The sequence below is a fragment of the Candidatus Paceibacterota bacterium genome (assembly GCA_030583745.1).
GTDB lineage: Bacteria > Patescibacteriota > Minisyncoccia > Phycocordibacterales > BOKC01 > BOKC01.
Map to the genome: position 1 here is coordinate 173,015 of CP129473.1, position 115,343 is coordinate 288,357.

Annotated in this window: 124 protein-coding genes and 4 tRNA genes (2 of these 128 running past the window's edge); 102 read left to right on the plus strand and 26 right to left on the minus strand. The window is 40.8% G+C overall.

The annotated features are described in order from the left end of the window. The 5 genes in view from QY304_00875 to QY304_00895 are tightly spaced (at most 20 nt apart) and all read left to right on the plus strand, a layout consistent with a single transcriptional unit that may run on beyond the window. Positions 1-56: the 3' end of a leucyl aminopeptidase gene (locus QY304_00875; GenBank protein WKZ26639.1), read on the plus strand. It extends 1,345 nt beyond the left edge of the window; 56 of the gene's 1,401 nt are visible here — the last part of the coding sequence; its start codon lies beyond the left edge, outside the window; it ends in the stop codon at positions 54-56. An 18-nt stretch (positions 57-74) separates the two neighbouring features. Beyond that, positions 75-1,388, plus strand: coding sequence for a hypothetical protein (locus QY304_00880; protein ID WKZ26640.1), 1,314 nt, complete (start codon positions 75-77; stop codon positions 1,386-1,388). A 20-nt stretch (positions 1,389-1,408) separates the two neighbouring features. Continuing rightward, the gene (locus QY304_00885; protein WKZ26641.1) at positions 1,409-2,890 is read left to right on the plus strand and encodes a glycogen/starch synthase; all 1,482 of its coding nucleotides are present in this window, start codon (positions 1,409-1,411) and stop codon (positions 2,888-2,890) included. Next, the gene (locus tag QY304_00890) at positions 2,887-4,050 is read left to right on the plus strand and encodes a polysaccharide deacetylase family protein (GenBank protein WKZ26642.1); all 1,164 of its coding nucleotides are present in this window, start codon (positions 2,887-2,889) and stop codon (positions 4,048-4,050) included. Before QY304_00885 ends, QY304_00890 begins: the two co-directional genes overlap by 4 nt. Then, positions 4,020-5,240 (plus strand): glycoside hydrolase family 57 protein, encoded by a 1,221-nt coding sequence (locus tag QY304_00895; GenBank protein WKZ26643.1) that lies wholly within the window; start codon positions 4,020-4,022, stop codon positions 5,238-5,240. The genes QY304_00890 and QY304_00895 overlap by 31 nt, the downstream gene beginning before the upstream one ends. 2 nt (positions 5,241-5,242) lie before the next feature. Here QY304_00895 and QY304_00900 read toward each other — a convergent pair whose 3' ends face one another. Continuing rightward, entirely contained in the window at positions 5,243-5,833 is a 591-nt protein-coding gene (locus tag QY304_00900) for a hypothetical protein (protein WKZ26644.1), read from the minus strand. A gap of 18 nt (positions 5,834-5,851) precedes the next feature. Between QY304_00900 and QY304_00905 the strand changes: the two genes are divergently transcribed. From QY304_00905 to QY304_00915, 3 genes are all read left to right on the plus strand, one after another. Next, complete coding sequence (locus QY304_00905; protein WKZ26645.1) at positions 5,852-7,483, plus strand: alpha-amylase family glycosyl hydrolase; 1,632 nt, start codon at positions 5,852-5,854, stop codon at positions 7,481-7,483. A 178-nt stretch (positions 7,484-7,661) separates the two neighbouring features. Further along, positions 7,662-8,528 (plus strand): hypothetical protein, encoded by an 867-nt coding sequence (locus QY304_00910; GenBank protein ID WKZ26646.1) that lies wholly within the window; start codon positions 7,662-7,664, stop codon positions 8,526-8,528. A 343-nt stretch (positions 8,529-8,871) separates the two neighbouring features. Next, a complete protein-coding gene (locus QY304_00915) occupies positions 8,872-9,120 on the plus strand; it encodes a hypothetical protein (protein ID WKZ26647.1) in 249 nt (82 codons plus the stop codon). Positions 9,121-9,170: 50 nt separating this feature from the next. Here QY304_00915 and QY304_00920 read toward each other — a convergent pair whose 3' ends face one another. Both QY304_00920 and QY304_00925 read right to left on the minus strand, forming a co-directional pair. After that, positions 9,171-9,488, minus strand: coding sequence for a 4a-hydroxytetrahydrobiopterin dehydratase (locus QY304_00920; protein ID WKZ26648.1), 318 nt, complete (start codon positions 9,486-9,488; stop codon positions 9,171-9,173). 25 nt (positions 9,489-9,513) lie between these two features. Further along, on the minus strand, positions 9,514-10,218 hold the full coding sequence (locus QY304_00925) for a TIGR00730 family Rossman fold protein (GenBank protein WKZ26649.1): 705 nt from the start codon (positions 10,216-10,218) through the stop codon (positions 9,514-9,516). Positions 10,219-10,306: 88 nt separating this feature from the next. Between QY304_00925 and QY304_00930 the strand changes: the two genes are divergently transcribed. The 14 genes from QY304_00930 to aspS (QY304_00995) all read left to right on the plus strand — a co-directional run bounded on the left by QY304_00930 (position 10,307) and on the right by aspS (QY304_00995) (position 28,125). Beyond that, entirely contained in the window at positions 10,307-10,843 is a 537-nt protein-coding gene (locus QY304_00930) for an FKBP-type peptidyl-prolyl cis-trans isomerase (protein ID WKZ26650.1), read from the plus strand. Between the two features lie 30 nt (positions 10,844-10,873). Continuing rightward, complete coding sequence (locus QY304_00935) at positions 10,874-12,109, plus strand: tRNA guanosine(34) transglycosylase Tgt (protein WKZ26651.1); 1,236 nt, start codon at positions 10,874-10,876, stop codon at positions 12,107-12,109. Between the two features lie 10 nt (positions 12,110-12,119). Beyond that, a complete protein-coding gene (uvrB, locus tag QY304_00940) occupies positions 12,120-14,138 on the plus strand; it encodes an excinuclease ABC subunit UvrB (GenBank protein WKZ26652.1) in 2,019 nt (672 codons plus the stop codon). 59 nt (positions 14,139-14,197) lie between these two features. After that, the gene (locus QY304_00945) at positions 14,198-15,667 is read left to right on the plus strand and encodes a HAMP domain-containing sensor histidine kinase (GenBank protein WKZ26653.1); all 1,470 of its coding nucleotides are present in this window, start codon (positions 14,198-14,200) and stop codon (positions 15,665-15,667) included. Between the two features lie 4 nt (positions 15,668-15,671). Next, a complete protein-coding gene (locus QY304_00950) occupies positions 15,672-16,457 on the plus strand; it encodes a response regulator (GenBank protein WKZ26654.1) in 786 nt (261 codons plus the stop codon). An 81-nt stretch (positions 16,458-16,538) separates the two neighbouring features. Beyond that, the gene (gene uvrA, locus QY304_00955; GenBank protein WKZ26655.1) at positions 16,539-19,127 is read left to right on the plus strand and encodes an excinuclease ABC subunit UvrA; all 2,589 of its coding nucleotides are present in this window, start codon (positions 16,539-16,541) and stop codon (positions 19,125-19,127) included. Positions 19,128-19,137: 10 nt separating this feature from the next. Next, positions 19,138-20,373, plus strand: a complete 1,236-nt coding sequence (locus QY304_00960; protein ID WKZ26656.1) for a GIY-YIG nuclease family protein — start codon at positions 19,138-19,140, stop codon at positions 20,371-20,373. Between the two features lie 58 nt (positions 20,374-20,431). Then, complete coding sequence (locus tag QY304_00965) at positions 20,432-21,406, plus strand: D-alanine--D-alanine ligase (GenBank protein ID WKZ26657.1); 975 nt, start codon at positions 20,432-20,434, stop codon at positions 21,404-21,406. A gap of 224 nt (positions 21,407-21,630) precedes the next feature. Further along, positions 21,631-22,626 carry a radical SAM protein gene (locus QY304_00970; GenBank protein WKZ26658.1) on the plus strand — a complete coding sequence of 332 codons (996 nt, stop codon included), beginning with the start codon at positions 21,631-21,633 and terminating at the stop codon, positions 22,624-22,626. Between the two features lie 14 nt (positions 22,627-22,640). Beyond that, entirely contained in the window at positions 22,641-23,369 is a 729-nt protein-coding gene (locus QY304_00975) for a class I SAM-dependent methyltransferase (GenBank protein ID WKZ26659.1), read from the plus strand. Between the two features lie 174 nt (positions 23,370-23,543). After that, on the plus strand, positions 23,544-23,822 hold the full coding sequence (locus QY304_00980; GenBank protein ID WKZ26660.1) for a hypothetical protein: 279 nt from the start codon (positions 23,544-23,546) through the stop codon (positions 23,820-23,822). Next, positions 23,800-25,122 (plus strand): asparagine--tRNA ligase, encoded by a 1,323-nt coding sequence (locus QY304_00985; protein WKZ26661.1) that lies wholly within the window; start codon positions 23,800-23,802, stop codon positions 25,120-25,122. The genes QY304_00980 and QY304_00985 overlap by 23 nt, the downstream gene beginning before the upstream one ends. A gap of 52 nt (positions 25,123-25,174) precedes the next feature. Beyond that, on the plus strand, positions 25,175-26,482 hold the full coding sequence (aspS, locus tag QY304_00990) for an aspartate--tRNA(Asn) ligase (GenBank protein ID WKZ26662.1): 1,308 nt from the start codon (positions 25,175-25,177) through the stop codon (positions 26,480-26,482). Between the two features lie 326 nt (positions 26,483-26,808). Then, positions 26,809-28,125 (plus strand): aspartate--tRNA(Asn) ligase, encoded by a 1,317-nt coding sequence (gene aspS / locus QY304_00995; protein WKZ26663.1) that lies wholly within the window; start codon positions 26,809-26,811, stop codon positions 28,123-28,125. Between the two features lie 51 nt (positions 28,126-28,176). On the opposite strand, the gene QY304_01000 is transcribed toward aspS (QY304_00995), so the two are convergent. From QY304_01000 to QY304_01025, 6 genes are all read right to left on the minus strand, one after another. Beyond that, positions 28,177-29,109 carry a thymidylate synthase gene (locus tag QY304_01000; GenBank protein WKZ26664.1) on the minus strand — a complete coding sequence of 311 codons (933 nt, stop codon included), beginning with the start codon at positions 29,107-29,109 and terminating at the stop codon, positions 28,177-28,179. Positions 29,110-29,226: 117 nt separating this feature from the next. After that, positions 29,227-30,771 carry a hypothetical protein gene (locus QY304_01005; GenBank protein WKZ26665.1) on the minus strand — a complete coding sequence of 515 codons (1,545 nt, stop codon included), beginning with the start codon at positions 30,769-30,771 and terminating at the stop codon, positions 29,227-29,229. Positions 30,772-30,975: 204 nt separating this feature from the next. Continuing rightward, positions 30,976-31,049: transfer RNA gene (locus QY304_01010), tRNA-Ala, on the minus strand. Between the two features lie 51 nt (positions 31,050-31,100). Next, on the minus strand, positions 31,101-31,736 hold the full coding sequence (locus tag QY304_01015) for an MBL fold metallo-hydrolase (GenBank protein WKZ26666.1): 636 nt from the start codon (positions 31,734-31,736) through the stop codon (positions 31,101-31,103). Between the two features lie 6 nt (positions 31,737-31,742). Beyond that, positions 31,743-32,441, minus strand: coding sequence for a coenzyme F420-0:L-glutamate ligase (locus QY304_01020; GenBank protein ID WKZ26667.1), 699 nt, complete (start codon positions 32,439-32,441; stop codon positions 31,743-31,745). Positions 32,442-32,684: 243 nt separating this feature from the next. Then, positions 32,685-32,760, minus strand: a tRNA-Ala gene (locus tag QY304_01025). 133 nt (positions 32,761-32,893) lie between these two features. On the opposite strand from QY304_01025, the gene atpB reads away from it, so the two are divergent. The 13 genes from atpB to QY304_01090 all read left to right on the plus strand — a co-directional run bounded on the left by atpB (position 32,894) and on the right by QY304_01090 (position 42,862). Further along, the gene (gene atpB, locus QY304_01030) at positions 32,894-33,664 is read left to right on the plus strand and encodes a F0F1 ATP synthase subunit A (GenBank protein WKZ26668.1); all 771 of its coding nucleotides are present in this window, start codon (positions 32,894-32,896) and stop codon (positions 33,662-33,664) included. Between the two features lie 104 nt (positions 33,665-33,768). Continuing rightward, complete coding sequence (atpE, locus tag QY304_01035) at positions 33,769-33,996, plus strand: ATP synthase F0 subunit C (protein ID WKZ26669.1); 228 nt, start codon at positions 33,769-33,771, stop codon at positions 33,994-33,996. A gap of 9 nt (positions 33,997-34,005) precedes the next feature. After that, complete coding sequence (gene atpF / locus QY304_01040; GenBank protein WKZ26670.1) at positions 34,006-34,527, plus strand: F0F1 ATP synthase subunit B; 522 nt, start codon at positions 34,006-34,008, stop codon at positions 34,525-34,527. Further along, complete coding sequence (locus QY304_01045; protein ID WKZ26671.1) at positions 34,511-34,912, plus strand: F0F1 ATP synthase subunit delta; 402 nt, start codon at positions 34,511-34,513, stop codon at positions 34,910-34,912. The genes atpF and QY304_01045 overlap by 17 nt, the downstream gene beginning before the upstream one ends. Next, complete coding sequence (gene atpA, locus QY304_01050) at positions 34,905-36,416, plus strand: F0F1 ATP synthase subunit alpha (protein WKZ26672.1); 1,512 nt, start codon at positions 34,905-34,907, stop codon at positions 36,414-36,416. Before QY304_01045 ends, atpA begins: the two co-directional genes overlap by 8 nt. Before the next feature lies 1 nt (position 36,417). Further along, positions 36,418-37,356 (plus strand): ATP synthase F1 subunit gamma, encoded by a 939-nt coding sequence (gene atpG / locus QY304_01055; protein WKZ26673.1) that lies wholly within the window; start codon positions 36,418-36,420, stop codon positions 37,354-37,356. A 13-nt stretch (positions 37,357-37,369) separates the two neighbouring features. After that, the gene (atpD, locus tag QY304_01060) at positions 37,370-38,746 is read left to right on the plus strand and encodes a F0F1 ATP synthase subunit beta (protein ID WKZ26674.1); all 1,377 of its coding nucleotides are present in this window, start codon (positions 37,370-37,372) and stop codon (positions 38,744-38,746) included. A 12-nt stretch (positions 38,747-38,758) separates the two neighbouring features. Then, positions 38,759-39,007, plus strand: coding sequence for a hypothetical protein (locus QY304_01065; protein WKZ26675.1), 249 nt, complete (start codon positions 38,759-38,761; stop codon positions 39,005-39,007). Positions 39,008-39,187: 180 nt separating this feature from the next. Beyond that, positions 39,188-39,733 (plus strand): hypothetical protein, encoded by a 546-nt coding sequence (locus QY304_01070; GenBank protein WKZ26676.1) that lies wholly within the window; start codon positions 39,188-39,190, stop codon positions 39,731-39,733. Positions 39,734-39,864: 131 nt separating this feature from the next. Then, entirely contained in the window at positions 39,865-40,227 is a 363-nt protein-coding gene (locus tag QY304_01075; protein WKZ26677.1) for a hypothetical protein, read from the plus strand. 175 nt (positions 40,228-40,402) lie between these two features. Next, a tRNA-Pro gene (locus QY304_01080) sits at positions 40,403-40,476 on the plus strand. 334 nt (positions 40,477-40,810) lie between these two features. Then, positions 40,811-41,752, plus strand: coding sequence for a class II fructose-bisphosphatase (gene glpX / locus QY304_01085; GenBank protein ID WKZ26678.1), 942 nt, complete (start codon positions 40,811-40,813; stop codon positions 41,750-41,752). A 63-nt stretch (positions 41,753-41,815) separates the two neighbouring features. Next, a complete protein-coding gene (locus QY304_01090; GenBank protein WKZ26679.1) occupies positions 41,816-42,862 on the plus strand; it encodes a fructose-bisphosphate aldolase class I in 1,047 nt (348 codons plus the stop codon). Positions 42,863-43,156: 294 nt separating this feature from the next. Here the strand turns inward: QY304_01090 and QY304_01095 are convergent, their stop codons facing one another. Beyond that, positions 43,157-43,333, minus strand: a complete 177-nt coding sequence (locus QY304_01095; GenBank protein ID WKZ26680.1) for a hypothetical protein — start codon at positions 43,331-43,333, stop codon at positions 43,157-43,159. A gap of 38 nt (positions 43,334-43,371) precedes the next feature. Here QY304_01095 and QY304_01100 point away from each other — a divergent pair, with 38 nt between their 5' ends. The 3 genes from QY304_01100 to QY304_01110 all read left to right on the plus strand — a co-directional run bounded on the left by QY304_01100 (position 43,372) and on the right by QY304_01110 (position 45,817). Next, complete coding sequence (locus QY304_01100; protein WKZ26681.1) at positions 43,372-44,097, plus strand: hypothetical protein; 726 nt, start codon at positions 43,372-43,374, stop codon at positions 44,095-44,097. A gap of 89 nt (positions 44,098-44,186) precedes the next feature. Then, positions 44,187-44,768, plus strand: coding sequence for a DNA-3-methyladenine glycosylase (locus tag QY304_01105; GenBank protein WKZ26682.1), 582 nt, complete (start codon positions 44,187-44,189; stop codon positions 44,766-44,768). A 14-nt stretch (positions 44,769-44,782) separates the two neighbouring features. Continuing rightward, positions 44,783-45,817, plus strand: a complete 1,035-nt coding sequence (locus QY304_01110; protein WKZ26683.1) for a hypothetical protein — start codon at positions 44,783-44,785, stop codon at positions 45,815-45,817. Positions 45,818-45,943: 126 nt separating this feature from the next. Here QY304_01110 and QY304_01115 read toward each other — a convergent pair whose 3' ends face one another. Then, on the minus strand, positions 45,944-46,486 hold the full coding sequence (locus tag QY304_01115; protein WKZ26684.1) for an NUDIX domain-containing protein: 543 nt from the start codon (positions 46,484-46,486) through the stop codon (positions 45,944-45,946). Between the two features lie 290 nt (positions 46,487-46,776). Between QY304_01115 and QY304_01120 the strand changes: the two genes are divergently transcribed. From QY304_01120 to QY304_01180, 13 genes are all read left to right on the plus strand, one after another. Continuing rightward, positions 46,777-47,931 carry a replication-associated recombination protein A gene (locus QY304_01120; GenBank protein ID WKZ26685.1) on the plus strand — a complete coding sequence of 385 codons (1,155 nt, stop codon included), beginning with the start codon at positions 46,777-46,779 and terminating at the stop codon, positions 47,929-47,931. 146 nt (positions 47,932-48,077) lie between these two features. Then, positions 48,078-49,007: an acyl-CoA desaturase gene (locus QY304_01125; protein ID WKZ26686.1), complete on the plus strand. Its 930-nt coding sequence runs from the start codon at positions 48,078-48,080 to the stop codon at positions 49,005-49,007. Positions 49,008-49,148: 141 nt separating this feature from the next. Then, a complete protein-coding gene (locus tag QY304_01130; protein ID WKZ26687.1) occupies positions 49,149-49,757 on the plus strand; it encodes a stage II sporulation protein M in 609 nt (202 codons plus the stop codon). A 38-nt stretch (positions 49,758-49,795) separates the two neighbouring features. Then, positions 49,796-52,489, plus strand: a complete 2,694-nt coding sequence (locus QY304_01135) for an HAD-IC family P-type ATPase (GenBank protein ID WKZ26688.1) — start codon at positions 49,796-49,798, stop codon at positions 52,487-52,489. Position 52,490: 1 nt separating this feature from the next. Next, positions 52,491-52,889, plus strand: a complete 399-nt coding sequence (locus QY304_01140) for an ion transporter (GenBank protein WKZ26689.1) — start codon at positions 52,491-52,493, stop codon at positions 52,887-52,889. A 112-nt stretch (positions 52,890-53,001) separates the two neighbouring features. Beyond that, a complete protein-coding gene (locus QY304_01145) occupies positions 53,002-54,072 on the plus strand; it encodes a hypothetical protein (GenBank protein WKZ26690.1) in 1,071 nt (356 codons plus the stop codon). A gap of 76 nt (positions 54,073-54,148) precedes the next feature. Further along, on the plus strand, positions 54,149-55,201 hold the full coding sequence (locus tag QY304_01150) for a hypothetical protein (GenBank protein WKZ26691.1): 1,053 nt from the start codon (positions 54,149-54,151) through the stop codon (positions 55,199-55,201). Positions 55,202-55,534: 333 nt separating this feature from the next. Further along, positions 55,535-55,607: transfer RNA gene (locus QY304_01155), tRNA-Ala, on the plus strand. Positions 55,608-57,671: 2,064 nt separating this feature from the next. Next, a complete protein-coding gene (locus tag QY304_01160) occupies positions 57,672-57,878 on the plus strand; it encodes a helix-turn-helix transcriptional regulator (protein WKZ26692.1) in 207 nt (68 codons plus the stop codon). Between the two features lie 4 nt (positions 57,879-57,882). Then, positions 57,883-58,839 (plus strand): DNA adenine methylase, encoded by a 957-nt coding sequence (locus tag QY304_01165; protein WKZ26693.1) that lies wholly within the window; start codon positions 57,883-57,885, stop codon positions 58,837-58,839. 6 nt (positions 58,840-58,845) lie between these two features. Next, a complete protein-coding gene (locus QY304_01170) occupies positions 58,846-59,703 on the plus strand; it encodes a type II restriction endonuclease (protein WKZ26694.1) in 858 nt (285 codons plus the stop codon). Positions 59,704-59,707: 4 nt separating this feature from the next. Next, complete coding sequence (locus QY304_01175; GenBank protein ID WKZ26695.1) at positions 59,708-60,451, plus strand: class I SAM-dependent methyltransferase; 744 nt, start codon at positions 59,708-59,710, stop codon at positions 60,449-60,451. Between the two features lie 47 nt (positions 60,452-60,498). Continuing rightward, on the plus strand, positions 60,499-61,530 hold the full coding sequence (locus QY304_01180; protein ID WKZ26696.1) for a hypothetical protein: 1,032 nt from the start codon (positions 60,499-60,501) through the stop codon (positions 61,528-61,530). A gap of 2 nt (positions 61,531-61,532) precedes the next feature. Here the strand turns inward: QY304_01180 and QY304_01185 are convergent, their stop codons facing one another. After that, the gene (locus QY304_01185) at positions 61,533-61,982 is read right to left on the minus strand and encodes a hypothetical protein (GenBank protein WKZ26697.1); all 450 of its coding nucleotides are present in this window, start codon (positions 61,980-61,982) and stop codon (positions 61,533-61,535) included. A 565-nt stretch (positions 61,983-62,547) separates the two neighbouring features. Then, a complete protein-coding gene (locus tag QY304_01190) occupies positions 62,548-62,724 on the minus strand; it encodes a hypothetical protein (protein ID WKZ26698.1) in 177 nt (58 codons plus the stop codon). Positions 62,725-62,923: 199 nt separating this feature from the next. On the opposite strand from QY304_01190, the gene QY304_01195 reads away from it, so the two are divergent. The 3 genes from QY304_01195 to QY304_01205 are packed head-to-tail and all read left to right on the plus strand — an operon-like array spanning position 62,924 to position 64,486. Then, complete coding sequence (locus tag QY304_01195) at positions 62,924-63,580, plus strand: histidine phosphatase family protein (protein ID WKZ26699.1); 657 nt, start codon at positions 62,924-62,926, stop codon at positions 63,578-63,580. 4 nt (positions 63,581-63,584) lie between these two features. After that, positions 63,585-63,908: a hypothetical protein gene (locus QY304_01200; protein WKZ26700.1), complete on the plus strand. Its 324-nt coding sequence runs from the start codon at positions 63,585-63,587 to the stop codon at positions 63,906-63,908. Next, positions 63,905-64,486: a GDSL-type esterase/lipase family protein gene (locus QY304_01205; GenBank protein ID WKZ26701.1), complete on the plus strand. Its 582-nt coding sequence runs from the start codon at positions 63,905-63,907 to the stop codon at positions 64,484-64,486. The genes QY304_01200 and QY304_01205 overlap by 4 nt, the downstream gene beginning before the upstream one ends. Positions 64,487-64,712: 226 nt before the next feature. Here the strand turns inward: QY304_01205 and QY304_01210 are convergent, their stop codons facing one another. After that, entirely contained in the window at positions 64,713-66,077 is a 1,365-nt protein-coding gene (locus tag QY304_01210; GenBank protein WKZ26702.1) for a cation:proton antiporter, read from the minus strand. Positions 66,078-66,246: 169 nt separating this feature from the next. Here QY304_01210 and QY304_01215 point away from each other — a divergent pair, with 169 nt between their 5' ends. Continuing rightward, entirely contained in the window at positions 66,247-67,425 is a 1,179-nt protein-coding gene (locus QY304_01215; GenBank protein ID WKZ26703.1) for a cation:proton antiporter, read from the plus strand. Between the two features lie 279 nt (positions 67,426-67,704). Here the strand turns inward: QY304_01215 and QY304_01220 are convergent, their stop codons facing one another. Then, a complete protein-coding gene (locus QY304_01220; protein WKZ26704.1) occupies positions 67,705-67,860 on the minus strand; it encodes a DUF5679 domain-containing protein in 156 nt (51 codons plus the stop codon). A gap of 162 nt (positions 67,861-68,022) precedes the next feature. Between QY304_01220 and QY304_01225 the strand changes: the two genes are divergently transcribed. Together QY304_01225 and QY304_01230 are read left to right on the plus strand one after the other, a co-directional pair. Next, positions 68,023-68,343: a hypothetical protein gene (locus QY304_01225; GenBank protein ID WKZ26705.1), complete on the plus strand. Its 321-nt coding sequence runs from the start codon at positions 68,023-68,025 to the stop codon at positions 68,341-68,343. 136 nt (positions 68,344-68,479) lie between these two features. Beyond that, positions 68,480-68,848 (plus strand): hypothetical protein, encoded by a 369-nt coding sequence (locus QY304_01230; protein ID WKZ26706.1) that lies wholly within the window; start codon positions 68,480-68,482, stop codon positions 68,846-68,848. 41 nt (positions 68,849-68,889) lie between these two features. Here QY304_01230 and QY304_01235 read toward each other — a convergent pair whose 3' ends face one another. Beyond that, positions 68,890-69,765 carry a hypothetical protein gene (locus QY304_01235; protein ID WKZ26707.1) on the minus strand — a complete coding sequence of 292 codons (876 nt, stop codon included), beginning with the start codon at positions 69,763-69,765 and terminating at the stop codon, positions 68,890-68,892. 56 nt (positions 69,766-69,821) lie between these two features. Further along, on the minus strand, positions 69,822-70,241 hold the full coding sequence (locus QY304_01240) for a hypothetical protein (protein WKZ26708.1): 420 nt from the start codon (positions 70,239-70,241) through the stop codon (positions 69,822-69,824). A 13-nt stretch (positions 70,242-70,254) separates the two neighbouring features. Here QY304_01240 and QY304_01245 point away from each other — a divergent pair, with 13 nt between their 5' ends. The 4 genes from QY304_01245 to ychF all read left to right on the plus strand — a co-directional run bounded on the left by QY304_01245 (position 70,255) and on the right by ychF (position 73,547). Then, positions 70,255-71,250 (plus strand): bifunctional phosphoglucose/phosphomannose isomerase, encoded by a 996-nt coding sequence (locus QY304_01245; GenBank protein WKZ26709.1) that lies wholly within the window; start codon positions 70,255-70,257, stop codon positions 71,248-71,250. Between the two features lie 57 nt (positions 71,251-71,307). Beyond that, the gene (locus QY304_01250; GenBank protein WKZ26710.1) at positions 71,308-72,096 is read left to right on the plus strand and encodes an ROK family protein; all 789 of its coding nucleotides are present in this window, start codon (positions 71,308-71,310) and stop codon (positions 72,094-72,096) included. Positions 72,097-72,168: 72 nt separating this feature from the next. After that, entirely contained in the window at positions 72,169-72,444 is a 276-nt protein-coding gene (locus QY304_01255; protein ID WKZ26711.1) for a hypothetical protein, read from the plus strand. A 98-nt stretch (positions 72,445-72,542) separates the two neighbouring features. Next, positions 72,543-73,547 (plus strand): redox-regulated ATPase YchF, encoded by a 1,005-nt coding sequence (gene ychF / locus QY304_01260; GenBank protein ID WKZ26712.1) that lies wholly within the window; start codon positions 72,543-72,545, stop codon positions 73,545-73,547. Between the two features lie 213 nt (positions 73,548-73,760). Here the strand turns inward: ychF and QY304_01265 are convergent, their stop codons facing one another. Next, a complete protein-coding gene (locus tag QY304_01265; protein ID WKZ26713.1) occupies positions 73,761-74,072 on the minus strand; it encodes a hypothetical protein in 312 nt (103 codons plus the stop codon). Positions 74,073-74,225: 153 nt separating this feature from the next. Here QY304_01265 and QY304_01270 point away from each other — a divergent pair, with 153 nt between their 5' ends. Further along, on the plus strand, positions 74,226-74,525 hold the full coding sequence (locus QY304_01270) for a hypothetical protein (GenBank protein WKZ26714.1): 300 nt from the start codon (positions 74,226-74,228) through the stop codon (positions 74,523-74,525). A 141-nt stretch (positions 74,526-74,666) separates the two neighbouring features. Here the strand turns inward: QY304_01270 and QY304_01275 are convergent, their stop codons facing one another. Beyond that, entirely contained in the window at positions 74,667-74,987 is a 321-nt protein-coding gene (locus QY304_01275) for a hypothetical protein (GenBank protein ID WKZ26715.1), read from the minus strand. Between the two features lie 148 nt (positions 74,988-75,135). Further along, positions 75,136-75,441, minus strand: a complete 306-nt coding sequence (locus QY304_01280; protein ID WKZ26716.1) for a hypothetical protein — start codon at positions 75,439-75,441, stop codon at positions 75,136-75,138. 40 nt (positions 75,442-75,481) lie between these two features. Here QY304_01280 and QY304_01285 point away from each other — a divergent pair, with 40 nt between their 5' ends. The 10 genes from QY304_01285 to QY304_01330 all read left to right on the plus strand — a co-directional run bounded on the left by QY304_01285 (position 75,482) and on the right by QY304_01330 (position 85,430). Continuing rightward, complete coding sequence (locus QY304_01285; protein ID WKZ26717.1) at positions 75,482-76,402, plus strand: DUF5671 domain-containing protein; 921 nt, start codon at positions 75,482-75,484, stop codon at positions 76,400-76,402. Between the two features lie 102 nt (positions 76,403-76,504). After that, positions 76,505-78,880, plus strand: a complete 2,376-nt coding sequence (locus QY304_01290) for a class I tRNA ligase family protein (GenBank protein WKZ26718.1) — start codon at positions 76,505-76,507, stop codon at positions 78,878-78,880. 52 nt (positions 78,881-78,932) lie between these two features. After that, positions 78,933-79,985, plus strand: a complete 1,053-nt coding sequence (locus QY304_01295; protein ID WKZ26719.1) for a sigma factor-like helix-turn-helix DNA-binding protein — start codon at positions 78,933-78,935, stop codon at positions 79,983-79,985. 42 nt (positions 79,986-80,027) lie between these two features. Beyond that, positions 80,028-81,287 (plus strand): hypothetical protein, encoded by a 1,260-nt coding sequence (locus QY304_01300; protein ID WKZ26720.1) that lies wholly within the window; start codon positions 80,028-80,030, stop codon positions 81,285-81,287. Position 81,288: 1 nt separating this feature from the next. Further along, positions 81,289-82,335, plus strand: a complete 1,047-nt coding sequence (gene mltG / locus QY304_01305) for an endolytic transglycosylase MltG (protein WKZ26721.1) — start codon at positions 81,289-81,291, stop codon at positions 82,333-82,335. A gap of 6 nt (positions 82,336-82,341) precedes the next feature. Further along, entirely contained in the window at positions 82,342-83,169 is an 828-nt protein-coding gene (locus tag QY304_01310) for a restriction endonuclease (GenBank protein ID WKZ26722.1), read from the plus strand. Positions 83,170-83,177: 8 nt separating this feature from the next. Beyond that, entirely contained in the window at positions 83,178-83,654 is a 477-nt protein-coding gene (locus tag QY304_01315; protein WKZ26723.1) for an MgtC/SapB family protein, read from the plus strand. A 117-nt stretch (positions 83,655-83,771) separates the two neighbouring features. After that, positions 83,772-84,521 carry a PD-(D/E)XK nuclease family protein gene (locus QY304_01320; GenBank protein WKZ26724.1) on the plus strand — a complete coding sequence of 250 codons (750 nt, stop codon included), beginning with the start codon at positions 83,772-83,774 and terminating at the stop codon, positions 84,519-84,521. Positions 84,522-84,567: 46 nt separating this feature from the next. Next, entirely contained in the window at positions 84,568-84,816 is a 249-nt protein-coding gene (locus QY304_01325; GenBank protein WKZ26725.1) for an MGMT family protein, read from the plus strand. Then, positions 84,813-85,430, plus strand: a complete 618-nt coding sequence (locus QY304_01330; protein WKZ26726.1) for a uracil-DNA glycosylase — start codon at positions 84,813-84,815, stop codon at positions 85,428-85,430. The genes QY304_01325 and QY304_01330 overlap by 4 nt, the downstream gene beginning before the upstream one ends. Before the next feature lie 8 nt (positions 85,431-85,438). Here QY304_01330 and QY304_01335 read toward each other — a convergent pair whose 3' ends face one another. Beyond that, positions 85,439-85,984 (minus strand): NAD(P)H-dependent oxidoreductase, encoded by a 546-nt coding sequence (locus QY304_01335; protein WKZ26727.1) that lies wholly within the window; start codon positions 85,982-85,984, stop codon positions 85,439-85,441. An 87-nt stretch (positions 85,985-86,071) separates the two neighbouring features. On the opposite strand from QY304_01335, the gene QY304_01340 reads away from it, so the two are divergent. From QY304_01340 to QY304_01475, 28 genes are all read left to right on the plus strand, one after another. Continuing rightward, positions 86,072-87,766: an alanine--tRNA ligase gene (locus QY304_01340; protein ID WKZ26728.1), complete on the plus strand. Its 1,695-nt coding sequence runs from the start codon at positions 86,072-86,074 to the stop codon at positions 87,764-87,766. Between the two features lie 35 nt (positions 87,767-87,801). Further along, a complete protein-coding gene (locus QY304_01345) occupies positions 87,802-88,926 on the plus strand; it encodes a hypothetical protein (GenBank protein WKZ26729.1) in 1,125 nt (374 codons plus the stop codon). Positions 88,927-88,963: 37 nt separating this feature from the next. After that, on the plus strand, positions 88,964-90,277 hold the full coding sequence (locus QY304_01350; GenBank protein ID WKZ26730.1) for a hypothetical protein: 1,314 nt from the start codon (positions 88,964-88,966) through the stop codon (positions 90,275-90,277). A 112-nt stretch (positions 90,278-90,389) separates the two neighbouring features. Next, positions 90,390-90,608 carry a translation initiation factor IF-1 gene (gene infA, locus QY304_01355; GenBank protein WKZ26731.1) on the plus strand — a complete coding sequence of 73 codons (219 nt, stop codon included), beginning with the start codon at positions 90,390-90,392 and terminating at the stop codon, positions 90,606-90,608. 53 nt (positions 90,609-90,661) lie between these two features. Continuing rightward, positions 90,662-90,778 (plus strand): 50S ribosomal protein L36, encoded by a 117-nt coding sequence (gene rpmJ / locus QY304_01360; protein WKZ26732.1) that lies wholly within the window; start codon positions 90,662-90,664, stop codon positions 90,776-90,778. An 11-nt stretch (positions 90,779-90,789) separates the two neighbouring features. Then, entirely contained in the window at positions 90,790-91,173 is a 384-nt protein-coding gene (gene rpsM, locus QY304_01365; protein ID WKZ26826.1) for a 30S ribosomal protein S13, read from the plus strand. 40 nt (positions 91,174-91,213) lie between these two features. Then, entirely contained in the window at positions 91,214-91,642 is a 429-nt protein-coding gene (gene rpsK, locus QY304_01370; protein ID WKZ26733.1) for a 30S ribosomal protein S11, read from the plus strand. An 11-nt stretch (positions 91,643-91,653) separates the two neighbouring features. Next, a complete protein-coding gene (rpsD, locus tag QY304_01375) occupies positions 91,654-92,274 on the plus strand; it encodes a 30S ribosomal protein S4 (protein WKZ26734.1) in 621 nt (206 codons plus the stop codon). Positions 92,275-92,316: 42 nt separating this feature from the next. Beyond that, complete coding sequence (locus QY304_01380; GenBank protein ID WKZ26735.1) at positions 92,317-93,261, plus strand: DNA-directed RNA polymerase subunit alpha; 945 nt, start codon at positions 92,317-92,319, stop codon at positions 93,259-93,261. 14 nt (positions 93,262-93,275) lie between these two features. Beyond that, a complete protein-coding gene (rplQ, locus tag QY304_01385) occupies positions 93,276-93,623 on the plus strand; it encodes a 50S ribosomal protein L17 (protein ID WKZ26736.1) in 348 nt (115 codons plus the stop codon). 14 nt (positions 93,624-93,637) lie between these two features. Next, complete coding sequence (gene rplM / locus QY304_01390; protein ID WKZ26737.1) at positions 93,638-93,988, plus strand: 50S ribosomal protein L13; 351 nt, start codon at positions 93,638-93,640, stop codon at positions 93,986-93,988. Then, the gene (gene rpsI / locus QY304_01395) at positions 93,988-94,410 is read left to right on the plus strand and encodes a 30S ribosomal protein S9 (protein ID WKZ26738.1); all 423 of its coding nucleotides are present in this window, start codon (positions 93,988-93,990) and stop codon (positions 94,408-94,410) included. The genes rplM and rpsI overlap by 1 nt, the downstream gene beginning before the upstream one ends. A 71-nt stretch (positions 94,411-94,481) precedes the next feature. Continuing rightward, positions 94,482-95,042 carry a nucleotide exchange factor GrpE gene (locus QY304_01400; protein ID WKZ26739.1) on the plus strand — a complete coding sequence of 187 codons (561 nt, stop codon included), beginning with the start codon at positions 94,482-94,484 and terminating at the stop codon, positions 95,040-95,042. 87 nt (positions 95,043-95,129) lie between these two features. Beyond that, entirely contained in the window at positions 95,130-97,028 is a 1,899-nt protein-coding gene (dnaK, locus tag QY304_01405; protein ID WKZ26740.1) for a molecular chaperone DnaK, read from the plus strand. A 34-nt stretch (positions 97,029-97,062) separates the two neighbouring features. Next, on the plus strand, positions 97,063-98,115 hold the full coding sequence (dnaJ, locus tag QY304_01410) for a molecular chaperone DnaJ (protein WKZ26741.1): 1,053 nt from the start codon (positions 97,063-97,065) through the stop codon (positions 98,113-98,115). 13 nt (positions 98,116-98,128) lie between these two features. After that, on the plus strand, positions 98,129-98,629 hold the full coding sequence (locus QY304_01415; GenBank protein WKZ26742.1) for a hypothetical protein: 501 nt from the start codon (positions 98,129-98,131) through the stop codon (positions 98,627-98,629). 44 nt (positions 98,630-98,673) lie between these two features. Further along, on the plus strand, positions 98,674-99,678 hold the full coding sequence (trpS, locus tag QY304_01420; protein WKZ26743.1) for a tryptophan--tRNA ligase: 1,005 nt from the start codon (positions 98,674-98,676) through the stop codon (positions 99,676-99,678). 4 nt (positions 99,679-99,682) lie between these two features. Continuing rightward, positions 99,683-101,065 (plus strand): aspartate--tRNA ligase, encoded by a 1,383-nt coding sequence (aspS, locus tag QY304_01425; protein WKZ26744.1) that lies wholly within the window; start codon positions 99,683-99,685, stop codon positions 101,063-101,065. A 108-nt stretch (positions 101,066-101,173) separates the two neighbouring features. Continuing rightward, the gene (locus tag QY304_01430; protein ID WKZ26745.1) at positions 101,174-101,920 is read left to right on the plus strand and encodes a ScpA family protein; all 747 of its coding nucleotides are present in this window, start codon (positions 101,174-101,176) and stop codon (positions 101,918-101,920) included. A gap of 10 nt (positions 101,921-101,930) precedes the next feature. Beyond that, on the plus strand, positions 101,931-102,473 hold the full coding sequence (locus tag QY304_01435) for an SMC-Scp complex subunit ScpB (protein ID WKZ26746.1): 543 nt from the start codon (positions 101,931-101,933) through the stop codon (positions 102,471-102,473). 28 nt (positions 102,474-102,501) lie between these two features. Next, positions 102,502-103,473 (plus strand): hypothetical protein, encoded by a 972-nt coding sequence (locus QY304_01440; GenBank protein WKZ26747.1) that lies wholly within the window; start codon positions 102,502-102,504, stop codon positions 103,471-103,473. Next, entirely contained in the window at positions 103,470-104,540 is a 1,071-nt protein-coding gene (locus tag QY304_01445) for a hypothetical protein (protein WKZ26748.1), read from the plus strand. Before QY304_01440 ends, QY304_01445 begins: the two co-directional genes overlap by 4 nt. Next, positions 104,534-105,640 carry a putative peptidoglycan glycosyltransferase FtsW gene (locus QY304_01450; protein WKZ26749.1) on the plus strand — a complete coding sequence of 369 codons (1,107 nt, stop codon included), beginning with the start codon at positions 104,534-104,536 and terminating at the stop codon, positions 105,638-105,640. The genes QY304_01445 and QY304_01450 overlap by 7 nt, the downstream gene beginning before the upstream one ends. Next, a complete protein-coding gene (locus QY304_01455; protein ID WKZ26750.1) occupies positions 105,637-106,764 on the plus strand; it encodes a UDP-N-acetylglucosamine--N-acetylmuramyl-(pentapeptide) pyrophosphoryl-undecaprenol N-acetylglucosamine transferase in 1,128 nt (375 codons plus the stop codon). The genes QY304_01450 and QY304_01455 overlap by 4 nt, the downstream gene beginning before the upstream one ends. A gap of 15 nt (positions 106,765-106,779) precedes the next feature. Beyond that, the gene (gltX, locus tag QY304_01460; protein WKZ26751.1) at positions 106,780-108,129 is read left to right on the plus strand and encodes a glutamate--tRNA ligase; all 1,350 of its coding nucleotides are present in this window, start codon (positions 106,780-106,782) and stop codon (positions 108,127-108,129) included. Then, positions 108,096-109,493, plus strand: a complete 1,398-nt coding sequence (locus QY304_01465; protein WKZ26752.1) for a peptidoglycan DD-metalloendopeptidase family protein — start codon at positions 108,096-108,098, stop codon at positions 109,491-109,493. The genes gltX and QY304_01465 overlap by 34 nt, the downstream gene beginning before the upstream one ends. 61 nt (positions 109,494-109,554) lie before the next feature. After that, positions 109,555-109,755 carry a hypothetical protein gene (locus QY304_01470; GenBank protein ID WKZ26753.1) on the plus strand — a complete coding sequence of 67 codons (201 nt, stop codon included), beginning with the start codon at positions 109,555-109,557 and terminating at the stop codon, positions 109,753-109,755. 219 nt (positions 109,756-109,974) lie between these two features. Beyond that, positions 109,975-110,934, plus strand: coding sequence for a tyrosine-type recombinase/integrase (locus tag QY304_01475; GenBank protein WKZ26754.1), 960 nt, complete (start codon positions 109,975-109,977; stop codon positions 110,932-110,934). Between the two features lie 35 nt (positions 110,935-110,969). Here the strand turns inward: QY304_01475 and QY304_01480 are convergent, their stop codons facing one another. Next, entirely contained in the window at positions 110,970-111,404 is a 435-nt protein-coding gene (locus tag QY304_01480; GenBank protein ID WKZ26755.1) for a hypothetical protein, read from the minus strand. A gap of 345 nt (positions 111,405-111,749) precedes the next feature. On the opposite strand from QY304_01480, the gene QY304_01485 reads away from it, so the two are divergent. After that, the gene (locus QY304_01485; protein WKZ26756.1) at positions 111,750-112,361 is read left to right on the plus strand and encodes a hypothetical protein; all 612 of its coding nucleotides are present in this window, start codon (positions 111,750-111,752) and stop codon (positions 112,359-112,361) included. A gap of 60 nt (positions 112,362-112,421) precedes the next feature. On the opposite strand, the gene QY304_01490 is transcribed toward QY304_01485, so the two are convergent. Together QY304_01490 and QY304_01495 are read right to left on the minus strand one after the other, a co-directional pair. Beyond that, positions 112,422-113,012 (minus strand): 3'-5' exonuclease, encoded by a 591-nt coding sequence (locus tag QY304_01490; GenBank protein ID WKZ26757.1) that lies wholly within the window; start codon positions 113,010-113,012, stop codon positions 112,422-112,424. Between the two features lie 32 nt (positions 113,013-113,044). Beyond that, positions 113,045-113,500: an Ada metal-binding domain-containing protein gene (locus tag QY304_01495; GenBank protein WKZ26758.1), complete on the minus strand. Its 456-nt coding sequence runs from the start codon at positions 113,498-113,500 to the stop codon at positions 113,045-113,047. A gap of 55 nt (positions 113,501-113,555) precedes the next feature. Here QY304_01495 and rpmA point away from each other — a divergent pair, with 55 nt between their 5' ends. After that, positions 113,556-113,831, plus strand: coding sequence for a 50S ribosomal protein L27 (rpmA, locus tag QY304_01500; GenBank protein WKZ26759.1), 276 nt, complete (start codon positions 113,556-113,558; stop codon positions 113,829-113,831). Here the strand turns inward: rpmA and rplI are convergent. Together rplI and QY304_01510 are read right to left on the minus strand one after the other, a co-directional pair. Then, a complete protein-coding gene (rplI, locus tag QY304_01505) occupies positions 113,828-114,280 on the minus strand; it encodes a 50S ribosomal protein L9 (protein WKZ26760.1) in 453 nt (150 codons plus the stop codon). The genes rpmA and rplI overlap by 4 nt on opposite strands. Positions 114,281-114,295: 15 nt before the next feature. Continuing rightward, positions 114,296-115,343, minus strand: the 3' portion of a protein-coding gene (locus QY304_01510; GenBank protein ID WKZ26761.1) for a S41 family peptidase. Its footprint extends 191 nt past the window's final position; the window shows 1,048 of its 1,239 coding nt (coding positions 192-1,239); the start codon falls outside the window, past its right edge; its stop codon occupies positions 114,296-114,298.

The following is a 115,343-nucleotide window of genomic DNA, read 5'->3' on the forward strand; positions in this document are numbered from 1 at the left end:
GAGGCGCGACTGGAGAACCTCTTAAACTTTTGGTAAGATTGATTGAAAGTCAATAGGATACTTAACTTTGTTTTATGATTTTTAAAAAAGACAGAAAAAGAGACGACGTTAGAGACAAGAAAAAAGAGAAGCCAGAAGAAGAAAATATCCCGTTTGAAGACCTTCTTAAGGTAAAAGGTGTCAGAACGATGGAGACTGACGCTAGGGAATACAAAGAAAAGCAGGAAAAGTACGGTGATGATGTTCCGCCTTACGACCCATATCTTTCTTCTTCCGAATTGTCAGATAGAGATGATTTGATTGCACAAAAGGCACGGGAGACCACCTCGGCGCCGTTTGAAATCAGGCGAGAGATGCCGGAGACGTCCACTTCGGACTTAGGTGCGGGCTTGGAAGAACAATTACCAAACGAAACAGAAGAAAGCGTGACAGAATCTGTTCTAGATAAAGGGGTGGAGAGAGAATATGATTTTCCGAATGTTCAGACAAAATCAAAAACAGAAGCTGAAACGGAAGATGTAGAAGAAGAGCCCATTGAAGAACCGAATCGTAAGCCCTCGCAATACAAAGACGAAGAAACGATATTGCGGGAAAGCATAGAATACTTGGCTCGACAGCATGCGGAATTATTGCAAAAACTGGAACATTATCGAAAAAATAAGAAAAAAGTTTTTGAAGAAAAACAGGATTTTGTTTTGAAAAAAGAAGAGATTGAAAAGACTCTGAAACCTATTTTAGGAAAAGAAAAGGAAAAAGAGAGTGAAATAGAAGAGATAGAGCGCGCCGAAGAAATTATAAAAAACGAGGAAGAACTTAGAGCGAAGGAAAAAGAACGCTGGACGAAGGAAGACGAAAGGCAGGCGATTGAAAAAAAGAAGTGGGGATTGTCGGATGATCTTGAAACCATCAACAAATTTATAAAGGACAGGGATGAATTGTCTGCTTCTTTGGCCGAGAAAGAAAAAGAGACTCAAGACAAAATAAAAGAAACTGAAACTGAAAAAAAGAAAAAAGAGATACAGCTTAGGATTTTGCAAATTAGAAGAAGTCGAAAACAGGCCGAGGATGAACTTAATAATTTTAAATCTCAACTAATTCAAATTTCCGAAACTATTTCAGGACTTGTCTCAGAAGAGGGTCAAATTTTGGAAAAAAAGAAAAAGGTTGAAGAAAAAGAAAAACAAGCCGGTTCATCCGAAGAAGAAAAGGAAGTTGAAGCTCTGCGGTGGGATTTGGAGAAGCGTTTAAGGCAGGTTGAGGGTAAAAGGTGGCAGGTGTCAGACCAAAAAGTCAGATTACAGCAGCTTGCGATTGAGTCGGAAAAACGTCTTCAGTTGATTCTATCAGAAGAAAATGAAGTCGAAGCCGAGCTGAAAACTCTCTCTTAGCTCGATTCTCAAAAAAAATTATGACTAAAAAAGGGTTGAAGATAGTTCACGTTTCTTCTGAAGTGGAACCATTTTCAAAAAGTGGGGGCCTAGCGAGTGTTGCTTCCGCCCTTCCGAAAGCCCAAAGTATTCTTGGTCACGACGTTTTGGTGGTTACTCCCTTTTATGAAAAATTGATAAACAGAAAGGAGTTTGGTCTTGAAGAAATTGGTAGTGATGTTTTGGAAATAAGTGGCAAGACTTATGAAGTCTCGTATTTAAAAGGTTACCTGAACGATAAAACCCCGATATTTTTCATTAGCAACAGCCGTTTTTTTGGCAAAAGACAGAATCTTTACGGCGCCAAAAAAGAAAATACCCGTTTTTTCTTTTTTGATTTGGCGGTTTTGGCTTTTCTGCGGAAAATAAATTACCAACCGGATATCTTACATTGCCACGATTGGCACACTGGTCTCATACCATATTTTTTAAAAGGCAGATTTAAGAATGAGAATTTTTGGAAGAATACCGCAACGGTTTTTACTATTCATAACCTTGCTTACCAGCTCGGCCATGATTGGTGGACAATCACGGCGAAAAAGAAGGATAATGGAAGAATAATTCTACCAGCATTTTCCGATTCGAGAAGGGTGGAAACCATCAACTTTGCCAAGAGGGCTATTTTGTCGGCTGACACAGTAAATGCCGTTTCTGAAACTTATCGTGAGGAAATTATGACCAAAGATTTCGGCGAGGAGCTTCACAGAATTTTGAAAAATCGTGAAGAAACTGTATTTGGTGTAGTCAATGGAATAGATTACGAAGAATATAACCCCTCAACTGATCCTGGACTTTACAATAATTTTGATGCTAAAAATCCGGAGGCCAAGAAGGCCAATAAAACCTGGCTTCAAAAATTTTTAAGATTTAAAGTCGATAACGACACACCGCTTATTTGCATGACCTCAAGGATTGTGGAACAAAAGGGCTTTGAGTTGGTTTTAGAGATTTTGCCAACAATCCTAAAAGCTGATATCCAAATCGCAATTATGGGCGACGGCCAGAAGTCTATTGTGGAATCTTTGAAGAAAATTAAAAAACAATTTCCCAAAAAAATTGCGGTGATACCTTTTAACGTAAAATACGAAACCTCACTTTATGCCGGTTCGGATATCTTTCTTTTGCCATCCAGATTTGAACCGTGCGGAATTAATCAGCTTATTGCTCTTCGCTACGGTTCAATACCCGTCGTTCATCACATCGGTGGTTTGGCCGACACCATTCACAATTTTAATCCGGAGAAAAAAACCGGTAACGGATTTACTTTCAAGGAATACAGTCCGATTGCTCTGGCAATGGCAATTGCCAGGATTTTAGAAGTTTATAAACAGAAATCAATCTGGAATAATCTTTTAGTGTCAGTCTTGCAAGAATCTCACTCTTGGAAGATACCGGCCCAAAAATATGTTGAGCTTTATAAATCAACAATCCGCCGAACCAGATCAAAAAATAAAAACCTATGATTACTTGGGTAAATTTTCTCCATTTGCACCAGCCACCTCTGCAGGCGCCAGAAATTTTGAAAAAAGTTTCTGAAGAAAGCTACAAGGAGATTATTTCTATTTTTAATAAATTTCCTGAAGTGAAAATGACCTTAAACATCTCTGGTTCGCTCTTGGAACTATTTCAGAAAAACAACCAAACGGAAATCATAAAAGCTTTTAAGGAATTAGTTTCTTCTGGTCGGATTGAGATTACGAGCTCGGCCATATATCACCCGATTTTACCGCTTATTTCGGAGTCAGAAGTCTTAAACCAGATAAGGTTAAACCGAGAAAAATTAGAAGAAGTTTTCGGCGCTACACATCACCCAAAGGGATTTTTTTTGCCGGAGATGGCATATAGCCAAGAAGTCGCAAAATTGGTCGAGTCGGCCGGATTTTCCTGGTTGATTCTGGACGAAATTCATTATCCTCTCGGCAAACCAAATTCCTCAAGCTCATACAGAATAAAAGGAACTGGTCTTAAGGTCGTCTTTCGAAATAGAATCTTTTCAAAAAGTTTTCCGCCCGAATCAATAATCAAAAATTTTAATGAACTAGAAAACCAGATTTTAATAACCGCTCATGATGGCGAAATGTATGGTCACTGGCACAAGGACGACCAAGGTTTTACTGACAAAGTGTTTGCTAATCCGGCAATAAAAACTATAACCGTCTCCGAGTATCTTGAATCTTTGACAACAAAGGCGGAAGAGATTGAGCCACTAAGGGCAAGTTGGGAGTCAGACCTTTCGGAAATCAAGAGGGATTTGCCTTATGCCATCTGGCAAAATCCGAAAAATAAAATCCAGAAAAAACTCTGGGATTTTGAAAATCAGGCTTACTCAATTCTGCAAGAAAACAAAGAGGATCCAAACTGGAAATGGGCAAAAAAACATTACGATAGAGGAATATCAAGTTGCGCTTGGTGGTGGGCTTCCGGAAGAAAACTAGACGCTTTTTCTCCTATTGCTTGGAATCCGACAGAAATTGAAAAAGGCGCTTTAGAAATTTTGCGTTCTGTTAGATCTTTGGATAAACTTGATTTGAAAACCCACCTTAAATTGGAGAAAAAATTTGCAGATTTAAGAAAAATAATTTGGCTTCAACATTGGCAACAAAAACACAAAAAGAAAGATTAAAAAAACGGATTTTGTTTCCGTCTATTTGCCTTTATCTGCAAATTCATCAGCCGTTTAGGATTACTGGAGAAAAAGTTAACTATTTCAAAGATAGTAAAAAAAACGAAATAAGTAATAAAAAAATTTTTGAAAAGGTTTGCCGTAAATCATATCTACCAGCTGGCAAAATATTGCTAAAAATCCTAAAAAAACACAAAGATTTTCATTTCTCCATCTCTTTTTCCGGTTTAGCTTTGGAACAAATGGAAAAATTTTCCCCAGAAGCTTTGATGGTTTTTAAAAAAATGCACGAAACTGGACGGATGGAAATTTTATCAGAAACTTATCATCACTCTCTGGCCTTTTTTTATTCCAAAAGAGAATTTGAAAAGCAAGTTTCAATGCACCGCCAAAAAATTAAAAAACTTTTTAATGCTGACCCGAAAGTTTTCAGAAATACGGAGTTGGCCTACAACAATGATTTGGCGGTCTGGGCTGAAAAAAAAGGTTATGCTGGAATCTTGGCCGAAGGATGGGAGGAGTATATTGGGAGTTGTGGTCCAAATTATGTTTATCAACCAAAAGACACGGAAAAGATTAGATTGCTTTTGAGGAACTATAAATTTTCAGATGACATTGCTTTTCGCTTTTCTGAACCGAGTTGGCCAGGATGGCCACTAGACGCGTCGAAATTTGCAAATTGTTTGGGAAAAGATGGGGGAGAGACGATAAATATTTTCTTAGACTTTGAAACTTTCGGTGAACATCAATACCAGGAAACCGGAATATTTAACTTTCTTACAGAATTGCCGATAGAAATATTAAAAAGAAACGGTAAATTTAGAACAGCAAGTCAAACAATTTCCTTTTTTAAGCCGAAAGCTAAAATTGATGTTCCGAAGATTTTAACATGGGCTGATTCAGAGAGAGATTTATCGGCCTGGAATGGAAATAAAATGCAAAAAGATGCGTTGAGAGTAGTTTATGGTTTAGAAAAAAATATTTCGTCTGTAAAAAATAGAAACGTTGTCAAGGATTGGCGAAGACTTCAAACTTCTGACCATTTTTATTATATGTCAACCAAAGGTCTTGATGATGGAGGAATACATGATTATTTTAGTCCTCATAAAAATCCACAAAAAGCTTACAAAATTTTTATAAAAACCATAAAAAATTTAGCTTTAAGAATTAAGAAAAAAAATAGTAGTTAATTTTATGCTTCAGATATCCACTCCAAAATATCCCTTGTTGCTTTCGGATTTGGAATTTTAGTTAAATCAATTTGTAAAATTGGAATTCTGGACATTTTTGCTATTTCAAAATATATATTTTGTATGGCCACATATTCTTCTGGCTTTCGGCTTATTCGCTCATAATGTCGATGTGAAGTTAACCTATCTTTTAAGCGTTTTTCAAAAATTATTGGGTCTTTGCTGACGGTACATAAAATTATTTTAGCTCCCAAACTTAGTAACCTGTCTTCCGTAGATTTATAGTTAAATCCTCTTTTTTTGTTTTCTAGAGAGTGGTAAACAGCATCGCTTAGATGAAATTTTTCAAAGATAACGTTACTGTCTTTCAATATCTCGGCCATTTCCAAATATTTTTCAATTATCAATTGTGAATCTTTAGTTCCAAAAATGCCTATATCGCTGTTAAACCAGTGGCAACCGTTTAAAATATGTCTATTTGTATTGTATTTCTTTTCTAAAAAATCATAAATTTGCTGGATAATATGACTTTTACCAACCAGTTCAACCCCCTCAAATATCAACTTGTGGGCTTTTTTGTTTTTTTCAATCACGTTGTAAAATAAAAAGAAATGAAAAATCTAAAAGAGAATGATAATTACAAATGGTATCACAAGTCGGTGGTCTATCATATTTATACCAGAAGCTTTAAAGACTCAAACAAAGATGGGGTGGGTGATTTAAGGGGTATTATTGATAGATTAGATTATCTTGCCGGTAGTGAAAAATCTTTGGGAATCGGCGCAATCTGGCTTTCGCCTTTTTATAAATCTCCACAAGTTGACTACGGCTATGATATTTCTGATTACAAAGATATAGATCCAATGTTTGGTGACCTTGAAACTTTTAAAACTCTAGTAAAAGAGTGTCACAAAAAAAACATCCGAATTATAATAGATTTTGTAATCAATCACACATCTTCCGAACACAAGTGGTTTAAAGAATCCCGATCTTCGCGGGAAAATTCTAAAAGAGATTGGTATATTTGGCGCGATCCAAAACCGGACGGCTCTCCGCCCAATAACTGGCGCTCTGTTTTTGGTGGACCAGCTTGGACTCTTGATGAAAAAACCGGTCAGTATTACTTTCATAGCTTTCTGCCTGAACAACCGGATTTAAATTGGCGTTATGAAGAAGTCCAAGAAGAAATGAAGCAGGTAGGAAGATTTTGGCTTGATATGGGGGTAGACGGTTTTCGGATTGATGCGATTGAGCATTTGATAGAAGACAGCTATCTGCGCGATGACCCAAGAAATCCAGATTATGTGCCACTACGCGATGACCCATATCTTTTAAATGAACATCTTTTCAGCAAAAGCCAGAAAGATTTGAGTTATTGTATAAATGCTTTATGTGAACTAATCAGCGAATACCCCGACAGATTTATTGTCAGTGAGGCCTATGTTGATATTCCTAAAATTGTCTCTCTTTATCAGGCCTGCGAGCAAAAGGTTCACGCACCTTTTAATTTTAATTTGATGGGAAAACGTTGGTCAGCCACAGAATATCGTCAATTTGTTGATGAATTTGAAAAAGCCCTGTCGCCAAACGATTGGCCAAATTATGTTTTTGGAAATCATGATCGTTCGCGTCTGGTATCCCGCCTCGGAGAGAAGAGGGCTAGGGTCGTGGCGGTTTTGCTTTTGACACTGCGTGGTATGCCTTTTATCTATTACGGTGATGAAATTGGTATGGCTGATGTTGAAATTTCTCTAGAAAAAATAAAAGACCCATTTGCTAAAAAATTGGGCGAAACCAGATATAGTCGCGACCCAGAACGGACACCAATGCAGTGGAGTAGAGAGAAATATGCCGGTTTTTCAGAAGTTGAGCCGTGGTTGCCGGTTTCGCCGGACTTTGAGAAAAAAAATGTCGAAGAAGAGCTCAAAGACCCAAGTTCAATTTTAAATCTTTATCGCTCTTTGATAGGTTTCAGAAATAAGACGCCGGCTTTGCAATATGGAACTTATAAATCTTTGGATACTTTGTCCTCGGAAATATTCTCTTATGTTAGAGAATATGAATGTCAGAAGATTTTGATAATACTAAATTTTTCTGATAAAGAAGTTGAGGAAACTATACCTTTTAAAGAACTAAAATTTATTTGCTCCACTTACGGGGAAATCTTTAGGGTTGGCGACAATCCTTCTGGTAAGGTGAGTTTGAGACCAAACGAGGGCTGTATTTTTGAGGTTTTGAACTAATTTTAAAAAGTTTTTAGACACTACCTTTTTCTATTGATAAAAATCTATTATTTGTTATAATATAAAAAGTTGTAAGTTTGTTCTTTGTCGTTGAGTTGTTTTATGAAGAGGGTAGTGTGTTGCTACTCTCATCACCCCCCGTCCTATTTCTTGGAGGACATACTGAAAGGAGCGAAAAATGTTGGAGATTTTCCGTTTTGACTTGAGAGAGAATCCGAAGACGGGCAAGCCTCAGTGGCAGGCCCGACGGAAAGGCAGAGACGGCACGACGTGTTATATTGTCCCTGATGAGAGTCCCAGATTCCCCTCGTATGAGCAGGATGTTTGGCTCTGCGAGATCGGGGATCCGGTCTTCCTGTATCAGGACAAGAAGTCCCGAGTCGTTCAGGTCCGGCTCATCGCGCCGTGGCCGGAGAGGATGAAGCTTCTCTTTGTGCTTGGAGAGCGCGACGAGAAGCCCTTCTGGAGCGCGTCCGGGCGTGTCGGACCGGTGAATGTCACTTTCGTTGTCCACAAGTACAGCGAGGTGTCGCCTGATGAGACCAGTCCCGTCTGGAACTGCGGGCTGGATACCTTCATCATGGCCCAGAACCAGTACCGGATCATCGTTCCGGTTTGGCCGGAAGGACCGGTGGAAACCGAGCTCAGGACTCTTGACTTCACTGAAGACGAGAGCCCTGAAGGACGAGCCCAATTCGCCTGCCAATCGGCAAGCGACGGGGTCACCGTCAGGTATGTGGTTGACCGAGACCACTACCTGCGCGTCAAAAACTCTGGCGAGTCCCGCTGGAGTTGTGCCTTCAAGCGGGATCTCTACACAAGCCCACTCTCCCGTGTGATCGCGGTCGTTCCCGTGTCTCCTGTGCCTCTCACCGCCCGAGGGAAAAGGCGACGGGAGAGACGTGAAGAGAGGGCGATTCGCAAGGCAGCAAGGCTCGAGGCCGAGCGCGAATCGGCTCGGAAGCGCGCTGCCGAACGTCTGACGGGTGGTGGCACCCGGCGCTCCAACGGCGGTAAGAACAACAAGAAGGCTGCCACTACCTAAACCTAACAACTCAATACCGCACCTGCACCCCCGAGCCGTATGGGGGTGTTTTTTGTTGATAAACAAATATCCGAGAGTAGTAACCGCTCTCGGTTTATTTTTTTTTATTCTCTGTGGATTTTATTGTTGAAAATAAATAAGATAAGGTATAAAATTCTTTTCCAGGTTAATAGTTCTTTTGGTCGGGTGTCCGACCGGCTATTGCCGAAACCCTCAAAGAAAAGGGGTAATCGTGGAAGAGGAAGTTCCGACAATCAATGGGGCGAGGGACATGGACAAGATCGTGGAGGGAAAGAAGGTCAAGGTCGTCGGGGTCTGGATCAGAGTCACACCACAGAGTCCCATGACTCTGACTGTGACTGACTCCGCCGGGGAGATCAACTTCATCTGGTCTGATCCATATGTTCAGCCCACTACTAACATGCCGGGGTGCTGGGAGATGACGGTCAACAGCGAGATGGTGAAACTTGTGGGTTTCTACACCGTTTCTTCGGTTTCTGGGGGGCCGATTCTTGAGCCGGAGCGCCCCAAATACTGGGGCAAAAAAGCCGTGAAGATTGACCGTGGGCGCAGTCCGGTTCACCACACCTGAAGGAGGCACACACTCAAACCTCGCGCCAGACGGCTGGCGTGGGGTTTTTTTTATCCAATTTTTGAAGCCAATATAAAATCGTTTTCAGTCAAACCGCCGACTGAATGAGTAGAGATTGAAATTTTGACTTTATTCCAATTAAAAATCAGAATGTCCGGGTGATGGCCCTCGTCTTCAGCGATTTTTCCAACTTTATTGACGAATTCCAGCGCTTTTGGAAAATTTTCAAATTCAATTTTTTTTTCTATTTTTTTGCCATCTCCCGAGAGCCCCCAGTCTGGTATTTCTTTTAGAAAATTATTTATCTCAAGAGAATTTAACAACCCCCTACCGTTCTCGCAAGGAATACATTTTTTATTTTTTAACACGATAAAAATTCTTAACGCTTGTTTATTATTTTACTAAATCTTCTCCACAACATTTCAAACCTTCACGGATAGGGGCCTTTCCGATAATTTTTATAATTTCTTCTGGATCATCTATGATAGTGTAGAGTTTTGTATCTTCCTTCTCAATCGTTCCATACTTATTTAACAGAAACTTCTTAATTAATTTATCAAACTGTTTCCAGTACTCTTTACCGACCAAAATTACCGGTACTGAATGAATTTTGCCGGTCTGCACCAAGGTCAAAATTTCAAAACACTCGTCGAGGGTTCCAAATCCGCCCGGGTAAAAAATGTAGGCCTCGGCGGCAAAGGATAGACAAACCTTTCTGGTAAAAAAATAATAAAAATTGACTTCTTCAGTTAAAAATTTATTAGTTGCTTGTTCGGTTGGTATATCAATTGTGAGACCTAAAGATGAACCACCAGCTTCAATCGCGCCTCTGTTCGCGGCCTCCATAATACCCGGACCGCCACCGGTCAGAATGGCATAATTAAGCTCCCGAACTATTTTTTGGGCCAATTTTCTCGCATGTTCGTAAAATTTATTTCCTTCTTTAAATTGGGATGAACCAAAAAAAGTTACGGATAGAGGATGATCTTTCAAGAATTGGAAGCCATTTTCAAATTCTTTTTTTATCATTTCAATCCTCTGTCGGTTAGCGGTCTCAAAATCTTTAGAGTTTAGTTCTTCAAAATTTGAATTTGTCATAATTGTGTTGATTATTGGTTTTTGCCAGTTTATTGTATAATGAAAATAGGTTATTTCAAACCTTTATTACAAGCTCTAACCAAACAAAATGAAAAGCAAATTAAGTACTAATCAGTGGATAGCGGTTGTAGTCTCTATCTCGGCCGTTGTTTTCATCTTTTTTATTAGCGCGCAAAATTCCAATAGAGTAATTCCGACTGGCGCTTCGGAGTCAAGTTCCGAACGATTGCCGATAATCGGCGGTCTTGATCAAAAAAATATATTTCAGAATATTATGACGCAAAATACTCCTGAAGATTCAACAGGTCTTATGATTGAAGATTTAGTGGTCGGAGAAGGCAAGACCGCTGAAGTCGGCAATAAAGTTCTTGTGCATTACGATGGTTACTTAACAGACGAAACTCTATTTGATAGCAGTTATAGAAGAGGTACGCCGTTTGAGTTTGTCTTAGGCGCAGGCGAAGTTATTTCCGGTTGGGATAATGGAGTGGTGGGTATGAAAGAAGGAGGGTTAAGAATTCTTGTAATTCCACCTGCTCTAGCTTACGGAGAAAGAGAGGTTGGCCCGATTCCGCCAAATTCAACTCTTGTCTTTACAGTGGAACTTATTGAAGTCTTGGAATAAAAGTTCTCTGGCGAATCTTTTTTGGTGTAGATGTTTAAAATTGAAAAGAAAATTAGCGGCGCACTTGGGCGAGCCGGCGTTTTAACTACTCCTCACGGGGATATTTTAACTCCGGCTTTTGCCACTGTCGGCACAAAGGCCACGGTCAAAGCTCTTACCCCGGAAGAAGTTCGAAATACTAACAGTCAGGTTGTTTTAGCCAACACCTATCATCTTTATCTTCAGCCCGGAGAACAAATAATCAAAAAATCAGGCGGACTCCACAAATTTATGAATTGGCAAGGGCCAATAATAACTGATTCAGGTGGATTTCAGGTTTTTTCTCTAGGTGCGGCTTTTGACCGGAATGTTTCAAAAATCTCAAAAACTCCAGTTGAGACAAAAACAGATTTCAGCCAGAAGAAAAATGGTCTTGCTAAAATAGATGAAGACGGAGTAAACTTCAAAAACCCTTTAGATGGCTCATCTCATCGTTTTACACCTGAAAAATCAATTGAAATTCAAAGATGTCTTGGTGCTGATATCATTTTTTCTTTCGACGAATGTACTTCACCTCTAGCGCCACTTGAATATCAAAGGGAAGCAATGGAGAGGACTCATCGTTGGGCGGAAAGAGGGTTATCCTATTTTAAAAATAAGGGAGAGGGGAAAATTAAAAGAATTACCCGCAAGATTTTGAAAGTTCCGGAAGAACAGGAGATAAATCCTGGGCAACAACTCTTTGGAATTGTTCAAGGTGGAAGGTTTGAAAATCTTCGGAAAGAGTCGGCAAGAATTATAGGAGGCATGGATTTTGATGGTTTTGGCATCGGTGGGTCTTTTGAAAAAAAAGACATCTACGAGTCTTTGAAGTGGGTAAATATAATCTTGCCGGAAAATAAGCCCAAGCATCTACTTGGTATCGGTGAACCGAAAGATATCATTTTGGGAATTGAAAATGGCGCGGATTTGTTTGACTGCGTCATCCCAACCAGAATGGGACGGAATGGTTCTATCTTTACCAAAAAAGGCAAGCTGAATATTACCAATTCCAGATTCAAAAAAGATTTTTCAAGTATTGAGAATGACTGTAGTTGCTATACTTGCCGAAATTTTTCTAGGGCCTATTTGTCACACTTGTTTAGAGCCAAAGAAATGCTCGCTTCGACCTTGGCTTCAATACACAATCTTTATTTTATAAACAATTTGTTTGTCTCTGCTCGCCAAGCGATTCTAAACGACACCTTTTTTGAATTTAAAAAACAATTTCTCGGAAACTATAAATAATTTTGCCAAAATGACCCAAAACCGTTTCAAATTGAAAAGTGATTTTTCGCCGGCCGGCGACCAACCAAAAGCTATAGAAAAATTAGTTAGCGGTGTCGGTAAAAAATTTAAATACCAAACCCTGCTTGGTGTTACGGGTAGTGGCAAAACTTTTACCATTGCTAACGTTATTGAGAAAATTCAAAAACCGACCCTCGTCATTGCCCACAATAAAACTTTGGCGGCACAACTAGCTCAAGAGTATCGAGATTTTTTTCCAGAAAACGCTGTCCATTACTTTGTTTCTTATTATGATTTCTATCAGCCGGAGGCCTATATGCCGGTTACTGATACCTATATTGAAAAAGAAGCAATGATCAACGAAGAAATTGATCGTTTAAGACATGCTTCCACTCAAGCACTTTTGACAAGGCAAGACGTCATAATTGTAGCTTCAGTTTCGTGTATATATGGTTTAGGCAACCCCAGTGAATACAAGAAAGCGCACTTGAGTATTGAAGTTGGAGATAAACTTGGCCGATCATCGCTAATCAGGAATCTGGTTGAGATGCATTTTAGGAGAACCAATAGCGATCTAGTCTCTGGCGAATTTAGAGCGATAGGCAATAGCTTGGAAATTATGCCGACTAACGAGAAACTTATTTTTAGATTGGAAATAGATAATGAAATTGTGTCAAAAATTGAAATTCTAAATCCGATTTCCCGTTCAATTATTAGCGAGGAGAATTCAGTTTTTATATTTCCAGCAAAACATTTTATCACTGACGATGAAGAGCTTGAAAGAGCTACTCGCGCCATAAAAAGTGAACTAAAAAACCAACTCAAAAAATTTGAAAAAGAGGAAAAACTTTTGGAAGCCGAACGCCTAAAAAGAAGAACAAATTATGATTTGGCTTTGATAAAGGAAGTAGGATATTGCAATGGAATTGAAAACTACTCGCGTCATTTTGAAAACCGAGAGCCAGGCAAACCCCCATTTACTCTGCTTGATTATTTTGTCTTTGGTCGTAAAAATAAAGATTTTCTGATAATTATAGACGAATCACATGTTACTTTGCCACAAATCGCTGGAATGCAATCAGGTGATGCCGCCAGAAAAAAGGTTTTGATAGAGCACGGTTTTCGCTTGCCTTCAGCCAAAGATAATCGCCCAATGACCTTTGAAGAATTTCAAGGAAGAATCAGCCAAGCAATTTTTACTTCTGCTACGCCGGGAGAGTTTGAGAAAAAAAACAGCCGTCAAGTTGTTGAGCAAATAATCCGCCCAACTGGTCTTATTGATCCTGCTATTGAGGTTAGGCCAATAAACGGAAAAAAAGGATATCCCGGACAAATTCATGATTTTATCAAGGATACCGAGAAAGTCGTGAAGGGTGGTGGGAGGGTTTTGGTGACCACTTTGACCAAAAAAATGGCCGAGGATTTGAGTCAGTTTTTGAAAGAAAAGAAAATCAAATCGGAATATTTGCACAGCGACATAAAAACTTTGGAGAGAATTGAAATTTTGACGAATTTTAGAAAAGGAGACTTTGACTGTTTGGTTGGAGTAAATCTTTTACGTGAAGGTCTTGATTTACCAGAAGTAGAATTAATTGGGATTCTAGATGCAGACAAAGAGGGTTTTCTAAGAAGCGAAACTTCCTTGATACAGATAATTGGTCGGGCGGCAAGAAATGTAAAAGGTCGAGTGATTCTTTACGCCGACAAGCTAACAGATTCAATGAATAGGGCTATCAGTGAGACAAACAGAAGAAGAGAGATTCAAATTTCATACAATAAAAAACACAAAATAATTCCAAAGACCGTGATCAAAAAAATTAGAGACATTACAGAAGACATAAGAAACCGCCACCAAAAAGCTGCTGATTCTTTAGCTTCTCTTGATAGGGAAGTTTATAAAGGTGGCATCAAGAAAATATTGAAAGAGAAAGAAAAACAAATGAACGAGGCGGTTAAGAATTTAGATTTTGAAACTGCCGCTATTTTACGAGATGAAATAAAAATTCTCTTGGGAAGAGGAGAAAAATAATTTTATATCCCCAATGTATTTGTAAGTTTTTATCTTTTTGCTTGCTATAATTTAAAGACATGGCGATCCGACTAATTCACAGTAACAAGTTTGAATCAAACAAATGGTTGATTTCGGCGAGGTGGTTTTACGCCCCGGCGATTTTTGTTATGGGACTTTTGTCCAGACTCGATCCGGTCGGCGATGCAGTATTCCCACTACCGGTAATGCTCCTCTTGTTTTCTATTTTTATTTTGGTCAATGCGGTTTTTTGGTTGACTGCCAAACAGTTGGAAATGAAAAACCAGACCAAAAGAATAAATTATCTCGGATTCGGGCAAATTATGGCAGAACTTGTTTTCTTTTTATTCATCTTCCATTTCTCTGGGGGGATCGAGAGCATCTCATCAATATTTTTCTTCATTCCAATTGTTTCCTCAATAATTCTGTTCAGTCCAATCGGTTCGCTCTTTGTGGCCTTTGTTTCCGCTGTTTTAGTCAACGGAATGATTTTTCTTTCGTATTTTGGAATTGCCCAAAAAATTTACGGTTACTCCGGACGCGAGATTGTTGAGTATGACGAACTTTTAGTGATGCTTTCAACCTCAATAGTTATTTCGGCTGTTTATTTTATTGTCGGCTCATTATCCGGCTACCTGTCTTCAGCTTTGAAAAAAAGAGAATATCAGATTATTGAAGGAAGAAGACAAGCCGAACTTCAGTCCGAAAAGTTGCGTCTATTGAACGAAGAATACAACAAATTTGCTAGGCGCTTAATACGGCAAGATTTAGAATTAAAAAAGGAAACCGAAGAAGTCGAACGTCTTGACCAAGAAAAAAGGGAGTTCGTTTCAACTGTTGCCCATCAATTAAGAACTCCACTTTCGGCTATCAAGTGGACACTCGATACTTTGTTGAGAGGCAATGAAGGGGTTTTAACAAGCGACCAAAGAGCTTTGATAATGAAAGCTTACGAGAGCAATGAAAGAATCATAAGTTTGATACATGATATGCTCGGTTCTGAAAGGATTGACGCCGGTGCCGGTGGTTTCTCTCCAGTTGAAATAAATCTGACTGATTTGCTAGATAATGTGCTCCCAGACTTCCACTCCGTTATTGAAAACAAAAACATAAAAATTGAGATTCAAAAAGAAAAAAACTTACCAAAAGTTAAGGTTGATCCACAAAAAATTCGCGCCGTTTTCCAGAATTTGATTGAAAACGCGGTTAAATATTCAAAAAAAGGTGGAAAAATTACGATCGCCCTTAGTTTGAATAAGGTTGGGGACAAAGTTTTAGCACTAATTTCTGACGAAGGTATTGGAATTCCTAAAGAAGAACAATCTAATCTTTTTAGAAAGTTTTTCAGAGCCTCAAACGCTGTAAAGCTTGAACCAGGTGGAACTGGACTCGGACTTTTCATAGTCAAAAGTTTGATTGAACAGCACGGCGGTTCAATCAATTTTGAAAGTCAAGACGGCAAAGGAACTAAATTTATATTAGAAATCCCCATAAGCCCTGTTCCTCCCGCTCAAAAAGTTGTAAAATAAAACTATGGCAGAAAAAATTTTAATTGTTTTGGAAGAAGACCTCTTTCTTGGCAATGTTATAAACGAAAAAATAAAGAAGGAAGGTTTTGAGACATTGTTTATAAACAATGCCAGAATAGCGCTCTCACAGATGGAGAACTTCAAACCCGATCTTGTGATTCTGGATATCAGTCTAAAAACCATTAGCTCATTCAAGGTGTTGGAAGAAAAAAATGCAAGACAAGACTTGCGACAAATTCCCGTGATTACAATATCACCCTCTGGAGGCGTTGATGAGATAAGGCGGGTTTTAGATCTTGGGGTTAGAGATTATATAGTCAAATCACAATTCAGCGCCGACGAATTAGTATCAAAAGTTAAAATTCAGCTTGTAAAGACTGGTAAAAAAGATGGTAAAAATTTTTTGGAGGGTAGAAAGATTATGTGGGTTGAAGATGATCAATTTTTAAGCGATTTAATTGCCAGAAAACTCTCGCAACAAAAAAGCCAATTGCTTTTTTCAAGAACTGGCGAAGAAGCTCTAAAAGTTTTAGAACAAGACCAGCCGGATGTTATTTTGCTAGATCTTTTACTTCCCGGAATAAGCGGTTTTGATGTCTTGAAAGCGGTTAAATCAAATAATAAATTAAAAGATATTCCGGTCATCATTCTCTCAAACTTCACTCAAAATAACGAAATAGAAAGAACAAGAGCTATGGGCGCCGACCGATTTTTGACAAAAGCGACTGTAGTTTTAGACGATATCGTAAAAGAAATTCAAAACGTTCTTTTTGAAAAACAAAAAATCTAGATTGGAGATGAGTTAGTATTGTGTTAGTATAAACTTTAATACCCCTAGTAAGTTAAGAAAGGGGGTTTTGTTGCTTGTTTTATGCAAAAAAATTCAGGAGACAAGATAATAGTGCGTGGCGCTAGAACTCATAATTTAAAAAATATCACGGTAGAAATGCCGAGAAACAAGATAACCGTGATAACCGGTCTGTCGGGTTCCGGCAAATCGTCTTTGGCTTTTGATACGATTTTTGCCGAAGGGCAGAGGCGTTACATAGAATCCCTTTCTCCCTATGCCAGACAATTTTTGAGAATAATGCCCAAACCTGATGTTGATGAGATTTCGGGCCTGTCTCCGGCTATTTCTATTGACCAGAAATTTCGCTCCGGAAATCCGCGTTCAACAGTTGCGACTATGACCGAAATTTATGATTACCTGCGAATTTTGTTTGCCAGAATCGGCCGACCGCATTGTCTAATCTGCGGAAAAGAGATTGAAAAAATGTCACGTGAAGAGATAAAAAATTTAATTGTTAAAAAAATACGGGAAAAAATCACAAAATCAGGAAAAGAATCTACACTCGAAATATACTCTCCGGTTGTTCGAGGGCGAAAAGGTGAGTATTACCAACTACTCTACGACCTCTTAGGCAGAGGGTATTCAAAAGTTTCAATTGATGGGCAATTAAAAAGTCTAAGGCAACAAATTATTCTCTCCAAAAATAAAAAGCACAATATCGATATTCTTGTTGACGAGATTAAATTTTCCGATTTGTCCTTGTCAGTTCCGACAAACAAGGACTGGCAAGAAAGATTGGGAGAGGATTTGGAGAAAGCGCTTGAGGAATCAGAAGGTCTTGTAAAAATAATTTTTAATTTTGGAAAGACAGAAAAAGAAGAGTTCGTTTGGTCTACTAAATTCTCTTGTCCTTCAGACGGTTATTCGTATCCAGAAATAGAACCGAGAATGTTTTCTTTTAATTCTCCTTATGGAGCTTGCCAAGATTGCAATGGTCTTGGTACCAAACATTATTGGGGTTCTGAACCTTGTCCAAATTGTAATGGTTCAAGATTGAGAAAGGAGGCCTTAAAGGTCTTGATTTCCGGAAAAAATATAGTTGAAATCGGTAGTCTTTCAATTTCCGAAGCAGATGAATTTTTTGGAAATATTAAACTTAACAAGAAAGAAAAAGAAATTTCTGAAGTTGCAATCAGAGAAATAGTTTCTCGTCTGAAATTTATGATTAATGTCGGAATTGAATACCTGACTTTAGACAGGCGAGCCGGAACGCTTTCCGGCGGAGAAGCGCAAAGAATTCGCTTGGCAAGCCAACTCGGGTCTGGTCTGGTCGGCGCACTTTATGTTTTAGACGAACCAACAATTGGCCTACATGCTCACGACAACAATCGACTGGTAAAAACTTTGGCCGAACTTCGAGACCTTGGTAACACAATAATAATTGTTGAGCACGACGAAGATACTATTTATTCTTCAGATTACATTGTTGATATTGGTCCGGGAGCTGGAATTCATGGTGGAGAAGTGGTGGTTTCTGGTTTTTTGGAAAAATTATTGACCGAAGCAAATTCGTCAGCTAGCAGAAAAAATAATTCTCTGACCCTTGATTACTTGAGAGGTGATAACAAAATTCCGGTTCCGGAAAAAAGACGGGATACAGAAAAAGGCAAAATAATAATAAAAGGTGGGAAAGTTTTTAATATAAAAAATTTAAATGCTGAAATCCCTCTCGGTAAATTTGTGGTAATAACCGGTCTGTCGGGCTCCGGTAAATCGTCTCTACTTTACGAAATTCTCCATAAAAATTTACAAGCCAGGTTTGATCGTAGATACAGAAGCGCAGAAATTTTTAATTGTCAGTCTTTTACTGGTACAGAATATCTAAACAGAGCAATTTTAATAGACCAGTCACCAATTGGCCGAACCCCGCGCTCTAACCCAGCGACTTATACCGGCGCATGGACTTTTATCCGCGAGCTTTTCGCCGAAACTTCCGAAGCTAAAGTCCGCGGTTGGAAACCTAGCCGTTTCTCTTTCAATGTCAAAGGTGGTCGTTGTGAAGCTTGCCAGGGTAATGGAACCATAGAGGTTGAAATGCAGTTTTTGCCGACTGTTTATGTCACTTGTGATGTGTGCAACGGCCGTCGGTTTATGAAAGAAACTCTTGAGGTTAAATATAAGAAAAAAAATATATATGACGTCCTAAAGATGACAATAGAAGAAGCGCTTGATTTTTTCAAAGATATTCCGGGAGTTTACGACCGTTTGAAAACCATGGACGAGGTTGGCTTGAGCTATTTAGAGCTTGGTCAGTCTGCTACCACGCTTTCTGGTGGGGAAGCGCAGAGAGTAAAGATTTCTTCCGAACTTTTTCGGCCCGATTTATACAAAACAATTTATCTTTTAGACGAGCCGACGGTCGGCTTACATTACGAAGATGTAAAAAAACTTGTTGAGATTCTTCAAAAATTGGTTGATAAGGGTAACACCGTCGTAACAATCGAACACAATATGGATTTCATAAAAAACTCCGACTACATTATTGATATGGGGCCGGAAGGTGGAGACAGAGGTGGTGAAATTGTTGCCAAAGGCACACCTGAACAAATTGCTCAATCTAAAGATTCCTATACCGGAGAATATTTGAGAAAAACTCTAAAGAAAGAATAATTCATAACGAATGCGTTCAGATAGCAAAATGAATCCTTCGCTTGCTAAAAAAATAAAAAACCTGCCGGATTCTCCTGGTGTTTATTTATTTTCAGCGAGAGGGGGTAAAACGGAAGACGAAAAAATTCTTTATATTGGTAAAGCCACGTCTCTTCGGAACAGGGTAAGAAGTTATTTTAATGGAAACTTATTATTTTCTCGCGGCCCCTTGATTGCCAAGATGGTTGAGGAAATAAAAAATATAAAGTATCAAAAAACCGATTCTGTCCTTGAGGCGCTTATCTTAGAGGCCAATTTAATTAAAAAATACAAACCGAAATACAATACTCAAGAAAAAGATGACAGGAGTTGGAATTATATTGTGATAACCGACGAAGATTTCCCTAGAATTCTCACCATCCGCCAAAAAGAACTCGCCCTAGACCCTAAACCCTATACCCTAATGGCTAGCTTCGGTCCTTTCCCCCACGGAAACCAATTAAAAGAGGCCTTGAGAATTCTTAGAAAAATCTTTCCTTTCTACTCGAGCGACACAAAAAACACCCAAGGTGAAAGATTTTACAAAGAAATAGGATTGGCTCCAAACCAAAACAAATCTGACTATCAAAAAACAATTAGTCATCTAAAACTCTTCCTTGAGGGTAAGAAAAAACAAATTATTTTTAATCTAGAAAAAGAGATGATGGGTGAAGTCAAAAAACTCAATTTTGAAAAAGCGGGGGAGTTGAGAAACAAAATATTTGCTTTAAAACACATACAAGACATTGCCTTACTGAAGAATTTGGATGAAAGTGGTGTAGACCAAGGGAATTTTCGAATAGAATCTTATGACGTGGCACATATTTCAGGGACATTTATGGTTGGCGTGATGGTTGTCCTTGAAGAAGGAATTTTCAAAAAAAGTCAGTACAGAAAATTTAAAATAAAAAAAACAGAAGGAGGCGACACATCAGCTCTATCTGAAATTATCGATAGAAGATTTAACCACGCCGAATGGCAGATGCCAAATCTTGTCTGCGTTGATGGCGGAATAGCACAAAAAAACGTAGCAGAAAAAATTTTAAGAAAAAAAGATTTATTCATTCCGGTAGTTTCAGTTGTTAAAGACAAAAAACACAAACCGAAACAAATCCTCGGGGATAGAAAAACGATTGGTAATCGGCAAAAAGAGATTCTTCTCATCAATCAAGAAGCTCATCGTTTCGCCTTATCTTTTCATAAAAAATTGAGAGACAAAATTAATTGAAGATCCATATCGCTTTTCTATTAATGCTATTTGTTTTTCAACTGATATAATAGTAATTATGTCAAAGATTGGGAAAATTAGAGTTGGCGTTTTGCGCGGTGGACCATCTGGCGAATATGAAATTTCTCTTAAAACCGGCAATGCAGTTTTAGAAAATCTGCCGGCAAAATATCATCCGATTGATATTTTCATAGACAAAAACGGGATTTGGCATCACCACGGATTACCTTACCAACCGGAAAAAATCTTAAAACATTTGGACGTGGTTTTTAATGCTCTACATGGAGAATATGGCGAAGATGGGAAAGTTCAAAAGGTTTTTGAACACTTTAAGATTCCATATACCGGCTCAAACTCATTTTCTTCAGCTTTGGCAATGAACAAGGTTTTTTCTAGAAAGATTTTCGGTGAAGTTGGTTTAAAGATTCCAGAAGCCGAAGTTCTAAAGAAATCAGAAGCCAGTTATTTGAAAGTTTTTGAAATTTTTTCTCACTTACCCAAACCGATTGTTGTCAAACCATCTTCAGGTGGATCGTCTTTGGGAGTTAATATTACAGACTCTTTGGAAAATTTTTCTGAAGCAATTTGGAACGCCTTTGAGTATTCTGAAATTGCTTTGATTGAGCGGTGTGTTGAGGGAATTGAGGTTACCTGCGGAGTAATAGAGGGTGTAAATCAAAATCAAATTTTTGCTCTGCCTCCTATTGAAATTCGACCTACAAATTCAGATTTTTTTGACTATCAAGCAAAATACAGTGGAACAACAGAAGAGATTTGTCCGGCTGAATTACCAGAAGATTTAATCGAAGAAGTAAAAAATGTTGCAATCTTAGCCCATAAGGCACTGAATCTAAAACATTATTCTAGAACAGACATGATTATTGACGATGACGATAATATCTACGTTCTGGAAACCAACACTCTGCCCGGTCTAACATTAGAATCGCTTTTCCCAAAATCGGTAAGGGCTGCCGGTTCTAATCTGTCAGACTTTTTAGACCACCTCTTAACCCTGGCTTTAAAAAATAGGTAGGTTTTTGTACTAACCATCTAATTTTGGTGGTGTTTGTTTGAAAAAGTCAGGACCCATTTCGAGCAGAACCCCGACTAATGTGCCACGCGCGGAGCGCGGTAGGAATGCGTGGCGGATTTTTGCCAAAGCTTGTATAGATGACGAAATTGTGGTAGCTTATTTCTGGATGAAATCCATGGTGGATTTCTCAAATTGCACATTCACAACTGAAAAAGGAGATCAAAATGGAAACAAGAATTGGACGTCAATACATCACTTCGAGGCAAGAACTCGGAATTGCTCGATCCGAAACACTTCAACATCTCTTTGAAAATCATTCAAAATCCTCAACAACTGAAAATAAGGTGGGGTTCGCTTCACTTTATGTGACAGGACGTTGCCACCTGAACTGTCCACACTGTTACGCTGAAGAGGAGTTTGCTGGACTTTCAAAAGATGCTTCGACTGAACAGATGGTGAGAATCATCAACTTTCTGTGCCAGTTGACGAGCAGAATACAGCTCACTGGTGGGGAAATTTTCGTCCGAGCAGATCCTGAGTCTCGACGAAATGACACCCTTCTTTTGGTAGATGAAATCTCGCAACGCAATCGGGAAGTGATTATACAAACCACAGGAATGCATATCACTGTTCCAATGCTTGAGTTTTGTGCTGTACGTAACGTGAAGTGGTTTTCGCTTTCACTTGACGGTCCAGATGCAGAATCAAACAGTCTCATCCGAGGAAACGACTCTGCGTTTACAAAGACAATAGAGTTAATTCCCCAGCTGAAACAATTCGGTTTTAAAGTAAAAGTCGGAACCACAATGACGGCCATTACCCAAAAACGAGAGAATCTTATCAGGGTTGGAGAGTTGATGGCGAAACTCGGCGTTGACAATTGGAAGATCACACAATTCTTCGGTCGGGAAAAGGGTCGAGCATCTGGAGAAAATGCACATTGGCTTAGTGTGCCTGACGAGCTCTTTTATTCTCTTACCACGGAACTGCAGAATATGTTTCAAGGCAAAGAGATGAGGGTGACGACACATAGCGTCAATGACTTTTCTTCAAGCCCTGCTCTATTGGTTCAGCCCACAGGCATAATAACGGTGACTCACGGGGCTGACGATGTGTACGTTGGGAATGCCCTCACGGACAAACCAACAGACACAATTGCACGACTAGAATCAATGAGCGGAATCACTTCAATTCAGGTCAACGCCCAAAAGACTTACTAAAAGAGGAGTAATCTATGAAGCCACTTTTTTCTCGAGAAGAGATGGAGAATGTTCTGAATTCTCCTAGGAAAGGAAGCGGATCAGGAATTGGCCTTTACCGTGAGGGATATCGAACTCATGGTATTAATTTCTGGGGAATGAAGGTTGGAAGCAAAGTCCAAGAGTTTCTTGATAGAAACTCTAACACTGACTGGAGCCAGTCTTCTGTACTGGAAATCGGTGCAGGCACGGGAAAAAATATCTTCGAGCTTGTTCGTATAGGTGTAAATAGGGCTGTTGCTGTAGAGATTGATTCAATTGCAATCAGTGTCTTTGTTGACACCCTCGTTCGTCTCGAAGAATGTGGACTTGTGCCCGAAGGCCGGGTTTCTATAGTGAAAGATGATGCACTACAGTTTCTGCGACACAACAGTGAGCGGTTTGATATCGTTGTTTGCTATGGTGTACTGCACGTTTTGAAACAGCAAGAACAACTCGTTTTGTTGGCGAAAAGCGTGACAAATGCCGTAGCAAAAGGCGGTCATCTCATACTTCAAACAATCACTAACAAATATCCAGCACCAGCCTCACAGCCTGAGCTTGAAGGAGTGATCGTCACACCTAGACTAGTGAAAGAATTGTTCCCAAAGGATATATGGGAGATAATAAGTTGGGATGAGGAAGATATCGTCCATAGTCATCTAGGCTCAGAAGAAGATCATCGTCACGGCTCCGTCCGTTCAATTTTTAGGAGTCTACGGTGAAGAGTCCGAAGACAACATGGCCCTGACTGTCATAGCACAGTCAGGGCTTTCTTTATCATCTTTGGTAATACTTTTGGACATACACTGAAGTATATGTTATGATATCGCAAGCCTTGGGATAATCTCGAGGTTTTGTTCTTTTACAATCCAATCCTGAAAGGAGGAACAGCACGTATGCGCACAGCAGAAGAAGTCATGATGCGCTGCAAGCTCATCCTCGATCAGCCGGACATCGTCCTTCTGGTCGATAAGAGCAGCAGTCCAACGGCGGCCTACGACATGGTCATGGACGCAACCCACAACGACGAGACCGCGAAAGCGGCTCGCTGGCTCGGCGTATTGAGAAGGGATTACCCCGATCGCTACGCCGAAATCACCCACAACACTCTCAGCCACGTTCAGAGGAACACGGCGAGGAAAGGAGAACGGAATGAAAACGACGTATGCAGTTGACCTACTCCACAGTCCTTCTGATGGAACGACGGTTGTGCTCTACGGTTGGGTGAAAGCCCGCCGGCGACATAATCACGTCGTTTTTCTGGACATCACGGACTCCACTGGTTCGGTGCAGTGTGTGGTCGAAGCTGGCAACAAGCCCGCTTTTGAACTCGCGCGGCGCATGAACCAGGAAACGGCGGTTAAGATCACTGGTGTCCTTGCGGATACTGGCCGAGCGAACCCGCAGCGGGAAATCCGCGTCGACAATATCGAGGTCATCGGCGTGAGCACCATCAGTGTCTCTCCGTATCCGCGGGGAAACATCGACATTCAAGACCCGAGGTTGCAGGAGCAACTTTTGGACAAGCGGCATTTCTATCTCCGCAACGAGAAATTTGCCGCCATCCTGAAGTTTCGTCACGTCCTCACAAGGATCGTGCATCAATGGTTCCATGAGAATGGGTTCATTGAGATCCACGCTCCGGTGCTGACACCAACGCCGCTGTACGACGATCGTACGGCTATGGCAATCAAGGTACATGAGCAAGATGTATACCTGACACAGTGTGTTGGGTTCTATCTCGAACAAGCAGTTCATGCTCTCGAGAAGATCTACAACATCGGTCCCAGCTTCCGCGCCGAGGAGAGCCGCTCCAAGAGACATCTCATGGAGTACTGGCACATCAAGGCAGAGTTGGCGTTCGTGGACTTTGAGGACATGGCCTCAGTAGTCGAGCGGTTCATCCATGATGTGAGCGAGCAGTGTATCCGCGAGGGTCGCGAGCTTGCAAACATTATCGGCACCGAGATATGTGGCGACGGACTTAAAACTCCGTTTCCGCGCATTGACTACGCCGAGGCGGTGGAGTGGCTCAAGACGCAGGGTTCCGATATTGAGTTTGGCAAAAGCATGGGTTCCGACGAGGAAACTATGCTCTGCCAGCGGTTCGGCGACACTCCGTTTTGGATTGTCGGCATTCCACGACCCATCGAACCCTTTCCTTATGTGATTGACGCAGCCGATACTCGTCGAACGAAGACGGCTGATTTGATCGCAAGTCGAGGGTTTGGTGAGCTTCTCGGTATTGCCGAGAAGATTCATTCTCTGTCGATGCTCGATGAGCGGCTGGCAGAGAAAGGTAAAGCCGGTGACGCCCGCTACGAATGGTTGCGGGACCTTCGTCAATACGGTTGTGTACCGCACGGAGGGTTTGGTATGGGGCTTGAACGGTTCATCCGTTGGCTCTTGCAGATCCCGCATGTGCGAGACACCATTCCTTTTCACCGAGCGTTCAGTAGGAGGATTGATCCATGAGTACCACATACGCCAAGCCAATCACGGCAAGGCATACCAAAAGGAGAACATCATGCAAAGAACACTGATCAAGCAACTCGGATCCGAGGTCGGCAAGACCGTTCGGATCTGCGGATGGGTGGGAACGTTCCGCGATCAAAAGCGGATGCAATTCATTATCGTCCGTGACCACACCGGCAATGTACAGGTGGTGCACGAGAAGTCGGCAAACGCCGAACTGACGGCAACAATCGCCAGCCTCACATCCGAAAGCGCAGTGGAAATCATCGGCAAGGTTATTGCCAATCCTATGGTCAAGCTGGGCGGGATGGAAGTGATGGCCGAATCAGTGAACATCGTCAGCAAGGCGGAAGCACTTCTGCCGTTTGGCGAAAGCCCGACCATCGAAACTCGACTGGACTGGAGATTTCTGGACCTGCGTACTCCGCAGAACCTACTGATCTTCAAGATTCAGACGGCGGCCGAACACGCTATGCGTTCGTTCTGGACGGCGGAGGGGTTCATCGAGATGCACTCCCCGAAGTTCATGGGTAGCGCAAGCGAGTCCGGTGCGGAGCTCTTCGAGGTAAAGTACTTCGACCGCAAGGCGTATCTCGCTCAGTCGCCTCAGTTTTACAAACAGATGGCGATGACGGCGGGGTTCGACCGCGTGTTCGAGATCGGGCCGGTCTTTCGGGCCAACCCGTCCTTCACTTCGCGGCACGACACGGAGTTCACCAGCGTGGACGTCGAAATCTCGTGGATTGACTCCCACGAGGACGTCATGCAGCTTGAGGAACGTTGGCTTCGCCATGTGCTTCAGGTGGTGAAAGCCGAGTACGGCGAGGAGATCAAGGCGACGTTCGGCACGGAGATCACGGTTCCCGAGCTTCCGTTTCCGCGTGTGACTATGGAAGAGGCGTACAACATCCTCGACCAGATGGGTCACCGAATCGAGCGGGGCGAAAAGGGCGACCTCGATCCGGAGGGCGAGCGACTCTTGTGTCGACACTTCCACGAGAAGACCGGCCACGAGTTCGTCTTCGTCACCGAGTACCCTGCTGTGGTGCGAGCGTTCTACCACATGCGTCCCGAAGGAAAACCCCATCTCACTAAGAGCTTCGACCTTCTCTGGAAGGGACTTGAAGTGACGACAGGGGCGCAAAGGGAGCATCGCTACGAGATCTTGGTGGAGCAAGCCAAGGAGAAGGGGCTCTTGCTTGAGCCCATCCAGTACTATCTGGACTTCTTCCGCTACGGCTGTCCGCCTCACGGCGGTTATGGCTTCGGTCTCACCCGTATGCTCATGGTGATGCTGAGCGCGAAAAGCGTGCGTGAGGTGACGTACCTCTACCGAGGCGTCAACCGACTCACTCCGTAAGGAGGGGATCGACAACCAACAAGGCTCTGATTGTGTTTATCACAGTCAGAGCCTTTTTTCTTGCTATTGCTGTATATATATCTTACTGCTATTATAGAAACATAAAGGCATTGAAGCTGCTGACACAGCTGAGCCAAGGGAAGAAATCTCGTAAAAGAGAAATTAGAGCCCTTCGGGATAAGCCCGTAATAGCTTCGAGTCGTAGTAAGGCGACGATGAGGTTCGGTATTGCCGAACAAAGTAAGGTGGCACCGCGAAAAGATCGCCCTTACAAGTTCATCGATTTTTAATCGGTGATTTTGTAAGGGTAATTTTTATTTAGAAATATGCAGAGACTTCATATAAACGAAATTAAAGAACATATTGGAAAAAAGGTTAAGATTGCTGGTTTCGTCCAGACTATACGCGATCAAGGGAGCATCAAGTTTCTTCTGATACGCGACATTACGGGAGTTATTCAAGTTGTGGTCACCAAACATAGCCCCGATGCTTTAGCTATAGCAAAAACTCTTACTCACGAATCAATAGTGGAAATCGTTGGTTTAGCTAAGGAGGAAAAGCAAGCTCCTGGAGGTTTTGAAATTGAAGTAGAAAAACTCATAATTTTATCTCTTGCCGACCCAGAACTACCGATACCGATTATAGTGAAGGGACAGCAAGGAGAAACAGAACAATCAATACGTCTTGATTGGCGTTGGATTGATCTGCGCAAGCCTCAAGGGTCACTCACATTCAAGGTATGGACCGAGCTTGAAGCAGCTTTCCGCGAATTTTGGACAAAAAACGGTTATATAGAAATACATTCTCCGAAACTAATTTCTACCGCAAGTGAGTCCGGTGCGGAAGTATTCGAGGTTAAATACTTTGATCGCAAGGCATATCTAGCTCAATCTCCGCAATTCTACAAACAGATGGCGATGTCAGCTGGATTTGAAAGAGTTTTTGAAGTCGGACCGGTGTTCAGAGCGGAGCCATCATTTACATCGCGACATGCCACAGAGTTTACTGGTTATGACGCTGAAATATCATACATTGAGTCTCATGAAGACGTAATGCAAGAGGAAGAGAAGGTTATCCAATTCGCCGTCAGTAAGGTAAAGGAGAAATTCGGCGAGGAAATAAAACAGGTTTTCGCCAGAGAAGTCGTAGCCCCGACACTTCCATTCCCTAGATTGACTATCAAAGAGGCTAAAACGATACTTACCGAAATGGGCGTAACCGGAGAAAAGGACGGGGACTTGTCGTCAGAAGAAGAACGCAAGATTGGTGAGTATGTAATGAATACATTTGGCCATGAGTTTGTGTTTATCACTGAATATCCAGCAAAAGATCGTGCTTTCTATCATATGCGCGATGAAAATGATAAAACTCTCACAAAAGGTTTTGACCTTCTTTGGAACGGTCTTGAAGTAACCACTGGCGCTCAACGAGAACATCGCTACGATGTGCTTGTAAAGCAGGCGAAAGAGAAAGGAATGGATTTAGAGTCTTTGAAATTCTATTTAAACTTCTTTAAGTACGGCTGTCCTCCACACGGCGGCTTCGGTATGGGGCCAAACAGGATGATTATGAAATTGCTCGGCATAGACAATGTACGAGACGCGATGTTTATCTACCGCGGAGTAAAACGCCTTGAACCATAAATAAAAAGTCTCCCGAACGAATCGTCGTTCGGGAGACTTGGTGTTGGCACATTATGCCCATCTCTTTTCCAAGGATAAGTAATTCTTGTAAGAAGATAGTAGGGCGCCTTGTCGGTTGTGATTAGAGATCGCTTCCTCAATATCCTGCTTAGTGTCGTGATTATCTCTTGCGCGGACACGCAACACTTCACAAGCAATTGTTGAAAGCATATCTGCCCAAACCGGATTAAACTCATCCCAGACTTGCTTCAGAGCAGCTTGCAGTGTAGACAAAGAACCCACATCCTCTCGTATCCTCTGTTCTTCAGAAACCAGTAATTTCCTGGTTTCCTCTGAAAAAGACTGGATTGGCGTCATTCTCTTTGACTGTTGTATTTCCGACACAAATGATGGTATAAAATCGAAATCCTTACCTCGAAGGTGTGCGGAAACTGCTGTGTGCCAATATGATCCAACTTCCATACCGACTCGTGCCGCCATGCATTCCTGCAAGAGGGAAAAATCAAAGATGTTGTAGGGTAAGAGTTTTACCACATCATTGGCTCGCATACAGACCGTTGAATGCAAGACATTTCCCCTTGGCATAAATACTATGCTCATTGCGCATGGAATGTCGCGAGAATCAATTCGCTCCAAATCACCACTGTCGTAAACGGTGATCACGGCACGTTTTGTGTCTGGTCGTTGAGCGATGAGTTTTGCAACTATTTCAAACTGGTTATCAATCGGTTTGTTTCCGAATATCCGCTTTCCATAAGATGAACCAGGAATTGTTTCTCCGTCATCAGAGAACTGACGAACTCTATCCGTGTAGAACGCGATTGGATCAAGCAGATTTGAGCCCGATAGCATATACATGAATCGGGCGACTGCAAGGCCAGGATTGAATATCGGAAACAATCCGCTCCCCAGTATCCTTTTTCTTGGATCAGTGAGACACACCGAAGCATTCCACACTTCTTTGATCGTTTGACCATGGTTCATGGAGAGATCACTTGATTTGTACGTGAGACCATGATCCATGATTTCTTTGGCGACGAGTCTAACGACGATGTTAACGTCGTCGCTAGACAGACAGATTTGCTTGGAACACCACATATCTTATCCTCCTTTCTGTTTCCAGTTGGTGATTGTCTTTCTGATTCGCGACTCGTCTTCTTTACTCACCTGATCCAACCAGACACTCTCTTCATTCCCGATAATGGGATCAAGAACACGTGGAGCATGTTCACTTCCTACAACCGGAAGTCGAGCGTGTGGTTTTGAAGTAAGATACATCTGCTTAAGATTCGCGTCTGACAGGTTAATAAGTTCTCGAACCAGTGGGTTCTCGAACTCCACTCCACCGATAGCGCGATCTTTCAGAATGCGTATGGTGAGATAGAGACGAAGAGCAGAAGTTTCCATTGCTGTGAACGGAATTTGGAAGACGAAGTTACGCGCATCCAAGATTTTATCGAGATCTGACTCGACCTCTTTAGCATACGCAAGCAGCACGTCCGTGGGTTCCGAAACAGCAGTACGCTGTAGAATGTCTTGGGAAACCTGATTCCAGTACTCATTCCATGACCCAATAGATTCTATTGGCAACCATGTATCCGGTGCAGAAGCGTTAATAATGAATCGCCCGTCTGCAGGAAGATACACGCACAGGCGCTTTTCTTTTTGTTTTCTGGGAGTTATATAACGCTCTGCCCCGGAGAGTTCCGACTGCCAGTAGCTATGTCCTCGCAAGACAGTTTCGTAGAAGTTGTGACCTTCTCCATGTCTTCCACGCAAGGAAAGATTGAAGAAAGAATTACCAACCTCTTCCTCTTCTTTGATTTCACGCCACGAAGTCCCTGGAACCTCTGAACGACTTAGCTTCTTGCCGAAACCCAGGAAATATACCGGTTTGTAGATCACTGGGATTTCGATATCATCAACGACCAACCATCTCGTTGGGAAACCATCAATGATGGGCAGGTTTTTCACGGGATCGTTGTCGTTTTTTACAGGGACGAGTTTTGCTCGCAGTTCTTTCGCAAGAAGTACATCTAGGTTTTCTCTAGGATCAAGCAGGGTTCTCACTATTGGACGAATGGTCAATCCTTCTTGAGTATGCAGTTTTGCGTATTTAATTACCCGTGCGACATTTTGAACGGACACCTTGTGAAAAGTGTCAAAGCTGATCCGTATCACGAAATCAAGCTTCTTATTTCTCGCTTGGTTGCCACGCAACATCGCAGAAGTAAGCTGATCCAGGACAAGACGAGTTTCTTCTTCGCTGTTCGCGAAGTACAAGCTTGTGATACTCACAACTTGCCGAATGTGCCGGAGGTGTTCGACCGCGTAACACATCGAGTCGAGGTTTTCGTAGGACTCTCCGCCACCAGAGAAAACAACAAGCTCCAGACCTGATTCATTCATGATGTGTACGAAGCGCTCAATTTGTCTCATCGAGACTGCTGGAGGATTTCCGCCAAAGATTTTGGTTGTCAAAGCGGCAGAGAACAAGCAATTCGGACAAGTTAGAGCGCATTTATCAGCAGCGTTAACTACCGCAACGGAGACTCCAGGATTTGCGATTACTCCAAGTTCTGGCGTATGTTGGACAATGTAACTCCGGACTTTTTGAGAGAGTTTGGATGTGAAGATTGTTTCCATTTTGATCTCCTTTTTCAGTTGTGAATGTGCATTTGAGAAATCCACCATGGATTTCATCCAGAAATAAGCTACCACAATTTCGTCATCTATACAAGCTTTGGCAAAAATCCGCCACGCATTCCTACCGCGCCCAGCGGGGCGTCCTCATTCGTGGGGGTTCTCCGCAAAATCGCTCCGTTTCTTTAATTCCGAACAAGTTTCGTTTGGTGGACCCGAGGAGAATCGAACTCCTGCTTCAGCAATGCGAATGCTGCGTAATACCACTTTACTACGGGCCCGAATTGGACAGTATATTTGCGCGAACCTTTTTTTTTAAAAAACAACGGCTATTAAAATTCGAGTTCCTTATCAATTTCTAGAATCACGAATTTTATACCTTTTGGCTCTAAAACTTTTGGCGGTATTGCGTGTGTAGAGCCGGGTTGTTTCAAAATGCCCTCATGCACAGGAAAACAAGTTTTCGGTTTGATAAGAAGCGCATAGTCAATCGCTTCTAACAATCTCATCCAAGGCCCTGCCACAGGCAAAGCTAAAACCTCAACTTGTTTTCCTGGATTCGTGAAAGCGTCTCCCGGATAGAAAAGTTTGTTAGCGATGAAGTAGCCAGTATTTTGAATTGGCGGAATTGAAGTGTGCATGAGGGCATGATTTTCGCCAAAGCCCTCTATCAAAACTCCGTCTGCGTCAAGATTTTGACCGTCTTCAACTACACTGAAAGCAATATTATCTTTTTCTAAAAGTGCACCAACACTTTTATTGGTAATAACTTTTGCTTGCGGATTATTTTTCAAAAGTGCTTTTAGTGAATCAATATGAAAATGGTCGGCGTGTTCGTGCGTGATTAGCACGAAATCAATATTTTTTACTTCACTTTGTTGTGTTGAATAAGTTCCAGGGTCGGTCAAAATTCTGACTCCGTTTTCTTCAATCAACAAGCAACAATGTCCAAATTTTGTGATTTTCATAGATTTTCAAAAATATTTAGAAAAGAGGGGTCGGTACATATCTTCTCGGATGTCAATATGTAGTTCCTTGCGGTGAATTTTATCACAAAATTCAATAGGTATTTTTTCAATAATTGCCAAAGGTTGTTGCTCATTCCCTTCGCCCATGATGAACACCGCGGCCGTAGCAAGACTGTCAGCAACATTAGTTTTAGAAAATTTAAATTTTCGCCCAAAAATATCGGGTGTACCACGATAACTTTTCACACCACAAAAACCCGCGTATCCGAGAGCAACACCGGTTACACCCGCTCGGAGCGGGATCGTGCGGCTGTCGGTAATCAAAACACCGAGATGTCTAATGTTGTAATGTTTCCGTAATTTGTTGCGAAGATCGCGAGCCGTCTTGAAACTGTCTTTTGGTAATAAAATTAACTTACCATTCGCATTTGATTCGTCAATTCCGGCAGAAGCCATCACCACCCCGTCTTTGATGGTAAGCCAGGCGTATTTAGTGGGGATAGCAAATTCGCTTTCCGCGCGAATGAGTTTTTCTTTAGTTTTTATATTTTTGACGACAACTGTTCGCTTTTCCGCAAGGGCGACGATTTTGGAAGTAACGACAATTACAGATTGATCTGGAATTTTTTTAAAGTGATCGGTAATGAACACAAGTAAGTCATCACCCTCTTGGAAAACACGAGTTTTGATTGGTCGGGTAATCATAGTTTTTGATAATAACTTTATTTTTTAATAGTTTTAAAACAAAAATCCACCTTATAGGACGGGAACGGATGCACAAAACTATCCACACCCTATTGATCACGAAGGTGGGGTTAAATAAAGCTAGACCAAGTTTGTATAAAATGATTGTATAGCACGACTTTGAAATTTATCTGACTAAGTGATGAAAATGGAAACTTCTTCCGCAAAATCGCTCCGTTTCTTTAATTCCGAACAAGTTTCGTTTGGTGGACCCTAGCGGACTCGAACCGCTTGCCTCCGCATTGCAAATGCGGCGCTCTACCAGATGAGCTAAGGGCCCGATAAAAACATGATTACACTGCGAACTAGCCAAGTATACTGAAAAAGGCGTAATTTTTCCACTTTTTATTTCTATGCCTTATGTTATAATTTTTCAAAATCGGACAGGTTTAGTCCTGCCTATGTTTTAATTTATGGAAAAAATCCACATAAGTTTACAAGCGGAGCCAATTTTTTACATTCTGGGGTTTGCTGTCACAAACAGCATTATTTTATCGATCATCGTCGGAATTCTTCTGGTTGGAGGGGGGATGTTAATGGTGAGAAATCTAAAATTAGTGCCGGGTAAAGCTCAAAGCGTTGCGGAGATAGCAATTGACGGAGCCCTATCTTTCATGACTCAAGTCGTCGGTGACAAAAAACAAGCTTTAAATTTTTTTCCTCTTGTCGCTTCAATATTTTTTTTCATACTTCTCAATAACTGGCTCGGGGTAATGCCCGGTATTGGTTCAATTGGAGTTTTTGCGGATGTTCATGGGCACAAAGAATTTATTCCTCTTTTCAGACCGGCGTCAGCAGATCTTAACACCACTTTTGCTTTGGCCATTGTCGCGGTGATCGGCGTCCATATTTACGCCATTAAAAAGATAGGATTTTTCAAACAAGTGTCAAAATTTATTGATATAAAACACGGCCCAATTCATTTTTTTGTCGGAATTCTGGAAATAATCGGGGAATTCGCTAAAGTACTTTCTTTCTCCTTCCGTCTGTTTGGTAATGTTTTTGCCGGAGAAGTCCTTCTGATTATTATGCTCTCCCTTTTACCGCTATCTGTAAGTTTCGGGGTTTTGCCTTTCTTTTTCCTTGAATATTTTGTAGGCTTCATCCAAGCATTGGTATTTGCCATGCTGACATTGGTCTTCTTAAAGGTAGCGACGACAGAGGTGGAGCCAATGGAACATTAATGAATAGGGTATGGAGTTTAGAGTATCGGTTTTAGAGACATGATGGTTTTAATTATAAAAAAGTCGTTTTAAAAATTTATTAATTAATAATTACAACAAACAATATGGAAGTAGAATCAATGAGGTTGTTAGCATCAGCTTTAGCTATCGGAATTGGGGCATTGGGCCCAGCCATAGCAATCGGTTTACTCGCCGGTAAAGCAATGGAGTCAATCGGTAGAAATCCGGAAGCCGCGCCAAAAATCCAGACCGCAATGATTTTGGCTATCGCTTTTGCTGAAGCTATCGCTATTTATGCGCTGGTAGTAGCGCTGATTATTAAATTTGTTTAATAATTTCTTATGGGAGATTTATTGGGTAATCTTGGAATTGACTGGAAAATATTAATTGCACAGACGATCAATTTTCTGATCGTGCTTTGGTTGCTCAATAGGTTTGTTTTCAAAAAAATCACCAAACATCTTGAATCTAGGAAAGATAAGATTGAGCGTGGCTTGGTCCTAACCGAAAAAGCCGAAAGGGAAATAGAGAGGATAAATGAAGCTCGGCACCGAGAAATTGAAAAAGCTAAAAGTGAAGCAGAGAAAATCTTGATTGACGCAAGAAGTACTGCGATAGAAAAAGAAAAAGCGGCAATCACCCTCGCCCGTCTGGAATCTGAAAAAATATTGAATAAAGCAAAAAGAGAAGCGGAAGAGGAGAAAAACAGAGCCGTTCTTAATGGCAAAACCGAAATGAAAAAATTAGCCATTTTGATTGCTGAAAAATTGCTTTCTCGTAGCACTAAACCAGAAGATCAAGATACAGCAGCAGAAGAAGTATTAAACCAATTGGAAAAAATGGATTATGCGAAACAGTCCTAAAAAATACGCGGAAGTTTTGGTGTCAGTGCTTACATCCGCCTCATCCGAAGCGGAGATAAAAGACAAGGCAAAAAAACTGAAGCTCATATTACAAAAAAGAGGCGAGGTAAAATTAGCTGGAGATATTTTGCGCGAATTCTCCCGAGCTTGGGCCGAGAGGATGGGGCCAATCGCCAAGATTATTTCAGCAACACCGATTCAAGAAAAAACTAGAGAAAAAATTTATTCTGAATTGAAAGCTAGAGGGTATGTTCCAAAAGAAAGTATCGATGAGAGTTTGATTGGTGGGCTTTCGGTTTTTCTAGGAAATCAATATTTAATCGACGCCTCTTACAGGGGAAAATTAAGGAAATTAGAAAAAATAATACAAGCCAGCCATGAATAAAAACGACTTCACATTTGACATCTTAAGGAAAGAGCTTGAGGGTCTAACAGACACCGGATCTGCAGAAGAGATTGGCAAAGTCATAAGCGTCGGAGATGGGGTGGCACAGATTGAAGGATTGCCCGGCGTTTTGTTTTCCGAAATGATTGAAATCGGTGAAGATGCCATACCGGCTATGGTTTTAAATTTGGAAGAATATGCTATCGGCGCGGTAATTTTGGGCGAAGATACAAAAATCAGAGAAGGTGATATCGCGCGCAAGACTGGCAAGGTTTTGTCAGTCCCTGTGGGTGAAGAAATTTTGGGTAGAGTTTTAAATCCACTCGGCAAGCCGATAGATGGAAAATCAAGTCTGCCAGCAAACATGAAAACTTTGCCAATTGAAAGACCAGCGCCCTCGGTTTTTGACCGACAAAGTGTTGATACACCACTTGGAACAGGAATTAAAGTTGTTGACGCGGCAATTCCAATCGGTCGCGGGCAAAGAGAACTTATTATTGGTGACCGACAGATTGGCAAAACAGCTCTAGCACAAGATACGATTTTAAACCAATTAAACGAACCGGAGGATAAAAGACCAATTTGTATTTATGTTGCCATTGGTCAAAAAGCTTCGAAGGTTGCAAAATTTGTCCAGGAATTAGAGGAGAGGGGGGCTATGGATTTTACGATTGTTGTTGTAGCAAACGCTTCAGAACCAGCTTCACTTTGGTACATTGCGCCTTACGCTGGCTGTTCTATGGGAGAATATTTTCGGGACAAAGGTAAGGATGTTTTAATAATTTACGACGATCTTTCAAAACACGCCTGGGCTTGGAGACAAATTGCTTTACTTCTCCGCCGTCCACCCGGACGCGAAGCTTATCCGGGAGACGTTTTCTATCTACACTCAAGATTACTTGAACGTGCCGCTCGGCTTTCCGACAAAAAAGGTGGCGGATCTTTAACTGCTCTGCCAATAATCGAAACCCAGCTTGGCGACGTCTCGGCTTATATTCCAACAAACGTCATCTCCATAACCGACGGTCAAATTTATCTTGAATCTGATTTGTTCTCAAAAGGTCAGAGGCCAGCAGTTAATATCGGACTTTCCGTTTCTCGCGTCGGCTCGGCCGCACAAACCAAAGCCATGAAAAAGGTTGCCGCCAAACTAAAACTCGATTTGGCGCAATTTCAAGAACTTGCAGCTTTTGCCCAGTTTGCTCAAGATTTGGACAAAGAAACCAAAGCTAAAATTGACCGGGGAGAGAGACTGATGGAAATCTTAAAACAAAGCCAATACAAGCCAGTGCCTTTAGAAAATCAGGTGGTCATCTTGTTTGCAGTAAATGAAGGATATTTTGATTCAGTTCCTCTGGAAAGAGTCCGGGAATTTGAAGATAAAATTGTTAGACACATGGAAGACAATCATCCAAAAATTCTAGAGATAATAAGAAACTCAAGAGACTTAACAGACGAATCAAAAGAAGAAATCAGAAAAGCGCTTGGAGAGATAAAAATTTGATATGCCATCCTCAAGACACCTAAAAAGTAAAATAAAGTCAGTTAGAAATATCAAACAAATCACCAAAGCGGTGCAAATGGTTTCGGCTACAAAAATGAGACGTTCCCAAGAGGTGGCGTTAAACGCAAGACCCTACGCCAAGAAATCTTTTATTCTTCTGTCCCACTTATTAAAATACTCCGAAACAGACGAAAAAACCGTGTTTTTGTGGCAGAAAAATAAAAACAAAAAATGCGCTTTAATTGTCATAACTTCTGATAAAGGATTGGCGGGCAACTTTAACAGCTCATCCTTAAGAAGCGCCTGGCAATGGAAAAATACAAAAGAGGAGGAGGGGTTTGAGGTAGATATTGTGACAGTCGGCAAAAAAGCCCGAGACTTCTTCCGAACAAAAAATTCAAATATCGTGGCCGAATTTGCAAATCTTGGCGATCTGGTTAGTTTTGAAGATACAAAAAATCTTAGTCATTGGGTTTTAGATAATTTTAAAAACAATGAATACGGCAGTATTTTTGTTTGTTCAAACCAATTTATTTCAGCTTTGTTACAAAAAGTCGGGATCCATCAGGTCTTGCCGTTAGACAAGGATGAACTGCAGAAAACCATAGACGGAATTGTCCCCAAAACCGGAAAATATTCAGAGATTAAAGAAGAAGCCCATAAAGAAGAAAATAATTTATCCTACCTTCTGGAACCGGCAAGAGAAGAGATAATGGGAAATTTATCGGAAAATTTGATAAGGATAATGATAATGCATTTTATATTTGAATCAAACGCCTCTGAACATTCAGCCAGAATGTTGGCGATGAAAAATGCGACTGAAAACGCCGGACGACTTCAGGAAGAATTAACCTTGAAGCTGAACAAAGCTCGTCAAGCAGGAATCACTCAAGAATTGACGGAAATCGCAACCGCCAAAGAGGCACTTACAAACAATTAACAACCAATTACATATGAACAATAGCAAAGGAAAGATTATACAAATTATGGGTCCGGTAGTTGATGTAGAATTTTCGGAAGAAAGTGGAAAACTGCCTTCCATTCAAACTGCTCTAAAAGTTAGGCGAGAAAACCAAAAAGATTTAGTGTTGGAAGTGGCCGGACATTTGGGAGGAAACCGGGTCAGAACTTTAGCTATGGATTCTACTGATGGATTAAAAAGAAAGACCGAAGTTGAAAACACTAACGCTCCGATTTCCGTGCCAGTTGGCGAAGAAGTTTTAGGAAGGGTGTTTGACGTTCTTGGAAATCCAATTGACGAAAAGGGGGAAGTAAAAGCCGAGAGGTCCTCGATCTATCAACCGGCTCCAAAATTGGAAGACCAAAAAACCGAGCCGGAAGTTTTCGAAACTGGAATAAAAGTTATTGATCTTTTAGCGCCCATCATCAAAGGTGGCAAGGTCGGGCTTTTTGGAGGCGCCGGAGTTGGAAAGACAGTTCTTCTACAAGAGCTTATCGCCAATACCGCAAGAGAGCATGGTGGGTATTCTGTCTTTGCAGGTGTAGGAGAGAGAACCAGAGAAGGAAATGATCTTTACCGAGAAATGGAGGAATCAGGGGTATTAAAAAACACCGCCATGGTTTTCGGGCAAATGAATGAAGTTCCGGGCGCTCGTTTTCGTGCGGCTTTAACCGGTTTGAGAATGGCCGAGTATTTTAGAGATGTGAAAAGAAAAGATGTGCTTTTGTTTATTGATAACATCTTTAGATTTGTCCAAGCTGGCTCCGAGGTCTCGGTCTTATTGGGCAGAATGCCGTCAGCCGTGGGTTATCAGCCGACCTTGGCAACAGATGTCGGTCTTCTGCAGGAGAGAATAACCTCAACCAAAAACGGTTCGGTTACTTCTGTTCAAGCAATTTATGTTCCGGCTGATGACATTACAGACCCAGCTCCGGCTACCACTTTTTCTCACTTGGATTCAACAATAGTTTTATCTCGTGAATTGGCCTCGCTCGGAATCTATCCAGCTGTAGATCCGCTTGATTCACGTTCTTCAGCGCTTGATCCAAACGTCGTCGGCGAAGAACATTATTCTGTCGCCAGAGCAGTCCAGAAAATTTTACAAAGATACAAAGAATTGCAAGATATCATTGCGATTTTGGGAATGGAAGAATTATCTGACGAAGACAAGAGGATTGTCGCCAGAGCCAGAAGAATTCAAAAATTTTTATCACAACCATTTTTCGTTGCCGCCCAGTTCACCGGCAGAGAAGGAAAATATGTTCCTCTAGCCGACACCGTTAGAGCTTTCAAAGAAATTATTGACGGCAAACATGATGCAAAAGACGAATCCGCATTTTACTTAAAAGGCGGGATAGACGAGGTTTAATTTTGAAACTTTATGAATTTCTTTCCACTTCGCGTATTCGCAATAGATCGAGAAATTTTTGTCGGCGATGCCAAGTCGCTTATTGTACCAAGTAAAACAGGGGAACTTCAAATTTTACCTGAACATGCGCCTTTAATTTCTCTACTTAAAGAGGGTGATTTAATAATAGAAAAAACCGATGGTGGCGAAGAAAAATATCCGATTGCCGGTGGCACTCTACAAGTTAGTGATAGGGAAGTCTTGGTGTTAGTAAGTTTTTAGACATCTAGTAACCAATTTATCTTCATTAGCTAGCGAACTACGTCGCTTACAAACCGAGTAATTAAATTCTAACTAAAACTTCTTATTTAAAAAAAGTCGGGGTTTTTGACACAAAACTAAATTTGGATTAATATCTTCCATGGAACGCACAAGATAAACCGAGATTGTCTCTCGGTTTCAATGATTAAAATGGGGGTGTTCAGAATGGGTGGCCTCAATGACACGGACGTCAGAAGAAAGATTCCACTCAATCAAGCTGTAAGAAGGGAGGTGGTGATCAAGAAAGCTGGAAAAAAAACACAAGAAACACAAGGAGGCAACGTCGACTTCAACGTCTGGGTGGTGGGTGTCCTACTCAATGTGAAGGATGTCATCCAACCCGGGAGGGACGAAAAGGTCGACATTATCGGGATTACGCCCGAGATGCTAGGAATTACAGAAGAGGTCGGGCATCAGAGATTCTGCGAGGAGGCAGCAAGGTGCTGTGTTTTTGGAGGGAAGCTCCGTCTCTGCCATCCGGCTTTGGTGACAGATATCGCCGAGCAACATCCAGATCTCTGCGAGACGCATACGTTCATTGGAATGAAAGGTGTGAAAGTCCCTAGCGCCCAAATTCCGATGATTCTCGCCCTCTCAACAGATTCAGTTGGGCAACCGGAAATCGTCTGCGCCTTTGCCACCGACAAGATCGAAACAGGCACAACTGTTCTCTTTGTTGTCGGGTGAGAATGTCTCAAACAACAAGTAGTTCTAGATCGGGCTTCCGCAGGGAGCCCGATTTTTATTGATTTTTCTTTTGTTTTGGGTAGAATTAAAAAAGATTCAAGACACCACAAAACCAGAAAAGGGGGTGGCGGATGCCGAAAGATGAAAAGAAAATACGTAAGCGCCGTAAGCGCGAGTACACGTGGTATGTGGAGCCAACCAGTCCTCTTGCCAACCTCATCTTGAGCAACATGCTTGATGCCGAAGAGACCTGCGAACAAGTCCTACTACAAGACAACTCGACCCGCAATCTTTGGCGTTGTCGCAAACACGACCAAATCGCTCTTTTGAGAAAAAACAAAGACGTCAAAGAGGGCAGAGATTTTGTCGTTTATTGTCAGGAAGGAAACGGCAAAATCAAGGAAGTGTCATTCCCGGCAATCAAGCGCAAAGCGCGTCGGAAGAAAGAAGCCAAACGAGAAGCGAGAGAGCGAAAACAACTAACCCTCTTCTAGTCCCAACCTAGCTCTCAATCGACCCCCGCTGTCCCGGCGGGGTTTTTGTTTGCTTTAAAACAGCTTGATACAATACATAAAATAATGCGGGCTGTGGCCCCATACCAAAGTTGTCAGACAACTTGATACGGGGTAAATATAAAGAGGATTAGTTTTTATTTAATTAGAAGTAAAACGGAGTATAGTATAGTGGTAGTATACACCCATGGGGTGGGTGCGGCTCCGGTTCGATTCCGGGTACTCCGACCAAAACTTCCCAAATTACTACGAGGTAAAAGTTGTAAAATAGGTTCAACTTGTCCCGTACACAGCTTTGCTGTTGTATCGGGATTCCGGGCAGCCCGAACTGAATTAGGGTTTAGGCACTAGGGTTTAGGGTATAGAAATTTAATTAATACATTTCCACCCTGAAGTGGAGGAGTGGAAAAGATAACAAATATGGATCCCGTTAGTAGTCCCCGCCTGCAGGCAGGGCGGACGCACATTGTATAATATTATAGATATGATATTAAAATTAAAAATTAATTTACGGAGTCGAACTCTAAAACATCGATTTTAGCGTTCGCGTCCTACTACTAACGGGATGGACAGAAACCTAGCATTAGAATTTGTAAGAGTAACGGAAGCGGCGGCTATCGCCGCCGCTCGCTGGATTGGTAGAGGAGATAAGAAAAAAGCCGACGGGGCGGCGGTTGATGAAATGCGCGACCGGTTTAATCAGATTAATTTTGCCGGACGAATTGTCATCGGCGAAGGACAAAAAGACGAAGCGCCGGAGCTTTACATAGGCGAAAAAGTCGGCAGAGGAAAAAGCCCAATAATGGATATTGCTGTTGACCCCTTGGAATGCACGGCAAGTGTTGCTTATGGCCGACCAAATGCAATGTCGGTCATTTGCTCTGGCCCAAAAGAGTCTCTCCTTTCAGCACCAGACACTTATATGGAAAAAATCGTCGCGGGGCCAAAAGTAGCAAAGCTAATTCGTCTAGACGCGCCGGTTAAAATAAATATAGAGAAAACCGCCAAAGTTCTCGGTAAAAAAGTAAGAGACATCACGGTAGTGGTCTTAGACAAACCGAGACATGAGAGCTTAATAAACCAAATCAGGAAAGCCGGCGCGCGAGTTCGCCTTATAACAGACGGTGATGTTTCCGGAAGTATTGCAACTTGTATACCTGAATCTGGAATTGACCTGCTTATGGGCACTGGGGGCAGTGCCGAAGCGGTTTTGTCAACTACAGCAATAAAAACCTTTGGTGGCCAAATTTTTTGCCGATTTAATCCACCAAACGAACATCATAAAAATCTTTTAAAAAAATCTGGTTTAAACACAAAGAAAATTTATTCAGCAAATGATTTAGCGAAAGGCAAAGTGCTAACTTTCACCGCCACTGGAGTTATTGACGGGCCGCTTCTAAAGGGTGTTCGCTTTGCCGGAGATAAAATTATTACCCATTCAATAGTCATACGCAGTCAGTCGGGAACAGTTAGGTATATCACGACAGAGCATAGGTTAAATAAATAACAAGTAACTTGTAACTTATAACAAAAACCAACTATTTAAATAGATTTTGATATAATTTATGAAATGAAAAATATAAAAGAACTAAACGAAATCGCAAAGCAGATGGTTGCGCCGGGGAAGGGAATTCTGGCGGCTGATGAAAGCACCGACACGATTGGAAAACGTTTCAGTGCCATAAATCTGGAAAATACCGAAGAAAACAGAAGAGCTTATCGCGAGCTTCTTTTTACAACACCTGATATCGGAAAATATATTTCCGGTGTGATTATGTATGACGAAACTATTCACCAAAAAACAGAAGGTAAAAATAGCTTTGTTTCGGTTTTACAAAATGAAGGAGTGTTGCCAGGAATAAAAGTTGACCATGGGACTATCCCAGACCCGAACTCGCCTGATGAAAAAATTACCAAAGGATTGGAGGGCTTGTCGGAACGACTAAAAGAATATGCCTCTATTGGTGCAAAATTTGCCAAGTGGCGCACTGTTATAACAATTAACAAAAATTATTCGCAAACTGATGGATTGCCGACCGAAGAAAATCTAAAAATAACTGCTAGAGATTTAGCTCAATATGCCAAATACTGCCAAGAAGCGGGAATTGTGCCCATTGTTGAGCCGGAAGTTTTAATGGATGGTAGTCATAAAATAGAAAAATGTGAAGAAGTTACAGAGAAGACTTTAAATTATCTTTTTGAAGAGTTAAATAAAGTCAAAGTACAAATTGAAGGAATAATTTTAAAACCTAATATGATTGTCCCCGGAAAGAATTCGGGACAAAAAACTTCGCCGGAAGAAGTTGCCAAAGCTACGATAAGTTTATTTAAGAAAGTTTTACCTGAAAATCTCCCTGGCATTGTTTTTCTCTCCGGCGGACAAAGTGAAGTTGAAGCAACCGAAAATTTAAATGCTATGAATCAAATTAAGGATTTGCCGTGGCGCTTGAGTTTCTCTTATGGCCGAGCCCTTCAAGAAAGCACTTTAAAAACTTGGGCTGGTAAAAAAGAAAATGTTCCAGAAGCTCAAAAAGTTTTTCTCCACCGCTCTAAAATGAACTCTCTGGCAACTCTTGGCAAATATTCTCTGACTTTGGAAGAAGAAGGTATTGCTTAATCTCAAAACTCCTGATAAATTAAATCTGGAACACGAACAAAAGGAGACACAGAATGAGTCGCGGAACAAAGATGACCTGTAAGAACTGCAGTGCAGACATCACAATGGAAGGTGCTCGAATTTGTCGGGTCTGCGATCCTGATCTCAAGGCAATCATGGATAGACAGGTTGACAGAAATACACCCGAACTATGCAAAAAGTGCTTCGAAATACACCAAGCACAACATGGTGAAGCCACATCAAACAAGCCCCCTGCTGGCGAAAGTCCCTGTCGAAACTGTGGAAACTGTGAGTTTAACCAGTTTGGAAATTGCCTCCAGTGCGGGGTTGGTCCGCAAATCGGCTAACTATCGTCGTGCTACCCACCGAAGCCGGCTGTCCCAACATCCGGCTCTTTTCTTTTTCTAATTTTATGATAATCTGTCGGCAGAATTCAGCCGGACTGTCCGGGTGGATGTAAAATGTTCTCAAAAAATAGGAGAGATACTCATGAGTGGAAAGGAATAGTCATGAAGCCAATCATTCCACTGCCAGGAGAAGATCTCCTGGAACTTGGAAAGCGCTGCAATGCGGTGTATGTGTGTCCGAAGGACGGAGACAGGCGCATCGGACCTCTCGTTGCCTACGCCGGAAAAGACAGCCAGGGGCGGAACCTCGTCGGAGACATCTACTTCAACTTCCGGCGGATCGAAGTTCACCCGAAAGTAGTCGAGGCATTTGCCGAGGTTGCCTGCCAGAAGCTCTGGGAACAGGGTCGCATCGACTCGTTCGACACTGTCTGCGGGATTCCGCAAGGTGGCCGGACGTTCGGTCAAATGCTCGCACTCGTCGCAGACAAGCGTTTCGTGTATGCGGACAAGAAGCCAAAGCCGACGGAAACAGGCAAGAAACAGGAATACACCTGGGATTTGTCGCAATTCGATTTTGAGCAAGGTGAACGTGTCGCTATCGCGGAAGACGTTTACAACAACTTCCAAAATACCGACAGCACCCTGGCCGAGATCGCCGTCACCGGAGCAAACATCGTGCTCCTAGTCGGAGCGCTTAACCGCTCTCTGGTCTACGACAGGACCTACACAACAAAAACACTCCAAATCTTGCCCGTCATCGCTTCCATTCGTGAAGCATATCCGGAATTCGAGCAGGACGATCCCGCTGTTGCAGCGGATATTGCCGCCGGCAACGTCGAGTTCGAGGTAAAGAAGAACTGGGCGAAACTGATGGGGATGCAGTAAACAACACGGGCTGTACATGATGGCCGCCAAACACTTCGGTGTGAGGCGGCCTTTTTTATATTTTTTCATCAGTTTGATATCATTTCAAAATGTCTAAAGTCCTGTCTCAAGAATTTTTTCAAAGGCCGACGGAAAAGGTAGCTATTGATTTGCTTGGAAAAGTTTTAGTTAGGAGAATTGGTCGGAAACAAATCGCGGTAAAAATTACCGAGCTTGAAATTTACGACGGTTTTGAAGACCGCGCTAGCCACGCTTTCCATGACAAGACCGAACGGAATAAAATAATGTTTGAAGAAGGCGGGCGATTTTATATTTACCTATGCTATGGCATGCATTGGATGATAAATATCGTCGTCGGCAAGAAAGATTATCCTTCAGCAATCTTAATTAGAGGCGGAGAAATTGTTTCCAACCTAAAAGCTGACATCTCTACCTCACCGGCAGGCAAGCAAAATCTGAAAACTAATTTAAACGGACCGGGAAAATTGAGTGGGTTTTTGAAAATAGATAAAAAACTTAATGAAAGAAAAGCGATACCTAAAAATAAACTCTGGTTTGAAGATCGGGGATTCAAAATTCCTAAAAACAGAACCCAAAGAACTCCCCGAATTGGGATTCATTACGCCGGGCCCATTTGGAGTAAGAAAAAGTGGCGTTTTGTTGTTAAATAGTCTTTAATTAATTTATGAGTAAAAAGCCCCTTATATTAATCTCTTTGCTGATTGTCTTCTTTTCGACCACATTACTATTTTTTGTGTTTTCAGAAAAAAAAGAGAGAGAGTCTGAAAAACAAAATTTAGAGTGCGCTGATTTTTACTGCTTTGAAAAGCACTATCAGAATCTAGTGGAAAAACAAAACATAACCGCGGCTTTTTCCGACCTAAAAATGCAATATGAGAAAGACAATTCTTTGGTCAAAAATTATTGCCATCTTTTGACTCACGTCATCGGACGCACGGCGGTTAAAAAATATCCTGATTTGATAGAGGCCTATCGACAAGGAGACCACTTTTGCTGGTCAGGATATTATCATGGTGTAATGGAGGGTAATCTCTACAAAACCAAAACAGAAGAATTACCAAAAGTTATAAACGAAATTTGTCAGAAGATTCCGGGTAGAGAAAATTATTCTTTTGACTATTACAATTGTGTTCATGGTTTGGGACACGGTGTGATGTATGTGACTAAAAACGAGCTCTTTAAAGCGCTCAAGCTTTGCGACTATTTGGACGGAGCGTGGGAAAGAGAATCGTGCTATGGCGGAGTCTTTATGGAAAATGTTATTGCTGATTTTGAAAATCACTTTACCGATTATTTGAAACCAGATGAACCGATGTATCCTTGCCCCGCTGTGCCGGAGAAAAACAAACATGCCTGTTATCTGATGCAAACTTCTTTTGTGTTAAAAAACAACGGCTATGATTTTGCTGATGCTTTTAGTGAGTGTCGAAAAGTTGAGGAAAGATACAAGAGAACTTGTTTTCAGAGCTTGGGACGAGATGCTTCCGGACAAACGGTAAGTGATATTAAAAACACAAAAGACATTTGCCTCATCGGCGAAAACAGTGGCGAACAATTATATTGTGTTATCGGCGCAGCTCGTGATTTTGTATCTTATTTTCATTCTGATAGCCAAGCAAAGGAACTTTGCACCACCTTCGATTCTGATATCAGCGATGTTTGTTTGAGAGAGGTTGAGAATTATTATAGAAGTTTTTAGCTGTTTTTGGTCTCATACAAAACATTCCAATATTCTATAGAATGTTGGAATGTTTTGTATGAAAAACGCCCCCGCGCTTCGCGCGGGGGCGTCTGAGGTGCAGTTGAGGGTTGACCCGATATGGTCTTAGCCCTTGGGCACGAGCTTATCGAAAGCCAGACGAACCGCCCCTCTCTCGTCGTAGTACATAGCAATCACATCAAGGTCAGTCACGCCAGTGCTCTTGTCGAAGTCCCGCAGATGGCAGATGTTGCCGACTTCGCTCCCCGGAAGAAGTTCCAGCCCACCGCTTGAAGGTCCGAGATGGATGAGCTTGAGAAAATCGGGATCTGGCATAAAAATGCCGAAAGTGGTAGCATCTTCCGTATCTCCCCGGTGCTCCACCAGCTTGACGAGTCGGCCACGGTTTTGAACCAGAAGCTTGTGAGCAGCTTCCAGACCAAGTTCCTCTTGCGCTTCACGCAAGAGTGCGGCTTCCTCGTCATCGTCGCCCAGTTCCACCCTGCCGTGGCAAGTTACCTGGCAGCCGCCGGGGTAGCTCTCCTTGATCTTGCCATCCGCGAGCTTTTCGGGGTTGAACTTCCCGCGCCGCTGAAGCACCGCAACCACTCCCACCTCGGGAACTTTAGTCAAAACAACCAGTCCAACACTCCGTTTCTTCTCGGCCATTTACGGCCTCCTTTTGTACGATCTGCAAACCTCATTCAAGGAAACCACTTCCTTGAAGTCTAACCAAACATTATCAGAAAGATTTAGATTCTGTCAAGTTTTTTGTAAATTTTTCAAAATTTCGCCACAACTTTTCTCAATTAAATTTACTATCATACTATATAGTATGATAGTAAAAAGATTGGGGATAAAATTGGCAGAAGGGGTGAAATAAAGAAGTAAATAATCGAAAAAAGATCGATTTAAAAAAACAAAAAAACAGTTGCCATTTTTGATATAATTATCGGGCAATGCCAGAGCCACTCGCTTCACAAATCAGACCAAAAAACCTTGATGAATTTATCGGCCAAGGACATTTGGTTGGTAAAAGCGGGCCTATACGCGAAGCAATTGAGAAAGAACATCTTTTCTCTTTTATTCTTTGGGGTCCGCCAGGATGTGGAAAAACTACGCTCGCCAGAATTTATTCTAAAAGCTTAGGAGGAGAACTACACGAATTATCTGCAGTCTCTGCGGGAAAGGAAGACATCAAAAAAATTATCGCCCCTAAACCCCAGACCCTAGACCCTAAACCCCATATTCTATTTCTCGATGAAATTCATCGCTTCAATAAAGCTCAGCAGGACTATCTTCTGCCATTCGTTGAAAGCGGGGAATTAACTTTGATCGGTGCTACAACAGAAAATCCGAGCTTTGAAATTATCGCGCCACTTCTTTCACGTTGCCAAGTTTTTGTTCTTGAAAGTTTTTCAGAAGATGATATGAAAAAAATTCTTAAAAAAACCGGAATGAAAATGCCAAAATCGGCGGAAGATTGGATAATTTCCTATTCTCAAGGCGATGCCCGTCAAGCAATTTCAATCCTTGATAATACGCAACGGATCTTTAAAAAAATTACACTAGAAAACTTAAAAAATACTGTTCAATCTAAACACCTTCGTTATGATAAAAAAGGCGACGAGCATTACAACACTATAAGCGCTTTCATAAAATCGATGCGCGCCAGCCAGCCGGATGCCGCGCTTTATTATCTTGCTAAAATGATTGATGCCGGCGAAGACCCGAAATTTATAGCTCGCAGAATGGTTATTTTTGCCTCCGAAGACATTGGTCAGGCAGCGCCGACCGCGCTTGTGGTTGCCAACGAAGTTTTTCGCGCCGTGGAAACAATCGGACTTCCAGAGGCACAAATCAATCTTGCGCACGGCGTCGTTTATCTTTCTACCGCCAAAAAAGACCGACGGAGTTATGACGCTTATTTCCGCGCTTTGGAAGATGTAAAAAAATATGGTAATTTGCCGATTCCAAAAAATATTTTGAACGCGCCGACAAAATTAATGAAGGATTTAGATTATGGAAAAGGTTATGAAAAATATCCGCCAGACGACGGAAAGAAAAGCTATCTACCCGAGAAATTAAAAGGTAAAAAGTATTTGAAGTATTAGTGGTAAAAATTAATCGACGTCACAAAATTGTGCTATATTGGAAGATGGAAAGTCCCTCTTCGTCTTTCTTGCCAATGCCCGTGTTCAGAACGACAGGTAAATATACTGATACAAAGCACACCACAAACTAAGAAGGAGAAGACAAAATGACGACCGCAGAGACCGGAGTGACGGCTCTGCCGTCGTCTCGTTCCACAAGACTAGGAGTTTTGTTCTTCGTCATTGCCCCACTCGTCGGCCTGATCTTGGCGATCTGGCTCTCTTGGGGGCGCGGGGTTTACGCCCTCGACATCATCCAGCTCGTCTTCTGGCACTCTATCACTGGACTGGGAGTGACAGTCGGTTTCCACCGACTCTTCACTCACGCTTCATTCAAGACCTACTCTCCGGTGAAAGCTACGCTAGGAATCTTGGGCTCAATGACAGCCCAAGGAAACTTGTTCCAGTGGTGCGCCGTTCACATGAAGCACCATCGCTATAGCGATGGAGAAAACGATCCACACTCGCCTCATGCTTACGGAGAAGGATTTTGGGCGGTCTCTCGCGGATTCTGGCACGCCCATGTTGGATGGCTCTTCTCCCATGACATGCCGTCCTCGGAAATGGAGAGGATGACGAAAAAGTTAAGGAAAGAGCGCCTTCTCGTCTGGATCGACAAACTCTTTCTCCTTTGGGTCGCCCTAGGACTTCTGCTTCCGACTCTCGTGGGCTGGCTTTTTGTCGGCACATGGGAAGGAGCTTTCCGTGGTTTTCTCTGGGGTGGAATCATCCGAATAGGAACGGTACATCACGTGACTTGGAGTATCAATTCCGTCTGCCATCTTTGGGGGCGGAAAGATTTCCAAAGTGAAGACCAGAGTCGCAACAACTGGATCTTCGGCCTCTTGGGTTGGGGCGAAGGTTGGCACAACGGCCACCACGCTTTCCTCTGGTCTGCCAAGCACGGTCTTCTACGCGGACAGATGGACCCTAGTTGGTGGATAATCAAAGGCCTGGAATGGCTGGGATTGGCTTCGGGCATCAGAGTTCCTGAAGCCAATGCAATTCAGGCAAAGCGAAAACAACAAAAAGAATAGGGAACTCAACCCGCGCTACCAACTGGAGCGCGGGTCTTTCTTTATCTGAACTTTGAGGAAATAATTTTGGGTTAATTTTCTTTTTCTTTAGAAAACCTATGCTTTCAAGCGCCGTAAATGATAGAATTCTATTAAAATAAAATGACAAGAAATTTTCTAAAAATTGAATTCTTCAAAAAAACAGACGTAGATTATCTGCGAGAACTACGTAGAATGATCGTTTTTTCATCGTTGCTTTTTTTATCTTCGGCTGTTTACGGATTTTTTTTCATTTTTCTGCATCCCGAATCCTCACAAAGATTTTTAGAAATTTTTACCGAACTTTCAAGAAAAATAGTTGACTTAAAACAACACGAGCTGACAATTTTGATTTTCTTTAACAATGGCTTTAAAATCGCCATTTTAATTTTCCTGGGGATTTTATTGGGAATTGCTCCAATAATTTTTTTGACAGCAAACGGCTTCTTACTTGGAGTCGTAGCTTTTATGACGCAATCTGAAAATGGTTGGGCAATTTTCTTGAAAGCCATACTGCCTCACGGAATTTTTGAAATCCCAGTTTTAATAATTGCCGGCGCTATGGGTCTTGAGCTCGGAAAATCTTTTATAAAATTCCTGAACGGCGAGGACGTCTTGATAGCAGAATCTAAATTAGCATTTAGTTTTTTTGCAAGAATTTTGTTGCCTCTTTTGCTTTTTGCGGCTTTTGTAGAAGTTTTCATCACAAAAACTATGATTATTTCTGGATAGAAACACTCATGTATAAGATATGATAATATGTTCTAAAAATGACTGATTGGTATAAAAAAAATTTAGAGACAATCACAAAGGAATTCGGTGTAAATCAAGCATTTGGTTTATCCAAAACAGAGGCCGATGAACATTTGAGAAGATACGGCCCAAATAAACTTCCAGAATCAAAACCAGATGGTTTATTTGTTATATTTTTTAGACAATTCCAAAGTCCTTTAATTTACTTACTTTTAGCCGCATCGGTTCTGGTAATGTTTTTAGAAGAATGGATTGATGCCGGAATCATAATTTTTGTTCTTTTATTTAATGCTATAGCTGGAACCGTACAGGCTGGTAAGGCTCAAAACACTCTATTAGCTCTAAGAAAATTTACCGAGACCAACACCACCGTTTTACGTGACGGTAAAGAAATAATCTTGCCGGACCAAGAAGTGGTCCCAGGTGACATTCTTATTCTACAAGAAGGCGACAAAATTCCGGCTGATGCCAGAATAATATCTGCCCATAACTTAAGAATTGATGAATCCGCCTTTTCCGGCGAATCTTTACCTTCAAGTAAAACTACCGAAATCTTAGAAGAAGAAAATTTATCACCAGCTGAACAAAAAAATATGGTTTTTAAAGGAACGCATATTGTTGGTGGAAATGGAAAAGCGGTGGTTGTAGCTACAGGTTTAGATACAGAGATAGGAAGAATTTCCGAAAAAATAAGTGAGATAAAAACTGAAATTCCACTCCAAAAAAATATCAAGAATCTCTCAAATTTGATAATTATAGTAGTGTTAGTTGTTAGCTCTCTTATTTTCTTTCTTGGCTTATTGACCGGAAAAGCAATTGAGGAAATTTTTCTCTTGTCGGTGTCTATAATAATTTCTGCCGTTCCGGAAGGTCTGCCAATTGTTATTACCCTGCTTTTGGCAACTGGGGTTTGGCGTATGAGTAAGCGCAATGTTTTAATTAAAAAACTTCAAGCTGTTGAAGCACTCGGCCAAGCACAAATTATTGCCGTAGACAAAACCGGCACACTGACAAAAAGTCAGTTAGTGACGCAAAAACTATATCTCGGCAGTGAAGAAAACTTTTCAATTACCGGTGTTGGTTATGATTCAGAAGGAGAAATCACATTCCAAGACAAAAAAATTTTTCCGGAAGATAATCCGCTACTCAAAAGAGCAGGTTTAATCGCCGGTCTTTGCTCAAACGCTAAAATTTTCAAAAAAGATGGCAATTGGAAGATTTCTGGAGATCCAACAGAAGCAGCGCTTTCAATTCTAGCGGTAAAAACTGGCTGGCCGATAAAAAAACTAGAAGACGATTTTCATCAAATAGCAGAAATTCCTTTTGATTACAAACTAAAATATCACGCTGTCCTACATGAAATAGAAGGTAAAAAAATTATCTTTATTTCTGGCGCGCCGGAAATTATTCTAAATTTGTGCAAAAAAATAAAAACTAAAAACAAAGAGGAGGTGCTTGAAGAAGAAAAAAGAAAAGAAATACTTGATATTTTTTCAAGAATGTCAAGTGAAGCTTTGCGAGTTTTAGCTTTAGCCGAAAAAAATACGGATAAAGATTTTCTAGAAAAAGAAGATATCACGGATCTAACTTTTGTCGGACTTTGTGGAATGAAAGACGCTTTACGCGAAGAAGTCCCGGAAGCTATGGCAAAAACCCGTGAAGCCGGGGTCAAGGTGGTGATGATCACTGGTGACCACAAAATTACTGCGGAAGCCATTGCAAAAGAAGCCGGAATTTGGAAAAAAGGAGATAAAATCTTAACCGCTGAAGAACTAGAAAATTTACCAAAAGAAAAGCTGGCAGAGATTTTACCGGAAGTTTCAGTTTTTGCCAGAATCACTCCGGAAAACAAATTGAAGATAATTGAAGCTTATAAATTGCGTGGAGAGACGGTCGCAATGACCGGAGACGGAGTAAATGACGCCTTGTCTTTGGTAGCGGCAGATCTTGGAGTATCTATGGGCAAAGGTGGTACTGAAGTCGCCAAGGAGGCCTCCGATTTGGTTTTACTGGATGATAATTTCGGTAGTATCGTCTCGGCGGTGGAAGAGGGTAGAAGCATTTACCGAACTTTAAGAAAGGTTTTACTTTATCTTTTTGCTACTAGTCTGGGAGAAATTATGGTCATTGCCGCCGCCATGCTTATGGGCCTACCCTTGCCAATTTTAGCGGCACAATTGATTTGGTTGAATTTAGTCACCGACGGCTTTTTGGATGTTTCGCTGGCTATGGAACCAAAAGAAAAAGATATTCTGAAAGAAAAATACAAAAAACCGAATCGGTGGATTTTAAATAGCTGGGATTTGCAAAGGATGATTTTAAACGCCTCAACTATGGCAATAATTTCTATTTTACTTTTTATTTATTTCTTGGACAATTACAGCTACGAACACGCACTTTCAATTTCTCTGACAACAATGGCGGTCTTCCAATGGTTTAAAGCCTGGATTTGTCGCTCCGACCACCTTTCAGTTTTCCAAATAAATCCTTTTTCAAACAAATACCTTTTGGGTGCAACAGGCATTGTGGTCATCTTACAACTTCTTGCCCTCCATACTCCATTTATGCAAAACATCCTACGACTAACCCCGCTTAGTCTAAACGAATGGATTTTGATTATTTCAATCTGCCTTACCGGAGTTGCAATAGATGAAATCAGAAAAATGTTCTATCGAAAATTTGAAATGAAAAAAAATCTTGTTCAGATATAAAATGGAAAGTTTTATTCTAAAAATTCAAAATAATATCTGGTATTCGATTATAATGGTTTCCCTAGCATTTTTTAGTATCGGGTTGTTGTCTTACGAACTTTTTTATCCGGGAGTGACAGAACGCGGTCATTTTCTGGCCAGAACTACTGACCTGATAATCGCCTACATATTTCTAGCTGATTTTTTCGCCGGACTTATTTTTACAAAAGGCCTAAAAGGTCGGGGAGTTTATTTAAAAAACAACTGGCTCAATTTAGCTTCTTCTATCCCAATCACAAATGATTTCGCCAGGACTTTCCGCCTATTGCGGGTTTTTAGAGCACTTCGCATCATCAGAGCTTTTATGAATTTAGAATTTGCCGAACAAAGACAAAAAACGGTCAACAAAAATCACAAGTAAGATCAATAAAAAAATCTTGTCTGAAGATACATCCCATGCTATAAATGTCCCCAGAAAAGGCGGATTGTCCGCTTTTGTTTTGCACACCTGTTCCTTGAAAAGGAAATAAGCGATGACAACAATGACGCGTAAGTTTGACATTTCGAACCCTTTTGGTGCCGTCTGGGGAGCTTCGGGAGTTCAGGGATTCTTCGGGGAGGGATATCCTTTTCACTCCATACTCAAAAGATTCTGTCCGGGCTTTTTGCTTCGGATATCCTTTGTGGCGAAAACTGCCACTCTCGACTCAAGACCGGGAAATATGCCTCTTAGCGGCATCACTCCGACAGAACGTTTACCGAAATGTGTTTGGGCAAGCCACCGGAAGGGGATTGCCTTAAACGCCGTCGGACTCTCGAACCCGGGGCTGGAAGCTCTTCTACTCGGAAAGTTCAAAGGTGTTCCGCAGACATGGCAAGAAAGAGACAAGCCCTTCCAGATTTCGATCATGTCCACAGCTCAAACCTCCGAAGCTCGACTTCGGGAGACAAAAGACATGTTGGGCTTGATCGGCAGATGCGCTACGGACTTCCAATCCGAATTCGGAATTCAAATCAACATCTCGTGTCCGAACGTCAGCATGAGCCACCGCTCAAATGAGGACACGGTGAATGAGACTCTGGCAACTCTTGACCTCGCTAAAGATAGCGCGCCTGGAATCAGGATCATCGTGAAGCTCTCACCGACTTTCCCGCCGGAGTCCGTTCATCAAATTTCCCGACACCCAGCTTGCTGGGGTATCGTCATGGGCAATACAGTCCCGTGGCGAAGTCCAATCCCGTGGCTCCTTGAAGAATCTGGGTTACAAATCAACTGGGATGATCTCTTTGGCAAGGATGAAAAGTCACCACTTCAAAAGCGTGGCTTAACGCAAGCTGGTGGGCTGTCAGGCAGACCGCTTCTGCCAATCATCTGCGAATGGATTCAGCGAGCGCGCGGGTCTGGAGTTCAATGTCACCTGAACGGCGGAGGAGGAATCCTCCACCCGAAAGATGTGTGCCGGGTCTTTGACGCTGGCGCTGATTCTATCTCTCTCGGTTCAATCGCCTTCCTCCGCCCGTGGCGTTTGGCAGAGTGTATCACCGAGTCGCATCTTAAGATGTTGAGGCGTTTTTTCGAACATGGACATGGAGCAACTGACTGACGAGACGTTGCCCCCGCTCTGATATCTATCAGAGCGGGGGCGGAAAAAAACGACACACCAAAAAGAAGGGGTTAGAATGGTAACCAAAAAAATTGATGTTCCTCCACTCGTTGACATGCATGTCCACCTGCGGGAAGGAGCGGGTCTGATCAAAGACCTTCTCCAACTCCACGTCGCTGGAGGTGCAGATGTCCTTGGCATGATGCCAAATACCACGGAAGGTCTGACAACTGCAAAAGCGGTGCACGACTACCACAAACAAGTAGTCAATCTCATGATCGGACCGGAAAGGCAGATTACTCCAGTTCCGTTTCTGATGATTACGCCCGAGACGACCACCGACGACATAAGGAGGGCAGCTTCAGAAGAGATCAGGAATGCGAAGCTCTACCCCTTGGGACGGACAACAAATTCCAACAGGGGTATCCGAGACTACGCCAAACTCCTGCCAATAATCAGAATGTGTGGGGAACTTGATGTGTTCTGTCACTTCCATCCAGAGCATCCTGACATGCTCTTTGACAACAGAGACGCCGAGTACGTCTTCCTTCCTCTCGTTGACATCTTCCTACGCGAAACCAACGCCAAGATCGTCTGGGAACACGGCACTGACGCGCGTTGCATCCCGTTCTGGATAGATATGGCAGGCACCCACAGATTCTTCGTCACCCTAACTGCTCATCACCTCGCGACAGACGAAGATGATGTCTTCGGCGACGTGCGTGCTATCTGCAAACCACCGATCAAAACCAGACGAGACTGTGCCGATCTCCGAGCGCTGGTTGCCAAAAATTACTCTTGGGTGATGGCCGGCACTGACAGTGCTCCACATCCAAGAAAATCCAAACATGTCTCGGATGGCAGATGCGCTTGTGGCGCTTTCACTGCACCTTTTGCCTTACCTCTCTACGCTCACGCTCTAAATGACTTGCTCCAAACTCCGGAAGGGGTAGAGGCCTTCGTCAATTTCACGAGCCGCAACGCTCGAAGTGTTCACAGATTGCCAACAACAACCAGAACGCGAGCTCTCGTCTGTGAACCTTTCAAGGTTCCGGATCAATACGAGGTTGGAGACTGGTCAATCGAACCGTTCTGGGCTGGTCAGAAAATCAGATGGACACTCATCTAACGACGACTCGTTGATTAATTCATCGCTTGATCCTTACCCAGCTCCGCTGATCCCAGCGGAGCTGTTTTCTTTTTTCAAAAAATAAGTAAAATATTGATTATTAAATAGGGGGCCCTTAGCCCCTCACATGCAAAAGAATATGTACTATGTCTAAGCATTGAAAAGTGAGAAAGATAATAGTATATACATAGGGTACACAAATAATCTGAAAAGGCGCTTGGTAGAGCATAACGATAAGAAAAATCTATCAAACAAACACAAAGCACCTTTTCAGCTTATTTATTACGAATCATATAAATCTCAAAAGGATTCGTAATAGTTTAAGCATGTGAGGGGCCATTAGCTCATTTGGTAGAGCGCGCCCATGGCATGGGCGAGGCGACCGGTTCGAATCCGGTATGGTCCACCCGATTGAATTTCCCCGCAAAAATGCGTCCGCGCTCCGCGCGGTGATGGGAAGTTCGGCAAGAAAAGAAAAGGGCGTTTTGAAATCCACGGAGAGCGCGCTTGCGCGCAAATGGCGGTTCGAGCCGATGGTTTTCAAAAAAGTTTTCATTTCCTCAAACTTTTTTGAAGAAGCGAGATTTTGTGCTTGGTTGGCTTGTAAAATCCAGTTTCGCACGAGTTCGAGCCAATGATTTCCTTTTCGCTCAAAATCAGATAATTTTTCCTCTAGCGTTTTCTTTTCCGACATCAAAGCGTTCTTTTTCTGTTGAAACTCCGACAACTCAAAACCGCCATCCAAGTATCCATCCATGAGGCGGTCAATCTTTGCTTTGATGTCAGAAATAGAAGAACGCAGATTTTGAGCGAAAACTCCCGATGATTGGCGGTTCTCTTGTTCCCATAGGGCGAGCTTGCCGAGATATTTGTCTCGCCATTCATCGGGCAAAGAAACCTTTTGACAAAGTTCCTGCACTTGTCGTTCAAATTCTTCTTCCCGCAAAAATTTATTTTCAGAACATTTAGCAATTTTGCTCTTGTGGGTACAGCGATAGTAAATAAACTGCAAACCACTTTTTTTGATATGTCTTTCGGCAGTTATCGCATAGCCACATTCCCCACAAGTAGCAAAATTTAGAAACTGAAAATTCTTTTTCTTTTGATTTTTGCGGGGTTTTCCATTTGCGACAAGTGCCTCCTGTATCTTGTCAAAAAGTTTCTTTGAAATCATTGGCTTGTGCGAACCTTGATGCACTTCGCCTCGGTAAGAAAAATATCCATAGTAAAAAGGATTTTTCAAAATATGTTCTACCGAGGCGAGTGCGAAAGGTTTGCCAGATCGTGCGCCAACCAAGCCAAGAGAAAACATTTTGCGTTGAATAGCCGTGAGTGTATATTCGCCAGTGCTAAAAAGCTCCAATACTTCTTTTATTTTACGAAACGTCTTTTTGTCTGGTTCAATCGTTCGAAGTCGCGGTTCGTTAAAATAACCGATTGGAGCTTTTGCCGATAATTCACCACGGCGTATCTTTTGCCGTATCCCACGCAAAATGTTTTCTCTTAAATTGTCGGTGTAATATTTTGCTTGTCCGAAAGCGACACTCAACATAAATTTTCCTTGGGGTGTCGCTTCGAACCAAAATGTCGGGAATTTTAGCGCAACAATTTTTAGCGTGTCCACAAAATATATGACCTTGCCACCATCAATGCTATTTCTCGCCAAACGGTCTGGATTCCACGCTAAAATTCCCGAGGCAGAACCTTTTTCAATTTCGCCAAGCATTTCGTTAAATACTTCACGACCAGGCTCTTTGGCCGTTTTACTTTCATAATACTCACGAACAACAAATAACCCATTTTGCTTGGCGTATTCCCGAAGCTCATGAAGTTGCGCCTCAATACTCAAAACTTGGCGTTCTTCGTCCTCACTTGATTTTCTACAATATATAAAATATTTGATCATGAGCTTCGGGGATTAAATTGATAAAAGGTTTTGCATTACACCGACAATTTCTAAATCTCGCTTCTCATCGGCTCCTCGGGTATTCCCGAGAATGAGGCAAAATTTATTTTGGCTCATGGAACCGCCATTTGCGCGCAAGCGCGCTCTCCGTGGATTTCAAAACGCCCTTTTCTTTTCTTGCCGAACTTCCCATCACCGCGCGGAGCGCGGACGCATTTTTGCGGGGAAATTCAATCGGGTGGTGTCTTTTAAACAAAGTCCGAACTTTTTACGAACAAAATCCTGATGCCGACTAATCGCACGCTCCGCGCGCGTGGTGGCTCGAAACTACCTCGTACGCTCTAAACAATGGACTCGGTTTTGCGGAAGCAATTTTCTGGGGATATGGTTTCCGCAAAACCTCGACTACTTTCGGATTTCGCAAGCGGAGGAGGAGGGGTCTGGGGAGGAATCCTCCGCTTGCTCCATCCGTTTTCTTTTGGCGAAATTCGGGGCGGACATCACCCTATTACATTATACTATAATATTGGTGTATAATGTAAATGAAAGTGCTATGATGTGGATATGAAAAGCGAGTCCGCGAAGTTAGGCAAAAACCTAAAGCGTATCCGAACGGAGAAAGGGATAACACAGGGCGATATTGTGCGAACACTCGGCGTTAGCCGAAGTTTTGTGAGCAATATTGAGAATGGAAAAACAAATCCTACACTTTCAACCATTACCAGTATTGCCAAAGCGCTTGGTGTTTCGAGCGATGAATTGTTAAAATAGACTTATGACAAAAAATCAAGCAATTTTAGAACTTAAAAAGACTTTTGATATAAATGAGATTTATGCCCATAGAGTTTTTTTACTTGCAGACAAAACAAAATTTATTGAGGATGCCTCTCGTATTATTGCAGAAAAACCAAAACCATTTGTGAAATGGGTCGGTGGTAAAAGACAACTTTTAGCACAATTTCGCTTGATGAATCTTTATCCGCCAGAAAGATTTGATACAAAAAACGGGAGATATTTTGAACCATTCGTAGGTGGCGGGGCAGTATTTTTTGATCTACTTCCTGTAACAGCTTTTCTTTCCGATTTAAACAATGAACTTGTTGTAACCTACAATGTGATTAAAAATGATGTTGAAAATTTAATAAAATCACTTAAAAAACATAAATTAGACAAGGAATATTTTCTAAAAATAAGGGCACAAAATCCAGAAAAACTTTCCGATTTAAATATAGCTTCTCGTTTTATTTATCTAAATAGAACTTGTTTCAATGGAATGTACCGCGTGAATAGTAAGGGTGGATTTAATGTTCCCTTTGGAAAATACACAAACCCTCTTGTTTGCGATGAAAATAATCTTAGAAAAGTATCAAAAGCATTGAAAAATGTTGAGATAAAAAAACAGGATTATAAAGAAGTGCTTAAAAAAGCAAAAAAGGGAGATTTTGTTTATTTTGATCCACCATATTATCCAATAAGCAAAACTGCTTCATTTACTTCTTACACCAGTGAATCATTTTTAGATAAAGAACAAATTGAATTGAGAGATACATTTGTAGAATTACACAAACGAGGTTGCTTTGTTATGCTTTCAAATTCTGATACTCCATTCATAAACAAAATTTATTCTGAACCAAAAGGTCTCCGTATTACAAAGGTACAAGCAGGTCGTGCCATTAACTCTGACGCTTCAAAGAGAGGAAAAATCACGGAGGTACTGGTAACTAATTACTAATACAATATGCAAAAAGATTTTAATAATTTAATAACAACTTTCAAAAACTCAATTAAAACATGGGATTACTTTGTGAACTGGAAAAAGGTTTTTGGTAATTCTTCTAATCTCGAAATTACTTTAAACAAACTAAACTATCTCTTGGGTAAGGAGAATTTAAAAGATGAATTTAAAAAACTCTATAGCTCAAATCCAGATATTGTAAAAGCATTACCTGTACTTTTGGCAGTTAGAGAAAATAAGCTAGAAGTTTTTGATAAAGTTACCAAAAATTCTGAATTCTTTGATTTTTCTGGTACAGAAAAGGATTCAGAAAAGTACTATGAATTTTTAGAAAAATCTGGACTTGCCCGTCTATTTCAAAAAGATGGGGTAAAAAATTTGGTTGATTATGTTATGGGCATTGAAGTTGGTCTTGATAGTAATGGTCGTAAGAATCGTGGAGGATCTTTGATGGAAGAAATTGTAGAATCATTTATTAGTGAGCTTTGTAATAAAAATGGCTTTGAATACTTATCGCAAGCACGAGCAACTACAATAAAAAGTAAGTGGGGCGTAGATGTAAAAGTTGATAAATCAGAACGCAGTTTTGATTTTGCTGTGTTCAATCCTAAAAACAAAAAAGTTAAATTGTTTGAAGTAAATTTCTATAATGGTGGTGGCTCGAAACTCAAAGCGGTATGCGGAGAATTTAAAAGCTTATATACAGAACTCAAAGATCAAAATATAGATTTTATATGGATAACCGATGGGCTTGGTTGGTTTACAACAAAAAGACCTCTCGAAGAAACATATAATCATAATGAATATGTTTTTAACTTAAACATGCTTGAAGCTGGCGTTTTGGATAAACTCGTATGGTAAATATATGTCAGATATTAAACTGCACCCTGAAGAATTTGAATTAGAATGTACAACCGTATGGGCTTTTCCTCGCAGGGGAAACTGGGCTACGCATAAATCTGACTGGCGTGGAAATTGGTCGCCCGAAGTAGCTCGCAATCTTATTTTAAGATATTCAAAAGAGAAAGATCATTTACTAGACTGCATGATTGGTGGAGGCACTACGGCAATAGAAGCAAAAATTTTAAATCGTCACATTACTTGCGTTGATGTTAATGAAGAAGCTTTAGAGCGAACAAAAAAATCGCTTGAATTTGAAGTTGATAATAAATCAAAACAGCGTGTAGTGAAATGCGATGCGAGAAATATGAGTTTCATTAAAGATAATGAGATAGATTTTGTCTTAACTCATCCTCCGTATGCAGATATTATAAAATATAGTGAAGGTAAAATTAAAGAAGATTTGTCAGAAATACACGATATAGACGCTTTTGTTGATGAAATAGAGAAAGTTGCAAAGGAATTATTTAGAGTATTAAAGAAAGGAAAATATTGTGCAATTTTGATGGGAGATACTCGAAGAAATAGAATGTATCAACCTCTTGCATTTAAAGTTATGCAAAAGTTTTTAGATGTAGGCTTTGTTTTAAAAGAGGACATAATAAAAAGACAGTTTAATTGTAAGGCGACAGGTTTTTGGGTCGCAAAATCAAAAGAATCAAATTTCCTATTGATAATGCATGAGCACCTTTTTGTGTTTCAGAAATAATTTAATAAATTATTGATATTCGGAGTTAAAAATGCTAGAATGCCACTATGTCAAAAGTAGAACTTATAAAGAAAATCGAAGCAAAAAGAGGATCAAAAGTCATTACCTATGTGACAAGTGATAGGCAAGGACCTGTAAATGCCCGTGTTGCTATGGATATTATTCCAATAGTTAGCGAACAGCTTCGTAAAATTGGCACGAAAGTTCCTAAAATTGACCTTTTTCTTTACACAGCAGGCGGAGATACCATGGTTCCGTGGCGTTTAGTTTCTATGATACGAGAATATTGTGATACTTTCTCTGTTCTTGTTCCTTATAAGGCACACAGTGCTGGAACAATGATTGCTTTAGGCGCTGATGAAATAGTAATGAGCGATCTTTCAGAAATCTCACCGATTGACCCTTCAACCGCAAATGTTTTTAATCCATCAGACCCAACAAACCCGCAAAATAAAATTCCTATTTCTGTTGAGGATGTTATCGCATACTTTGATTTGGCAAAAAATAAATTTGGTATTAAGAGCGATGAAGACCTGACAAAGATTTTTAATAAGTTTATGGAATCAAATCCTCAAATTCACCCGCTTGCTCTGGGTAATGTAAATCGCACACACAATCTTATACGATTGCTAGCCAAAAGATTACTCAAGAGCCATAAAGAGCCGATGAAAGAAGATCAGATTGAAAAAATCGTTGAGGCATTTACCGAAAAACTATACTCGCACATGTATTTTATAGGTAGAAAGGAAGCTAAAGAAGAGTTAAATGTGAAATCAATCGTCTATGCTGATGCTGAACTTTCTGAACTTATGTCTAAACTTTATTCTGAATACGCGAACGAAATGGAATTGCAAAATACAGTTTGGAATCCAGAAAATGAAATCGGGATGAATGCAAGTCAAAACAAAAAAGAATACAAAGTAGCTTTTGTAGAAAGCGCAGTGCTTCCAAAGGCTTATGGGCTAACAATGGAGTTTAAACGTCAGCAAGTAATGGTTCCTCAGCAAACTCCGCAAGGAATTATTCAAGTTCCACAAGAACAAGTTGCGATGAGAGTTGTAGGGCAAGGTTGGAAGTAAAACTAATTTCCATCACCCAAGAAACGCTGTGGAATTCCTAGAAATCTTAATACGCCAGATAGTTTAGTTTGAGTTTTATTTAAGATAACAAGAACAAAATTTTTATTCTCCCGCAAGGCATTTAGTGCAAACCATATCAATCCTTTCTCTGAAAAATTAAGTTCCGAAAGTTGTGCCTCTTCTACTGAAAAATTCGGCAATACAGCATATTGATTTGTTGGGAGCATTCCTGTTGTGGAAATAAGACCAGAATTTGAAAGGGTATTTTCAATATCCCTCATAGACTTGGTGTGGGTAGTTTCTGTTATACATTCAACGCTTACGATTGTTTCTGATTGACCTATTGTGGCTTCCGAAAAAGACAAGGTGATCGCAGCTATTTCACTCTGTTCTGCAAAAACTCCAGTTGCAAAAGCATTTTCTTTGGTTGTTAGGAATAAATTATTTTCCATTTCTAGATTTTAACATAACGGATAGGCAGATGCAAATTTTTCAAAAATTTAGTTTAGGGAGTCCCGCTCGCACCCCCTCTTCTCCTCTGCGAGCGGGCTTGCGCGCGAACGGGAGGGTGGGTCAAGCGCATTTGCATTCTGCCTCGGGTATTTCCGCTAGGAGCGTCCAGGGCTAAAGGACGAGCGCCGACGAAATAAGAATCTCTAAAATCTAAAGTTAAGATAAACTCGGATATGAAAACGAGGAAGGGGGTTGTGCAAGGGCGGACTCCGAAGGCACGTTAAACGAAGCCACAAAGCTCTACATAAAAAGAAAAGAAATAAAGCACTGAATACTCTAGTTAACCACTGCGAGGAGGAGACCGAAGCTGGGGGAAGGATTCCTTCCTTCCCCCAAACAGCGTCCTGCCCTCGCTCCCGCTCCGCAGAGCGGTAGAGCGAGGAATAGCAGGACACAAAGTAGTCTAGGCGCTCGTAGCCCTAGCGGAAATATCCGAGGCGAATGCCGAGGGCTTATCTCCTTTAGACTTGGACAACCACTAGCAGAGAAATAGCCGAGACAATTTTATGGTATGATGTATTTGCATTTTTGTCCGCCCCGAATTTCGCCAAAAGAAAACGGATGGAGCAAGCGGAGGATTCCTCCCCAGACCCCTCCTCCTCCGCTTGCGAAATCCGAAAGTAGTCGAGGTTTTGCGGAAACCATATCCCCAGAAAATTGCTTCCGCAAAACCGAGTCCATTGTTTAGAGCGTACGAGGTAGTTTCGAGCCACCACGCGCGCGGAGCGTGCGATTAGTCGGCATCAGGATTTTGTTCGTAAAAAGTTCGGACTTTGTTTAAAAGACACCACCATTCCGAATTTGAAGAAAGATTGACCTCACCCGCGCCAAAGGCGCGGGCTCGGGCTGATGTTTCTGTTGATGAGTTTTTGAAATAGCTATGGATAATAAAATTCAAAAAATTGTATATTTTATCCGCCACGGACAGAGTAAAGACAATGTTGCTCCGGTTTTTCAGTCGCCAGACTCGCCTTTGAATGAGAAAGGTAAAAGACAAGCAGAAAGTATCGCACAAAGAGTTTCTAGACTTTCGTTCGATGCGCTTATTGCGAGTCCGTTTGAACGAGCGAAACAGACAACAGAAGCGATTGCAAAAGTCACAGGCAAAAAAGCAGAATATTCCGACCTCTTTGTTGAGCGGGTCAAGCCGAGCTACATCAATGGCAAACCTTATACAGACGAAAAGGCAAATAATCTTTGGCGAGAGTGGGAAAAGAGTTTATATACACCCAATATGCGTGCCGAGGACGGCGAAAACTTTGACGACCTTATCGCGCGAGCAGACAAGGCTCTCACTTTTCTGAAAAACAGAACTGAAAAATCGCTTGTTGTCGTAACGCACGGATATTTTCTACGAACGATTGTTGCGCGTGTTCTGCTCGGCGATTTACTTTCAGGCGAGGCATTTAGAAATATACAGAGAACAGCGGCTATGGAAAATACTGGACTTACTGTTTTGCAATACCGCGAGGGCTTTGAAGAAAAACCAGCATGGCGTTTATGGATATACAATGACCATGCACATTTAGCTGATTAAACTTATGGAAACAAAAAATGTAAAATTCGTTGTCTTCGTTCCACTCTCTCACGCTGATATTGTGCGCCAAGCTCTCGGCGAAGCCGGAGCTGGGAAAATTGGAAACTATGACTTCTGCTCTTTTTCTTCTCGTGGCACTGGGCGTTTTCGTGGAAACGAAAAGACCAGTCCTGCTATTGGGAAAGCTGAAAATTATGAGGCGGTAGAAGAAGAAAGAATTGAAGCTATTGTGCCACGAGCAATTTTGAAAGAAGTCGTTGAAAAAGTAAAAGCGATTCACCCATACGAGGAAGTTGCCTTTGATATTTATCCATTGGAAACATTATGAATATTTTAATTTTCGGGGACAGCATAACTTGGGGCGCATACGATCCAGAGCAAGGCGGCTGGGCTACTCGCCTACGAAATTATTTTGAAGCACAAGACAACGATATTGATGTTTACAATCTTGGTATTTCTGGCGACACCACAGCCGACTTGCTCGAACGAATTGAAGTGGAAGCGAAATCGCGCGAGCCGAACTTGATAATTTTTGCTATTGGAATCAATGATGCGCAGTATATCCATTCTACAAACGGCTTGCGCGTTTCGCTTGATGAATTTCAACAAAATCTCGCAAAACTTTTTTCTATCGCCAAGAAATTTACCAGTGAGGTTGTATTCGTTGGTCTAACGCGGGTAGATGAATCAAAAACCACCCCCATCCCGTGGAACACTGACAAATCCTATACCAACGAAAACATCGAGCGACTTGATAGCGCGATTGAGAAGTTTTGCAAGGACAACAAGCTGAAATTCATCCCAATGGAAAGCGTCGTCGAAAACGACGACCTTATTGACGGACTTCATCCGAATACTGTAGGTCATACCAAAATGTTTGAAAGGATAAAGTCCGAAATTAAATAGCCGCCAATTTTTTCAAAAAAGAAAGCCGAAGCCCACGCGGATTCCTCCCCGAGACCTCGCTCCTCCGCGTGGGCAAGTCCGTCGCCCCGCCTCCTTTGCCCCAGAAAAATAGTGGCGGGGCGCATCAGAAGTTCCGTTCAAAAAAAGTTCGAGCAAATACTAGAATAACACTACCAAACAAAACTTGTTCAGAATTAAAGAAGCGGAGCGATTTTGCGGGAGCCGCCTAAACAGCGGAGTTTTGTTTCTTCAATAACTTAGTCAAGATTGAAGGAACAACAAGAGTAGTCAAAATAACCATAATAACTATCACCGAGAAAATAGAATCAGAAATAACCCCGAGCGACAAACCGATCGAGGCAAAAATCAAGCCAACCTCACCGCGTGGCACCATACCCCAACCAACAAGCATCCGACTACCTTTTTCAGCCGCCAAACCAGCCATAATTTTACCGACAAAAGCAATCACGGTTATCGCTAAAGCGACCAAAAGTATTTTAGTGTCAAAAAGAGTCTCAAGTCTAACCCCCATTCCAACCATAATGAAAAAAATAGGGACTAAAAAGTGGGCGATTGGTTCCATCAATTCTTCAACATGCCGATGAGCATGAGTGTGTATATTTTCTGAAATCTTATTTTTCAACTCACTTTCGGGAGCGTTTTCAATCGCTTTTTTCATGTCATCAACAATCAAGGGATCTTTAAATGATTTGAAATGCACCGGGTCCAAAACCAAGCCGGCTGCAAAAGCGCCGATAATCGGCGCCAAACCAATCTGATTGGCAGCGTAGGCAAAAAACAAACAAAAACCGAAAGCTAAAGAAAATTTCATGCTGACTCCATTATGGATTTTTGAAAACATCCGACCAATATACGGAGCAGAAATCTGACCAACAACAATAGAACCAATTAAAAACAAAATGGCCTTGGCGATAATCCAAGAGATAACTCCGAGCGATACCGCGCCCACGGTTGCTATAGCAGAAATCACTGCCAAGATAATCAGGCCCAATACGTCGTCTATAACAGCTGCACCTAAAACTACTTGGGCGGCTGGTAATTGTAATTTACCCAAATCCTTAAAAACCCTGGCAGTAATACCAACAGAAGTAGCAGTCAAAGCGGCGCCCAAGAAAAGATAGGCAATAGTTGGTTGTCCGGGCAAAAGCAGAGGACCGGCAAAATAAGTTCCAAGAACAAATGGCAAGACGACACCGATAACCGCCACAGCAAAAGCTCTGACCCCAACTTTTTTCATCTTCTGGATATTAGATTCAAGACCAACTTGGAAAAGGAGTATCACAACGCCAAGTTCTGCCAAAAATTTTATTATTCCGTTTTCTTTTATCGGTTCAAAGATGGTTATACCCAAAAGAACCAAGTTTCCCAGAACAACACCCATCACAAGTTCACCCAAGACTGACGGTTGACCAAACTTCTCAACCATAGCTGAAACTTTAGCGGCGACCAAAATAACAGCGATCATTAAAAAAACAACAGTAATTTCTCCATTCCCGGCAGCAGCCAAAGAAACAAGTGGGAAGAGAAGCAAAAGCAAAGGCAGGGCTAAAAATAAAGGTATTTTCTTCATAAAAATTAAATAAAAAAGAAGCGTGACGCCCTTTTATCTGTTATTATCTGTCGTGTTTGTCGAACACAACAACAGCAATCTTACACGATTTCCAAAAAAATAAAATCTTGACTGTGGATAAACCAGAAAAACAAAAAACAATTTTCCTTATGACTGGTATAATTCAGTAATGCCAACTTTTTTCTCTTTTTTCATAATTCTTCTGGTGGCGGTAGTTTTCTCACAGCTTTTTTCAAAAATGAGAATACCGTGGGTAGTTGCTCTTATTGTGGGCGGAATGGCAATAGGGCCGAGCGGTCTTGGTCTTTTTGAACTTGACGCAACGATAAGTTTTCTAGCTCAAATCGGACTGATTTTTTTGATGTTTATGGCCGGCCTTGAGTCACGCTTTTCAGACACTGCCGGAATAAAAAGTAAAATTATTTTAATCGCGATATTTATAGGATTGTTTCCGGCATTGGTTGGAATAGGAATAGGATTCTATTCCGGAGCAGAATGGTCAGCTTCAATTTTGATTGGGATTATCTTTATGTCTTCAGCGATTGCCCTGCTTATTCCTCAATTCCAATCTCAAAAAATAATCGGGACAGACCTCGGGAAAACAATAGTAAATGCCGCAATCATTATTGATGCCATAAGTCTGATCTTGCTCTCAATTTTTCTTCAATCAATAAACGATACTTTAAATTTCTGGAATTTAATTATCTACCCATTACTTTTACTGGCTTTTGCCGGATTTTTTCATATAGTACCAAAAATCAGGTGGCTAACATTTTCTGAAGATTATCCGGAAGAACAAGACTTGTTCGAAAAAGAATTAAGGTTTGTAATACTGATTCTAATCGGTTCTGTAGTCTTCTTTGAGTTGGTTGGACTACATGCGATTGTTGCCGGATTTTTTGCCGGATTGATTCTATCAAGAGCAATGCAAAGTCGCTTGTTAAAAGCCAAACTGCACGCCGTCGGCTACGGTTTTTTCGTGCCGGTCTTTTTTGTCGTTGTCGGAGCCAACACCAATATTTCAGTTTTTTGGGAAAAAGGGAATTATAGTTCTTTGTTTTTAGCCACAAGTATAATTTTGGGGCTTCTAATTTCCAAATTCATCAGCGGATTTCTGGCTGGAAAAATCTCTAAATTTAATAATCGGGAAAGCGTGTTTCTTGGTGTCGCCGTAACGCCACAACTTTCTACGTCTCTTGCGGTGGCTTTCTTGGGTTTTGGTTATGGGATAATCAGCCAAGAACTTCTCTCCTCAATAGTCGCCCTAACTATAACCACAAGTATTATCGCGCCAATAACAATAAATATTTTAAGTCAGAGACTCCAAAAGAAAGAGGTGGTAGAATAAAGGCTCCCCGGGGCAAAGCCATAGGGTATTATCGGAACTCGCTTTACTCGTTCATTCGCGCGACAGAGCCGCGCGGTATTGAACCTATATTAGCTCCTCTATTAGCTCCTCGGCCGTCGGCACGATGGAGTCGGCCTTTGGCCAGACGAAGTCAGCCGTCGGCACGACGGAGTCAGCTCGGAAATGTGAAAGCTTTGCTTTCCCATTTCTCTCGCTCTACGTCACGAACAAAAACCCCCAAAATAAGAGAGTTAAAAAAGACTTGATTAAAACCGAAACTTAGCTTTTCGGCAAAATCTTGTACATCCCTGTGCTACAATTAGTGCAAGTGCCTTTAGCGGCTGGGCGCCCCGGTTTTATTTCAACCTTCTGGACGTCCTTCATCTCACGCTTGTCTTTACACTTAACACAATATCCGATAACTTTTTCTTCCATATGTTAAATATATCACAATAAAAGTATGTCGACAATCTTTTATCCACAATTTTAAAAATTCAAAAAATTGACAATAAAAACGAATTATGGAAAACTTCTAATCCAGATTCGCTCCTAGTGTGGGGGCGGAAGAGGGAACACAGACAACAGATGGAGAATCTCATGTCTGGAAGAACAGGGGTGGCAAGAGCTGCTGTCCGCACGTCGAGAGAGAAGGGGAGGAAAAAGCCACCCGGCGGTGGCCGACCGGTTCGACTGGACAAAGAGAAGGCGAAAGAAATCGCCCGAGCACTTCGTCGAGACGGGGCCATCGATCGGACGGAAGAAGTCAAGCTCCGTGCCAACCTCATCAATGGCAATCAAGTGCCAGAAGAGATGATGGGGCAGATCGAAAAGCATTCCTCGGACTTCGCAAATAAAATCCGAGATCTCCAGAATCCGGAGGATGGATCGGCGACAACCGTCAAGATCAGGGCCTTCTAACATTCGTTCCCACGACGGGAGGCGCTAGCGCCTCCCGTTTTTTGACAAAAATTTAATTTGTGTAATAATGCCAAAGGAACTTTTGTTTGCCTGAAGGCAAAGAAGGGAGGATTCTGTGGGGCGCCCGACAGCAGAAATGATCAAGATCGCAAACAGATTCAATGCCCAGATGGAAAGGGGAAGCAGGCCGACCAAAAGGAAGTCGAGGAAAAACAAACCAGGGAATGGGGGTAGGGGTCTAGTCAAAGTGGAGAAAGATTCGCCAGAGTGGAACAGAATCTTGGTGATTCTGGAAAAAACCTGGGCCGGATACATGGGCTTGCACAACGCCGGCGGACACGCTGAATCCAGAAAAAACCAGTTGTTGAATTCGCTTGAGAGAGGGAATCCGGTCTCAAACAAAATCATGAGGAACTTCCCAACAGGAATCCAACAGGAGATCAAGGCCATACAAAAGGGGGAGTGGACACCGGGGATGCACCTTGAAAAGGTGCTGAACACATAGAACGATCGAGGCGCAGGTAAAAACAAACCTGCGCCTTCTTTTTAACTATTTGACTTAACGAAATTTAACAACTTCAAACAACCTACTTTGTTCTCGGCACCAGCGGTTAATCGAATTAATGGTTCGGTATTTGAAGCTCGTAAGTTGATAAAACTGTCCTTAAAAACCAAACTTATTCCATCTCTTCTCTCAATTTTTGCTTTTTTGATTATTGCAATTTTTTTAGCTTCCTGCTCATAGATTTTGAAATCGGCATTTTTAATTTCAATCGCTTGGATTGAAAAAACAGGCAAGCTTTTTAGAAATTCAGACAATAACCCATTTTGAGAAATAAAATTACACATTTTTATCAAAGCCAACATACCGGAATCAGCATAAAAGAAATCTTTGAAATAAAAGTGACCGGAGTATTCGGCCGAAACATTGGCCTTGTGTTTTTGCATTTCCGTTTTCACGTAATAAGAACCGACTTTTGAAGGCAGTAAATCTTTGCTCGAAAAAATTTTAAGAAGTCGGAGAGATTGATAAACTAGTTCATCAGCCACAAAAGGCGGTCTAGAGGCCTTGAATAAGACTATCGAAGTTAAATAGGAGGGAAGCGTCTGGCCTTTGTCGTCTATAAAAAATATTCGATCGGCGTCGGCGTCGAAAACCGCGCCCAGATCGGCTTTTTCTTTCAAAACTCGTTTAGAAGCTTCTTCCATCGCGCCTTGCGCCAATGGATTCGGACCATGAGCTGGAAAATTACCGTCGGGCTTTTGGTTTATAAGAATTAATTTTATTTTCGAATTATTTTTAAAAGTTTCTCTTAAAATCGGTCCAGCAGTGCCGTTCGAAGCGTCGCAAACCACCTTTAGAGGCCGATTTACTTTTAAGTGTTTCTTTAAAAATTTTACGTAAAGTTGCAAGTAAGTCATATTTTTAGGATGATATAGGATATTAGGGCTTTAGAAATTTTCCTAGCGTCTAGTGCCTAAATCTTAACGCCTTCTATTATTCTTTCTATTTCTTTCCCCCCAATCATTCTGGCTTTTTTGCCGACAATTTTAAAACCACCGTATTCTTTTGGATTGTGAGAAGCTGTAACCATCGCACCGCCAACCGCTTTGAAATAATTAACTAAAAAATAATACATCGGCGTAGTAGAGAGCCCCACTATTTCAATCTTAAATTTTTTTTTGGTCTGCGTTGTCGTTTTTTGGAACCCATTAAGAAAACTCTTGAATAGCTTCTTCGAGCTTAAACGCGCGTCGTAAGCAACAACAAAAGTTCCGCTTGCAAAATACTTAGCGCAGGTTTGGCCAATAACAAAAGCGGTTTTTTCGTCTAATTCAGACGGATAAACACCTCGAATATCGTAAGTTTTAAATATTTTATTGTTTATTTGAGACATCTAACTTAAAAATATGCTTTTCAAATGGTATGCTATTATCATGCAAGAATCAATAAGAAATTTTGCCGAGCAATTTAACTTTGAGCCGACAATTGAAAATTCCGATAATCTAAAACCGGCTAAAAGTTTTGTAGTCGGCGGTATGGGGGGCTCGCGCCTGTCAGCAGAAATTTTAAAAGCGATTTCCGAAAATTTGGACATAACTATCCATAAAAATTACGGCCTGCCGTTACTCGCCAACAAAAATCCAGAAGAAATTTTATTTATCGCAAGTTCCTTTTCCGGCAATACCGAAGAGACGATAGATTTTCTGGAGAAAGCTCTTGCGCAAAAATTAAACACAGCAGTCATCACTAAGGACGGCCGACTTTTGGAAATTGCTCTGGAGAAAAAATTGCCTTTCATAAAATTGCCGGATTCCGACATTCAGCCGAGAATGGCTCTGGGGTGGTCTTTAATGGCTCTCTTGAAACTGACCAGTCCTAACCTATTACCAGAATTAAAAGAATTAGCCAGAATTTTAAATCCACTCAATTTTGAAGACCAAGGTGAAGAATTGGCGGAAAAGATAAAAGGCAAAATACCAATAATTTATGCTTCGGAGAAAAACAGAGCAATTGCCGAAATTTGGAAAATAAAATTTAACGAAACGGCAAAAATTCCGGCTTTCTTCAATATTTTTCCCGAATTAAATCATAACGAAATGACGAGCTTTGATTACACTCCTGAAAACCGAGAACTTTCCGAAAATTTTTTCTTCATTTTTATAAAAGACGGCGACGACCACCCGCGAATCCAAAAGAGGATGGAGATAACGGCAAAAATGCTCAAAGACAGAAAGTTGTCTATAAATGAACACCAAATCCAAGAATCAAGGTCTGTGGCAATTTTCAATTCGCTTTTGCTCGCCGATTGGACAGCGCTTAATATTGCCCGCCTCTATAACGCCGAGCCAGAGCAAGTGCCAATGGTAGAAAAATTCAAGAAACTTTTAACAAATAACAATTAACGTTCAACATAAAATTAATCAGTTTGTAATTTAGTTATAAGTTATTAGAAATCTATCATGTATATTCTCTTTGACCTCGGGAAAACCAATTTAAGAGTCGCTGGAACTTCGGACAAGAAGAAGTTTTTCGGCCAGAAAATTTTAAAAAGTCCAAAGACCTTGGAAAAGGCGGTGGATTTGATTATTGAAGAATCAGAAAAAATTTCAAAAGGCAAAAAAATAGAAGGTTTTGCCGGCGGGGTAACAGCCGTCTTAGACAAAAGCCGGGGAGAAAAAACCGCTTCACTTCTTAAGAAAAAAACCGACAGGCGCGCCTTAATCACCAATGACTCGGCTTTGGTTGGATTGGGCGAAGCCAACTTTGGTGCTGGCAAGAATTTTTCAATCGTCCAATACATCACGGTCTCAAGTGGCATCGGCGGAACACGGATTGTGGATAGCCAAATTGCCAAATCAGCTTTTGGTTTTGAACCAGGCAATCAAATTATTGACTGGAGAAAAAAAATAAAATTAGAAGACATCGCTTCCGGCACCGCCATAAGAAAAAAATACAAAAAAGAGCCGAAAGAAGTCCTATCGCCTAAGGTGTGGCGCGATTTGTGCCAGCCGCTTTCCGTCGGTATTTATAATTCAATTTTACACTGGATGCCGGATGTCGTGGTTTTAGGCGGTTCAATGATAACCGGCAACCCAGCAATACCGATTAAAGGCATTGAACAGGAACTTAAAAAAATAAACAAGGTTCTGCCTAAACTACCACCACTCAAAAAAGCCACTCTCGGTGATTTCGGCGGGCTTTACGGCGCTCTAAATTTACTTGACAAAAACCTTGACTTTTTCGGCTGATATATTATTTTAAAAGTAGAAGAAAGTGTGCCCCAACCCAAAACCCGCCCGCAAAGAAAGGAGGTAGAAATCATGAGCGAGAATGGAGACGGTCTTAGAGCTCTACAAGAGTACGCCGAGCGCAGAAGAGAGCGTGAGGCCAAGGAAAGAGCGCTTGCGTCTCTCAAGGCAGAGCTTGCAGAAGCTGAAAATAGAGACGAGGACAACACCTTGACTCAAGAACTCCAGACGCAAGTTAGAGAGGCCGAGCTTGAAATCAGAACTCTGAACGAGGAGTGCATACAGCTCAACAGAGTCTTTCGTTCAGACCCGGTCAAGGCAACCAAGATAGCAAGGGAGAGCTCGTGATGGCGACTTGCAATAAAGTCAGTCGAGAGGGGAACACAAGCCGGTAACGTCCAAACAGACGATGCCGGCTTTCTCACTTCCAAAATTTTAAAACTTTTATGAAAATCGGAATTGTCGGTCTTCCAAATGTAGGGAAAAGCACGCTTTTTAACGCCTTGACCAAAAAATCGGTACCGGCTGAGAATTATCCCTTTTGCACCATTGACCCTTCGGTCGGCGTAGTTGCCGTTCCCGACGAGCGACTGGACAAACTTTCAGAATTCTCAAAATCAAAAAAGACAATTCCTGCTGCCGTTGAATTTGTTGATATTGCCGGCCTGGTCAAAGGCGCCTCTATCGGCGAAGGTTTAGGGAATAAGTTTTTATCGCACATCCGCGAGGTGGACGCTATTGCCCAGGTCGTCAGAAACTTTAAAGACGATAAAATAACTCACGTGGAAGGCAAGATTGAACCGCTCTCCGACATTGAAATCATAAATTTAGAACTTGTTATGGCCGACCTTGAAACGGTCAATAAACGATTAAGCAATATTGAAAGGGAAGCGAAAACAGGATCCGCCAGTCGGTTAAAAGAAGTAATTTTTGAAAAAGAAATTTTGTTGAAATTGAAAGCTGATCTTGAACAGGGGAAAGCGGCAAGACAGATTGAATTGAATGAAAAAGAAAAATCAGCAATCAAAGGTCTTCATCTGCTTTCAATCAAACCGACGCTTTATGTTTTAAACGTTTCGGAAGCTGGAGATAGGTCGCTCTCTGATCTGTCTAAAATTCCCGGAGAATATCTGGAAATTGACGCGATTTTCGGCAAAGGTTTGGACGAATTTATTAAAAAAAGCTATGAGCTATTGAAGCTAATCACTTTTTTCACAACGGGCGAAGACGAGACCCGCGCTTGGACCATAAAACAAGATTCAACTGCGCCAATCGCCGGCGCGGCCATCCACAGCGACTTCCGCGATAAATTTATTCGCGCCGAAGTTATAAATTGGCAAAAGCTGTTGGAAGTCGGTTCCTATGCCGCCGCTCGAGAAAAAGGACTTATTCGTACTGAAGGAAAGCAATACATAGTTCAAGACGGAGATGTCGTAGAATTTAAAATCTAAACCCGAATGAGTTTAGATTTTAAATTCGGAGATCCTGAGGGAGCGCTTGCGCGAGTCGAACGGATCGTAGAATTTAAAATTTGATGGGATGCCTGCCCCATACCAAGCTCTGCTTTGGTATGGGGTGATTGAGTTTAAGGTTAAAAACAAAAATGAAAAACCCCGACCGAAATCGGGGCTCATCGTCAAAGCATATCGATGAAAGCTTGTGCTTCAGACCTTGATCAGGACAGCCACCAGAACGTGGTTGATCGTGGGTTCGTGGCCGAAGTTGGGCGTACCGTCCTTTCGCTTGTAGGCGACAGTGACGACCTTCCAACCATCATTGATCAGCAGGTCCATGAGTTCGTGAGGGCTGATGTATTCACGCTCTTCCCCTCCCTTCCGAAAGAAGGGGTTGCTGACGTTGCTGACGTCTGTACGAATCTCGACGCATCCCTTCACATCCGTGGCGTTCACCTTCTGCGGTTCCACCAGATGGAGGAGATGGTCGCCTTCCAACACAGTGGGTTCTGACTTCGTCATTTTTCTACTCCTCGGCCTAAGGCCGTGTATGTATCAGCAAGTCCACAACAAGGAACTCGCTCTATTATTAGCTTATCAAGAAATAAGTAATTTGTCAAGTATTTTGATTGACAATTTAATACCAATATGCTATACTATACAAAGTAGGACGTAATGATAATCCCTGACCTGAACGAAAAACGAAAGGAGTATTCCATGAAGATGTGGAATTCGAAAAAGGAAGTGAGAGAGGAGCAGGTCGGAACGATGATCCTGATCATCGGGATGTGGTGTGGATTCATGCTCATGTTCCCACTGTGGTGTGTGCAAAAAGCACCCTCACTGTGGTGGACATTCATTCCCACAGCTGTCATCATCGGTGGGGTCGTCAAATACGCGTGTGTGATTCATCGGAAACATCCGTATGTGCTCGTAATGAAAAAGGAGCAATACGGACGGTTGTTTCCTGATTAATCAGTAATCAGGCCCACCCACCATCTCAACACGGAAAATTCACGTCGCGAGAGGTGGGTTTTCTGTTAAATAAAGATGGTGGTGCTATAGAGTTTAAGGTTAAAAACAAAAATGAAAAACCCCCACCACTCTGGGCGGGGGTCAGCGGACGAAAGTCTCGCAAATGTCTGAGGCCTGAAAATCCGGAGGATCCAGGCCGAACTCTTTGCATTTTTCAATCAACCTCCTCTTGGCTTCATTGAAGTTGGCCTGGAATTGATCTTCTAGCTTCTTGTCAGACTCTGGAAGCTCTCTGAAACCGCCTATCTCTTTGTCCCAAGCCCTGCGGAATCGGCCTGTACAAAGCATGATCGCCGACTCAAGCACCCGATCCCAAAGCGGCTTTAAAACCTCCGGTCTCCTAAAGCACTCATCCTTTAGGTTCTCCAACACCACGGACCAATCAACTTCATTCTCGCTCATTAGTTCTCTCCTTCTTTGATGTTTACGTGTCTATCAACTTCTTGAGCCCACTTTTGGACATCAGTCCTATTATATCCTATCATATCTCTCCACGATGTGTCAAGTTCTGAATTTTTCATAAGGCGGGCTAGAATATTTAGCTGATCAATTAAAGCGTTGTGGGCAAAACTGCGGCTCTCGTCTCCAATCTCAACATCACATCTTTTGGAGTTTCCTCATTTGTTTTATTAAAAGCAAAAACAGTTTGAATATAGTTCGCAATACTTTCTTGAAGAGCTTGAAAATTATCCTCTATATCCTCGCGGGTCTGTTCGGAAAGGGAATCGGGCAGGTTTTTTATACAACTTTTCAAATCCTCGTATATTTTGGCTTCTTTGCCAAGCTCCTCAAGACCGACAGTTTGAGTTTGCTCGCGATGCAGTTTTCTCCAACTATTCCCTAAAAAATCTTCCATAATTGTGTAAATTTTACCAAAAAATGCTAGAATTGGAAATATGAAAACCTCACCAAAAGATTTCTTTTTGCATCTTGGCGTTATTGCGACGCTTTACGCCATAGCAGTCGCTTTTATTAATCTGGCCTGGCGAGTCATTGACCACCTTTTCCCGCGAGAAGATTTTTATTATGGATTTTATGAATCAAGTTTGAGCGGACCAGTCGCAACTTTGATTGTCGTTTTTCCGATTTTTATAATTCTGTCTTGGCTTTTAAACAGGGAATACAAAACTGCGCCAGAAAAAAGAAATTCTTGGATTAGAAAATGGCTGGTTTATATCACCCTCTTTGTCGCCGGCATTGTCATCATTGTGGACTTGATTGTTGTCCTGATTGCTTTCTTGGGCGGGGAAATAATAACTCTAGGATTTATATTGAAAGCTCTGTCGGTGCTTTTTGTGGCTTTGGCAGTTTTCGGCTATTACATATCTGACCTGCGCGACAAAACTACACCGAAAAGAAACAAGGTGTTTGCTTGGATTTCCGGTTTGATTATTCTGGCTTTGATTGTTGCCGGATTTTCCATTATGGGCTCGCCTAGAACCCAGCGTCTTTTGAGAATTGACCAAAATAAAGTTAATGACTTGCAAAATATTCAGTGGCAGATTGTAAATTTCTGGCAACAAAAAGGAGAGCTACCGGAAGCTCTTGCCGATTTGTCTGACCCGATTTCCGGTTTTGTCGTGCCGAAAGACCCACAAAGCGGGGAAGAATACGAATATCGTATTTTGAACAAACCTTTGTCTTTTGAACTTTGCGCCGAATTTAATTTATCCTCAAGAAAAAATGGGGTAAACACGATCGCGATGCGTCCGTTAATGCCTGAAGCTATCGGGGTAAAGGAAGATGTCTGGACTCACGAAGCGGGCCGTTATTGCTTTGAACGGACGATTGACCCCGAACTTTATTCGAAAAGATAAAAACATGTCAAGGACTCCCCTTGCCATGCTGGCAAGGGGAGTCCTTGGAAAAAAGTTTTTTTGCTAATAGTTTGTTTCTCTTGTATTATTTTCAAAAGTTATATGAAAGAATACGACCACAAGAAAATAGAGAAAAAATGGCAGAGAGAATGGGCTAAAAGTAAAATTTATAAAACCACCGATAAAAATAAGGGCAAGAAAAATTTTTATACTCTAGTAGAAATCCCATATCCTTCAGGCAATCTTCATGTCGGGCACTGGTATGCCTTTTCAGTGCCGGATATTTTCGCTCGCTACAAAAGAATGTCGGGCGAAAATGTCATGTTTCCGATAGGGTTTGACGCTTTCGGTCTTCCGGCAGAAAATGCGGCGATAAAAAAAGGATTGAACCCGCGAAAGTGGACTTACGACAATATCAAATACATGGAAAACCAGCTCCAAAGCATGGGGGCTTCTTTTGATTGGTCTCGCAAAATCATCACGGCAGATCCAGAATATTACTGCTTTACGCAATGGATGTTTACGGAGTTTTTTAAAAAAGGTTTAGCTTATCAAAAGAAAACTCCAGCAAATTGGTGCCCGAGTTGTAAAACTGTGCTCGCTAACGAGCAAGTGGTGGATGGAAAATGCGAACGCTGTGACAGTGAAGTTGAAAAAAAAGAAATTCTGCAATGGAATTTAAAAATTACTGACTACGCGGAAAGACTGTTAAGCGGTTTAGATAACTTGTCTTGGCCGGAGCCAATAAAAAATTCGCAAAGAAATTGGATAGGAAAAAGCGACGGCGCTGAAATAGAATTTCAGCTGTTAGCTGCTAGCTTTCAGAAAAATTCCAAACTAAAAGCTAAAAGCCAAAAGCTAGCAGCTATAAAAGTCTTTACAACACGTCCGGATACGATTTTTGGAGCAACTTATCTAGTGCTTGCACCAGAACACGAATTTATACAAGAACAAATCACAAATAACGAGTCACAAATAACGAACAAATCTGAAATTCAGAAATACGTTGATCAATCGAAAAAAAAGACAGAAATTGAAAGAACGGCGGAAGGAAAGGAGAAGAGTGGCGTTGAACTTAAGGGAATAAAAGCCATAAATCCGGCAACAAAAGAAGAAATTCCGATCTTCGTTGCAGATTATGTTTTGTCCGGCTATGGCACCGGCGCAATTATGGCCGTGCCAGCTGATGATAAAAGAGATCAGGAGTTTGCGGAGAAATTTAATTTACCAATCATAAAAGATTACACCCCTGCCGGTTTTGAAGACTTCGGAAAAAAAGTTGTTAAATATAAACTCCGCGATTGGGGAGTGTCACGCCAGAGATACTGGGGCGTGCCGATTCCGATCATTCACTGCGAAAAATGCGGTCAAGTTCCGGTGCCAGATAAAGATTTGCCTGTGAAATTGCCCGAAATAAAAGATTATCTGCCTCGCGACGACGGCAGGTCGCCACTTGCCAAAGCAGAAAAGTGGGTGAATGTTAAATGTCCAAATTGCAAAGGAAAAGCGGAAAGGGAAACTGACACGCTTGATACTTTTGTTGATTCTTCGTGGTACTTCCTCCGTTACACTGATCCAAAAAACAAAAAAGAATTCGCTTCAAAAAAGAAAATGGAAAATTGGATGCCGGTTGATTTCTATTCCGGCGGGGCGGAACACAACACAATGCATCTTCTGTATTCACGTTTTTGGCAAAAAGCTTTGTATGATTTTGGTTTAGTAAAGGACGAAGAGCCATACAAAACGCGCATGAACCGTGGGCTGATTCTAGGGCCGGACGGCAACAAAATGAGCAAATCAAAAGGCAATATCGTTGATCCGGACGAAATAGTGCGAAATCTTGGCGCGGACACTATCAGAATGTACCTGGCTTTCATCGGTCCATTTAATGAAGTCGGCTCTTTCCCATGGTCAACAGATGGAATTGTTGGCGTCCGCAGGTTTTTGGAAAAAGTTTGGAATTTAAAAAACAAATTACAAATTACAAATGACAAAACACAAAAAAAACCAAATCCAGAAATTGAAAATTTAATGCATCAGACAATCAAAAAAGTTGGGGAAGATATTGAGAGCTTAAAAATAAACACCGCTGTAAGTCAACTTATGATTTTTGTAAACGCTTTAACAAAACAGGAAAAAATTTTCAGAAAAGAATTCGAAATCCTACTCGTACTACTTGCGCCATTCGCTCCGCATTTGACTGAAGAATTGTGGCACAAACTTGGCAATCCACGTTCTATCCATCTGACCTTATGGCCAAAATACGATCAGTCCAAAATACAGGGGAGTAAAACAAAAATCGGTATCCAAATTGACGGAAAAATAAGAGACATTCTGGAAGTAGAGAATGATGCTTCAGAAGATGAGATAAAATCAAAAGCCCTTGAGTCGGAGGCAGTAAAAAAGTGGCTGGCGAATAGAGAAGTCAAAAAAATAATTTATATCAAAGGCAAGATTTTGAGTATTGTATTGACTTAAAAAACCAAAGGTGCTAAAGTATCGTTCATAATTTGATAATATTTTTTAGATTATGCCAACACAAACAAGTCATACAAATAATACGCTTAGCTTTGACCCGAAAGAGTTGAATCAAAAACTCTTGGCCATTATGCCCAAAAGAGCGGCTAATATTCTGACCCTAAGATTTGGTCTTGGAAAAAGCCCTAAAAAGTTGACTCTCGAATCTATTGGCCAAAAATATGACATTACTAGAGAAAGGGTCAGGCAGGTTGAAGAATACTCATTAAAATTCATCAGAAAATCAAAAGAATACGAGAATGAGGCATCGGCCTATGAAGAGCTGAAAAAAGCGCTTAAATCATTCGGTGGAATTGTCAAGGAAAATGATTTTCTAGAACATATCTCCAAAGACAAGAGCGTCCAAAACCATGTCCATTTTATGCTTGTGATATCTCATCATTTCAAAAAGATGAAAGAGGATGAAGAATTTCACCACCGTTGGCATATTGAGCCGGAATTAGCCGACAAAATCCACAACGCCCTAAAGAAGTTATATGAAAATCTAGAAGATGAAAAAATAGTTCCTGAATCAGAGATTGTAAAAATGTTCCTTGAACACATCCAAGATGTATCCGAGGAATACAAGAACGAAGAAATTGCCAAAAGGTGGCTCACACTTTCAAAGAAAATTGGCAAAAATATGTTGGGTGATTGGGGCAAAGCCAGTTCCTCAAACATCAGAACAAAAGGCATAAAAGATTACGCTTATCTTGTGGTCAGGAAACACGGCTCACCTCTCCATTTCAGGGAAGTTGCCAAATTGATAGAAGAAACTTTCAAGAAAAAAGCTCATGCCGCTACAACCCACAACGAACTTATAAAAGATAAAAGATTTGTCCTAGTCGGCAGGGGACTTTATGCCTTAACCGAGTGGGGATACACCCCGGGCATTGTCCGAGATGTAATAAAAGAAGTTATAGAAAAAGAGGGCCCCCTACCAAGAAAAGAAGTTATAGAAAAAGTCTTAGAAAAAAGACACGTTCAACCAAACACCGTATTAGTAAATCTACAAAATCCAAAGTTTTTCAGAAAAGATAAAGAAGGAAGATACTCTGTTGTTTAAACGGTATTGGCGAAATAAACATGTTGGGCTAAAATATAGCTCATGGTTGAAATTTTTAACCAATTCTCTCTCGTATTTTCACAATCTATAAAAATAACGTTTTTCGCTTTGGTTATTGCAAGCCCTTTTCTTTTGGGCTTTCTTTTTTTCAGCTCTTGGCTTAGATACATACGGACTCGTTATATTTTCAAACAAGAATACGTGCTTCTTGAAATAAAAATGCCAAGAGAAATAATCAAGTCTCCAGTAGCAATGGAGATATTTTTGATGTCCCTTTACCAAACGGGAGCGGTAACTTATACCGATACTTACATCCTCGGCAAGATAAAGCCGTGGTTTTCGCTGGAAATTATTTCACAAGGTGGGGAAGTCAGATTTTTCATCTGGGCGCAGGCAAAATACAAGAATCTGATTGAAACCCAGATTTACGCCCAATATCAAGATGTGGAGATATATGAAGCCAACGACTACACAACCGCTGTCAAACATGATCCAAAAAATATGATAATGTGGGGGACTTATTACGGTCTTAAAGAAAAGGATGTCTATCCGATAAAAACTTATATTGACTACGGATTGGAAAAAGAGACAAAAGAAGAAGAATACAAAGTTGACCCATTTGCTTCAGTCATAGAATATCTCGGCTCAATGAAAGAGGGAGAACAGGTGTGGATTCAGATTTTAATCCAAGCTCACAAAAAAGAGGGCTTGAGAGAGGGACGATTATTTAAAAAACAGAATTGGAAAAATGAGGCCCAAAAAGAGATACAAAAAATACAAGCAGACATGATGCTTGATTCAGCTCACATGAGAATGATGACGGAGATGGAAAAAGAAAAGATAACGGCAATTGAAAGAAGTTTGGGTAAATTTGCCTTTGACTGCATGATAAGAGCTTTTTACATCAGTAAAAAAGAGTCCTTTAACGAAATTGCAATACCTGGTCTCATAGGTAGCATAAGGCAATATAATTCAAACAACCTGAACGGCTTTCAGCTCGGACTATATACCGACCACACCGACAATGAAAAAGATTGGATAAATATTGGAAGTATTTTTTTTCCGCCTTTAAATAAAATGATGGACAAAAGGAGGTCAAAACTGGAATACCAAATGCTTGAAGCATATAAGATGAGATCGTTTTTCCAACCTCCATATAAAAATTACCGCACCAAGCCATTTATCCTAACAACCGAAGAACTCGCAACCATATATCATTTCCCAGGCAAAATCGCTTCCACCCCAACCTTATCAAGAATTGGCTCACGTAAAGCCAAACCGCCACCAAATTTGCCAGTCTAAGATGCAAATCAACAATCTCAAACAATTAAAAGAGAGAGTGAAATTATCTATTAAAAACTTTTTAAATCGATATTTTTCTGCTTGGCGAAAAAAGAAAACAAAATTCGTCATAGCGCATTTTGGTATTTTGGCTTTGGTCGCTTTTTTATTTTTCTTCAATGCTTTTTTTGCCGCACCAACAAACTTTCCAGAGTCATCAATTTTTTCTGTTCAAGGTGGCGAAACTTTAAACCGAATATCTTTTGGTCTTCAAGAAGAAAACATTGTCAAATCAGCTTTTTGGTTTAGAAACGCCGCGATCCTACTAAGGGGGGAGAGAGGAATTAAATCCGGCGAATACTTTTTCAACCAGCCAGAAAACGCTTTTGAGGTTGCAAAAAGATTAAGAGACGGGGACTTCGGATTATCACCAATCAGAATTACGATTCCCGAAGGGTTAAATGTTTTTGAAATAGCAGAAATTCTGGCCACAGAACTTCCAGAATTTGATAAACACCATTTCGTAAAAACAGCACAAGAAAGTGAGGGGTTTTTATTTCCGGATACCTATTTTTTACCGCCAAATGCAAAAGTTGAGTTGATAATAGACGTAATGCAAAGAAATTTTCAGCAAAGAATTTCAAAGATAGAAGATATGCTAAAAGATTTCGGCAAGCCGATAGAGGAAATCATCAGCTTGGCCTCGATAGTAGAGACCGAGGCCAGAGATCCGGAAACTCGGCGTATCATTTCCGGTATACTTTGGCGCCGACTTGAAATCGGCATGCCACTTCAAGTCGATGTGACCTTCAAATATATAAACGGAAAAAATACTTACCAACTGACAAGCGAGGATTTAAAGATAGATTCACCATACAACACTTATGTCTACGCCGGTCTACCACCGACCCCGATTGCCAACCCCAGCATCGACGCGATTTTGGCGGCAATTGAACCGGTTGAGACAAAATTCTTGTATTTTTTGTCTGACAAACTCGGTAATATGTATTACGCTGCGACTCATGAAGAACATGTTTTAAACAAAAGAAAATATTTAAATTTACAATAATTTAAAATGACAAAAATTTTAAAAGCAGACAGACGGTTGGAAGATTTTGACAAAGAAAAGCTAATTAATTCTTTGATCAATTCCGGCGCCAACCAAGGTCTCGCTGTAGAAATAGCAGAACACATACAAAGAGAGCTGAAAGACGGAATGAGTTCCGACCAAATCTCCAAGCACTCGGCATTTTTATTGGAGAAACATTCGAAAAAAGTAGCCGTCAGTTATTCTTTAAAAAACGCAGTGTTAGCGCTCGGACCGTCTGGGTTTCCTTTTGAAAAATTCATCGCTGAAATTTTAAAAGAAAAAGGTTATCAAACTCTGGTTGGAGAAATTGTCACTGGCCAATGTGCCGAACACGAGCTTGATGTTCTGGCGTTCAATGAAAACAAACTTATTGCGATAGAGGCAAAATTTCACAATGAACACGGGATCAGAAGCGATTTAAAGGTGGCACTCTATGTTCAAGCCCGTTTTGAGGACCTGTTGCAGAAAGAATACGATTATGGAGGGAAAAGAAAATTCAATGAAAATTGGCTCATCACAAACACCAAATTTACTTCAAGCGCTTTTAAATACGGAAAGTGCAAAGGTATGACAATGATCGGCTGGAATTATCCCAAAGAGGGCAATCTGCAAGACATGATAGAAGATTCCGGTCTTCACCCCCTGACTTGCCTTACAACCCTAAGTCAAAAGCAAAAAATAGAAGCCCTAAAAAGCGGAGAGGTCTTGTGCAAAAAATTGCATAATAACGAAGGGTTGTTAAAATCTATAGGCATCAGTGGCGAAAAAATGGATGAAGTGAAAAGAGAAATAAATTTAGTTTGTGAAATTTAAAAATCAATATGGAGTTATTACAAGAATATATGCCTTATCTTCAGCTAATTCTGGCTTTAGCCCTTGGTGTTATTTTGGGGTTGGAGAGAACTTTTGCTGGCAAGGTCGCCGGTGTTAGAACTTTCGGTTTGGTTTCAATGGGCGCCTGTCTTTTAATCATCTCGTCTGTCTTGGTAAACCAAAACTTTATCGGCATAACAAATTTTGACCCAATGCGTCTTGCCGCCGGCATTATAACCGGCATCGGTTTTATCGGCGCCGGACTTATTATTCTCAAAGAAAACAAGCTTGAAGGTCTAACCACTGCCGCCGGACTTTGGGTGTCTTGTGGTATTGGAATCGCTGTTGGTTTTAAGCTTTTCGGATTGGCTGTCTTTGCCGCTTTCTTGGTATTTTTGACCTTTACCTTAATGTGGTTTGTTGAGGACAAATTCAGAAAGACAATTCAGAAAAATGCATCCGACTATCAAGGGCCAGAAATATAACTTTAAAAAGTGCCGACTAGAAACCAGAAAAAATTAAGCCGGTCAAAAATCGACCTTTTTATAGAGTGTCAGAGGTGTTTTTATCTAGACCAAAAACTCAAAGTTAAAAGACCTGGAATGCCGGCTTTCACCTTAAACAGCGCGGTCGACCATCTTTTAAAAAAAGAGTTTGACATTCATCGCGCCGGAAAACAAGCTCACCCAATGATGGAAAAATACGGCATCAAAGCCGTGCCGTTTGAGCACCCTGATTTGGAAAAGTGGCGACACAATTTTACTGGTATTCAATATCTGCATCCGGAAACCGGTTTTTTGGTTTTCGGAGCGATTGATGATGTTTGGATTAACGACAAGACAAAAGAACTCCACATCGTTGATTACAAAGCAACAAGTAAGAGTGAGAAGCCGAATTTGGAAGGCAGGTGGCAACAGGCCTATAAAAGGCAGATGGAAATTTACCAATGGCTGTTCAGGCAAAATAATTTTAAAGTTTCAGACACCGGCTACTTTGTTTATGTCAACGGACGGAAAGACGAAAAAGCATTTGATGGTCGGCTGGAATTCGATGTTGATATAATTTCTTACAAAGGCAACGACGGTTGGATAGAGAATACTCTTATTGAAATTGCTGAGACTTTTGAAAAAAAAGAATTACCGGAAGCGGCGGAAAATTGCGAACACTGCGCTTACAGAAAAAATTCCACTTTAGCTATAAAAGAATTATACGGAAATGTCGGCAAGTCAAAAATCCCGCCCGCACCCGAACACGCTCAAATAAAAAAAACTACTAAAAGTAAAAGGGGTGCGGAGAAGGAAAATTTGCCGGCCGATAAAATTCGAGAACCTAAAGATCAGACTTTGTTTTAGAAAGACCATTCTTTCGCCGAACAAAATTACGGGAAATAAAAAATTTATGAAATTCAAAGAGCGGGTTTTGAAAATCGTTTCAAAAATCCCAAAAGGAAAAACTTTAACGTACAAAGAAGTGGCCCGGAAAGCCCAAAGTCCTAGGGCTTTCCGGGCCGTGGGAAATATTCTTAATAAAAATTATGATCCAAAAATCCCATGTCACCGAGTAATAAAATCTAATGGCGAAATCGGGGAATATAACCGAGGTAAGAAGTTAAAAGTTTTCAAGTTAAAGAAAGAAAAGGCGATATGAAAGAGCCAGAAAAAGAGAAAACAGAACGGTTTGAACAAATGAAAAAAATCAGGGACGAAGTGGTGGATTTGAAAAGGTCGCCACTTTATGAATTCAGAACTTCGGAAGGTAACGTACCGGTTATCGGGGAGGGAAGTCATTTTGCAAAAATAATGTTTATCGGCGAGGCACCGGGAAAAAATGAAGCAGCTACCGGTCGGCCTTTTTGCGGAGCATCGGGAAGAATTTTGGACGAACTTTTGGCAAGTATAAAAATTCCACGCTCCGAAGTTTACATAACCAACATAGTTAAAGATCGTCCGCCGGGCAATCGAGACCCGCTGCCGGAAGAAGTTGAACTTTACGGACCGTTTTTGGACCGGCAAATTAACATCATCCAGCCGAAAATCATTGCTACTTTAGGTCGCCATTCAATGGCTTACATTTTCCATAAATTTGATTTGGATTTTGAATTGGACACGATTTCTAAAATTCACGGAAAATCTTTTGATGTTAAGACCTCATTTGGCCAAATAAAAATCGTCGCTCTTTTCCATCCGGCCGTCGCTGTCTATGACGCCTCCAAGAAAGACGTCCTGAAAGAAGATTTCAAGATTCTAAAAGATTTAATTTAGTCCCTTTTCTAACTCCTGTTAGATTTTACAAAATCAATAAAAGTATCTATCGCCTTTTTTAGTCGCTCTTTTGTCGCCTCATCTGTAAGCTCGCCGTCAGCGCTAAATTTATCTTGAGCGGCAGAGAGATAAAATTCTGGCTGGCCGAGTACCCGAGCATCCAAGTATAAAAGAGCTTGTTTTAAGTTGTATTGCGAAAGTGCTGTTCCGATATTTCCAACAGTTGCGCCCAAAACAAGAACTGGTTTCCCGGCAATTGAATTTTTACCGTAGGGTCGGGAAAACCAATCTACGGCATTTTTTAGAGGCGCAGGAATTGTCCGGTTAAATTCCGGAGTAAAAAATATGATACCGTCTGCTTGCTCAATAACTTTCTTCAATTTTTCTGCCGACTTTGGAAAATCTTCTTCCAAATCTTGATTGTAGAGAGGTAAATCGGCTATTTCAGCTTCATTCAAGTTCACACCTTCGGGCAAGACTTGGCCAAACGCCTTAAAAAGCATCCTGTTATAAGAATCTTTGCGCAAACTACCGATAATACCGAGAAAATTCATTCTTTACATATTATCACTTTTTGGTCATTCCTGGAACAAGGGTCAACTTTTTTATTTGAAAAGACTAAATGATATACTTTTAAACGTATGACTTCCGGAGAAATTCGTCGAAAATTTTTAAATTTTTTTGAAAAAAGGGGGCACAAAATCATCCAATCTTCTTCTTTGATTCCAGAAAATGATCCGACCGTGCTTTTTACAACTGCCGGCATGCAGCAGTTTAAGCCATACTACCTTGGCGATAGCGACGCAATGAAAGATTTTGGATCGCTCAATACTGCGACAGTTCAAAAATGCATGAGAACATCCGACATTGATGAAGTTGGCGATGAGACACATCTGACTTTTTTTGAAATGCTTGGAAATTTTTCTTTCGGCGGATATGGAAAAAGAGAAGCAATTTCCTACGCTCATGAATTCATAACAAAAGACCTCGGTTTAGAAATTTCATACGTTACCATTTTTGAGGGCTCGCATGGCGTGCCGAAAGATGAAGAGTCAAAAGAAATTTGGCAGTCACTCGGCCTAACTAACATTCGAGAAGAGGGAATTGGAGACGTCTTCTGGGGACCAACCGGCTCCGGCGGCCCTTGTGGCCCGACAACGGAAATTTACTGTAAGAACGTGACCGGAAAAGATGTTGAAGTTTGGAATATTGTTTTCAACCAATTTTATTATCCAGGCAGCCGGGAAGAATTACTCTCTGGCGAAAGTGGAAAGGAATTAAAGCCGCTTGCTCAAATGGGCGTTGATACCGGAATGGGCCTCGAACGCCTCTCCATGATTTCCCAAAAAACTCCGACAATTTTCGAGACAGACTTATTTAACGGTTTTGTGGTTACCTTACCTGACAATTTACCGGAAGATAAAAAAAGGGTTTTGGCCGACCACGCCCGCTCAATAAGTTTTCTCATTTCAGACGGAGTCCGCCCGGGAAATAAAGGATCTGGGTACATTTTAAGGAGACTAGTAAGAAGAATTCTGGCGCAATTTGATATTGAAATCGTAAAGAATTCAATTAATTGGGTAACTGAGAAATACAAAGATGTTTATCGAGAACTTGACGGAGTTTTAATAATGGAAGTCATAAATGAAGAATGGAAGCAATTTAATCAAACGCTTGAGCTCGGCATGAAAGAGTTGGACAAACTTGAGAATGTAAATCCTGAATCTGCTTTCAAACTTTATGAAAGCTTTGGTCTGCCGTTTGAAATCATACACGACGAATTTCCCAACTTAAGCCGAGAAGAATTTGATAAAGAATTTAAGAAACACCAAGAAGTCTCCCGATCAGGACTGGATCAAAAATTTAAAGGGGGGCTGGCTGATGAGAGCGAGGAAACCATTAAGCTTCACACCACACACCATCTATTGCTCGCCGCACTCCAAAAAATTTTAGGGAAAGAAATTAAACAACGGGGAAGCAACATAACTTCCGAACGGCTGCGGATTGACTTCTCTTTTGAAAGAAAACTAACAGATGGGGAAAAACAAAAAATAGAGGACTTGGTAAATGAGTGGATTTCAGAAGGATTTGAAGTCGTTAGAAAAGAAATGAAAAAGGAAGAAGCCGAACAAATCGGCGCCGAAATGGAATTCGGCGCAAAATACCCGGATATGGTTTCGGTATATTTCATTCAAGATAAAGAAGGCAATACTATCAGCAAAGAATTCTGCGGGGGACCACATGTTAAAAACACCAACGAGCTAGGAAAATTTAAAATCAAAAAAGAAGAAGCGGTTTCGGCAGGAGTTAGGAGAATAAAAGCGGTATTGGACTAAAGTAGTAAAACGCTCTCATGTTATAATTGATAGAAATGGCAGCGCTTTGGAAAAGTAAAAATAAAGAGTGCGATTTGATTATTGATATCTCAAGCCACAGTGTCGGTGCTGTTTTGACAGATTTTCAAAACACAAAACCGAAAATACTTTTCAGCCGGAGATTATACCTTCCCCTAGGAACTCTTGCGAGAGAAGCTTTAGAGAAAAAAACTTTGGAAAGTCTAGAAATAATACTTGATAATCTGCTAAAAGAAGAAGTAGCTCCGAAGAATAAACAAATAAGAAAAATACTTTGCATAATGTCTGCCCCTTGGGTAGTATCCGGCGTTAATGAAATTTCAGCAAGAGAGGAAAAAGAAATTTTAATAACCCAAAAAACGATTGATGCCTTGCTCGGAAAAGAAATGAGCGAGAAAAAAATAATTACCCAAACCGCGGTTACCATTGAAAAATGGTTGACCCAAATAAAACTCAACGGTTATTTGATTAAAAATCCAATAGGCAAAAGAGCTCAAGATATCAAAGCCACAGCTTTTGAAAGCCGAGCAAGGACTGAATGGTTAGAAAAAGTAGAGAAAATAATTTTTCGACGTTTCCATCGCGAATCTTATTTCCATTCACACTCTTTCATCCTACTAAACGCTATTGAGCAATTATTTCCCGAAAACAAAAATTATCTCCTGATTGAAATCACGGGGGAGACAACCGAGTTAACTATTATCAAAAATGGAGTTATAAAAAGAATTTACAATTTTGGACTTGGCAAAAATATATTCTTGAAAAGTGTTGCTGAAAAATTTGGCGTTGAAGCCGATATCGCTCTCTCTTTCCTAAAAATCTATCAGGATAAGAAAGCTGAACAAAAATTCAGCAATGCAATAAGTGAGACTATAAGTATTGCCGAAAAAGATTGGATAAATTCTTTAAACAATTTTTTGGAAAATTCAAAAATCAAACCCCAAACCATATTTTTGTCTGTAGACCCATTGTTTGCCTCATTCTTCAAAAGTTATATTAGTAATTATCTGGGCAAAGAAGGCGAACGGAAAATAATTTCTCTTGGATCTGAAGCTTTGTCCCATTTTATAGATTTAAATGGCAACCAATATGATCCGACACTTGCGCTTGGCTTACTTTCTCTAAAACAAATACACAGCTAGAGATTGTGTTAATATTTTTTTAAGATAAAATTAGAATATGGCAAAACAGACCTTTCAAGATATCGTTCCACCCGAAAAAGAAAAGACTATTAGAAAAATTCCTCTCTCTAGGGAAAAGACCGATAACACTGAAGAGGAGAGAAGTGGCAGAATTCGGCTGGCTCGTACTTTGGCCGGTGGTTGGAAGGGTGGAGGACCCGACAAACAACTTAATTTCTCAAGAAAAAATAAATTCTTAGGCCTAGGAGTGCTGGTGGTTTTTCTAATTCTATTGTTCGGAATATTTGGAAGAAGCGGAGCGGAAGTACAAATTACTCCGAGACAAATTTCACACAACTTTGACTTGAGCTTAATAGCGAACCGTGAAGGGGAGAATTTAAGTTTTGAAATATTACAAATCAAAAGGGAAGCCGAAAAATCCGTTGAAGCCCAGGGGGAAGAAATGGTTGAAAGAAAGGCCTCGGGTGAAATCGTCATCTATAATAAGCACAGCACCAACCCACAGACCCTAATAAGAAACACCCGATTTGAAACTCCAGCAGGATTAATTTACAGGATCGAGGAAAGCGTAACGGTCCCCGGCATGACAGAGAAAGGTGGAGAAAAAAATCCTGGTCAAATAAGGGTCAAGGTCTATGCCGATGAGCCGGGCGAAAAACACAACATCGGACTGACAGACTTTACGATTCCAGGGTTTAAAGGCCTACCCCAATATGAAAATTTTTTCGCGCGAAGTGCAACACCGATAACCGGAGGGTTTGTCGGTAGAATGAAAAAAGTTGATGATCAAACCCTAAAGACAGTCAGAGAAGAAATTAGAAGCACGCTTGAAAAAACACTAAAAGAAACAGCGATCGAAGACTCAAATGACGAATTTATAATCCTAACCGAGTCTCTAGAAATAAGATTCAGTAGTCTACCCGAGCAAGAAAGTGGCAACAACATGGTAAAGATAAGAGAAAGCGGAGAAATCAGTGGAATAAAAATAAACAAAAAAGAATTGGAGAAAGTCTTGGTAGAATCAGCTCTTGGAAACCGAGACGAAACTGAAATAAAAATCCCGAACTTAAAAAAACTGGTCTACAAGATAACAGACCCGAAAGAATTCCATTCTTTGTCTGGCTTAAGTTCTGTGGTTTTTGAAATAAAGGGCACCGCCTCTCTTGCTTGGCAAATAAACCCGCTTACAATACAGGGAGAATTGGCGGGCAAAAAACAGAGAGATTTGAAAGATATATTGTCAAAATTCCAAGCCGTAGAACAAGCCACAGCCACCGTAAAACCTTTTTGGAAAAGAAGCTTTCCTTCAAATCCGAAAAAAATTGACATTCTGATAAAAGAACAAATCTAAAAAGCCCTTAATTGCTGGTGGAGAGCAAGATTCCATAATATAACCTTCGACTATTGACTCAAATAGCTATAATCTGCTAATATAGTCATCGTTATACCAAAATTTTAAATTGATGCCATCATCAAGTCCCAAGAGCACCCTGCAAGGAGTAGTCGTAGAAGCCCTACCAGACACCTTGTTTAAGGTGAAAATCGACAACCAAGACAAAGAACTTCTGGTATATTTATCTGGCAAGATGCGTTTATACAGAATCAGAGTGATGGTCGGCGACAAGGTTTTGGTTGAAATTGACCCTTACGGGGGTAAAGGACGGGTAGTTAAAAGAATTTAAATAAAGAAGAGTTGAAAAGTTTCAAATGAATAATTTGAAATTCGGATTTTTTTATGAAAGTTAAAGCTTCAGTCAAAAAAATATGCCCGAAATGCCAGATCGTCAGGAGAAAAAGACGTGTTTATGTAGTCTGTAAAAGTAATCCGAGACACAAACAAAGACAAGGTTAAAACATTTTAAAATCATGCGCATATTAGGTATAAACATCCCTGAAGAAAAAAGACTGGAAATCGGTTTAACCGTAATTTACGGCATTGGCCGCCCCAGAGCTAAACAAATCCTAAAAGAGGCGGGGGTAGATTTTGGAAAAAAATCAAAAGATCTAAAAACTGAGGAAGAAAACGCTATCAGAAAACTCGTTGAAAAATTCAAAGTTGAGGGAGATTTGAAAAGAAAAATTAGTGCTGACATAAAAAGACTTAAAGATATAAAAACATACAGAGGCACAAGACATTTAAGAGGATTACCGGTTAGAGGCCAGAGAACAAAAACAAATTCCAGAACGAGAAGAGGTAACGTCAGAAAGACAATGGGTAGCGGAAAGAGGGCTGTTGAGAAGAAGTAAAATTTGTTTTAAATTTAGAATTTGAAGTATTAAATAAACCATGGGAAAAAAGAGAATTATAAAGAAAACTGGAGCGCAAGAATCCGGACCAAAAACAAAAAATGTTTCGGTTTCCAAAAAAAATGTGGAGTACGGGGTTCTGCAAGTCCAATCAACCTTCAATAACACCTTGGTCAATTTGACAGACAACAAGGGTAATACTTTAGCGTGGAGTTCAAGTGGTGCCGTTGGCTTTAAGGGAGCAAAAAGAGGAACACCCTTTGCCGCAGCCAAAGTTGGAGAGTTTTTAGGCGAAAAAGCTCAAGCAATGGGAATAAAAGAAGTCGGGGTTGTAATCAGGGGCGTTGGTGCCGGCCGAGAATCAGCAGTGCGAGGTTTTATATCAAAAGGAATTAATTTGTCTTTCGTTAGAGACGAAACCCCACTACCACATAACGGACCAAGACCACCGAGACCAAGACGAGTTTAAAATAGAAAACTATGAAAATTGGACCAAAATACAAAATAGCTAGGAGACTTGGTGCGCCTGTGTTTGAAAAAACCCAAACACAGAAATTTACCCTTTCTCAAGCAAAAAAATCCGGAGGACAGAGAAATCGCAAACACATGAGCCAAATGACGGATTTCAACAAGCAGTTGAGAGAAAAGCAAAAAGCCCGATATTCTTACATATTGACAGAAAAGCAATTTTCGGGTTATGTTAAGATGTCCTTAAAACAAAAGACTGGGGACAAGGCCGGAAATCTTTTTGAAATTTTAGAGAGCAGACTGGATAACATTGTCTGGAGAGCTGGTTTGGCCTCAACCAAAATGGCCGCCAGACAAATCGTCTCTCACGGTCATATTTTGGTAAACGGCAAAAGAACAACTATTCCTTCACGCCAAATAAAAACAGGAGATAAAATCACAATCAGAAGCCAGAGCTTGGGAAAGGGTATATTTACTGACTTGGAAAAAAACCCTAATAAACAATCCATCCCGGACTGGATTGAGTTTGATATCAATAAAAAAGAAATAACACTGATTTCAAAACCTGATCTAAAAAAATCCGACAGTCTACTTTTTGACCTGAATTCGGTTTTGGAGTTTTACAGTCGTTAATTTCGTTAAATCAAATTAGTAGCAAGTAAATTTAAATATTTTATGATTTATCACGACATCGTCTTACCGTCAAAGCCAAAAATAATTTCAGAAGATGGAACTTCAGGAATATATGAAATAGACGGGCTCTATCCTGGATACGGACACACGCTTGGTAACTCTCTTCGAAGAATCATTCTTTCTTCTCTGCCGGGAGCGGCAATAACTTCAGTTAAAATTTCTGGAGCAGAACACGAGTTTTCAACCTTAAAGGGTGTGAAAGAGGACGTGATCACAATAATTTTAAATTTAAAGAAAATCAGAATAAAATTTTTGGCTGAAGGGGCGCAAACCATGCATCTGAAGGTCAAAAAAGAAGGAGAAGTGAGAGCTGGAGACATAGAGGTTCCAGGGCAATTAGAAATTATGAACACTGATCTTGTAATCGCACACCTGACCGACAAAAATACGACATTAGACATAGAAATGAACGTGGAAAGCGGTCTTGGTTATGTGCCAAAAGAAGTTTTACAAAAAGACAAGGTTGACATAGGAACAATCGCTCTTGATGCAATTTTTACACCAATCAGAAGAGTTAGTTACGAAGTTGAAAACATGCGCGTTGGTGACCGAACTGATTTCAACAGGTTGAGAGTTTCAATTGAGACAGATGGCAGTGTTACACCCAAAGCCGCACTTGAGAAATCAATAGAAATTATGATAAATCAATTAAAAGCCGTGGTTGGTTTCCAAGAAGAAAGAATTATGACCGCTGAAGAGAAACAGGAAAAATCTCCAGATGAAGATATTCTGAAAACTAAAATTGATTCTCTGGATATCTCAACAAGAACCTTAAACGCTCTATCAGCGGCAAATATCAAAACAATCGGCGGACTTTCAAAGAAAAAAGACAAAGACTTGTTAGAAATCGAAGGTTTGGGACCTAAGGGCGTAGAGGAAATTAAAAAAATCCTTGCCGAACACGGGCTAACCTTAAAACGAGGTTAAAATATTTTTACAACATGAGACATCACGACAGGAACAAAAAACTTGGTAGAGAAAAAAACCAGAGAGGGGCTCTAATGAAATCACTGGCTCGATCTTTGGTCTTGCATGAAAAAATTAAGACGACTGAAACAAAAGCTAAGGCCTTGAGACCATATGTTGAACGTCTGATAACCCAAAGCAAGAAAAACACAATTCCTGCAAGAAGAATGGTTGTCTCAAAAATTGGAACAGACGGCGCGAAAAAGATGTTTGATATCCTGGGACCAAAGTATAAAGAAAGAAGGGGTGGTTACACAAGGATAACAAAGTTACAAAGAAGAAATAGCGACGATAGCAAAATGTCTTTGATAGAATTAGTTTAATTTTTATATAAACCATGGCAACCACCATTGACGCAAAAAATAAAAAAATAGGCCGAGTGGCATCTGAAGCCGCCATCTTTCTTATGGGTAAAAATAAGCCCGATTACAAAAAGGGGGGAGCCCCAAGTCCAGACAATCGGGTCGAGATAATAAACGCCGCAAGAATGGTCATTACGGAAAAGAAAAGGGGGGATAAGGAATACAGAAGATACACCGGATATCCCGGCGGGTTGAAGTCAGAAAATCTAGAAAATTTAATCAGTAGAAGAGGGGTGTCTGAAGCATTAAGGGGAGCGATTTACGGGATGCTTCCAAAAAATAAATTAAGATCGAATAGAATAAAAAATTTAACCATAAAAGAATAATGACAAACCAAGACAGACAAAAAAAACAGGTTGAAAAATACATAGAGGCCGTAGGGCGGAGAAAGACATCGGTAGCTAGAGTTAGAATCACAGAAGCTGGAAAAAACTCGATCACAGTCAACAATAAAGATCTGAAAGATTATTTTCCAACCGAAACACTAAGAACAATTGCTAGCGAAGCTATCCATAAAATAAAACCGGAAAAAAAATTTAAAATCTCTGTTTTGGTAAAGGGCGGTGGTATAAGCTCGCAAGCCGAAGCTATAAGACACGGTGTGGCAAGATCACTTGTAGACGATAATCCAGAATTAAGAAAAAAAATAAAATCTGCAGGGTTCTTAAAAAGAGATCCGCGTGCCAAAGAAAGAAGAAAATTCGGCTTAAAGAAAGCCCGAAAAGCTCCTCAGTGGTCAAAGAGATAGAAAACAGTCTCGCTCTGATTTCAACAAAATAACAACAAAAATGTTGAGATTTTTAAGTCTTAAGTAAAAATATGGACGAAGAAATAAACAACCAACCAGAAGAATTTGAAGAAGATCTTGTGGCAGACGAGGAAAATGGCGGGTGTCTAGAAAAAATCAAAAAACTTAAGCTTCAGCTGAAAAAAATCGAGGAAGAAAAAAAGTTGTATCTTGATGGGTGGCAAAGAACAAAAGCTGATTTTATAAATGCAAGAAAAAAAGATGCTGAAGAGAAAGATAATTTTGTAAAATTCGCAAATCAAAATTTGATTTCTGATATTATTCCAAGCTTGGATAATTTCCAATCAGCGCTTGAGAGTCAGGACTGGCAGAAAATGCCAGAAGGTTGGCGACAAGGAATAGAGAATTCGGTCAAAGAACTAGAAAAAACTTTGTCGCAAAGCGGTCTGGAAGAGATAAATCCAGAAAACAAAGCAGAATTTGATCCTAACTTTCATGAAGCGGTAGCGGTGGAATCGACCGATTCTCCGGAAAATGAAAATAGAATCGCAAGAGTAATTCAAAAAGGTTATAAACTCAACAACAGAGTTATCCGACCGGCAAAAGTCGTAGTCAGTGAATGTAAGAAGTAAAAACAAGAAATTTTTTGCTGGACAATCGGTAAAAAATATATAAAATGTCTTCGTACAGAATACTTATTGGTTAATTTCTAAAAAACTATGTCTAAGATTATAGGAATAGATTTAGGCACAACTTTTTCTGCAGTCGCGGTAGTTGAGGGGGGAGAACCAAGAATCTTAGAAAATTCAGAGGGTTCACGAACAACTCCGTCGATTGTTTCTGTCAGCAAAACAGGCGAAAGACTTGCAGGTCTTTTAGCAAAAAGACAAGCTGTTACAAATCCAAAGAGTACGGTCTATCAAATCAAAAGATTTATTGGTCATTCTTTCGATGACCCCGCAGTTCAAAAGGACATAAAAACTGTACCTTTCGAAGTAAAAAAAGCTCCAGACGGCGGAATTTTGGTTAGAATGGGTGACAAAGATTATCGACCGGAAGAGATTTCGGCTATGATTCTGCAAAAAATAAAAACTGATGCCGAAGCCAAGCTCGGACAAAAAATTACAGAAGCGGTCATCACCGTTCCGGCATATTTCAATGATGCCCAAAGAAAAGCCACCAAAGACGCCGGAGAAATTGCGGGTCTCACGGTTAAGAGAATTATAAATGAGCCGACGGCGGCCGCCTTGGCTTACGGACTGAATAAAAAGAAAGACGAGAAAATCGCCGTCTTTGATTTTGGCGGCGGAACTTTTGATATTTCAATTCTTGAAGTTGGCGACAATGTAGTCGAGGTCAAATCAACCGATGGTGATTCTCACCTTGGTGGCAAAGATATAGACCAAAAAATAATAAATTATCTGGCCGAAGAATTTAGAAAAGAGAGCGGGATAGATGTTAAAAACGACCCATTGGCTCTACAACGATTGGACGAAGCGGCCGAGAAAGCCAAAATTGAACTTTCAAGCGCATTAGAAACTGAAGTAAATATTCCTTTTATAACTTCTGACTCAAGCGGGCCGAGACATTTACTGATCAAGATTTCCAGAGCAAAACTTGAAGAATTAGCGGAAGAATTTATTAACCGAGCGATGGAAATTACAAAAAGGGCAATGGATAATTCTCCATTCAAAGTTGGAGACATCGACGAAATTATCATGGTCGGTGGACAGACCAGAATGCCAAAAATTTCAGAAAGAGTTAAAGAATTTTTTGGAAAAGAACCAAATAAATCAATCAATCCGGATGAGGTCGTGGCTCTCGGAGCAGCAGTTCAGGGTGGAATCTTGATGGGTGATGTTAAAGATGTTTTGCTACTTGATGTTATTCCTCTTTCGCTCGGAATTGAGACCTTGGGTGGAGTAGCAACAAAATTGATAGAAAAAAACACCACGATTCCGGCTAGCAAATCCCAGACTTTTTCTACCGCCGCCGACAACCAAACCAGTGTAGAGATTCACATTGTTCAAGGCGAACGATCAATGGCCGCCGACAATAAAAGTTTGGGGCGGTTTATTTTAGACGGTGTCGCACCAGCTCCGAGAGGTATGCCACAAATCGAGGTATCTTTTGACATCGATGCTAACGGAATTTTAAACGTCAAAGCCCGCGATAAAACCACCGGTAAAGAACAGTCCATACGCATCGAAGCCGGTTCTAGCTTGTCTAAAGATGAAATAGAAAGAATGAAAAAAGAAGCAGAAGCTCATGGCGAAGAAGACCAAAAGAAAAAAGATTTGGTTGAAGCCAAAAATTTGGCAGAACAACTTGTTTATACAACAGAAAAAGCTCTAAAAGAAAACGAGTCAAAACTACCAGAAGACGTCAAAAATGAGATAAATGAGAAACTTGGCGCTCTAAAAAAATCAAAAGAGACGAGTAATCTAGAAGAAATAAAATCAGCTACCGAATCTTTATCACAGACAATTCAAAAAATCGGCCAATATGCTTCAGCCGGAAATCAGCAGAATCCTGAACAAAATACCGACAAGGAAAATGTCAGAGATGCTGAAATAAAAGAAGAACAAAAAAAAGAGGACAAGGACGAGCAAAAGTAGTAAAATATAAATGCTCACTTAAAGACAATAAAGTATGTCAAAAAACTATTACGAAATTCTCGGGATAGATAAAAAAGCCAGCAAAGAAGAAATAAAAAAAGCTTTTCGTAAACTTGCGCATCAGTATCATCCTGATAAAAAAAGCGGTAACGAAGAAAAATTTAAAGAAATAAACGAGGCCTATGGGGTCTTGTCGGACGACAAAAAACGAGCGGAATACGATTCTTATGGTCGGGTCTTTAACAACGCCGGAGGATTTGAGAATGGACCTTTTGAATGGCAATCCGGCGGTTTTGAAAATGCTTTTGAAGGTTTTGATTTGGGAGACATATTTGGGGATTTATTCGGTGGTGGTCAAAAAAACAAACGCGGAAGAGATATTTCAATTGATATTGAAATCCCTTTCAAAGAAGCCGTGTTCGGAACAGTTCGAAAGGTATTAATCCAAAAAACTGCACTCTGTGATGGATGTCGTGGTAGTGGAGCAAAAAAGGGGACTGAATTTTCAACCTGTAACTCTTGCAATGGTCAGGGAAAAATAAGAGAGATCAAAAAGTCCCTGATCGGCTCTTTTGCGATTGCTAGAACCTGCGACAAATGTTCCGGCAAAGGCAAAATTCCAAAAGAAAGATGTTCAGAGTGTATGGGTCTTGGTGTCATAAAAAAAGAACAAGAAATATCGATAGAAATTCCATCGGGGATAGAAGATGGAGAAATGATACGACTTATCGGAGAAGGAGAGGCAGCGGCAAATGGACAAAGCGGAGACTTATACGTAAAAATCAGGGTTAGAAAAGATCCGCAATTCACAAAAGATGGCAACAATCTGATCACAACACTAAACATAAAACTGACGGATGCCCTGCTTGGCGAAGAATATGAAATAGGAACACTAGATGGAGTCCTAAAGATTAAGATACCTGAAAATGTATCCTTCGGCGAAACCTTAAGAGTCAGAGGAAAGGGCGTACCAATCGGCAAAAATCAGCGCGGTGATTTGCACATAAAAATAAATATCATCTTGCCTAAAAAACTTAGTAAAAACGCCAAGAAAATAGTTGAGGAATTGAAAAAAGAGGGGATTTAAAAACCTACAAAAAATGAGTTTAATTTCTTCATATACCCCAGTGTTGGGATCAGAGTTGGCAGTTCTTTCTATAATTCTAATCATCTGTCTTGCTGTATCTTTCTCTTTGGGGAAAGGTAAGATTATAGCTTTGATTTTATCTTTTTATCCGGCAGTATTTTTCTACAGCCAATTTCCAATCATAGAAAAACTAGTTTTTCTAAAAGAAAACCAATGGCAGATTTTTTTCAACCGCCTGATTTTGTTCGCTATATTTTTTATATTAACCTTCCTCGTAATAAGTATAATTGCCGGTGGTAGGGTCTTATATACTGATAGAAGCCAGAAGTTGAAAATTTTTATTTTATCAATTTGTGTCTTTGTTTTAACTCTTCTGACAATCCACCAGATAATACCGCTTCCAGAAGCCCTGAAATATATGCCTAAATCCGGAGATTTTTTCGGTTCGGAGAAATATTTTTTCTGGCTAATCCTCTCTCCACTTGCCATCATCTTGCTTTTTATAAGAAAATGAATGATGCTTCCAAAAATACAAGTCTTTTGATAGCATTTTAACCAATGACTGAAAAAACAATTGTTTTAACCGGCGACAGACCAACCGGCCGGCTTCATCTCGGCCACCTTGCCGGCTCAATTAAAAAAAGGGTGGAACTCCAGGAGCAATCCGAAAAGAATTTTTATCTTATCGCCGACCTTCAAGCTCTGACCGATAACGCCGAAAATCCGGAAAAAGTAAAAGAGAGTGTTGTGGAGGTTGCGCTCGACAATTTGGCGTCAGGACTTGATCCAAAGAAAACCACTTTTTTAATTCAATCAAAAATTCCTGAAATTTCTGAACTGACCATCCTTTTTCTAAACCTTGTTACTCTCGCCAGATTAAAACGCAACCCAACCGTAAAAGACGAAATGAAGCACAAGGGTTACGAAGAAAACGTGCCGGCAGGATTTTTGACTTATCCCGTAAGCCAAGCTGCTGATATTCTGTTCTGCAAAGCAAACTTAATTCCAGTCGGCGAAGACCAGCTACCGGTCATCGAGCAAGCAAACGAGATTGTGGATAAATTTAATTCTCTCTATGGTCAGACATTCCAAAAAATCAAAACTGTAACTTCTGAAACTCCGCGACTTATGGGAATAGACGGGAGAAATAAAGCCAGTAAATCTTTGAATAATGCCATTTTCTTGTCAGATCCGACAGATATCGTTGAAAAAAAAGTAATGGCAATGTTCACCGATCCCAAACATTTAAGAGCAGAGGATCCCGGCACAATTGAGGGAAATGTAGTATTCCAATACTTAGACGCTTTTGATCCGGAAAAATCAGAATTGGAAAAAATCAAAAGAGATTATGAGCAGGGCGGACTTGGGGATGTAATTATCAAAAAACACCTTATCGAAGTTCTAGAGAAAGTCTTAGAACCAATAAGAAAAAAGCGTGACGAGCTTTCAAAAGATAAGTCAGCTATAATGAAAATCTTAAAAGATGGGACTGGTAGGGCGAGGGAAGAAGCAGCAGAGACTATGTCCGAGGTTAGGGCCGCAATGAAAATAAATTATTTTTAAAAAAATGGAGAGAATAAAAATTTCATCATTAAAAGAAAAAGTTGGACACGAAGTTAAGGTTTTAGGATGGATAAACGCAAGACGCGACCACGGCAAACTTATTTTTTTTGATTTGCGAGACGAAAGTGGTAAGGTCCAAATGGTTTCGCTCCCTCAAAATCAAGACACTCACAAATTAGCTGACAGTTTAAGAGATGAGTGGGTGGTTGAAATAAAAGGCAAAGCCAACAAGCGTCCGGAAAAGATGGTTAATTCGGAAGAGGAATTGGGCCATATAGAAATAGAAATTTCAGAAATAAAAGTCTTGAATGAAGCTCAAACTCCACCCTTTAATCTTCAAGACAGCGGGTATGATATCAATGAAGAGATAAGAATGAAGTACCGATATTTGGATTTGAGAAGGCCTAGAATGCAGAAAAACATAAGAAATCGACACAAGATCATCAAATTTTTTAGAGACTATTTAGATACAGAAGGTTTTGTTGAAGTAGAAACTCCAATCCTTACAAAATCAACCCCCGAAGGAGCGAGAGATTATATAGTGCCATCCAGAACCTACCCGGGGAAATTTTACGCTCTGCCACAATCACCCCAGCAGTACAAACAATTATTGATGGCCTCGGGGATAGAAAAATATTTTCAGGTTGCAAAGTGCATGAGAGATGAAGACACCAGAGGCGACCGCCAAGCCGAATTTACCCAACTTGATATTGAGATGTCTTTCGTTGATCAAGAGAAAATTCTAGACTTGGTAGAAAATATGTTTAGCAAAATGGTAAATAAGATCTACCCGGAGAAGACTTTTACTGAAAGTCCGTGGCCAAGAATAAACTATGATGAAGCCATGGAAAAATATAATTCTGATAAGCCAGACATACGAAAAAACAAGAATGATCCAAACGAACTTGGTTTTGTCTGGGTATTAAATTTTCCACTTTTTGAAAAAGATTTGGAAAATGGTCACTTCGCCCCGAGCCACCACATGTTTACCGCTCCCAAAGAAGAAGATCTGCAAAAGCTGGAAAATGATCCAGCAGATGCTAGATCTTACCAGCACGATTTGGCGCTAAACGGCTTTGAGGTTGCGGGAGGTAGTATCCGTATTCATGACCCCAAAATTCAGGAAAAAATATTTAATCTCATCGGTTTTGACGAGAAACAGAAAAAATATTTTGAACACATGTTAGACGCTTTCACGTTTGGCATACCACCTCATGGTGGCATAGCATCAGGACTCGACCGACTCATTGCTGTCTTGGAAAACGAATCAAGTATTCGGGAAGTCATCGCTTTTCCTAAAACAGGAGAGGGAAGAGACCTTACTATGGGAGCTCCTTCGGAAATCGAACAAAATCAGCTGAAAGACTTAAAAATCAAGACGGGATAATAAAAGGTATTAGACCTTTTGTTGGCTATCCTCGGGTCGGAAATGAGAAAGATTACCTTCTCATTTCTCTCGCTCTACGTCGGCAATAAATACCAAAAAGCGTCATAATTGGAAAAAACCCAAGAAATAAGGTATTATTCCACAATGATTGCGACCGGATTTGAAATAAAAACCGAAAATTTTGAAGGACCTTTGGACTTACTCTTACATCTTATCGAAAAAAGAAAGCTCTACATAAATGACATTGCTCTGTCAAAAGTAACAGATGATTTTATCGATTATGTTCAAAAAAAAGAAGGTTTTCCGATAGACGAAATTGCTCAGTTTGTCGTTGTTGCAGCTACTTTGCTTTTAATAAAATCCAGATCACTTCTTCCTCTTCTTCAATTAACAGAAGAAGAGGAAGAAAGTATAGAAGACTTGGAACAAAGACTTAAGGAATATCAAAAATTCAAAGAATTAAGTCGGCATGTAAAAAACCGATTTTCCAAGAAAATAATCTGGGGACGCGAAGGACGAATTTTTGAACCAATTTTTTCCCCGTCTGCAGAAATTAGCACCAAATCAATTTTAGAGGCCGTGAAGTGGATAATCACAGAATTCCCGAAACCGGAAAACCTACCAAAGGCTGTAGTAAAAAAAGTTGTCAGTCTGGAAGAAACTATAGAAAAACTACTGGAGAGAATTACTGAAAGTTTCAAGATGAGCTTCCAAGAATTCTCCGGAAAAGGAGGAGGGCGGGAAAACATAATCATCAGTTTTTTGGCAGTCTTAGAATTAGTTAAAAGAGGATCAGTTTTTGCCGAGCAACAAAACCGGTATGGAGATATTGAAATACAAAAAGGCACTAATTAATATTTAAAACATGGACTTAGACAAGAAAATAGAAGCTGTTTTGTTTTATCAAGCCGAACCTTTTTCAATCAAAAAGCTGGCGGAGATTTTAAAACAAGACGAATCATCCATAAAAAAAAGTCTGCAAATTTTGGAAGAAAATTTGAATGAGCGGGGAATTGTCCTTGTCCAAAACGGCGACAAAGTAATGCTTGGCACAAATCCAGAACTTTCTGACCTCATAGCTGAATTAAACAAAGGTGAATTAAACAAAGAGCTCGGCAAGGCAGGGCTTGAAACTTTATCTATCATCTTATATCGCGGACCAATAAGTAAAAAAGAAATTGATTATATTCGTGGCGTTAATTCCGGATACATTCTAAGAAACCTTCTAATACGGGGTTTGATTGAAAAGACTGAACAAAAATTGAGAAGCGCATATTACCGCCCAACTCTAGATTTATTAGCTCATATGGGCGTAAAAAAGATTGAAGAATTACCGGAATTTGAAAACATCAAAACAGAATTAGAGTCTCTAAAAGTCGAAGAAAATAAAGAGACCGAATCAGAATAAAATGTCACCCGAAAAAAAATTTTTTAATATGAGAAACGTTTTTGCTGGAGTAGTTTTAATTTTACTTTTAATTGCTTCTTTTTTGACACCCATCACGCCATATGCATCGCAAAAAAATAATACTAACAACACTCAAGAATATAATGACAATAGTAATCAAGAACTGATTTCGAAAAACCCGTTTGAAGAGATAACAATCGTGGGAAAATCCGCTTTTGTCTGGGACGTGGTAAAACAAAAACCATTATTTGAAAAAGACTCTGACAAAGTTATGCCTTTGGCCTCAATCGCCAAAACGCTGTCGGCTGTTGTTTCTTTAGAGCTGGCGCCACAAAACACCGAAATCAGAATTGAGAAAGAATTTTTGGAAGCTGAGGGAGATTCCGGACTTTATGTGAATGAGAGATGGGCATTAAAAGACCTAATTGATTTCAGCTTGGTCGTCTCATCAAATGATGGATTTCGCGCTATAGCTTCGGTTATCGGCGCGATAACATTTGGCACAGATGATTTTTATTTCGGAAGGCAAAAATTCATAGAGAAAGTAAATCAAAAAGCCAAGAATATTGGTCTTGAAAAAACAGTAATTCACGACGAAGCCGGACTTGACCAAAATGAAAACCAGAGTGGGGCCTATAGTACCGCAAAAGAAACCGCTTTGCTCTTTGAATATATTTTAAAAAACAAGCCAGAAATACTAGAGGCGACCACAAAAAAAGAAACCAGTTTCTTCTCACTCAACCAAATCAATCACACCGCCAGCAACACAAACCTTATAGTCAAAAACGTTCCCGGGATAATAGGAGCAAAGACGGGTTTTACCGACCTTGCGGGTGGCAACCTAGCGACCGTCTTTGATGCCGGACTTGGTCGACCAATAATAATCGTTGTTCTCAACTCCACCATAAACGAACGTTTTGTTGATAGTGAGAAATTGATTGAAGCTTCGAGAAGCTTTATTATTGATGAAAAGAAAAACGCAAAATATTTAAAAATATGATTATAGACACGGTAAAAGTCATCGCGCCAGCAATTATCGCCTTCTCTATAGGAATAGGTATAACACCTTTTCTGACCGAGTATCTCTACAAAAACAAGATGTGGAAAAAAAGAGCCGGTAAGATAGCGATGGACGGCAAAGAGGCCGAAGTCTTTAATTCACTGCACAAAGAAAAAGAAGTTGGTACACCGAGAATGGGCGGAGTAGTAATCTGGCTAAGCGCAACCTTAACAATTGTCGGTATCTGGATAATAGCCAAACTAGCCCCAAGCGATCTAACTTCAAAGATAGACTTTTTGAGCAGAAATCAAACATGGATTCCTTTTTTCACCTTAATAATCGGCTCGCTGATCGGCTTATTTGATGATTTTTTGGAAGTCCAAAATTCTTCTTCAAACAATAACGGTGGATTATCGCTGAAAAAAAGACTGCTAGCGGTAATTATTTTAGGACTGCTGGCTGGGTCTTGGTTTTACTTTAAACTTGACATCACTGGGATCAACCTGCCAGTTTTCGGGATTTTAAATCTGGGGTGGCTATTTGTGCCTTTTTTCGCTTTGGTAACTTTAGTGATTTATTCTGGCGGAATAATAGACGGCATAGACGGCTTAGCCGGAGGAGTTTTCGCCATAATGTTCTCTGCTTATGCCACCATCGCTTTCTTTTTGGAACAGATAAATTTGGCGGCTTTTTGTGCTATGCTCTCCGGCGCAATTTTAGCTTTTCTTTGGTTTAACATTCCGCCAGCTAGATTTTATATGTCTGAAACCGGAACAATGGGCTTAACCCTGACTTTATCAGTTGTAGCTTTTATGACCGACACACTTGGCAATGGTTATGGAATTCTTATCCTGCCAATTGTCGCTTTTCCACTTATTGCCACTTCTTTTTCTAACATTATCCAAATAGCATCAAAAAAATTCCGTGGCAAAAAAATATTTCTAGTAGCACCAATACACCATCATTTTGAAGCACTGGGCTGGCCGGCATATAAAGTAACCATGAGATTTTGGGTTATCAGTGTTATCTTTGCCTTAATTGGAGTAATACTAGCTCTTATATGGTAAAAAAACAGAAAATAGATAGGGTTTTTTTTCTAACAGTCATCGCTTTGTTAGTCTGTGGTTTCTTTGTCTTTACTTCGGCATCTTTGGGATTACTAGCGAAAGACAAAGAGAATTTCAGCGACATAGCTTTTAACCAAACATTTTTTGGTCTCTTCTTGGGAACGATTGCCATGCTGTCTTTATCAAAAGTCCACTACCGAAGGTGGAGAAAGTTTGCCCTCTATATTTTTTTATTTTCGATTCTTACAGCAATAGGGGTTTTTATTCCCGGTTTGGGATTTGAGCATGGTGGGGCAAGAAGATGGATTTCAATTGCCGGACTATCTTTCCAACCAGCGGAATTTTTGAAATTGGGTTTTGTCATCTATCTTGCAACTTGGCTTTCCGGTGTAAAAGAAAAAATTGGAAATATAAAATTTGGCCTCTTACCTTTTCTGTTGATAGTAGCGATTATCGCCAGTCTTTTGTTAATGCAACCGGACATTGGAACTTTTCTAGTAATCGCTACTGCCGGATTTGCAATTTTCTTGTCAGCCGGTGCTAGGTGGCGAGACATCATAATAGTCTTAATTATCGGAATTTTAGGGATAATATCAATCGCCATTCTTAAACCATATGCCGCCGAAAGAATCGTAACTTTTCTGGATCCTTCGCGTGATTATCACAGGGCTAGTTATCAACTTCAACAGTCACTAATTGCTATTGGCGCTGGCGGCATGTTTGGTAGAGGATTCGGACAAAGCATCCAAAAATTCGGCTTCTTGCCGGAGCCGGTCGGCGATTCCGTTTTTTCAGTCGCAGCCGAAGAGTTTGGTTTTATCGGTGGTCTTTTTCTGATCTCACTCTTTGTATTTTTTGCTTTTCGCGGTCTTAAAATTGCAAGATTTTCGCCAGACCTATTTGGGTCTCTTCTCACTACCGGCATAATAATGTTGATAATCACCCAATCTTTCTTTAATATTGCTTCCATGACCGGTGTTGTACCGATGTCCGGATTACCACTTTTGTTTGTTAGCCACGGCGGGACAGCATTGTTTTTTACTTTAGCTTCTATAGGTATAATTCTTAATATATCAAAGTATAAGACATATAAAAAATGAAAATATTATTAACAGGCGGCGGTTCAGGTGGGCATTTCTATCCAGTTATTGCTGTGGCCGAGGCCTTAAAGGATCTGCAAAAAGAACAACATATAGTCAAACCGACGCTATATTATATGGCGCCGGAACCTTACAATAAAAGACTGCTATTTGACAACGAAATAATTTTCAAAAAAAACCCAACCGGCAAATTGAGGCGATACTTTTCGCTGTTAAACATCTCCGACACCTTCAAAACATTCTGGGGAGTTTTGAAAGCAGTCTGGACAATATTTTATATTTATCCTGACGCGGTATTTAGCAAGGGTGGTTATGGCAGTTTTCCGGCAGTCTTTGCCGCAAAACTATTTAGAATTCCGGTTATTATCCATGAGTCGGATTCAGTACCAGGCAAAACTAATCTCTGGGCTGGCAAATTTGCCAAAAGAGTTGCTGTGTCTTGGCCTGAATCTGCTGAATATTTCCCGAAAGAAAAAGTGGCATTTACAGGAAATCCTATAAGAAAAAGTATTTTACAACCCATTGAGGATGGTGCGAAAAAAATCTTGAAACTAGAAGATAATCTGCCCGTCGTTTTGGTTTTAGGGGGTTCTCTTGGAGCACAAAAAATAAATGACACCATAATTGATTCATTGCCAGAAATCTTGGAGTTCTGCCAAATTATCCATCAAACAGGCAAAGGGGGGCTAAAAGACGCGAAGAGCCGGGCCTCGGCAATTTTATACAACTCCGAAAAAGAAAGCAGGTATAAAGTTTTTGATTACTTAAACGACGAAGCAATGAGAATGGCGGCCGGAGTAGCAGATTTGGTAGTATCAAGAGCCGGTTCAACAATTTTTGAAATAGCAAATTGGAGCAAACCAAGTATTATAATTCCAATATCAAAATCAAACGGGGATCACCAGAGAAAAAATGCTTATGGTTATGCGCGAAGTGGCGCCTGCATTGTCATTGAAGAACCAAACCTCAACGCGAATATTTTAACTTCAGAAATAAAAAACTTGTTGGCAGACAACGATAAGTTACAGACGATGTCGCAGGCGGCTCAAAAGTTCTCCAGAAAAGACGCCGCAAAAGTGATTGCCCAAGAGATATTTAATATCGCACTTGGACACGAAAAATAGAATTAAACAGACAGTATGAAAAAAATTGTTACTAGATTTGCTCCATCGCCAACAGGTAATCTACATCTAGGGGGTGTTAGAACTGCTTTGTTTAATTTTGTTTTTGCTAAACAAAAGATGGGTGAGTTCATCTTAAGAATAGAGGATACCGACAAAGAAAGGTCAAAGAAAGAATATGAGGACGACTTAATCGCTGGCTTAGGGTGGCTTGGACTCTCACATGACAGTTTTTTCAGACAGTCAGAACGCGGAGAAATTTATAAAAAATATCTGAAAAAAATTGTTTCCGAAGGAAAAGCTTATGTTTCTAAAGAAAAAAGTAGGGAAGGGGACGGAGAAGTTGAAATAGTAAGATTTAAAAACCCAAACACCACCATAAAGTTTGATGATGAAATCCGTGGTCAAGTTGAGTTCAAAACAGAAGATCTCGGAGATTTTGTGATAGCCAAAAATTTTGAAGAGCCCCTTTATCACTTGGCAGTGGTAATTGATGATTTTGAAATGGAAATCAGCCATGTAATCCGCGGGGAAGATCATATTTCAAATACTCCAAGACAAATTTTGATTCAAGAAGCGCTCGGCTTTCCGCGCCCAATCTACGCCCATATACCACTAATCCTTGCAACCGACCGATCCAAGCTCTCAAAAAGAAAGCATGGGGAGCTGGTGTCTGTTAACTTTTACAAGGAGCAAGGCATAATGCCAGAAGCGATGATAAATTTCTTGGCAATGCTTGGTTGGAATCCGGGAGATGATAGGGATATCTTGAGTTTAGAAGAAATCATCTCTTGTTTTGATTTTAAAAAGGTTCAGAAAAGCGGAGCGGTTTTCAATATCGAAAAGCTTGAGTGGCTGAATCAACAATATATAAAAAATCTAAGAGTGGAAGAAAAAATTGAAAAAGTAAAAGAGAGACTTGAAAAAAAGGGGAAAACTGACTGGGTTAAATCTAAGGTTTTTGGGCAAGAATTTGTGGAATTGATCTGCGAAAGAATTAAAAAATGGGCGGACATTGACTGTCTTATAAATGACGGGGATTTAGACTTTTTTTTCAATGAACCAAGTATCGTCAGGGAGAAAATAGTGTGGGAGAAAAATCCAAATTTGGAAAAAACAATAATTCATTTAGAGAAATCGCTAGAAATTTTAGAAAGTATAGATAATGTCAGTTGGAAAACTGATATAATAAAAGAGAGGCTGATGGCTTATGCGGACAAAGAGGGAAGAGGTGAAGTGCTCTGGCCACTGCGCTACGCACTATCCGGCAAAGACAAATCATCAGACCCTTTCACGACGTCCTTTATCTTGGGCAAAGATAATACAATAGCAAGATGGCAAAAAGCGATAGAAATTCTAAAACAATAAAGGTTCTAGACAGCAAGCCGACGAGGCGTTGTATGTCGCTAATACAAAAATTAATAATCCCAGTGCCGGCATTGATTTTTATCGCATTAATACTTTTATTTTTATCCAACAGCAATATTGCAGAAGCCGATCAAAACTTAATCAGAGAACTTCAGGAAAAGATTAGCGATAGAAGCAATCAAATAGGTGCAATTGAAAAAGAAATAGAACAATCAAAAAAACAACTTGAAGCGGTCGGCAGGGAAGTAAACACTCTACAAAACGCGGTTCGATCTATTGAGCTGACACAAAAAAAACTAGAACAAGACATCTCTCTAACTGAAAATAAAATAATAAACGCATCTTTAAGCATAGAAAAATTAACACTGGAAATAAGCGAATCCGAGCAAAGAATAGAGAAAAACAGCCAAAGCTTGTCTGAAACACTTCGCTTACTAAACGAAACCGGGGAAAGCTCGTCTTTGGTTGAATCACTTTTAAAATACGGTGATTTCTCTTCTGTTTGGGAAGAATTTGAAACCCTGCAGAGATTTCAGGTAGAAGTCAGGCAGAACCTGAATAATCTAAAAATTATAAAAGACACATTAGAAAAGAAAAGGGAGGAGTCAGAGTCGCAAAAAGAACAGTTGGAGCTTTTAAATATGGATTTAAAAGATCAACACGGCGTCTCTCTAATAAATAAAAAACGACAAGCGTCTCTTCTAAGCGAGACTAAAAACCAAGAAGCTGAATATCAAAAAATATTACAAACAAATTTGGCTCGAAAAGCCGCGTTTGAAAAAGAACTTTTTGAGTTTGAGTCACAACTACGCTTGGTTATTGACCCGTCTCAAACCCCACCAGCAAGACCCGGAATATTGTCGTGGCCCCTTGATAGCGTATTTGTAACTCAATATTTCGGAGACACCGAATTTGCCCGTAGTGGAGCTTACAGAGGCCGAGGACACAATGGTATTGATTTTCGAGCAACAATGGGTACTAGAGTTAAATCAGCACTGTCCGGAATTGTCAGCCATATCGGTAACACCGACGAAATACGCGGTTGTTACTCATTCGGAAAATGGGTTTTGGTAAAACACGATAACGGACTGTCCACTCTCTATTCTCATTTGTCATCAATCAGAGTCCAGCCGGGACAAGTTGTCCAAACCGGAGAGATGGTCGGACTAAGTGGTGGTTTGCCCGGAACTTTTGGGGCAGGGTATTCAACCGGTCCACACTTGCATTTTGGACTTTACATAACCGAAGGTCTGCGTCCACAAACCTATCGTTCAAGCACACCATGTAATGGTGCTTTTATGCCCCTTGCTGATCTAAAAGCTTATCTTGACCCAATGTCTTATTTACCAACTCTTTCTCAATAGGCAACAAAAAATAAATTGAGTCAATTTATAAAAATCTAAAAAAGATTTAAAATACAAACATATGAAAAAACAAAAAGGGTTCTTAAAAACAATAATACTTATTATCATTGCCTTGGCACTTCTAAAATTGGTTTGGGATTTTGATATAGTTGAGTTTATAAACAAACCGTTCGTCAAAGCTATCTGGGAGACCATTTGGAGCATTATAGGGCCCCTGTGGGACTTTATAAAAGGCCTTTTCAGCGTCTTTTCTAAGAATTAAGATAAAACAACCCACGACAGATAAACGGACGTAAAATAGCTCTACTTGGTTGAAAGTCAATTAAATAGCCAAAAGTAAGATAAAAAAGGACATAGTTGTGGATTTAGCAGTAGCGCGGTTGGGGATAAGTGATTTTCCAAACAATATTTTTTGTTATCATAATAATTGAGTGTTAGAGATATTATACTCAATTTATTATAATTCAATCCTAGGATATAAATGACCAACTCAAATAATAAAAGTGCTCTACCCCACCTTGAAGATTTTCTTCTTTTCATCCAATCAAATAATTATTCAAAAGAAACTTTATATAATTATGAAAGAGATCTCAAAACTTTTGAAAGATTTCTAGAAGAAGAATTTAAAGGACTCCCCTTTTCAAAAGTCACTAAAAGGACGATCGAACAATACAAGGCGTATTTGAACTCTACTGACAGAAAAACTGCCGAAGGGTCCGGCGCGCAAAAAAATCTCAAAAGCGGTTCTATAAACCGCAACCTAAGCTCGCTTAGAAGATATCTGTCGTATCTTATAGATATGGATTATGAATCTCCGATCGCCCCAGGCGCTATCAAGCTGTTGAGAATGGAGAAAAAGCATCCGCAAGTTTCCGAACTCGAAGAGCTGACTAGTTTGATTGAAGCCCCGATGAAATTTGAAAAAAACAAAAAAGTTGCCCTGCGCAACCGCGCGGCTTTGGAAACACTTTTTGCCTCTGGTATGCGTATTTCAGAACTAATATCATTAAAAATTATCCAGCTTGATAAAACTGGTCGAATCTTCATAGAGGGCAAGGGTAAAAAACAACGATTCGTCTATCTAACAGAAAGGGCTAAAAAACATATAGACAATTATTTGAAAGTTAGAGCCGATGACTCTCCTTTTCTCTTTATTGCAAGCAGAGGACAAAATGCTGGCGACAAAAACAAACACATATCGGCAAACTACCTTCAGATGAAAATAAAAAAATATCGGGAACTTTTGGGCATAAACGTTCCAACAAGCGCTCATTCATTACGTCACGGTTTTGCTACGTATTTGGCCGAGCAAGGTGCCAACCCGGCCGCCATCCAGATTCTTTTAGGCCATGAGTCACTTGATACTACGACAAGATACGTCCACGCTTCAGACAAATATGCCGAAAGCACTCACCGCAAATTCCACCCACTTAAAGACTAAACAAAAACTCCCCCTTTAAAGGGGGAGTTTTTGTTTTATCTGTTCCAGCATTTCTTGGAGGCATTCCAAGGACGAGTACCCTCTCTTTCAAAAAGATATCTAGCGAATTCCATATTTCCTTCAATAACGTGGATATCAAGATTCATTTGTTTGGCTTTGTCAGCGTGGAAATATTCATTAATCTGCATGATCCCAACATCCTTTGAGTTTTGGACTCCGCGCAAGACATTTCCGTCTTTATCATTCTGCCTGAAGGTTGATTCGCAAAAAGCGATTCTAATCATAATCGGAGCGTCTTTGAAGTATTCGCGGACGATTTCCTCATCAGTCATTTTTATTTCTTCAGCCAAGGCCGCTTCTACCGCGGCCGTGATACTCGGCGGCTCGTCTCCACTTTCACTTAACATGACTGCGGGGGCGTTAAGCCCGGTCAAGCTGGTCAGAGTCATTAATAAAGCAATTTTTAACATATTATTTTTTTAACAATAAAACTCAACCTTTCAGTTGAGTTACAAACATCCTAGCATAAACCAAACTTTTTGTCAATGACAAAAATCGTTTTGTGTGGTCTATTTAAGCAAATATATGGCTTAAAATAAGGGGTTTTAGAAAAACTGGACTATTAGATTATTATCACCGGAAGCTCAATTTCCCCTTGAAAGTTTAATCTCAAATCCACCTTACCTCCAAAATTTGACAAAACATAATCTTTTGTGATAAGATGGTAAAGGATTTTTGCACATCAAAAAAACAGGGAGCTTGTAGCTTCCTGAACAGCAGAAACACAGCGAACAAACTATGAACAGGAGATGGCGATGGACTGGAAGAAAACGTGGTTCTGGATGGGTGTAACAGCCCTTGTGTTCGGGCTCTTCTGGCACATCTGGCACATTTTCGCTGGAGAAATTCCGGCGATTCGGGAACTTACTATGTCAGTTGGCGACGAAGAAGAGGAGAGCGCAATCTGGACTCTTCCCTTCGCAGTATCCCATTCGTGGGATATGCTGGCGGCTCCCCTCTTCGTTCTTGCTTTCTCTTGGCTTCAGTCGAGAACAGAGGAGGGCACAGACGAAAATGACATACTGGTCGTCGGGCTGGTCTTCGGGCTGGGCCTCGGGCTGGTCGTCGGGCTGGTCTTCGGGCTGGTCTTCGGGCTGGTCTTCGGGCTGGGCCTCGGGCTGGGCCTCGGGCTGGTCTTCGGGCTGAGCTTCGGGCTGAGCTTCGGGCTGGGCCTCGGGCTGGTCTTCGGGCTGGGTTTCGGGCTGGGTTTCGGATTCAACTGCGGAATATTCTGGACGATGCCTCTGGGGGCTGTGTTCGGAGCATTAGTCATTCTGCCAAACACCGTCCTGCTCATTGTTCTCATGGGTTTGAGAGAAGCCATCCGAGGATTCTCCAACAGCAAGGCGGCTCCTTCAGAATGCTGACACACAGCCCCGCGCGGACAACCGCGCGGGGCTTTTTCATTTACGGTATTCTGCTAATAACTAGCTTATCCAAGGAATTTTATATTCTTTAAATTCTGGAAAAAGCGGTTTGTTATAAAACAACCGAGAGAACGCTTCAGCTTCCCATTTGGCGCCGTTAAAAGCGATGTGAGGCTTTGGTTCCGCCGGCAGGCCGACATATTCCATTATTGAATCAGAATTTAAAGCGGAACGTTTATTTTCCAATGGCAAATTTAATCCCCGTTTTATCATATGCGCCGCGCAAACCGAATGAAGGTCAAAAGTCCGATGAGCCAAAGGAAAATTTAGACCGTATTCTTCCGATGCCACTTGCAAAAAAGAAACGTCAAAAGACGGATTCTGACCGGCAATTGTATGGTCTCTACTCTCCATCGCCCAAGCAAAAAAATCGGCGACAATTTTTTCTTCCGTTTCTTTCCTCGGGTCGGCTATCTCTTCCCTGCTAAAACCGTTTACCGCCAACCCCTCCTCGCTAATATGCGCGCCCGGCCGGATTTGGCATTCTCTGGAAAACGTTCGTTTTAAGTCTAAAAAATCAACGGCGCCAATTGAGAGAATGGAGTGTTTCCACGGATTAGTTCCTGATGTTTCTATGTCTAGTATGATCATAAACTAACGCCTAAAGCCTAGCACCTAACTGCCTATTCTAATCCTTTACAATTCCCCGCCGGGCTATAGCCGGCCGCTTTTGCCTCCTCAATTGAATTGAAATAAATTTTATTTTCTTCTTTTATTCTTTTTGCGCCGGAACACCAAGGAAAATGATACTTGTCTGAAGTTTTAGAACCAACCAAAAGCCCACCGGCTTGTAAACTGATTTGTTCTGAAACGCTTTGCCCTAAAACCAAGGGCTCATTATTTGAAGCGGTGTCAGACGATAGAGTGGCGACATTGGCCGAAAGAGGAATTTCATTTATTTTTACCGGCTCACGATTTTCATCCAAAGCCGAAATCCGACCTAAACCGAAAGAGGCGGTGCCAACCAGAAAAATCACGGCCACAATCAAGGCCTTTTCTCTACCCTCCGATGCCACACAAACATTCTTGATTTTTTGTAATGCTTCAGTTATACTTTCCATCAATCTAAATAATATCATAAATTATTTGGTAGCCAGTATTTTTTAGAAAAACCAGCGTTAAATCAGCAGTAATATGGCACATAAAAAAGCAGGAGGATCAACAAAAAATAACCGGGATTCAAATCCAAAATATCTCGGGATAAAAATAGATCACGGACAAGCTGCCAAAACCGGCGCAATTTTGGTACGCCAAAGAGGCACAGAATTTCTACCGGGACAAAATGTCGGCATGGGTAAAGACCACACTCTCTTCGCCTTGAAAAACGGAAAAGTTGGAATAACAAACAAAAGAAAAATCTCGCTAAACGGCGGAGTAAAAATTAAAAAAGTAGTGAATGTTTCGGCTTAACTTTTATCTTTTGCTTTGATTATAAATTCAATTTCCGCAGACACCCCCTCCCCTTCTATTTTAACTTTTTGACTGCCGACTTCTTTTATCGGCCTCTCAAGTCTGATTAAATCTTGCTCTATTTCTATTCCCTCCTGATTCAATATTGATTTGACCAAATCTTTTTCGTGTAAACCCTTGAAAAGATGACCTTTCTCATTCGCTTCACTTTCAATTAAGATCGGTCTCCCCAACAGTTGCCTGATTTTTAAACGCAAATTATTTAATTTATCCTCTCTGGTTTTATTTTCTGAAGCTTTTAAGGATTCAATTTTTGCAATTTCGGACGGATTTGCTGTTTTAGCCAATCCTCTCGGAATCAAAAAGTTAAGGGCGTAACCATCAGCCACATTCTTTATTTCAAACTTCTGGCCGATTTTTGAAACATCTTTTAGTAAAATAACTTTCATATCTTTTTTTAAATACTAATTTTTTAATATTTCAATAGCTTTCTCCAAGACCAAGTCATACTCACTTTCCAAATCTTCCGACTCTATTTCCACCTCTATATCTGGCTCCAAACCGCCAAGAGAAATTGATTTTCCATTTGGCGTAACCCAACGAGCCACAGTCACCTTAAGAGAGGTGTCGGGGGTTACCCTGACAAGCTCCTGCACTGAACCCTTACCAAATGACTGATTTCCGACAATTGTCGCCACTCCGTGTTCCTGCAAAGCCCCGGCCAATATCTCCGAAGCTGAAGCACTGCCTTTATCAATTAATACAACCATTTTTAAATCATTACCAAAAATATTATAACCGCGGCTCCTATGAACTATATCCTCTCGCCGTCCACCAAAGTCTTCTTTTATCACCACTTTTCCTGCTGGCAAAAACCAACTGGCAATATCAACTGATGCGTTCAAAAATCCGCCGGGATTACCTCGCAAATCCAAAATCAATTTTCTCTCTCCAACTCGACTTCCCAAAATAAATTCTCTCAAAGCATTCCGAAAAACACCCTGGGCATTGCCAGAAAAATTGTAGAGTCGAATAATAAAAATATCGTCACGCCATTCGGTGTCGAGAGTCGGAATATCAATCGTATCTCGGATCAAAGTAATTTCAACCGGCTCATTAGAGTCTTCTCTGAAAAGTATGAGGGAAACAGGGGTTCCTTTTTTTCCACGAATCAAACTAATCGCTTCCTCAATACCAAGATTTAGAGTCTCTTTATCATCAATCTTAAAAATTTTGTCACCTGCCTTTATCCCAGCTCGATAGGCCGGAGTATTTTTCAAAGGCGCGATGACGGTTAAAACACCATCCCTTATTCCGACTTCCATGCCAACTCCTTCAAAAGCACCACTTATTTCTTCTTCAAAAACCTCAAGTTCTTTCGGGGTTAAAAAGGTGGTGTTAGGGTCACCAAGTGATCGCACCATTCCCTTTATTGCCCCCCAAACTCTTTCTTGTCCGGAAATTGTTTTGTCTCTTGTTTCCAAGTCCGGTGGAACATATTTTTCATCAATC

Coding starts and splice junctions, on each gene's coding strand:
- QY304_00880 (WKZ26640.1), top strand. CDS start 75: ATGATTTTTAAAAAAGACAGAAAAAGAGACGACGTTAGAGACAAGAAA.
- QY304_00885 (WKZ26641.1), top strand. CDS start 1,409: ATGACTAAAAAAGGGTTGAAGATAGTTCACGTTTCTTCTGAAGTGGAA.
- QY304_00890 (WKZ26642.1), top strand. CDS start 2,887: ATGATTACTTGGGTAAATTTTCTCCATTTGCACCAGCCACCTCTGCAG.
- QY304_00905 (WKZ26645.1), top strand. CDS start 5,852: ATGAAAAATCTAAAAGAGAATGATAATTACAAATGGTATCACAAGTCG.
- QY304_00910 (WKZ26646.1), top strand. CDS start 7,662: ATGTTGGAGATTTTCCGTTTTGACTTGAGAGAGAATCCGAAGACGGGC.
- QY304_00915 (WKZ26647.1), top strand. CDS start 8,872: ATGACTCTGACTGTGACTGACTCCGCCGGGGAGATCAACTTCATCTGG.
- QY304_00925 (WKZ26649.1), bottom strand. CDS start 10,218: ATGACAAATTCAAATTTTGAAGAACTAAACTCTAAAGATTTTGAGACC.
- QY304_00930 (WKZ26650.1), top strand. CDS start 10,307: ATGAAAAGCAAATTAAGTACTAATCAGTGGATAGCGGTTGTAGTCTCT.
- QY304_00935 (WKZ26651.1), top strand. CDS start 10,874: ATGTTTAAAATTGAAAAGAAAATTAGCGGCGCACTTGGGCGAGCCGGC.
- uvrB (WKZ26652.1), top strand. CDS start 12,120: ATGACCCAAAACCGTTTCAAATTGAAAAGTGATTTTTCGCCGGCCGGC.
- QY304_00945 (WKZ26653.1), top strand. CDS start 14,198: ATGGCGATCCGACTAATTCACAGTAACAAGTTTGAATCAAACAAATGG.
- QY304_00950 (WKZ26654.1), top strand. CDS start 15,672: ATGGCAGAAAAAATTTTAATTGTTTTGGAAGAAGACCTCTTTCTTGGC.
- uvrA (WKZ26655.1), top strand. CDS start 16,539: ATGCAAAAAAATTCAGGAGACAAGATAATAGTGCGTGGCGCTAGAACT.
- QY304_00960 (WKZ26656.1), top strand. CDS start 19,138: ATGCGTTCAGATAGCAAAATGAATCCTTCGCTTGCTAAAAAAATAAAA.
- QY304_00965 (WKZ26657.1), top strand. CDS start 20,432: ATGTCAAAGATTGGGAAAATTAGAGTTGGCGTTTTGCGCGGTGGACCA.
- QY304_00970 (WKZ26658.1), top strand. CDS start 21,631: ATGGAAACAAGAATTGGACGTCAATACATCACTTCGAGGCAAGAACTC.
- QY304_00975 (WKZ26659.1), top strand. CDS start 22,641: ATGAAGCCACTTTTTTCTCGAGAAGAGATGGAGAATGTTCTGAATTCT.
- QY304_00980 (WKZ26660.1), top strand. CDS start 23,544: ATGCGCACAGCAGAAGAAGTCATGATGCGCTGCAAGCTCATCCTCGAT.
- QY304_00985 (WKZ26661.1), top strand. CDS start 23,800: ATGAAAACGACGTATGCAGTTGACCTACTCCACAGTCCTTCTGATGGA.
- aspS (WKZ26662.1), top strand. CDS start 25,175: ATGCAAAGAACACTGATCAAGCAACTCGGATCCGAGGTCGGCAAGACC.
- aspS (WKZ26663.1), top strand. CDS start 26,809: ATGCAGAGACTTCATATAAACGAAATTAAAGAACATATTGGAAAAAAG.
- QY304_01000 (WKZ26664.1), bottom strand. CDS start 29,109: ATGAACCATGGTCAAACGATCAAAGAAGTGTGGAATGCTTCGGTGTGT.
- QY304_01005 (WKZ26665.1), bottom strand. CDS start 30,771: ATGGAAACAATCTTCACATCCAAACTCTCTCAAAAAGTCCGGAGTTAC.
- QY304_01015 (WKZ26666.1), bottom strand. CDS start 31,736: ATGAAAATCACAAAATTTGGACATTGTTGCTTGTTGATTGAAGAAAAC.
- QY304_01020 (WKZ26667.1), bottom strand. CDS start 32,441: ATGATTACCCGACCAATCAAAACTCGTGTTTTCCAAGAGGGTGATGAC.
- atpB (WKZ26668.1), top strand. CDS start 32,894: ATGGAAAAAATCCACATAAGTTTACAAGCGGAGCCAATTTTTTACATT.
- atpE (WKZ26669.1), top strand. CDS start 33,769: ATGGAAGTAGAATCAATGAGGTTGTTAGCATCAGCTTTAGCTATCGGA.
- atpF (WKZ26670.1), top strand. CDS start 34,006: ATGGGAGATTTATTGGGTAATCTTGGAATTGACTGGAAAATATTAATT.
- QY304_01045 (WKZ26671.1), top strand. CDS start 34,511: ATGCGAAACAGTCCTAAAAAATACGCGGAAGTTTTGGTGTCAGTGCTT.
- atpA (WKZ26672.1), top strand. CDS start 34,905: ATGAATAAAAACGACTTCACATTTGACATCTTAAGGAAAGAGCTTGAG.
- atpG (WKZ26673.1), top strand. CDS start 36,418: ATGCCATCCTCAAGACACCTAAAAAGTAAAATAAAGTCAGTTAGAAAT.
- atpD (WKZ26674.1), top strand. CDS start 37,370: ATGAACAATAGCAAAGGAAAGATTATACAAATTATGGGTCCGGTAGTT.
- QY304_01065 (WKZ26675.1), top strand. CDS start 38,759: ATGAATTTCTTTCCACTTCGCGTATTCGCAATAGATCGAGAAATTTTT.
- QY304_01070 (WKZ26676.1), top strand. CDS start 39,188: ATGATTAAAATGGGGGTGTTCAGAATGGGTGGCCTCAATGACACGGAC.
- QY304_01075 (WKZ26677.1), top strand. CDS start 39,865: ATGCCGAAAGATGAAAAGAAAATACGTAAGCGCCGTAAGCGCGAGTAC.
- glpX (WKZ26678.1), top strand. CDS start 40,811: ATGGACAGAAACCTAGCATTAGAATTTGTAAGAGTAACGGAAGCGGCG.
- QY304_01090 (WKZ26679.1), top strand. CDS start 41,816: ATGAAAAATATAAAAGAACTAAACGAAATCGCAAAGCAGATGGTTGCG.
- QY304_01100 (WKZ26681.1), top strand. CDS start 43,372: ATGAAGCCAATCATTCCACTGCCAGGAGAAGATCTCCTGGAACTTGGA.
- QY304_01105 (WKZ26682.1), top strand. CDS start 44,187: ATGTCTAAAGTCCTGTCTCAAGAATTTTTTCAAAGGCCGACGGAAAAG.
- QY304_01110 (WKZ26683.1), top strand. CDS start 44,783: ATGAGTAAAAAGCCCCTTATATTAATCTCTTTGCTGATTGTCTTCTTT.
- QY304_01115 (WKZ26684.1), bottom strand. CDS start 46,486: ATGGCCGAGAAGAAACGGAGTGTTGGACTGGTTGTTTTGACTAAAGTT.
- QY304_01120 (WKZ26685.1), top strand. CDS start 46,777: ATGCCAGAGCCACTCGCTTCACAAATCAGACCAAAAAACCTTGATGAA.
- QY304_01125 (WKZ26686.1), top strand. CDS start 48,078: ATGACGACCGCAGAGACCGGAGTGACGGCTCTGCCGTCGTCTCGTTCC.
- QY304_01130 (WKZ26687.1), top strand. CDS start 49,149: ATGACAAGAAATTTTCTAAAAATTGAATTCTTCAAAAAAACAGACGTA.
- QY304_01135 (WKZ26688.1), top strand. CDS start 49,796: ATGACTGATTGGTATAAAAAAAATTTAGAGACAATCACAAAGGAATTC.
- QY304_01140 (WKZ26689.1), top strand. CDS start 52,491: ATGGAAAGTTTTATTCTAAAAATTCAAAATAATATCTGGTATTCGATT.
- QY304_01145 (WKZ26690.1), top strand. CDS start 53,002: ATGACAACAATGACGCGTAAGTTTGACATTTCGAACCCTTTTGGTGCC.
- QY304_01150 (WKZ26691.1), top strand. CDS start 54,149: ATGGTAACCAAAAAAATTGATGTTCCTCCACTCGTTGACATGCATGTC.
- QY304_01160 (WKZ26692.1), top strand. CDS start 57,672: ATGAAAAGCGAGTCCGCGAAGTTAGGCAAAAACCTAAAGCGTATCCGA.
- QY304_01165 (WKZ26693.1), top strand. CDS start 57,883: ATGACAAAAAATCAAGCAATTTTAGAACTTAAAAAGACTTTTGATATA.
- QY304_01170 (WKZ26694.1), top strand. CDS start 58,846: ATGCAAAAAGATTTTAATAATTTAATAACAACTTTCAAAAACTCAATT.
- QY304_01175 (WKZ26695.1), top strand. CDS start 59,708: ATGTCAGATATTAAACTGCACCCTGAAGAATTTGAATTAGAATGTACA.
- QY304_01180 (WKZ26696.1), top strand. CDS start 60,499: ATGTCAAAAGTAGAACTTATAAAGAAAATCGAAGCAAAAAGAGGATCA.
- QY304_01185 (WKZ26697.1), bottom strand. CDS start 61,982: ATGGAAAATAATTTATTCCTAACAACCAAAGAAAATGCTTTTGCAACT.
- QY304_01190 (WKZ26698.1), bottom strand. CDS start 62,724: ATGGACTCGGTTTTGCGGAAGCAATTTTCTGGGGATATGGTTTCCGCA.
- QY304_01195 (WKZ26699.1), top strand. CDS start 62,924: ATGGATAATAAAATTCAAAAAATTGTATATTTTATCCGCCACGGACAG.
- QY304_01200 (WKZ26700.1), top strand. CDS start 63,585: ATGGAAACAAAAAATGTAAAATTCGTTGTCTTCGTTCCACTCTCTCAC.
- QY304_01205 (WKZ26701.1), top strand. CDS start 63,905: ATGAATATTTTAATTTTCGGGGACAGCATAACTTGGGGCGCATACGAT.
- QY304_01210 (WKZ26702.1), bottom strand. CDS start 66,077: ATGAAGAAAATACCTTTATTTTTAGCCCTGCCTTTGCTTTTGCTTCTC.
- QY304_01215 (WKZ26703.1), top strand. CDS start 66,247: ATGCCAACTTTTTTCTCTTTTTTCATAATTCTTCTGGTGGCGGTAGTT.
- QY304_01220 (WKZ26704.1), bottom strand. CDS start 67,860: ATGGAAGAAAAAGTTATCGGATATTGTGTTAAGTGTAAAGACAAGCGT.
- QY304_01225 (WKZ26705.1), top strand. CDS start 68,023: ATGTCTGGAAGAACAGGGGTGGCAAGAGCTGCTGTCCGCACGTCGAGA.
- QY304_01230 (WKZ26706.1), top strand. CDS start 68,480: ATGATCAAGATCGCAAACAGATTCAATGCCCAGATGGAAAGGGGAAGC.
- QY304_01235 (WKZ26707.1), bottom strand. CDS start 69,765: ATGACTTACTTGCAACTTTACGTAAAATTTTTAAAGAAACACTTAAAA.
- QY304_01240 (WKZ26708.1), bottom strand. CDS start 70,241: ATGTCTCAAATAAACAATAAAATATTTAAAACTTACGATATTCGAGGT.
- QY304_01245 (WKZ26709.1), top strand. CDS start 70,255: ATGCTTTTCAAATGGTATGCTATTATCATGCAAGAATCAATAAGAAAT.
- QY304_01250 (WKZ26710.1), top strand. CDS start 71,308: ATGTATATTCTCTTTGACCTCGGGAAAACCAATTTAAGAGTCGCTGGA.
- QY304_01255 (WKZ26711.1), top strand. CDS start 72,169: ATGAGCGAGAATGGAGACGGTCTTAGAGCTCTACAAGAGTACGCCGAG.
- ychF (WKZ26712.1), top strand. CDS start 72,543: ATGAAAATCGGAATTGTCGGTCTTCCAAATGTAGGGAAAAGCACGCTT.
- QY304_01265 (WKZ26713.1), bottom strand. CDS start 74,072: ATGACGAAGTCAGAACCCACTGTGTTGGAAGGCGACCATCTCCTCCAT.
- QY304_01270 (WKZ26714.1), top strand. CDS start 74,226: ATGATAATCCCTGACCTGAACGAAAAACGAAAGGAGTATTCCATGAAG.
- QY304_01275 (WKZ26715.1), bottom strand. CDS start 74,987: ATGAGCGAGAATGAAGTTGATTGGTCCGTGGTGTTGGAGAACCTAAAG.
- QY304_01280 (WKZ26716.1), bottom strand. CDS start 75,441: ATGGAAGATTTTTTAGGGAATAGTTGGAGAAAACTGCATCGCGAGCAA.
- QY304_01285 (WKZ26717.1), top strand. CDS start 75,482: ATGAAAACCTCACCAAAAGATTTCTTTTTGCATCTTGGCGTTATTGCG.
- QY304_01290 (WKZ26718.1), top strand. CDS start 76,505: ATGAAAGAATACGACCACAAGAAAATAGAGAAAAAATGGCAGAGAGAA.
- QY304_01295 (WKZ26719.1), top strand. CDS start 78,933: ATGCCAACACAAACAAGTCATACAAATAATACGCTTAGCTTTGACCCG.
- QY304_01300 (WKZ26720.1), top strand. CDS start 80,028: ATGGTTGAAATTTTTAACCAATTCTCTCTCGTATTTTCACAATCTATA.
- mltG (WKZ26721.1), top strand. CDS start 81,289: ATGCAAATCAACAATCTCAAACAATTAAAAGAGAGAGTGAAATTATCT.
- QY304_01310 (WKZ26722.1), top strand. CDS start 82,342: ATGACAAAAATTTTAAAAGCAGACAGACGGTTGGAAGATTTTGACAAA.
- QY304_01315 (WKZ26723.1), top strand. CDS start 83,178: ATGGAGTTATTACAAGAATATATGCCTTATCTTCAGCTAATTCTGGCT.
- QY304_01320 (WKZ26724.1), top strand. CDS start 83,772: ATGCCGGCTTTCACCTTAAACAGCGCGGTCGACCATCTTTTAAAAAAA.
- QY304_01325 (WKZ26725.1), top strand. CDS start 84,568: ATGAAATTCAAAGAGCGGGTTTTGAAAATCGTTTCAAAAATCCCAAAA.
- QY304_01330 (WKZ26726.1), top strand. CDS start 84,813: ATGAAAGAGCCAGAAAAAGAGAAAACAGAACGGTTTGAACAAATGAAA.
- QY304_01335 (WKZ26727.1), bottom strand. CDS start 85,984: ATGAATTTTCTCGGTATTATCGGTAGTTTGCGCAAAGATTCTTATAAC.
- QY304_01340 (WKZ26728.1), top strand. CDS start 86,072: ATGACTTCCGGAGAAATTCGTCGAAAATTTTTAAATTTTTTTGAAAAA.
- QY304_01345 (WKZ26729.1), top strand. CDS start 87,802: ATGGCAGCGCTTTGGAAAAGTAAAAATAAAGAGTGCGATTTGATTATT.
- QY304_01350 (WKZ26730.1), top strand. CDS start 88,964: ATGGCAAAACAGACCTTTCAAGATATCGTTCCACCCGAAAAAGAAAAG.
- infA (WKZ26731.1), top strand. CDS start 90,390: ATGCCATCATCAAGTCCCAAGAGCACCCTGCAAGGAGTAGTCGTAGAA.
- rpmJ (WKZ26732.1), top strand. CDS start 90,662: ATGAAAGTTAAAGCTTCAGTCAAAAAAATATGCCCGAAATGCCAGATC.
- rpsK (WKZ26733.1), top strand. CDS start 91,214: ATGGGAAAAAAGAGAATTATAAAGAAAACTGGAGCGCAAGAATCCGGA.
- rpsD (WKZ26734.1), top strand. CDS start 91,654: ATGAAAATTGGACCAAAATACAAAATAGCTAGGAGACTTGGTGCGCCT.
- QY304_01380 (WKZ26735.1), top strand. CDS start 92,317: ATGATTTATCACGACATCGTCTTACCGTCAAAGCCAAAAATAATTTCA.
- rplQ (WKZ26736.1), top strand. CDS start 93,276: ATGAGACATCACGACAGGAACAAAAAACTTGGTAGAGAAAAAAACCAG.
- rplM (WKZ26737.1), top strand. CDS start 93,638: ATGGCAACCACCATTGACGCAAAAAATAAAAAAATAGGCCGAGTGGCA.
- rpsI (WKZ26738.1), top strand. CDS start 93,988: ATGACAAACCAAGACAGACAAAAAAAACAGGTTGAAAAATACATAGAG.
- QY304_01400 (WKZ26739.1), top strand. CDS start 94,482: ATGGACGAAGAAATAAACAACCAACCAGAAGAATTTGAAGAAGATCTT.
- dnaK (WKZ26740.1), top strand. CDS start 95,130: ATGTCTAAGATTATAGGAATAGATTTAGGCACAACTTTTTCTGCAGTC.
- dnaJ (WKZ26741.1), top strand. CDS start 97,063: ATGTCAAAAAACTATTACGAAATTCTCGGGATAGATAAAAAAGCCAGC.
- QY304_01415 (WKZ26742.1), top strand. CDS start 98,129: ATGAGTTTAATTTCTTCATATACCCCAGTGTTGGGATCAGAGTTGGCA.
- trpS (WKZ26743.1), top strand. CDS start 98,674: ATGACTGAAAAAACAATTGTTTTAACCGGCGACAGACCAACCGGCCGG.
- aspS (WKZ26744.1), top strand. CDS start 99,683: ATGGAGAGAATAAAAATTTCATCATTAAAAGAAAAAGTTGGACACGAA.
- QY304_01435 (WKZ26746.1), top strand. CDS start 101,931: ATGGACTTAGACAAGAAAATAGAAGCTGTTTTGTTTTATCAAGCCGAA.
- QY304_01440 (WKZ26747.1), top strand. CDS start 102,502: ATGAGAAACGTTTTTGCTGGAGTAGTTTTAATTTTACTTTTAATTGCT.
- QY304_01445 (WKZ26748.1), top strand. CDS start 103,470: ATGATTATAGACACGGTAAAAGTCATCGCGCCAGCAATTATCGCCTTC.
- QY304_01450 (WKZ26749.1), top strand. CDS start 104,534: ATGGTAAAAAAACAGAAAATAGATAGGGTTTTTTTTCTAACAGTCATC.
- QY304_01455 (WKZ26750.1), top strand. CDS start 105,637: ATGAAAATATTATTAACAGGCGGCGGTTCAGGTGGGCATTTCTATCCA.
- gltX (WKZ26751.1), top strand. CDS start 106,780: ATGAAAAAAATTGTTACTAGATTTGCTCCATCGCCAACAGGTAATCTA.
- QY304_01465 (WKZ26752.1), top strand. CDS start 108,096: ATGGCAAAAAGCGATAGAAATTCTAAAACAATAAAGGTTCTAGACAGC.
- QY304_01470 (WKZ26753.1), top strand. CDS start 109,555: ATGAAAAAACAAAAAGGGTTCTTAAAAACAATAATACTTATTATCATT.
- QY304_01475 (WKZ26754.1), top strand. CDS start 109,975: ATGACCAACTCAAATAATAAAAGTGCTCTACCCCACCTTGAAGATTTT.
- QY304_01480 (WKZ26755.1), bottom strand. CDS start 111,404: ATGTTAAAAATTGCTTTATTAATGACTCTGACCAGCTTGACCGGGCTT.
- QY304_01485 (WKZ26756.1), top strand. CDS start 111,750: ATGGACTGGAAGAAAACGTGGTTCTGGATGGGTGTAACAGCCCTTGTG.
- QY304_01490 (WKZ26757.1), bottom strand. CDS start 113,012: ATGATCATACTAGACATAGAAACATCAGGAACTAATCCGTGGAAACAC.
- QY304_01495 (WKZ26758.1), bottom strand. CDS start 113,500: ATGATATTATTTAGATTGATGGAAAGTATAACTGAAGCATTACAAAAA.
- rpmA (WKZ26759.1), top strand. CDS start 113,556: ATGGCACATAAAAAAGCAGGAGGATCAACAAAAAATAACCGGGATTCA.
- rplI (WKZ26760.1), bottom strand. CDS start 114,280: ATGAAAGTTATTTTACTAAAAGATGTTTCAAAAATCGGCCAGAAGTTT.